This is a genomic window from Actinoplanes siamensis (assembly GCF_016862395.1).
Classification (GTDB): Bacteria; Actinomycetota; Actinomycetes; order Mycobacteriales; family Micromonosporaceae; genus Actinoplanes; species Actinoplanes siamensis.
Map to the genome: position 1 here is coordinate 1 of NZ_BOMW01000059.1, position 85,630 is coordinate 85,630.

An 85,630-nucleotide genomic window follows, 5' to 3' on the forward strand; every position below is an offset into this window, starting at 1 on the left:
CCAGGACGGCCGCTCCGGGCCCTCGAGTTCAGGTCCCGTTCGCTCGCCCGTCTCCCTGGCGGCTCGGACAACATTACCCGCCGTCCCACGCAACGCCAAATCGGGGCTTGGCGACCGCCGTCACACCACTCCTGCGGGGTACGGACCCGCAGCAGTGGCGGCCGCGGCTCAGGCCTCCAGCTCCACCCCGGCGAAGGTCCGCTTCCCCCGGCGCAGGACCAGGAACCGGCCGTGCAGCAGCGCGGACGCCGGCACCACGGCCTCCCCGTCGGTGATCCGCTCGTTGTTCAGGTAGGCGCCACCCTCGCTGATCGTCCGGCGCGCCTCGTTCGCGCTCGCCACCAGACCCGACTCCTTGAGCAGCACCCCCACGGGCGGGAGCGCACCGCGTACGACGTGCAATCCGGCCTCGCCCAGCGCGGCGCGCAAGGTGTCCGCGGACAGCTCGTCCAGCGAACCCCGGCCGAAGAGGGCCTGGCTGGCGGCGATCGCCTGCCGGGCCTCCTCCTCGCCGTGCACCAGAGCGGTCAGCTCCTCGGCGAGCGCGCGCTGCGCGAGCCGGGCCTGCGGCCGCTCCGCGGTCGCCGCCTCCAGCTCCTCCAGCTCGGCCCGGGGCTTGGAACTGAAGTACCGCAGGTACTTGCTGACATCCCGGTCGTCGCTGTTGATCCAGAACTGGTAGAAGCTGTACGGGCTGGTCATGGTGCCGTCGAGCCAGACGGCGCCACCCTCGGTCTTGCCGAACTTGGTGCCGTCGGCCTTGAGCACCAGCGGAGTGACGAACGCGTGCACCGGGCCGGCCCCGCGCCGGCGGACGAAGTCGACGCCCGCGGTGATGTTGCCCCACTGGTCCGACCCGCCGAACTGCAGTTGGCAGCCGTTGCGCACGTGCAGCTGGTAGAAGTCGTTGGACTGCAGCAGCTGGTAGCTGAACTCGGTGAAGCTGATGCCGCTCTCCAGCCGGTTGCGCACCACGTCCCGGGCCAGCATCTTGTTGACCGGAAAGTGCTTGCCGACGTCGCGGAGGAAGTCGATGACCGAGGTCGGGCCGGTCCAGTCCAGGTTGTTGACCAGGGTGGCCGCGTTCTCCCCGGTGTAGGTGACGAACGGGGAGAGCTGCTCGCGGATGCGCCGCACCCAGCCCTCGACCACCTCCGGCGCGTTCAGCGTGCGCTCGGCGGACTCGCGCGGGTCGCCGATCTGCCCGGTGGCGCCGCCGACCAGCAGCAGTGGCCGGTGCCCGGCCTGCTGGAGCCGGCGGGCGGTGATGACCTGCATGAGGTGACCGACGTGCAGCGAGGCGGCGGTGGGGTCGAAGCCGACATAGAACGTGATCGAGCCGCCGTCGAGCGCCTTGCGCAGCTCGTCGGGGTCGGTCGAGTCCTGGATCAGTCCGCGCCACGTCAGGTCGTCTACGAGAGTCACGCACGGATTCTCCCGCACGGCTCGATGCGGATCACACCGGGTTTCGGGGATGCTGATCCGATGGGTCACCTGGGTAGCGCGAAACCACCGTCCGAGATCAGCAAGAAGAAGGCCGAGGCCCGGCTCACCGCGGCGCAGGAGCGGCTGCTGCGGTTGCGGCTGCTGCTGGGCGGGCAGATCGGGCCGAAGAAGATCGGGCCGCCGCTCTGCGTGCTCTTCGAGGGCTGGGACGCGTCCGGGAAGGGCGGTGCCATCAAGCGCCTGGTCGCGCCGCTGGACCCACGGCACGTGCGGGTCGCGCAGTTCGCCGCGCCGACCTACGACGAGAAGCGTCACCACTTCCTGCAGCGGTTCTGGCACGTGCTGCCGGGCTACGGCGGGATGACCGTTCTCGACCGCTCCTGGTACGGCCGGGTCCTGGTCGAGCGGGTCGAGGGCTTCGCTACGCGGGATCAGTGGAAGCGGGCGTACGACGAGATCAAAGAGTTCGAGCGCACGCTCACCGCGGAGGGGATGATCCTGGTCAAGTTCTGGATGCATGTCTCCGATCAGGAGCAGCTGCGCCGGTTCGAGGACCGGGCGAACGATCCGTTGCGGACCTGGAAGCTGACCGAGGAGGACTGGCGCAACCGGGACAAGCGCGAGGCGTACGAGCGGGCGATCGAGGAGATGCTGGAGCGGACCGACCAGCCGCGGGCGCGCTGGCACGTCGTTCCGGGCGACGACAAGGCGTACGCGAGGCTCGCCGTGGTGGAACAGGTCTGTCACGTGATCGAGAAGCGCCTGGCTAAGCTCGGCCCATTATCCTGATTAATGACAAAATGGCCGATATCGTATGGTCATGAAAAGGTTCCTCTTGAGCACAGCGGCCCTGCTGGTGGGCCTGGTCGGAGCCGCGGTACCAGCGGCTGCCGCAACAGAGAAGACCGCGACCCCGAAGCAGGCGGTCGCCGTCGCCGTCACCCGCACCGCCCGCGGCGAGGGTGGCCAGTCGGTGTTCAGCCTGGTCGGATCCTCCAACCGGCAGCAGGCCCAGGTGCTGCGGCTGGCGTCCACCCGGGAGTTCCTGGCCCTGCGCCCGAAGTACTCGGACTCCACGCCCGGCCGGTACACCTACGTGGTGGAGGCCGGGTACCGGGACAGCACGAAGAAGCGGGTGACAGTCGTGGACGGCACCGCGGGCACGCCGAAGGTGGTGCTCGAAGTGATCCGGCTGATGACCACCATGCCGGAGCCCAACATGCCGGACATCCCGGCCAACTTCCCGCCCGGCTTCCCGTTCGACTGACGGGGATGGCCTCCGCTACGCGGCGGAGGCCATCCTCGATGAGGCCAACCCCTAAAGGACCACCTTCCGGGCCGAGGCGGCGTCCGGTGCGGCCAGCGCGAGCTCGGCGAGGCGGCGGCATTCGTCGTACGAATACCGGGCCAGCGACGCCCGGACCCCGGGAAGCGCCCGCGGCGACATCGACAGGCTGCTCACCCCGAGCCCGGCCAGCACCGGCGCGAGCTGTGGATCGGCCGCCGCCTCCCCGCACACCCCGACCGGTTTGCCGGTGTCCCGCCCGGCCGCCCCGCAGATCGCGATCAGCCGCAGCAGCGCCGGCTGCCACGGGTCCAGCAGGTCGGCCAGCTCGCCGCACATCCGATCGGCGGCGAACGTGTACTGGCTCAGGTCGTTGGTCCCGATGCTGAGGAAGTCCACCACACCGAGCAGGTCACCGGCCCGCAGCGCGGCGGCCGGCACCTCGATCATCACGCCGGCCCGGGGCAGTCCCGCCTCGTGCACGGCTGCCGCGAACTCGGTCGCCTCGGTCAGCGTGGACACCATCGGCGCCATCACCCACACGTCCGCGTCGCTGTCCCGCGCCGCCGCCGCGATCGCCTCCAGCTGCGTGGTCAGCACCCGCGGGCGCTGCCGTGCCACGCGCAGCCCGCGGACCCCCAGGGCCGGGTTCGGCTCGCCCTGCTGGTTCAGGAACGGCAGCGGCTTGTCGGCGCCGGCGTCCAGCGTCCGGATCACCACCCGCCGGCCCGCCATCGCGCGGAACACCTCGCCGTACGCCGCGATCTGCTCCTTCCGCGACGGCTCCGAGGCACGGTCGAGGAAGAGCAGTTCGGTCCGGAACAGCCCGACTCCCTCGGCGTGCGCCTCGTCGGCGGCCGGCACGTTCTTCGCCGAGCCGACGTTGGCCAGCAGCTTCACGGCGTGCCCGTCGGAGGTGCGGCCCGGCCCGGTCAGCTCGGCGACCTCCGCGTCCGCCACCTTCCGGAACGTCGAGCCGGCCCCGATCACGACCCGTCCGGTGGTGCCGTCGACCTGGACCAGGGTGTGCTCCGCGACGCCCAGCACCCCGGGGCAGGCCACCACCGCGGGCAGCCCGAGCGCCCGGGCCAGGATGGCGGTGTGGCTGGTCGGCCCGCCGATCTCGGTCACCAGCGCGAGCACCTGCGACGGGTCCAGATCCGCGGTGTCCGCGGGAGCGAGGTCACGGGCGGCCAGCACGTACGGGTGACCGGGCTGCGGCACCCCCGGCATCGGCAGCCCGAGCAGCACCGCGACCGCCCGGTCCCGCAGGTCGTCCAGGTCCGCGACGCGTTCCGCGAGGTAGCCGCCGGCCTCCGCGAACATCTCGCGGAACGTCCCGAAGGCGGCGTCGATCGCGTGCGGCGCGTCGGCGCCGCCCTCGATCCGCTCGCGGACCGCCTCGCGCAGCTCCTCGTCGCCGGCCATCATGGCCTCGGCCCGCAGCACCTCGGCCGCGGTGGCCTCGGCCGCGCGGTCCGCGCGCCGCTCCAGGTCCGCGACGACGCCGGCGAGCGCGGCGTACGCCCGGTCCACCTCCGCCGCGGCATCGGTGACCGGGAGCGGCGGGGGCAGCGCCGGCGCCGCGGCGATCCGCAGCAGCGGCCCGGCGGCGACCCCGGCGCAGACCCCGATCCCGGCGAGGTTCTCAGGCATCGTCGGCGTCCAGGTCCTTGGCGAGCAGCGCGGCCAGCCCGTCCAGGGCCTCGTCCGCGCCGTCCCCGTCGGCCTCGAGGATCACCTCGGTGCCCTGCTTGGCGCCGAGCGCGAGCACCGACAGCATGCTCTTGGCCGGCACCGCCTTCTTCTCACCGACCCGGATGGTGACCTTGACCGGCGCCTTGGCGGCCGCCTCCACGAAGATCTTGGCGGGCCGGGCGTGCAGCCCGCTGGCGGAACCGACGGCGACCGTACGCGTGGGCATCTACCCTCCTCAGGGCTCGATGGTGACCTTGATGGCTTCACCGCGCTCGACGATGCCGAACGCGTCGATCGCGCTGTCCAGCGGCAGCCGGTGCGTGATCAGGTCGGCCACCGGCACCGCGCCGGTGGCGACCAGTTCCAGGGCCTGCTTGTTGTGCGCCGGGCTGGAGCCGTTCGCGCCGACGATGGTCAGCTCGCGGTAGTGCACCAGGTTGGAGTCGAGCGTGATGGTCGGCCTGTCCTTGGGCAGGCCGCCGAAGAAGCTGATCCGGCCCTGCCGGGCGGCCATCCGCACGGCCTGCTCCTGGGCCTGGCCGGAGGCGGCCGCCGTGATGATCACGTCGGCGCCGCGGCCGTCTGTCAGCTTCAGCACCTCCTCGATCGGGTCCACCTCGGCGGCGCAGATCGCCGCGTCCGGCTTGACCAGGCCGGCGGCCAGGTCCAGGCGCTGCCGGCTGAGCTCCACCAGGAACACCCGGGCGGCCCCGCGGGCGCGGGCCAGCCGCACGTGCAGGCAGCCGATCGGGCCGGAGCCGATCACCACCACGTCGTCGCCGTCGCCCACCCGGGCCAGGGTCTGCGCGTTGAGGGCGCAGGCCAGCGGCTCGGCCACGGACGCCTCGGCGAACGAGACGCCGTCCGGGACGCGGTTCAGGCCGTCGACCTCGAGGACCTCCCTGGGTACGACCATGAACTGCGCGAAGCCGCCCTCGAAGTGGTAGCCCATCGACACCTGGTTCGGGCAGATGGTCATCCGGCCGCGCGTGCACTCGGCACACTCGCCGCACGGGATCGCGGCGATGACCTGCACCCGGTCGCCGGGCGCCCAGCCCTCGACGCCGTCGCCGACCGTGACGACCTCGCCGGCGATCTCGTGGCCCATCACCCGCGGCGGGTGGATGTGGTGGTGCCCGAACTTGGAGATCTTCACGTCGGTGCCGCAGGTGGAGCAGTTCCGGACCCGGATCTTCACCTCGCCCGGGCCGGCCTCGGGCTCCGGCACGTCCTCGAAGCGGACGTCGCCGGGGGCGTGGAATCGCACGACCTTCATGAGTTGCTGTCCTCCTGGATGGCTCCCAAGAGCCGGATCACGGTCTCGGGATCGGTGGCCTCGCGCAGTTCACGGGCCTGGTCCTCGTCGAGCAGGATCTCGGCGAGGGCGGCGAGCAGCTCGACGTGCCCGTCCCCCTTGGCGGCGATGCCGACGCAGAGCGTCACCGGCTCGCCGTCCCAGTCCACGGTCTCCGGGAAGCGCAGCACCGACAGCGCGTCCCGGTGGACCAGTTCCTTGCCGCCGAGGGTGCCGTGCGGGATGGCGACCCCCTCGCCGACGTACGTGGAGATCGACTGCTCGCGGGCGAGCATGGTGTCCACGTAACCGGGGTCGACCGCGCCGATCTCCACGAGCGCCCGGCCGGTGCGGCGGATCGCGTCGTCGCGGTCCGCCGCCGTCTCGGCCAGCTTGATCGCCCGGCGGTCCAGCAGCTCAGACATCGAGGTCGGTGCCCTGCTGGATGGCCTTGACCACCTTGGTGACCGCCGGGTCGCCCAGGAAGATCTGGAACGGCACGATCGGCTTGCCGGGCGCGACCGACCTGGCCCGGGCGGCCAGGCCACTGTGGCACACCACCAGGTCGGCGTCGGCCGGGATGGAGTTGACCGGGGTGTGCTCCACTGTCACGCCGCTCTTGCCGAGCTGCTTGCGCAGCGTGCTGGCGAGCATCACGCTGCTGCCCATGCCGGCGTCGCAGGCGACGACGAGTTTCTGAATGTCCTTGCCGTTGATGGTGGCCATGGTCGGACCTCCTCTTCTTCGGTGGTTAGGCGGTCTGTTGCTCGGGAGCGGCGGTCGTGGCGGTCTCCACCGCGGCCGGCTTCCCGGCGGCGGCGTCCGCGGCCGCTTCCTGCTCGGCGGCCTCGTCGATCTCCTGGTCGGACTTCAGCCTGCCGAAGCCGAGCAGCGCCGAGGCGACCGCGAAGGTGACCGCCGCGGCGATCACGACGCCGAGGATCATGCCGAAGTAGCCGCTCTTCGCGGTGACCGCGAAGTAGGCGAAGATGCTGCCGGGGGCCGGGGTGGCGACGGTGCCGGTCCCGGTGATCATGAAGGTGGCCACGCCGGACATGCCGCCGGCGATCATCGCGAGGATCAGGCGGGGCTTCATCAGCACGTACGGGAAGTAGATCTCGTGGATGCCACCCAGGAAGTGGATGATCATCGCGGCCGGTGCGCTGGGGCGCAGCGACTTGGGGCCGAAGAAGAGGTACGCGGTGAGCAGGCCGAGACCCGGGCCGGGGTTCGACTCGATCATGAACAGGATCGACTTGCCGTGCTCCTGCACCTGCTGCACGCCGAGCGGGCCGAACACCCCGTGGTTGATGGCGTTGTTCAGGAACAGCACCTTGGCCGGCTCGACCAGCACCGAGGCCAGCGGCATCAGGCTGTGGTCGAGCAGCCAGTCCACGGCGTTGCCGGCCGCCTTGGTCAGGCCGTCGACGACCGGGCCGATGGCCAGCTTGCCGAGGATCGCGAAGAGCGCGCCGACGATGCCGGCCGAGAAGTTGTCGACGAGCATCTCGAAGCCCGGCTTGACCTTGCCCTCGATCGCGTTGTCGAACAGCCGCAGCACGTAGGCGGTGAGCGGCGCGATGATCATCGCGCCGAGGAACATCGGCACGTCCGCGCCGACCACGACGCCGAAGGTGGCGATCGCGCCGACCACCGCGCCGCGCTGGCCGTGCACGATCCGGCCACCGGTGTAACCGATCAGGACCGGCAGCAGGTACTTGATCATCGGGTCGACGAGCTGGGCCAGGTTCTCGTTCGGGACCCAGCCGACCGGGATGAACATGGCGGTGATCAGGCCCCAGGCGATCAGCGCGCCGATGTTGGGCATCACCATCCCGGCCAGATGCCCGCCGAGTTTCTGCACCGAGGCCCGGAAGCCACCGCCGGTGACCTCGGGCGTGTACGAAGAGGCCATCAGGTATCTCCATTCATGAGGGGTCGTGCCGGTCCCCCGTACCGAGAAATCGAAGTTTGTAGATGAATTTCGGGTCTGCCGCGGGTAGCGCCGGGCCGCGGCCGCGCGGCCGCTGATCCTTGTGGGGGTACGGCGGGAGCCGGTCGCTCCTCGCCGGACAGTCAGTGCCGGCCGATCGTGCGGGCCGGATCGGGGCGGGGGTCGATGCGGACGGTCGTGCGGTCCAGGTCCTGTGGTCGCGGCATCCGGCTGCCCGGCAGGCTGACCGCCGCCGCGCCCCACGCCAGCCCCTCGACCAGCGCCACCTCACCGCGCGCGCCGGCCGCGAGGAACCCGGCGAGCAGCGCGTCACCGGCGCCGACGGTGCTGCGCGGGGTGGTGACCGGCGAGATCCCGGCCAGCACACCGGACTCCTCGACCAGCACCGCGCCGTCCGCGCCGAGGCTGGCCAGGACCGTCCCGGCGCCGGCCTTGCGCAGCCGGTCGCAGGCGCCCAGCACGTCGCCGAGCGTCCGCAGCTCGGCGCCGACCGCCTCGGACAGCTCCTCCCGGTTCGGCTTGACCAGCGCCGCGCCGGCGGCGACGCCGGCCAGCAGCGCCGGGCCGCTGGAGTCGACGGCGAGCCGGGCGCCGGCCGCGACCAGCCGCTCGCAGAGCGCCGCGAAGGCCGGGACGGACGGCCCGGGCGGCAGACTGCCGCAGATGACCACCCAGTCGGCGGACCGCGCGGCGGCCAGCACCGCGTCACTGACCTGGGCGAACTCGCCCGGCGAGAGCATCGGGCCAGGTTCGTTGATCTTGGTGACGGTGCCGTCCGGCTCGGCCAGGGTGATGTTGGAACGTGTCCGCCCGATGATCGGGACGGCCACCAGGTCGACCCCCTCCCCCTTGAGGAGATCCACCAGCTGCTCGCCCTCGGCGCCGCCGGCCGGGACCACGGCTGTCGACCGGACGCCGTTGGCCAGCAGCGCGCGGGAGACGTTGACGCCCTTGCCGCCCGGATCGATGTGCGAGTCGGCGGCTCGCAGCACCTCGCCGCGGATCAACGCGTCCACCTCGAGCGCGCGGTCGACGCTCGGGTTCAGGGTGACGGTGAGGATCACGCCCGCACCATCCGCACGCCGGTCGCCTCGACCTCGGCCGCCAGCTCGTGGTCCAGGCCGCTGTCGGTGATCAGGAGGTCCAGCTCGGCGAGACCGCCGAACCGCGCCAGATAGTCGTTGCCGATCTTGGTATGGTCGGCGAGCAGCACCACCCGGCGGGCCGCGGCGATCATCGCCCGCTTGACCGCCGCCTCGGCCGGGTCGGGGGTGGTCATGCCGCGCTCCACGGTGCAGCCGTTGGCGCCCATGAACGCGACGTCGACATACATCTCGGACAGTGGCCGCAGCGCCCAGTCGTCCACAGTGGCCATCGTCTTGCCGCGCACCCGGCCGCCCAGCAGCAGCACCGTCAGGTTCGGCTTTATCCCCAGCATGGCGGCCAGCACCGGGGAGTTCACCACCACGGTGAGTTCCCGGTCGGTGGGCAGCAGCTGGGCCAGGCGGGCGGTGGTCGTGCCGGCGTCCAGGATGATCGCGCCGTCCTCCGGGACCTCGGCCAGCGCGGCCTTGGCGATCCGCTCCTTCTCGCTGATCAGCACGGCGTCGCGGGTGGCCAGCGCGGGCTCGAAGCCGAGCCGCTCGACCGGGATGGCCCCGCCGTGCACCCGGCGCAGCACGCCGGCGCGCTCCAGCACGGTCAGGTCGCGCCGGATCGTCTCGGCCGTGACCGTGAAGCTGTCCGCCAGCGCCACCACGTCGACCCGGCCTTCGGCGCGGGCGCGCCGCACGATCTCCTGCTGCCGTTCCTCCGCGTACATCGACTCACCGCCCGGGCGTTGATTTGGCTTTGTCTTTGTTTACGCCCGCTTCTGCCCGAGCGCAATATGTCAAAGAGATTTCGGTCTCCTCACGACCGAAGTTGCTGGCGACAGATACCCACAAATCCCGGATATCCCCCGCACCCGGCGTATGCCGCAAGGATGATCATCAATGCCTGGTTGTGTTGGTTTCCGGCAGTCCAGCCGGCGCTGTTCCCGCCTGCTCGCGGATCACGCGGCACGGTGCTGCTCGTCGGCGGGTCGTTCGCGCCCTGCCTGACGCACCACCCGCGGGCCCGGCCGGCGGGCAGAGGCCACTCGGAGTGCCGGAGGCGCCCCTGACAGCCAGCCGCGACCGGCGGCGCGGCCGGCACGCCGGCGGGCGGGCGTCGCGGGTCACCCGCAACGGCCGGCGCGCGCCGGGCGGTCCCGAGGCGTCGCGGGCCATCCGACACGGCCGGCGCGCGCCGGAGGGGTCCTGGGCGAAGTCGGCACGCGCTCCTGGCCACGGGACTCGGAACTGGCGAATCGTGGAGGTACCAGCCCGTACCGAAGACTGACTTGATCTTCTATTGGTCCTGCGGCGGGACGTAGAGCGGGAGGCCGAGGGTCTTGCGGATCGCGTTCTGCACCTCGTCGACCGGCGGGCGGCCGTCGACGTCGTGGACGACCTCCTTGCGCCGGAAGAGCTCCAGGACCGGGCGGGTCTTCTCGTGGTAGTCGCGCAGGCGCGCCTCCAGCGCCTGCGGCGTGTCGTCGGCGCGGGTGACCAACTCGTGGCCGCAGATGTCGCAGCGGCCCTCCTGCTCCGGGCGGTCGGCGATCAGGTTGTAGTCCATCCCGCAGTTCGGGCAGAGCCTGCGGCTGAGCACGCGGCGGCGCACCTCGTCGTCGGGCAGCTCCAGGTGGATGACCGCGTCGATGTCGTAGCTCTCCATGAAGAACCCGGCCTGGCGACCGTTGCGCGGGAAGCCGTCGATGATGAAGCCGAAGTTCCAGTCGTGCTGGTGCAGGCGGTCCCGCACGACCGCCTCGACCACGTCGTCGCCGATCAGCTCGCCGGCCGCCATGGTCCGGCGGACCTGGGCGCCCATCTTGGTGTGGTTGCGGACGTTCCAGCGGAAGATGTCCCCCACGCTGATGTGGACGAGGTCGAGGTCACGGGCGAGCAGCTGGCCCTGGGTGCCCTTGCCGCTGCCCTGCACCCCCATGATCACGTACTTGCGCATGTGGCTGGCCTCCTCAGTCCACCGCGCCGATCCGCAGCGGGCCGGGCGCGGGTCCGGTCAACGTGGTGGGATCGATGCTCCAGGCGCCGGCCACCCGGAACACGTCGCGCTCGGAGACCAGCACGGTGGTCTCCTCCGGCTCGAACTCGCCGGGCAGCCCGGCCTCCCGCTCGGCCGGGCCGGGCTCGCCGAACCACGAGGTGACCTCGCCGGTCTGGCCGACGTATCCGAACGCGCGCACCAGATCACCCTTCACCGCGCGCTGCCATCGATGCAACTCGGTGACCCGGTGCGTGGCGAAGTACTGCACCTCGGTGCCGAGCGCGGCGGAGAGCCCGGCCACGTCCGGCGCCGGGGTCATCAGCCCGCGGCCGGCGGCCAGCACCCAGGACTCGCCCCGGGCGCCGGGCAGCGGCGGGGTCACCGCCACCCGGTCGCCGGTCAGGTACGCCAGGTCGAGACCGTCGCGCCAGCGGACCGGGCCGAGATCGCGCAGGCCGAGCGCGGCGAGGACGGCCTCCGGCGAGACGGCGCCCCCCGGGGGCACCGCGATCGCCAGCCACGCCTGCTTGCCGCCGAAACCGGCCATCACGTCCGTGTCCATGTCCACAACGCTATCCGGTTGTCCGATTATGACCAGCCGTATTCGCGCTGGAGCCGGTCCGCCACCCGATCGAAGCGGCCCCGGTCGAGGATCGCGCCCTCCCGGCGGATGCCGTCCTCGTCCACCTCCAGCACCCGGTCCAGACGGATCCAGCTGGGCCGCTCGGTGCGGTCCCAGTCGCCGGCGCCGAGGGCGAGCCAGTTGCGCTGGCCGTCACGCTCGCTCTGGCTGGAGAGCATCAGGCCGAGCAGGGTGCCGCCGTCCCGGCCGACGACCAGGACCGGGCGGTCCTTGCCCTGGCCGGGGTCGTCCTCGTAGGGCACCCAGGTCCAGACGATCTCGCCGGGATCGGCGTCGCCGTCCAGGGCCGGGGCGTAGGCGATGGTCCGGCCGCGGTCCTGGGTGGGGATGTGGCGGGGTGGCCTCGGCCTGGGTTTTCCCGACCCACCCGGGCGCGGGGACGGGGTCGGCTTGGGCGCGGCCGGCTTCGGTGCGGCGGGTTTCGGCGCTGCCGGGCGGGAGACGCGGCCGGTCGGTTCCGGCGCCTTCTGCGCGGGCGCGCCGAGCAGCCGGCGCAGGAAAGAGATCAGCATGTCGAGCACCGCTGCACCTTACGGCCTGATCGCTACCGGGCAGCCGTGCAGTATGACGATATGGTTCGCGGCGGCATCGCCGGCCGGGAAGGATGCACACCATGACGCGCTATGGACCGATGTTCGGGCCGGACTACACGTTCCTCGGGATCCCCGCCTGCGACTGGCGCGAGCCGCAGACCTACGCCGGCGCGGACGTCGTGATCATCGGCGCCCCGTTCGACGGCGGCACCTCGCACCGCCCCGGCGCCCGGTTCGGCCCCCAGGTCCTCCGCGGCACCGACTACCTGGCACACGACGGCTCCCGCCCGCACCTGGCGATGCGGGTCGACGCGCTCGGCGCCGACCTGACCGTCCGGGACGCCGGCGACCTGGAGGTGTTCAGCGGCGAGATCGAGCGCAGCGTCCGGACCATCCAGGAGGCTGTCGGCTTCGTCGCCCGGCACGGCGCCGTCCCGCTGGTGCTGGGCGGCGACCACACGGTGACCTGGCCGGACGTGGCCGGTGTCGCGAGCGCGCACGCCGCCCAGCGGGTCTCGGTGATCCACTTCGACGCGCACGCGGACACCGGCGACATCGAGTTCGGCTCGCTCTACGGGCACGGCCAGCCGATGCGCCGGCTGATCGAGTCCGGCGCGGTCCGCGGCGACAGGTTCCTGCAACTCGGGCTGCGCGGCTACTGGCCCGGTCCGGACGTCCTGGACTGGATGGCCGACCAGCGGATGAACTCGTTCCACATGAGCGAGATCGTCGAGCGCGGCCTGGACGCGGTGCTGGACAGCGCGTTCGAGATCGCCCTGGACGGCTGCGACGGCGTCTTCCTCTCGGTGGACATCGACGTCTGCGACCCGGGGCACGCGCCAGGCACCGGCACGCCGGAGCCGGGTGGCCTCACCGCGCGGCAACTGCTCGACAGCGTCTCCCGGATCTGCCACGAGCTGCCGGTGGTGGGGATGGACATCGTGGAGGTGTCGCCGCCGTTCGACCATGCGGAGATCACCGCGATGCTGGGCAACCGGGTGGTGCTGGAAGCGTTGTCCGGGATGGCCCGGCGGCGCAAGGACGGCGACGGGCCGCGGTGGAGACGGTCGACCCCGTTGCTGCACGGCCGGGGCACTGCCGAGCAGCCGGGTTAGGGGCTTGTCCCGCGGTTCACGCGAGTGCGGGGCGAGGTCCGGGCGCGTGCCGGAGAAGTGGCCCGGTCGACGCCCCGGGTCGCGGTCCCGCCGGATCCGTCACCCCACGAAGTCCTGGGTCATCCAGGTGCGGCCCTGACTGTCCCGGACCACGCTCAGCCCGATCCGGGTGAAGTCGGCGTTCAGCAGGTTCTTCCGGTGCCCGTCGTTCGGCGGCACCTCGGCCAGCATGGAGTCGGTCAGCCCGTTGGCCGCCGCGATCATGGCGGCGGCACCGCTCTGGCTGGAACCGAAGCCGATGTTCTCGCCGGCGGTCCGCCACTGCACGCCGACGAACCGTTCGCCGATCTTCGCCTCGCCGTCGCACTCGTGCTTCAGCCCGCACCCGTTGATCATCAGCGCGTTGTGCTTCGCGGACGCCTCGGACAGGGCGGCGTCCAGGGTCAGCGCGTCCAGGCCCTCGTCGGCGCGGGCCGCGTTGATGTGCGACAGCACCGCCTGCAGGACGCTGTCCGCGGTGGACCGGGCGCCACCGCCCGCGGTCACCCGGGTCGTGGTCCGCGTCTTCTTCGGGGCGGCGGTGGTCTTCTTGACGGCCGGGGCGGAGGAGCTGGGCCGGACCGTGCGCGACGGCGACGGGCTCGCCGACGGCTCCTCCGGCGGCTCCGGCTTCTCCGGGCGGGCCCCGCCGCTGGGGGCGCCGCCGCTGGGGGCGGCAGCGGCGGCGAGCGGGACGTCGGCCGGCTGGGGGGCCGGCTCGGAGCCCGGGCGGCCCAGGCCCGCGACGATGAATCCGGAGCCGATGACCACGGCTGTCGAGCCCGCCGCCAGGGTGTAACGGAGACGGGCGGCAGCGGAGAGCGACACGGATATTCACCTCGGTGAGCCGGACATGGGGACGACGCCCCATGACTATGCGTGACCGGGTGAGCGTGGGTACGCCCGTAAAGGAACGCTTAAGGATCGGTTCACGTACATCTAAATGTTCAGATGTCGAACTCCCCGGCGCGCACGCCGTCGAGGAACGCCAGCCACTCGGCGCGGGTGAAGACCAGAGCGGCGCCGTCCGGGTCCTTGGTGTCCCGCAGCGCCACGATGCCCGGAAGGTTGGTGGCCACCTCGACGCAGTCGCCTCCGTTGCCGCCGCTCCGGGTGCTCTTGTGCCAGACGGCTCCGCTCAGGTCAGCCATCGCTCTCCTTGATGATCGTGCCGATCAGATCGTCGGAATCGGACTGGCTCAGCGCGGTGGCTTCGAGCGCGGCCCAGATGTTCTCGTAGGTCTCGACCTCGCTGAGCTTATCCAGGTAGAGCGCGCCGGTGAGATTCTCGCAGTAGATGGTGGCGGGTTCCGGCGAGGCGGTGCCGACCGCCGGGAACTCCAGCACGGTGAACTGCCCGGAACTGGAGGCCTGGTGCGGGCCGGCGGCGAACGGCACGACCCGGACGCTGACGTTGCTCCGGGTGGAGACGTTGACCAGGTGGGCGAGCTGCTTCTGCATGCCCAGGGTGTCCGGGACGGAACGGCGCAGCACTCCCTCGTCGATGATCACTTCCAGCCGCGGCGCCTCGGGACGGTTGCGGCGCAGCAGGGACTGCCGCTCCAGTCGTACGGCCACCGCGTTCTCCACCGCGGCCGGATCGTCGCCCAGCCACCGGCCGAAGACGAACTCCGCGTACTCCCGGGTCTGCAGCAGGCCGGGGATGACGCTCGGCGCGTACTGCCGGAGGCGGGACGCGGCCTGCTCCATCCCGACGTAGAGCTCGAACCAGGCCGGGACGACGTCGCCGTACGCGTGCCACCAGCCCTTCGCCTTGGACTCCTGGGCCAGCCCGATCAGCACCTCGGTCATGTGTCCGGGCGCGCCGTAGACCCCGCACATCGCGATCACGTCGTGCTTGCGGACCGGCACCTCGCCGTTCTCGATCCGGTACATCCGGGCGCGGGAGAACTCCAGTTCCTGCGCCGCCGCCATGAGTGAGATGCCGGCCTGCTCGCGCAGCTGCCGGAGCAGCCGCCCGACCTGGCGCCTCGGTACCGTCGACCCCGTCTCGGACATGCCGGCGACCTCCCTGTTGCCGCGCACGCCACCCCGCCTGGCGGCGTGCTCATCACCCGCCACGACCCCGGGGTGTCTCGAACGAGACGATCCGATCGCCTGCATCGAGACACCGAGAATCCATTTCCGGGATTCTCGGCGGCGTGGCTTGAGCCCGAGACTAAAGCACGCGACGCTCCACTGTGTAGTCGCCGGAAAGCGGAAGGTGAGGGTCGCAGGGCGTGAACATGCTGGTGCCGCGGACCGAGCACGTCGGTGAGCGCCCCTCCTGGGACTGCCGGGCCTGCGGCCGGCCGTGGCCGTGCGCCACCGCCAAGGTGGAGCTGGCCGAGCAGTATCAGAACTTTCCGCACGGATTGGCGGTGTTCCTCGGCTCCTGCATGATCGAGGCGATCGACGACTGGGCGGCCGGCGCCGGGGGGCCGCCCGCCGACCTCTACGACCGCTTCTTGGGCTGGACGTCCTGAGTGACCCGGGCCTGCAGCGCGCGGTGCAGCTGGCGGTCGTCGACTGTGGTGTAGAGCGTGGGATCGGAACCGGTCATCGCGACCCACGGGCAGTCCGTGCCGGAGCCGGTCAGAGTGCTCTGCGCCAGTTTCCGGCCGGTGGCCACCTCGATGACGGTCAGCTGGTAACGGCCGGTCATCAGCGGGAGCTTCGGGGCGTTCGCCGGACCTGTCCGGCAGTCCCTGACCTTCGCGCCCGCGCCGATCAGATCCAGGCACGCGACGAGCTGGGCCTGCTTGGCGGCCGGGGCCCAGGTGTTCTTGGCGGTCACCGAGCCGGAGTAGGCGAAGCGGTTCGGGATGCGCTGCGAGCGGTCACCCAGGTCGAGGCGTTCCCGGGCGCTGATGACGATCGGGTGCGGGGCCCTGCCCCGGTAGCGCGGCGCGGTCGGGAAGTAGGTGTTCCCGCAGACCCGGTCCAGGTCGGCGGCGCTGCGCACGCCTCGGGTGGCGGCCTGCGGGGTGGTCGCCGGGGGCGCGGCGGACGCCGAGGGGGCGGCCGGGACGGCGCTCGAGGTCTCCGCGGTGGGGCTGGCCTCGCCGAACAGGCCGCCGCATCCCAGACAGATCAGCGCCACCAGGACCGCCGCGAGACCGCCCGCGACAGTCCAGGTGCGCTTCGGGAGGGCTGCGCCGATTGCCGTGGTACGACCGGAGGGCACGTCCTGACCGACCGGCGTGGCAGCCCCGCCCTCATCTGCCGCGGCCGACTCCGCGCCCTTCGCCGCGCCTTGCTCCGCCTGCTCGGCCGCGGCCGACTCCGTGTCCCCCGCCGCGCCCTGCTCCGCGTTCTTCGCCGCGTTCTGCTCCGCGTCGCCGACCGGAGCCGGCTCCCCTGCCTGCGCCATCGTCCGCTCCCCAGCCCGTCCCGATGGCGGCGAACTATACCGACCGGTAACACCCTCGTCACCGGGAGCGCGCCGGACGAGCCGGCCGTCCGGCATCTGGCGAAACGACCAGCGACCGCATCGGGGCGGCGCCCGCGCGGTGACTCTCCCGCGCGGGTCGCCGCGATCCGCGGCGCGACGGGTGATGCGGGATTCGGGCGGCCGGCAGCGGGTAGCAGCGGTACCAGGAAGTCGGAGCGGTCACGGGTTGTGGTTGGGTGGCACGGTGCGATACGGGTGGATGGAACTGCCGGCCGAGGCCGTCGACGTGGCGGCGCGCGAACTGCTCGGGTGGCGGCTGGCAGCGAACGGCGTGACGGTGCGGCTGACCGAGGTCGAGGCGTACAGCGGCCTCGGCGAGGACCCGGCCAGCCACGCGCACCGCGGCGTGACCAACCGCAACGCGGTGATGTTCGGCCCGGCCGGGCGGCTCTACGTCTACCAGATCTACGGCATGCACTTCTGCGCCAACATCGTCTGTGGCGAGCCGGGCCGTGCCGCGGCCGTCCTGCTCCGCGCCGGCGAGGTGGTCGACGGCCTGGAACTGGCCCGGTCCCGCCGGCCCGCCGCCCGCCGCGATCACGACCTGGCCGCCGGCCCGGCCAAGCTGATGCAGGTGCTGTCCCTGAACCGGGCCGCCAACGACACCTCGGTCGTCGACGGCACCGGCCCGGCGACGCTCACCCCGCCGGCGGGCCGGACCGGCGCCACTGTCGAAACCCGCACCACCGGCCGGCCCGGCGCCGCAGCCGAACCCGGCGCCGGGAGCGACGCCGGCCGGATCGAGGCCGGCCCCCGAGTCGGCGTGACGTCGGCCCACGACGTCCCCTGGCGCTTCTGGTTCGCCGGCGACCCCACGGTGAGCGCCTACCGCCGCCACACCCCCGGGGCCCGCCGTCAGCGGATCAGGACACCGTAGTCGGCCAGCCGTGCCCGGTCGGCGACCGCGATGTCACCGGCCGAAGGTCGTACCCGGAACCGGGGTGAAGACGCCGAGGCGCCGGGTGGGACGGGTGAGGGCGACGTACAGATCGTTGGCTCCGCGCGGGGAGTCGGCCAGCAGCCGGGCCGGATCGACGACCACGACGGTGTCGAATTCCAGGCCCTTGGCCTGGCCCACGGTCAGCAGGACCGCGCGTTCCTCCAGGTCCGGCGCCGGGCCGGTGGTCAGCGCGGGCAGGGCGGCGGCCAGGGTCGCCTGATACCCGGCGGGCGCGATGACCGCGAGGCGGCCCTCGCCCAGAGATTCGATCTCGTACGACATCCGCGCCACCAGATCGTCCAGCGTCCCGGTGGCCTCCCACGGCGCGACGCCGCTGGAGCGCACCGGCCGGGGCGGGACGATCGAGGGGTCGACGGGCGCCAGCACCCGCGCGGTGTAGTCCATGATCTCGGCCGGCGTGCGGTAGCTGACGGTGAGCTCGGCCAGCCGCCAGCGGTCCGCGACGTACGGGGCGAGCACGTCCGCCCAGCCGGCCGGGGCGCCCAGGGTGCCGGTCTGGGCCAGGTCCCCGACGACTGTCATCGAGCGGCTCGGGCAGCGGCGCATCAGCAGCCGCCACGCCATCGGCGACAGCTCCTGGGCCTCGTCGACGATCACGTGGCCGAAGACCCAGTCCCGGTCGGCGGCGGCGCGCTCGGCGGCCGTCCGGTACTCCCGCTCCGCCAGGCGGTCGGCGAGCATGTCGGCCTGCATGATGTCGGCGACGTTCGGGATCGCGGCCTCGTCGTCGTCCTCCAGCTCGTACGACTTGGAACCGGCGGTGATGTCTAGCACGCCCTGCGCGTAGCTCAGCCACCGGGCCTGTTCCCGGGCGGCGGCGCGGCGGGCGTCCCGGTCGTCCTCGCCGAGCAGCTCGGCGGCCTCGTCGAGGAGCGGGACGTCGGCCGGCGACCAGCCGCCACCGGGCTCGCGCCACAGCAGCGCGCACTCGGCGTCGCTGAGCGCCAGGGACCCCGCGGAGACCAGGGCGTCGATCGATCCGTACAGCTCGGTCAGCAGCCGGACCGGCGTGAGCACCGGCCAGAGTGCGTCGACAGCGGCCTGGACCAGCGGATTCTCGGCGAGATCGGCGCGGATGTCGGCGAGGTCGGCCGCGTCGAGGACGTTGGGCGAGGCGAGCGCGTCGTCCTCGCCGAGCGGATCGTCCCAGAACGGGTCGGCGCCGATCCGGTCCGCGACCTGGACCGCGAGCGCGTCCAGGACACCGGCCACGAAGATCGGGCGGGCCAGGTTGTGCCGCAGGCCGCAGGCCCGGGCGCGCTCGCGGGCCGGCTCGCAGTCCGCCGCCGACAGGCGCAGCGGGTGGCGGTCGACCTCGATCTCCAGCGGCTCCTCCGGGACCCGCTGGCGGTCCCGGACCGCGGCGGCCAGGACGTCGACCATGACGGCCCGGCCCTTGATCTCGGCGACCTCCGCGGGCTCCGTCCGGCGGGCGGTGACGCCCGGGAAGAGGTCGCCCAGCGTGGCGAGCAGCACGCCGGTCTCCGCGAGCGACGGGAGGACCTGGGAGATGTAGCGCAGGAAGGTGGCGTTCGGCCCGACGATCAGCACGCCGCGGGCGGAGAGCTGCTCACGGTACGTGTAAAGCAGGTACGCGGCCCGGTGCAGCGCGACAGCGGTCTTGCCGGTGCCGGGCCCGCCCTGGACCACCAACACACCGCCCGGCTCGGCACGGATCACCCGGTCCTGCTCGGCCTGGATGGTGGAGACGATGTCGCGCATCCGGCCGGTGCGGTTCGCGGTCAGCGCCGCCAGCAGCGCGGCCTCCCCGACCACGGAGCTGTCCGTGGCGGCGTCGAGATCCAGGATCTCGTCGTCGAGCTCGACCACGGTACGGCCTCTGGTGCGGATGTGCCGGCGCAACGTCACGTCGTACGGGGTGATCGCGGTCGCCACGTAGAACGGCCGGGCCGCCGGGGCGCGCCAGTCGACGAGCAGCGGCTGTTCGCTGTCGTGGATCCCGATCCGCCCGATGTGCAGGCGGTCACCGTCGCGCAGGTCCAGCCGGCCGAAGCAGAGGCCCTGCTCGACGGCCTCGTACTGGGCGAGGCGCTCGGCGTACATGTAGGTCGCGGCGTCGCGCATCGAGCGGGCCTCCTTCGTGCCGCCGCTGCCGGTCCCGCGCCGGGTGTGGTCCAGGCGGTCCCGGATCTCGGCGCGGAGCTCGTCGAGACGGCCGTAGATCACGCTGAGGTGAGATTGTTCCTCGGCACGGCTTGACAGACTTGACACCCTTGCCTCCAAGACTTATTCTGACAGTGGATTTCTCGGCCCAACGACCAGGCGAGTATTGGCAACTGGTCAGGCTAACAGAGTTTTGCCACGCCGTGCCCGGGTAGCCGGACGCGATGACGCCGAATCCCACGGTCACCTTCGTCGGCAATGCCACCACCCTGCTCCGGCTGGGCGCGTTCACGCTGCTCACCGATCCGGCCTTCGGCCGCGCGGGCAGCCGCGTCTACCTCGGCAAGGGGATGTGGACCCGCCGCCTGACCGACCCCGCCATGGGCTACGCCGACCTGCCCGCCCCGGACGCGATCCTGCTGTCCCACCTGCACGGGGACCACTTCGACCGGGCCGCCCGCCGCGCCGTGCCACGCGATCTGCCGATCCTCACCACGCCGCAGGCCGAGCGGCGGCTGCGCAGATTCTCCGACGTACGCGGGCTGCCGGTCTGGGACGCCCACGAGTGGCGGCGGGCCGGCGAGACGCTGCGGGTCACCGCGCTCCCCGGCCGGCACGGCCCCGGCCTGCTCGACCGGCTGCTCCCGGACGTGATGGGCTCGCTCGTGGAGTGGGAGCGCGACGGCCAGCCGATGCTGCGCCTCTACATCACCGGCGACACCCTGTACCGCCCGTTCCTCGGCGAGATCAAGCAGCGCTGCGGCGAGATCGACGCCATGCTCATCCACCTGGGCGGGACCCGCGTGCTCGGCATGCTGGTGACCATGGACGGGCGGCAGGGCGCCGCGCTGACCGACCTGATCCGGCCCAGGATCGCGCTGCCCATCCACTACGACGACTACCGGGTCATGAAGTCGCCGCTGAGCGACTACCTGGTCCGACAGCGGGAAGGCGTGCATCCGCTGCTCCGGGGCGAGACCTATGAGCTCCCGGTACGGGTGCGCTGAAACGGTCCCCGCGGCCACCGGCCGGGCGTTAGCGTCTCCGGTGATGACGTCGCGACGGGGACTGCTCCTGTACAGCGTGCTGTGCGCGGTAGGGGTGCTGTGGTCGGGCACCCTGATCGTGGTGCTCGCGCTGGGCCGGCACCCGGTGGACGAGGTGGTCGCGGTGGGCGTCGCGGCGCTGCTGACCGTGCCCGGGTTCGCGGCCGGCATCCTGGCGAACCGGCGCGGCTACCGCACCCAGCGGCCGCTGCGCCTGTGGTCGCTCGCCTCCTGGGTGCCACCGCACGTGCCGGTCTGGGCGGCGGTCGCGACGGGGGTGGTGTTCTTCGGCTTCTGGCTGGCCATCGTGCTGGCGTTCATCGCGCTCAAGGGCAACCCCGGGATGACTCCGGACGGTACGTACGTCCTGGACCGGACCACGGTCGTGGACCGGCAGACGTACGACCGGCAGGTCGACCACCAGCAGCAGATCTCGCTCGGCGTCCTGGGAGCGTTCGCGGTCGGCGGCGCCTTCCTCTGCGCCGCCCGCGCCACCGACCACGAGTCCTGAGAGTGGTCTACAGTCACCGGCATGCGATGGCGGCCCGTCCTGTCCGTGACCGCCGCCGCCGTCCTGCTCGCCGCCACCGGCGCCTGTCGGCGGACGGCGCCTCTCGATCTGTCCGCGACCGCCGAGCAGTGGCGCGTCCACGAGGTGAACCGGCAACTGGCGATCGCCCTGCACAACAACGGTGACGTGCCGGTACGGGTCTCCCGGGTGGAGCCGGTGCTGCCGTCGTTCGACGGGGAGGCGGCGGTCGACACCGACGCGCTGCTCCCGGCCGGTGGCCTGCGGGTGGACGTGCCGGTGCCGTACGGGACCGGCACCTGCGTGGCGTCCGCCGCCGCCTCGCACGTGGTGGTCGTGGCCCGGGCCGACGGCGCCGCGGAGGACCAGCGGATCACCATCGCGCTGCCCGATCCGAACCCGCTGCTGGACAAGCTGCTCGCGGCCGACTGTGCCAGCCGGCGGATCCAGCGCAGCGTGACCCTGCGGTTCGGCCCGTGGACAGACGCTGGCCCGGCGGGACTGCGGGGCGCCCTGGTGGTCTCGCGCACGGCCGCGGCGACCGGGACGGTCCAGGTCCGGAAGCTGGACGGCAACGTGATGTACGCACTGCGGCCGCCCGCCCGGACGCCTGTCGCCTCGGTGACGGCCGGCGCCCCGGTGGCTTCCGTGCCGCTGACCGCGTCACCGGCCCGGTGCGACGCGCACGCGCTCGCCGAGATCAAGAAGCCGTTCGAGTTCCTGGCCACGGTCTCCCTGGACGGCGGCGCCGAGCTGGCCACCGCCGTTCCGGTGGGTGACGCCGACCGACAGGCCCTGGACGGCATGCTGCGCCGGATCTGCAAACTGCCGTGACCCGACGACCGCCGTGACCCGCACAGTGCTGTTGCCGTGACCCGCGAATTGCCGTGACCCGCCGCCGCGAGGCCGCGGCCGCCCCCGGCCGGCCCTGACGGGTGTGTCGGGACCCCTGAGTCACCCTCGGCGGGCCGGCCGGCTACCCGGGTCAGGGTGCGGTGGTCTCCTTGCGGATCCTCGCCGAGCCGCGGCCGACCGACCAGCCCTGGACCCACTTCGCGGTGGTGTCCTTCCTGGTCCGGTCGGCAAGGTGGTACCAGTCCATCCGGCAGCGGGAGCGGGTCACCTCCAGGACGCCGAAGCCGTGACCGTCCGTCTCCACCCACTTGACGTGCGGGTTGGTGGCCTTGATCAGGCTCGCCGCGAGCAGGCTGAGCGGGCCGCCCGGACCGGTGCCCAGGAAGTCGTCGATGTTGTCGCTGGTCAGCGACGGGACCACGAACTCGGCGGCGGCCGGGTCGGCGGCGCCGGTATCCTTCGTGGTCAGCTCGTTGGCCCAGCTGGTGTGGATGTCACCGGTGAGGAAGACGACGTCCTGGGTCCGGTGCGCGCGCAGCGTGTCGACCAGGCGCTCCCGGTCGGCGTTGTAGCCGTCCCACTGGTCGGCGTTGAGGACGACGCCGTTCTGCGGGACGCCGATCAGCGCGCCGAGCGGGCCGAGGAGCCAGGCCGGCAGGGCCAGCACGTCCAGCCGGGAGATCATCACCGGGTTGCCGACGATCTTCCAGATCGCGGTGGAGTTGACCAGGCCCTCGGTGAGCCAGGACAGCTGGGCGGCGCCGGCGATCGTACGGTCCTCGCTGTCCGCGGCCGCCCCGGTGGCCTGCTCCGAGCGGTACGTGCGCAGGTCCAGCATGGACAGCTCGAACAGGTCGCCGTAGCGCAGGCGACGGTAGATGTGACCGTCCTCGGCCAGCCGCACCGGCATCCACTCCGAGTACGCCTGCCGCGCCGCCGCGACCCGGGCCGGGAAGGCGCCCTCGGTGGCCGGGGTGTGGTTCTCCGCGCCGCCGCTCCACATGTCGTTGGCCACCTCGTGGTCGTCCCACGTGATGATCCACGGGACCGAGGCGTGCAGGGCCTTCAGGTCCGGGTCGGTCTTGTAGAGCGCGTGCCGGGTCCGGTAGTCGGCCAGGCTCACCGTCTCGTGCTCCGGCGCGACCTTGCGGACCACCTTGCCGGCGGCGTCGAACTCGCCGGTGCCGTACTCGTAGATGTAGTCGCCGAGGTGCACCACCAGGTTGAGGTCGCCGCGCTCGGCCAGGTGGCGGTACGCCGCGAAGAAGCCGGCCTCCCAGTTGGCGCAGCTCACCACGCCGGCCCGGAGCCGGGTGACGGCGTCGGTGGCGGCCGGGGCGGTCATCGTGCGGCCGGTCGGCGACCAGGCGCCGTTCAAGCCGAAGCGGTACCAGTAGGTAGTGGCCGGGGTGAGACCTGTGACGTCCACCTTGACCGTGTGGTCGCGGGCGGGGCCGGTGCCCACCGTGCCGGACCGCACGACCGTGGCGAAACCGGCGTCGGTGGCGATCTGCCAGGTGACGTCGACCTGCGGGCCGAGTCCGGAGGCGGGCGCCGACTCGGGGGTGGGGGTGACCCGGGTCCACAGCAGGATGCCGCCCGGGAGCGGATCGCCCGAGGCGACCCCGTGCTGGAAGACGGATTCGGCGGCCACGGCAGCCGAGGGCAGCGCGGTGGCGGCGACCGCGCCGGCGCCGGCGAGCAGCACGGTCCGGCGGTCGACCGCGGCATTGGAGAGGACAGTCATGCCGTTCTATGTAGCAAACACCGTGACGGACCTGAATGCCTCAGGCAGATGTTCGACCCGACTTCATCGACCTCGGTCGCGAGTTAACTCGCCGGTAGCTTGGCGGGCTCCCCGGCGTCCCGGCCTCAGCAGGCGATCTCGCGGAGCACGACCGGCTCCGCCCGGGGCGAAGCCGGGGCCCGCACGCTCCGGGGAGAAGCCGGGCGCCGCCTGGGTCCGAAGCAGGGCGGGCGCGAGGGCCGCCTCGATGGCATCCTCGGTCGACGCCGCGTAAAGGTTGTCGTCACTGCGCGGGCAGAGGCCCGTCGCCTCCAGAGCCTGCCGGACGTGGCCCTCGGCGCCGACCACCTCGTAGCCGTGGCCGCTGCGCATCGCGCGGGTGTAACCGACCAGCAGGACCTCTATGCACTCGCTGCCGATCCGGTCCACGCCGGCCATGTCGATCACGACGCGGGCGCCACGCGCCCGGTCGAAGGCCTGCCGCAGCTCCCGGCGCAGGTCCATGCCGGATTTCCGGTCGAAGCTGCCGGCCAGGTGCAGCAGGACAGTCGAGCCGGTCTTGCCCGGATCGCGGTGGATCACACAGCGCACATCGCCCATACCCTCGGGTCTACCGGGCAGATGTGTACACACGACCAACGGGGCGATAAGAGGTGAGCATCCGGCCATGAGGGCTACGTCACTGTGCCCTCCCCCGGCGGCCCCGGCGTCTACCGTGTGGCGGTGGAGATCGAACTCTGGTCGGTGGTGGCCGAGCGGGAGGCGCTCGCCCTGGCCGGACCGGGTGCGACGGTGCTGAGCGGCCGGGACACCGCCTACGCCGTCGGCCCGGACACCATCGTGGTGATCTCGCCGGAGAGCGGGGCGGGCGAGGTGGTCCTACCCGGACCGTTCCCCGAACTGGTCGAGGAGCGCCTGGGCGGGGTGCTCCGGCCGGCCGTGCGGGCGTTCACCCGGCTGCCGGAGGGCTGCCTGGCGCTGGGCGTGGCCCGCTCCGCCGAGCTGGGCTACCGGCGCGGGGCGCTGCACGATGTGCGGCTCAGCTTCGAGGCGCCGGTGCCGCCGGATCTGCTCGGGCAGGTCTCGCCCGGACTGGACTGGCTGGAGCAGGCGGGATTCGACCCGGTGGGCGCGATGGGGCGGTTCATCGCCGACTGGTACGCCGAGATCCCGCCGCGGTCCGCGTCCGACACCGGTCCGGCGCCGCTGCGGGCCTTCCACCGGGCCGCGGCCGGACGGCCCGAGGTGTACGGCCGGTCCAGCGTCATCTACGGGCAGGCCGTCTCCGACCGTCCCGACGGTCTGCTGACCTTCGGCCAGGAGGGTGACGGCGTGTGCACCTTCGTGATGGAGCCGGACGGGGACGACCCGAGGGTCTACTACGACGGCCTGAGCGACCGCCTGCTTCCCGAGCGTGAGCGGCTGAGCGGCTTCCTGCTCCAGTCCGTCCTGGCCCGGGCCGCGATGGACGGCCCGCTCGGCGGCATGGCGTTCGTCGACCGGCCCCAGGCGCGGCGGATCGTCGCCCCGCTGCGCCGGGTGCCGCTGCGGCCGATGCGCTGGCCGTGCCTGTTCTCCCGGTGCTACGCCGGCCCCGGCACGGTGGTGCTGATCGGCGAGGACGACACGGACTGGTTCGAGATGTACGTCGGTGTCCGCCACCCGGCCCTGCTGCGCCGGCTGCGCAAGCTGGGCCTGGACTGGGAATCCTTCACCGACTGCTGACCAACAGGCCGTCCCGGGCCGCGGTGAGCTCGTCGATCGCGGCCCGCAGCGACTCCGCGCCGGGACCCTCCCCGGCCACCCCGCGAACCGCGGTGAGCAGGCGCAACGTGTCGGTCATCGTCTCCGCGGCGCCGTTCACCCGGCGGGTCAGGTCGTCGCGCAGCAAGTGCAGCAGAGGCTCGTCCATGCCGGGTCCCATCGGTCGCGCGGGCGGCGACTGAAGGAACCCGCACCGGCTGGCCGGTCGCTTCGCGCGCCGCCGCCGGACAGTGACCTCGCTCTCCCACCGACGCGTCCCAGCGACCGGGATACTCGACAATCTCAACTGATTTAGTAGACAATCTCGCCATGGATCTCACCATGGCGCTCGCAGGACTCGGCGTCGGCATCGTCGTCGGGCTGACCGGCATGGGCGGCGGCGCCTTGATGACCCCGATCCTGGTGCTGCTCTTCCACGTCAATCCGGTCGCCGCGATCTCCAGCGACCTGGCGGCCAGCGCGGTGATGAAACCGTTCGGCGGCGCCGTGCACGCCCGGCGCGGCACGGTGAACTGGAAGCTGGTCGCCTGGCTCTGCGCCGGCAGCGTGCCCAGCGCGTTCCTCGGGGTGCTGCTGCTGCGCCTGCTCGGCGACGACGAGACAGTGCAGCACACCGTCAAGATCGCCCTCGGCGCGGCGCTGCTGCTGGCCGCCGGCGGCATGCTGCTCAAGGCGTGGACGAGCCGGCGCAACGGCGACGGGCCGCCCGCCGAGATCACCGTCCGGCCGCTGCCCACCGTGCTGATCGGGATCATGGGCGGCCTGGTGGTCGGGCTCACCTCGGTCGGCTCCGGGTCGCTGATCATCGTGGCGCTGCTCGCCGTCTATCCCAAGCTGCGCGCCAACGACCTGGTCGGCACCGACCTCGTGCAGGCCATCCCGCTGGTCGCCGCGGCCGCCCTGGGCCACGCGTTCTTCGGCGACCTGCACCTGGACATCGCCGGCGCGGTGATGCTCGGCTCGATCCCGGGCGTGCTGATCGGCTCGCGGATCTCCTCCCGGGCGCCCGGCGGGCTGGTCCGGTCCGCGTTGATCATCGTGCTGCTGGCCAGCTCGCTGAAACTGTTCGACGTGTCCACCACGGTGGTGGGCGTGGTGACCGGGGTGGCCGTGCTGGCCGCGATCGCCGCCGGGCTGACCGGGCAGGCCGCCGCGCGCAAGGAACGCGAGACCATCTCGGTCTAGCTCATCCGCCGGTTCGCCGCGCCGGTCCCCGGCTGGCGCCGAAGTGTCTCGTAACCCTCGACACACCTCTCACGCCGGAACCAACCCGCCCGGCCGGCCCCGGGCGGGTGTGTCGAGCGGCCGGAGGCACCTCTCACGGCCAGCCGGGCGGCGGGAGCTGTGCCGGACCGCGCCGGCCCCGCCCACCCGGGCTGATCGGGTGAACGGGGCCGGAATTCCGCGGGCGTCAGCTTTCGACGAACACCGAGACGGTACGGGGCGGAGCGGTGAACGTCCCGGTCGCCGGGGCGAACGTCGCCGTCCGGACCAGCGGGTCGGCCGAGGACCGCTGCACCGGGTGCAGGGCGATCCTCTTGTTCGCGAGCGCCGGCACCCGCTGGGCGGCCGCCGACGCCGTGGAGTTGAAGACCACGGTGATCGACTTCCACGTGCCGTCCAGGCCCCGGGCGTCCAGCGTCATGGTGATCACGCCGGGCGTCTCGGCCGGCCCGGACAGCGGGAACGCCACCCGGTCCTGCACCTGCTTCGCCGTGGCCAAACCGAACACCGGCGACGACGCCCGGATCCGCAGCAGTTCCCGGTAGCGGCTGTCGGACAGGGCGATCGCCGCGCAGTCCGCCCGCAGCGCCGGGTCGGCGAGCAGCGGCTTCGCGTACGGCCACTTCGGCTCGTTGTCGGCGGCCGGCGGCAGGCCCTTGCCGAAGCCGTTGCCGCGGGCGCAGTCCCACTCGATCCCGTTGAACCAGTCCCCCGAGTTGAACGAGTTGCGGTCCAGCGACTTCGAGCGCAACCGCTCACTGCCCGCCGCCACGAAACCGACCCCCTGGCCGAGCACGGTGGTGGCCAGCGCCACCGACTGCGCCCGGGCCCGGTCGGCCGCCGAGGTGCCCTGCGGCAGCTTGTAGGCGAGGGCGTCGTAGAGGATCTCGTTGTCGTGCGCGTCGACGTAGGTGATCGCCTCGGACGGCGCGGCGGTGTACCCGGCCGGCGCGCCGTTGTAGTCGACCTGCGAGCCCGTGACGACCTTCCCGGACGAGTCGGTGAACGAGTAACCGGCGAGGTTGCCGGTCAGCCCGACTTTGATCAGGTCCTGGTAGTGCAGCAGCCGGGCTTTCCGCGACGCCGCGTCACCGTTGACCGCGTCGCCGTTCGGCTGGTCGGCGAGGCCGGACGCGAAGCCCTGCACGCGCGGGTTCTCGTCGAACGGGCCGCCGCCGCGGACCGCGTCCCGGAGCCGGTCGTTGAACGTGCCGATCCCGGTGCCGGCCAGGTTGGCCTGGGTGGCCTGGACGAACCGGGCGTCGCCGGCCACCTCGCCGAAGTCCCAGCCCTCGCCGTAGACGTAGATGTTCTTCCCGTCGACGCCGTCGCGTGCCGGGGTGAGCTTGTCCAGCGCCTCGCGTACGGCCAGGATGTTCGCCTTCGGGTGGTGTCCCATCAGATCGAACCGGAAGCCGTCGACCTTGTACTGCCTGGCCCAGGTGACGATCGAGTCGACGACCAGCTTGCCCATCATCGTGTTCTCCGGCGCGGTGTTGGCGCAGCAGGTCGAGTTCGCCACCGAGCCGTCGGCGAGCAGCCGCTGGTAGTAGCCCGGCACGATCTGGTCGAGCACCGACTTCTCGTCGACTCCGGCCGCGGACGTGTGGTTGTAGACCACGTCCATCACCACGCGTAGGCCTGCCTTGTTGACCCCGGCGACCATCGAGCGGAACTCCCTGGTGCGCTGGTCCGGGTCGACGGCGTAGCCGCCCTCCGGGACCGTGTAGTGCAGCGGGTCGTACCCCCAGTTGTAGCCGTCACGCTCCGCGACCGCCGCGACGCACGCCTGTTGCCGGTCCGAGTCGGGCGGCAGGGATGCCAGGTCGCACGCGGGCTGGGCCTGGTCGGCACGCTTCTCCGGGATCGTGGCGAAGTCGAACACCGGCAGCAGGTGCAGGTGGGTGACTCCGGACTTGCCGAGATCCGCCAGGTGCTTCATGCCGGTGGAGCCGGGCGCGGTGAAGGCGGCGTACGTGCCCCGTGCGGCGGCCGGGACCGAGGTGTCGGAGACGGAGAAGTCCCGTACCGACAGCTCCTGGATTCCGATCTTGGCCGGCGCGACAGCGGCCGGCTTCTTCAGCGCGCCCCAGCCGGCCGGCGCGAGCGCCGGGTCGGACAGGTCCAGGAAGCGGCTCAGGGTGGAGTCGGTGGAGAGAGCCACCGAGTACGGGTCGGTCACCGACGCGGTGACGATTTTCTGCGCGGCCGGCTGCCACGCGGTGACCCGGAACCGGTAGTACTTGCCGTACCAGCCGCGGTCGGCCCGGACGGACCAGACGCCGGTACGGTCGTCCCGGGTCATCGGCTTGAGCACGGCGTTCGCACCGGGCGCGTCGTAGATCTCCAGCTGGACGTCACGCGCGGTGGGCGCCCAGACCGAGACGCCGCCGCGACGGACGTAGCCGAGTTCCGCGCCGGCCGCGGACGAGTACAGGTCGTCGAGCACGCCGGCGGTCTGCACCCCGGTCGCGGCGAGCAGCTTGCCGGCCGCGTCCCGCTCGGTCACCACCACCTGCCCGCGCAGGATGTCCGAGAGGTTGCGAGCGGACAACCGGAACGCGCCGTACCGCCAGAGGTGCGGGAACCTCGCCCGCTGCGCCTCGGTCAGCCCGTTGCGCCGGGAGCTCAGGCGCAGCGAGTCGAACGAACCGGTCAGCTCGCCGTCGGCCACGCCGATCCCGCCGGACGGTGACCAGACCAGGTCGTACACCTTCCCGTCGGTGCCCGCCCCGACCTCCTGCAATGTCGTGCCGGTGCCGGTCTTCCAGGCGATGGTCGACCGGTCCAGCCAGACCGCCGACTCCTTGGCCACGTCGATCACCCCGCCGCCGCCGGTGGTCCGCACCAGCGGCAACAGCCGGTTGGCCTGCCCGGCGAGCAGCCAGACCTCGTGTCCCGCCGTGGCGAACTCGAGCCGCTGGTCGGTGGGCAGGTCCTTGGTGTCGCCGTTGTGGATGATGTAGCTCAGCCCGGCCGCCCCGGCGGCCAGGGGCACCTCGAACGTCGCGCCGTACGAGTCGATCCTGGTCGGTTTGAGCGGTTTGTCCCAGTCCGTCCCGGCCGCGGCGCCGTCCCAGACATGCAGGCCCCAGCCGTCGTAGTCGCCGTCCGCCGTGCGCCAGTGGATGATCGCCTTGGACGTGTCCGGTGCCGGATCGGGCTGCCCGGTCGCCGCCTGACGCGACGGGTAGACCGTGGGGTCGCCCTGCTTGAGCCACACCTCGGGGGTCTTCGTGGGGTCGAGCGACCGGTCGGCGTCGGTGTCCTTCACGCCGTCCTTGCCGACCACGACGAAGCTCACGTTCTTCGCGTCCGGCGCGAGCTTGACGTAGGCGAACCGTCCGTAGGAGTCCTCGCCGGCGAACGGCTGCCCGGCGGGCCAGGTGGTGGACATCGACGGGTCGACGTCACCCGAGGTGTAGAGGCCCTGGTCGGCGTACCCGCCGGCCGGGCGCTGGTAGTGCACGACGGCGTACTGCACGCTGGAGCCGGCCGCCGGTGTGCCGACAGTGATGCCGGTGGTCGCGGACGCCAGCCGCCCCCGGCCGTCCCGCACCACGGCCTTGTACCTCACCGCGGTACGGCCGGCCAGCCCGTCCAGGTCGTGGTAGACGCGGTAGGGCGCCCGGTCCGCGGTGCCGATCGGCTGCCACGGGCCGTTGCCGACCTGCGCCGCGAAGGTGACGGTCGCCAGCGGGTCGCCTGTCGTCTCCGCGGTCAGCTCGGTCCGGGTCGCCACCGAGGCGCCCGGGGCCGGCTTCGTGATGGTGACCGTGGGCGCGGCGGCGGGGGCCGGGACCGGGGCGCCGGAGCGCAGCACGATCGAGGACAGCGCCGGCACGGTGATCGTGATCCGGCCGTCCGCGCCGGCGGTCGTCCGCGAGGACCCGCCGTAGACGCCGGTGAACGTGGCGCCCGGCGACGAGGTGGCGAAGCTGACCGTCTGCGTGGTGGTGGCGTTGTTGGCGGCGACCACGTACTCGGTCCGCTTGGCCCGATCGGTCCGGGACACCGCGAAGACGCCCGGGCCCTCGGCCGCGTACCGGGTGGTCTGCACGCCACTGACCAGCGCCGGGTTCGCCTTGCGCAGCTTCGCCAGCGACGAGATGGTCCGGTAGAGCGGGTGCACCGGGTTGTAGTTGTCCACCGCGTGGGTGCGGTCGGTGCCGATCAGGTCGTCGTCCAGGTAGTCCGCGGTCCTGCTGGCGAACATGTCCTGCCGGGCGTCCTTGTCCCCGCCCGGCCCGGTGAAGCCCTGCTCGTCGCCGGAGTAGACGACCGGCTGGCCGCGGGTCAGGAACATCAGCTCGTGCGCCAGCTGATCACGCTTGAGCCGGGTGTCCGCGGTCGCGGCGGACGCGATGAACGAGCCGATCCGGCCCATGTCGTGGTTGCCCAGGAAGGTGGGCAACCGGTCCGCGCCGGTGGCCGGCGTGGTGTAGAGATCGTCCTTGGCGTAGACGCCGGAGAGCGCGCTCGCGTCGCCGGCGCCGGCGACGAACGCCTGCGCGGCCGCCTGGAACGAGAAGTCCAGCGTGGCGGGCAGCCCGCCCTGTCGTACATAGGTGGATTCGATCTCCTGGTCGGCGCTGTAGACCTCGCCGAACATGAAGAAGTCAGGCTTGCCGGCCCGGTCGGCGGCCTTCCTGATGCCCGCCGAGAACTGCGGCCAGAAGTCCAGGTCGGTGTGCTTGACCGTGTCGAGGCGGTAGCCGTCGATGCCGGTGCCGCCGATCCAGTCGGCGTAGATCTTCGTCATTCCCCGGACCACCTCGGGACGCTCGGTCCACAGGTCGTCGAGGCCGTAGAAGTCGCCGTACTCGCTGTTCTCGCCGGAGAAGGTGGAGTCGCCGCGGTTGTGGTACATGTTCACGTCGTTCAGCCAGGCCGGGACCTTGACCTCGGCGTCCGCCCGGTTCGCCAGGACCGGCGTGTAGGGGTAGCTGGTCGCGTCCACGTCCGGGAACTCCGCGGACTTGGCGTAGTTGCGGTCCTCGAACGGCTGCCCCTCGGTGTCCGTGTACGGCGAGGTGCTCTTGTCCACGTACGAATACTGGTTTTCCCGGTATTTGATGACGTCGGCGGTGTGGTTGACGATGATGTCCAGGAAGATCTTCATGCCCCGCCGATGCGCGAGCTGGACCAGCCTCCTCAGGTCCGCGTTGGTCCCGAAGTGCGGGTCCACCTGGGTGAAGTCGGTGATCCAGTAGCCGTGGTAGCCGGCCGAGACGTCACTGCCGCTGCCCTGCACCGGACGGTTCTTGAAGACCGGCGCCAGCCAGATCGCTGTCGTGCCGAGCCCCTGGATGTAGTCCAGCTTGTCGATCACGCCCTTCAGGTCGCCGCCGTGGTAGAAGCCCTTGTCTGTCGGGTCGTAGCCGGTGGACAGCCGGTCGCCCCGGAGTCCCCCCCGGTTGTTGGACCTGTCGCCGTCGGCGAACCGGTCCGGCAGGACGAAGTAGTACTGCTCGCCGCCCGCCGGCCGGTCGGAGCCCCAGTTCGCGACGACCGCGGCGCTGGGCTCGGCCGGCGCCGCGGCGGCCTCGGCGGCCGGGACCGCGAGCAGTGGGAGGAGAAGGCTGAGCACCACGGTCCCCCACCGGGTCTTACTCGATGCCACTGTGCACCCTTTCGATGGACGTGGGTGTTCGCCGTTGCGCGGTTCCCGCGCTGATTGAGTGTCGTGAATTCCGATGCATCTGGCTATCCCTTCACCGCGCCCGCGCTGAGGCCCTCCACGATGTAGCGCTGCAGGTACAGGAAGACGCCGACGGTAGGGATCGCGGTGAGCAGCGTGCCGGCGCAGAAGATCCCGAAGTTGGAGTTCCGCTCCGAGCCCTGGACCAGGCCGTAGAGGCCGACCGCGAGCGTCTTCGAGCCGCCGTCGGTGAGGAAGATGTTGGCCAGCAGGAACTCGTTGATCGTGCCGATGAACGCGAGCAGCCCGCTGACCGCGAGGATCGGCGAGACCAGCGGCAGCAGGATCCGGAAGAAGATCCCGGTGTGCGAGGCGCCGTCCACGGTGGCCGACTCGTCCAGCTCCTTGGGGACCGTGTCGAAGAAGCCCTTCATCAGCCAGGTGTTCACGCCCAGCGCGCCGCCCAGGTAGAGCAGGACCATGCCCCACCAGGTGTTGAAGCCGATCGCCGGCCACAGGCCGGTGATCCTGGAGAAGATCAGGAAGAGCGCCACCACGGCCAGGAACTGCGGGAACATCTGGATCAGGAGCAGCGCCAGCAGGCCGGTCCGGCGGCCCTTGAAGCGCCGCCGGCTGAACGCGAACGCGGCCAGCGCCGACAGGAACACCGAGAGCAGGCTGGCCAGACCGGCGATCACCACGGAGTTCAGGAACCAGCGCGGGAAGTCGGTGTCCTGCAACAGCCGGGTGAAGTTGTCCGGGGAGGCGCCGTTCGGGACCAGTGTGCTCGACGACAGCGTGCCGAGGGGGTTGAGCGCCGCGGACAGCACGAAGACGATCGGGCCCAGCGAGAAGATCACCGCCAGGATCGCTACCAGGTGCCGCCAGCCGACCCGTCTGAACCAGCTCATGAGTAGACCTCCTCCTGCGCGCGGGTGCGCCGGAAGCTGACCGCGGAGACCACGGCCACGATCAGGAAGATGAAGATCGAGATTGCCGCGGCGAAGCCGTACTGGGCGCCGGAGCCGCCGAATGCCAGCCGATAGGTGTACGTGATCAGCAGATCGGTAGCGCCGTTGGCCGGATTGTCCGCCGGGAACGGGCCACCCTCGGTGGTCAGGTAGATCGCGTTGAAGTTGTTGAAGTTGAACGCGAACGACGAGATCAGCAGCGGGGTGAGCGCGACCAGCAGCAGCGGCAGCTTGACCGCGCGGAACGCCTGCAGCGGACCGGCGCCGTCGACCCGGGTGGCGTCGGTCAGTTCGCCCGGGATCGCCTGCAGCGCGCCGGTGGTCACCAGGAACATGTACGGATATCCCAGCCAGAGCTGCACCAGCAACACCGCGAACTGAGCGGTCAGCCCGGTGCCGAACCAGTCGACGTTCGTCCCGAGCACATTGTTGATCAGGCCGAAGTCGGTGTTGAACAGATCCCGCCAGACCAGCAGCATCGCGAACGACGGCATGGCGTAGGGCAGCACCAGCAGGATCCGGTAGAGGCCCTTCAACCGCATCCGGCCCTGCAGCGCGATCGCGAAGGCCATGCCCACCAGGAAGGTGCCTCCGGTGGAGGCGGTGGCGAAGACGAAATTCCAGACGAGGGTGCGGAGGAAGTCCCCGGAAATGGTGTCGTCGGTGAGCGCGCGGGTGAAGTTCGCCAACCCGACGTTCACCCGCCAGCCCTGGGCCAGCCGCTCGCCGTCGCCGGCCACGAACGCGCCGGCTCCCTCGTCCGCCTTCCACACCTTGCCGCTGACCGAGTCCCGGATGCTGTCGGTGGCCTGGTCATAGGCACGAACAGCCGTTCCCTCGTACGCCCGGGAGAGTCCCGCCGAACGGATCGCGCCCGCCGCTGTCGGCACCGCGAAGTCGGTGATCTCCCGGCTGCGCGCGCTGGCCTGGCCGGCGTTGAGCACGGTGTACCCGGGCGGCGGGTTGCCGCCGGCCGGCCTGAGCCCGGCGCTGTCGCCGATCGACAGCTGACCGGTCGCCGGATCGGTGATCAGGAACGCCAGCGCGCCGTCGCCCTTGGTGACGATCTTCAGCTGGTACTCGGTGGAGCCGGGCACCCGGGTGACCGACGCGGTCTGGATGGCGGTGATCGCATCCGCCTTGGAGCCGCGGTGGCCGTCACCGAAGTTGGTGAACGCCGTGCTCGCCGTGTAGAGCACCGGGAAGATCTGGAAGACGATCAGGAACAGGGTGCCGGGGACCAGATACTTGGCCGGGATGTGCCGGCTCGTGGTGTACAGGTACAGCAGCCCCGCGGTGGTGGCGGCGAGGATGCCCAGCCCGGTCCAGTGCCGGCCCTCGGCCAGCGGGAACGCCGCCCAGATCGCTACAGCTGCCACCGTGCCCAGTAGAAGGATCCTGATGATGTGCCTCAGGACCGGAAGGGCCCGCGTCGCGGGCCCTTCGAGCTGCGCCGTCATTACTTGATCGAGGAGGAGATCGTCTTGGCGGCGGCTTCGACCGTCGACCTGGCGTCCGCGCCGCCGATGACGGCGGCCTCCGCCTTGCCGAACGGCTCCCAGACCGCGGCCATGGCCGGGATCGCCGGCAGCGGGATCGCGTTCCGGCCGGCATCGGCCCACTTGGCCAGGTCCGGATCCTGTCCCTTGACCTGCTCCAGGGCTGCGGTCAGCGCCGGCGGGCGGGGCTCGGCCCGGTAGAGCGCGACGGCCAGGTCCGCGGTGGTCACGTAGTTGGTGACGAACTCCTGGGCCAGGGCCTTGTTCCTGCCCTTCGACGCGACGTAGAAGGTCTGCACGCCGAGGAACGGCGTGGCCTCCTTGCCGCCCTTGAAGCCGGGGACCGGGGAGATGTCGTACTTGATGCCTGCCTTCTTCACGTCCGCGGTGGCCCACGGGCCGGCCACCAGGAACGGGCACTTGCCGCCGGTGAAGGTGGCGGTGGAGTTGTCAGTGGTGATCGAGCGCTTCAGGGCGCCGTCACCCTTCTCGCCGAGCGCGCGGAGCTTCTCGAACGCGGCGATCGAGCCCGCCTTGCCGACGCCCAGGTCCTTGGCGTCGTACTCGCCGGTGGACGTGGTGCCGAACAGGTAGCCGCCGGCCGAGGCGTAGAGCGGGTAGGCGTGGTAGGCGTCGCCGTTCTGGCCCGACTGCAGGCAGAGGATCTCGGAGACCTTCTTCTCCGCCTTCAGCTTCTTGCCGGTGGCGACCAGGTCCTCGATGGTGGCCGGGGCGTCCGGGGCCAGCTCGGCGTTGCGGATCAGGCCGAGGTTCTCGGTGGCGTACGGGACGCCGTACGTCTGGCCGTTGAAGGTCACCGCCTTGATCGCGCCGGGCTGGATGCCGTTCTTCTGCTCGTCGGAGAGCTGCACCGGATCGATGGCGCCGTTCTGCACCAGGTTGCCGATCCAGTCGTGCGCGCCGACCATCACGTCCGGGCCGCTGCCCTGCTGGGAGGCGGTGAGGAAGGTGGTCTGCTGGTCCTTCGAGATGGCCTGGATCGTGACGGTGACGCCGTTCTCCTGGCCGAACTTGTCGGCGAAGGGCTTGAGCGCGGCGGAGCGCTTGTCGTCGGCCCAGATGACGAGCTCGCCGTTGCTCGCTGTCGCCCCGGTGGCGGGTTTCTCGCTCTTGCTTCCGCAAGCTGCTGCGCCGGCCAGGCACAGCAGGCTTGCCGCGATCGCTCCGGCGGTGCGGATGCGCATGGTGAAGCTCCCGTTCTGATACGGATTCAGCGGTGCAAAAGGGATGGGCCCGGCCTGCCGGGCCGCGAGATCGCAAAGATGTCGTCCTTGTTGCCGGGACGTTAGCAAGCCCTTGCAGTCAATGGAAGGGCTTGCAGCCTCATGACCGGTAACAGCTCGGCACTACAGTGACAGCATGCGTGCACGGATGGCGGACATCGCCCGTCAAGCCCAGGTCAGCGAGGCGACGGTCTCTCGCGTCATCAACGACCGCCCCGGTGTCTCCCAGGAAACCAGGCAGGCGGTGCTGACCGCCCTCGACGTGCTCGGCTACGAGCGCCCCGAGCGGCTGCGCAAGCGCAGCGCCGGCCTGGTCGGCCTGGTCGTGCCCGAGCTGGACAATCCGATCTTCCCGGCCTTCGCCCAGGTCATCGAGTCGACGCTGGCCCAGTCCGGCTACACGCCGGTGCTCTGCACCCAGTCCCCCGGCGGCGTCACCGAGGACGAGTACGTGGAGATGCTGCTGGACCGGCAGGTCTCCGGCATCGTGTTCGTCTCCGGCCTGCACGCCGACACCACCATGGACGTCGAGCGCTACCACCGGCTGATCGCCCGGCCGCTGCCGATCGTGCTGGTCAACGGGCACACCGACGGCATCGACGCGCCGTTCGTCTCGTGCGACGAACAACTCGCCGGCGACCTCGCGGTCGGGCACCTGGCCTCGCTCGGCCACCGCCGGATCGGGCTGATCTCCGGGCCGCACCGGTTCAGCCCGGTGCAGCGCAAACTCGCCGGCTACCGCGCCGCCATGCAGCGCGACCTGGGCGTCGCCGCCGCCGATGTGGACGATCTGGTGGAGCTGACCCTGTTCGGCGTCGAGGGCGGTGAGGTGGCCGCGGAGCGACTGCTCACCAAGGGAGTCACCGGGATCATCTGCGGCTCGGACCTGATGGCGCTGGGCGCGATCAGGGCGGCGCGGCGCCGCGGGATGCAGGTGCCCACCGAGGTCTCGATCATCGGGTTCGACGACTCGCCGCTGATGGCCTTCACCGATCCGCCGCTGACCACGCTGCGGCAGCCGGTGCCGGCGATGGCGGTGGCCGCGGTCCGGTCGTTGGTGGACGACATCAACGGGCATGGTTCGCCCAAGTCGGAGTACCTTTTCCGGCCTGAGCTGGTGGTTCGCAGCTCGACCGCGATGGCGCCGGCGCGGCGTGCGCTGACGGCGGAGGCGCCCGCGGCCTGAGAAAGTTGCTGCAATTCCTTGCGCGATCTGCGATGCGGATTTCCCGATCGTTCGGGAGAGCGTGTTCCCGCACTCATCCGCGCGGTTCGCGTCGGTGCCGGTCTCGGGTGGCGACGTGCGGGCTTGCGAGGGTGGGACGACGTTTCCGGTCAAGGGCCGCAAGGATGTGCGGCTCGCTTGCAGCGGCTCGCCGGGGGGGGTGGCGGATCCGGCAAGTTTTTCGGCGCTTTTCTCAAACGGTTCGGTAAGGAAGCGAGAGCTCGGGCGAGGTCGGTGAGCAGCTCTGCCGAGCGGTGTCGCACACGCCGGGCGGCGCGGTTCGTGCTCCGGCCGACCGGATTTCGGTCGAGCCGGGTGGGAGCTTTCGGCCCGGCGTGGTCGTGGTTTGTTTTTTGTCGAGTAAGTGCGGTTCCTCTTCGCGGGTGGTCCGGGTGGGGCCCGATGAACCTTTCACGCCGCCTGGACTGCCGGGATCGCTATCCTGTGGTCAAGGAGCTCAAAGGCGGTCTTCGGGCATTCTGCGGGGTGGTGCTTCGGGCGTGCAGAATTGGGGTTTCTGGTTTTCTGATCTTTGGCGCAGGGCGAGAAGCGGGGTCCCGGTTCTGGGACCGGACCCCCGCTTTTCCGGGCTTGACGGACAGGTCAGCGGGGGACTGCCTTTTCCACCGCCCACTGGCGCCAGGTGTCGAGTTTGTGCTGAACCGTCGCCAGTTGGTCGCGGACCGGCCCCGGGCCGGTGGAGCCGGGCGTGGTGCGGGCCGCCAGGGCCGAGGAGACCGAGAGGACCTCGCGGACCGACGGGTCGAGGTGGTCGCTGACCGTTTTCAGGTCGTCGTCGGTGAGATCCTCCAGCTCGCACTCGCGGGCGGAGCAGAGGGCGACCAGCTTGCCGGTGATCTCGTGGGCGTCGCGGAACGGGACGCCGCGGCGGACCAGCCAGTCGGCCACCTCGGTGGCCAGGGAGAAGCCGACCGGGGCGGCCGCGGCGAGGCGGTCGACACGGACCGTCATCGTCGAGATCATGCCGGCCAGGGCGGGGAGCAGCAGTTCCAGCGTGTCGACCGCGTCGAAGGCGGGCTCCTTGTCCTCCTGCATGTCGCGGTCGTAGGTGAGCGGGAGGCCCTTGAGCATGGTGAGCACGGCGACCAGGCCGCCGATGAGGCGGCCGCTCTTACCCCGGGCCAGCTCGGCGATGTCCGCGTTCTTCTTCTGCGGCATGATCGAGGAGCCGGTGGCGAACGCGTCGTCGAGGACCACCCAGCCGAACTCGGTGGAGGTCCAGAGGACCACCTCCTCGCCGAGGCGGGACAGGTGGACGCCGATCAGGCCGGTCACGAAGAGGAACTCGGCGACGAAGTCGCGGTCGGCGACGGCGTCCATCGAGTTCGGCGCGGGGGCGGAGAAGCCCAGTTCCTTGGCGACCGCGGCCGGGTCGAGCGGCAGCGAGGAGCCGGCCAGCGCGCCGGAGCCGAGCGGGCTGATCGCGGTGCGGGCGTCCCAGTCGCGCAGGCGCTCCAGGTCACGCAGCAGCGGCTGGACGTGGGCGAGCAGCCAGTGACCGAAACTGACCGGCTGCGCGTGCTGCACGTGGGTCATGCCGGGCGCCGGGGTGTCGATGTTGCGGGCGGCCTGCTCGGTCAGCGCGTCGGCCAGCTCGATCAGCGCGACGGCCACGCCACGGGCGTGGTCGCGCAGGTAGAGTCGCAGGTCGGTGGCGACCTGGTCGTTGCGGGACCGGCCGGCGCGCAGCTTGCCGCCGAGCGCGCCGAGGCGCTCCAGCAGGCCGCGCTCCAGAGCGGTGTGCACGTCCTCGTCCTCGACAGTGGGACGGAACTCGCCGGTGGCGCAGGCCGACTCCAGGTCGTCCAGCGCGGCCAGCATCCGGCCCAACTCGTCCGCGTCGAGCAGCCCCGCGTTCGCCAGCACGCGGGCGTGCGCGCGGGAGGCGAGCAAGTCATACGGCGCCAACCGCCAGTCGAACTGGACGCTGACGCTCAGCCGGGCCAGGGCCTCCGCCGGGCCACCGGCGAATCGCGCACCCCAGAGCCTGGTCGGCTCGTCACTCTCCGGCACACCTACTCCTAGCTTCGTTCGAAGGACCTCTACTGGACCTTAGCGCCTGCATAATAATACCCTGCATCTGATAAAGTTACAGCATGGCTCTTCTCGATCTCTCCGGCGACGTGGTCGCCCTCACCCGCACCATCTGCGACATCCCCTCGGTCAGCGGCGACGAGAAGCAGCTCGCCGACGCCGTGGAGACGGCGCTGCGGGCGTACCCCCATCTGGAGGTGCTGCGCGACGGTGACGCGGTGGTCGCCCGGACGAACGCGGGCCGCGCCACCCGAGTGGTGCTCGCCGGCCACCTGGACACCGTCCCGATCGCCGACAATCTGCCGGTGGTCGAGGAGGGCGACGTCCTGCGCGGCCGCGGCACTGTCGACATGAAGGCCGGCGTGGCCGTCATGCTGCAGCTCGCCGCGCTGCTGGAGGCCCCGCGCCACGACGTCACCTACGTGTTCTACGACCACGAGGAGGTCGCGGCCAGGCTGAACGGCCTCGGACGGCTGGTCCGCAACCATCCGGAGTGGCTGACCGGCGACTTCGCCATCCTGGGCGAGCCCTCCGACGGCACGGTCGAGGGCGGCTGCCAGGGCACCATGCGCGTGCAGATCACCGTCCCGGGCGTCGCGGCGCACTCCGCGCGCTCGTGGCGCGGCAGCAACGCCATCCACAGCGCCGGGGCGGTCCTCGACATCCTGCGCGCCTACCAGCCGCGGCAGCCGGTCGTCGACGGCCTGCAGTACCGGGAGGGGCTGAACGCCGTGAAGATCGAGGGCGGCATCGCCGGCAACGTCATCCCGGACCGGTGCGCTGTCTACGTGAACTACCGCTTCGCACCGGACCGCGACGTGGAAGCGGCCGAGGCGCACCTGCGGGAGGTCTTCGCCGGCTTCGAGCTCGAGGTCACCGACCGGGCGCCCGGCGCGCGGCCGGGCCTGGACCGCTCGGCCGCGAAGGAGTTCGTGGAGCTGGTCGGCCGCCCGCCGCAGGCGAAGCTGGGCTGGACCGATGTGTCACGGTTCGCGGCGCTGGGGATTCCGGCTGTGAACTACGGGCCCGGGGACCCCCTGCTCGCCCACACGGACGGCGAGTTCGTGCCGGTGCCGGAGATCCGGGCCGCGCTGCGGAACCTGACCACCTGGCTGAGCTGACACCCGCGGGTTCCGGTGCGAACGCGCCGGAACCCGTCCTCTCCCGGTTGCCGCCGGGCGGTAGCTTGACGGGATGACCGCGGAGGACGTCCCGAGCTGGGAGGACCGTGTCGTCGCCGAGTTCGGGGACGGGCATGCGGTGGAGGCGATCGCCGCGCGGTACGGCATCACTGTCGCGCAGGTCTACGTGGTGGTGGAGCGGGAGGTCGGCCGGAGTCCGTACCCGCCGGAAAGTTACCAGGCCGCGCCGCCGCCGTACCGGCCGCAGGGTTACCAGGCCGCGCCGCCGCATCTCGGCCCGCCCGCGTATCAACCGCCGCCCGGCTGTTCGGCCCCGGCTCATCCGGCCCCGGGCTACCCGCCTCCCCAGGCGTTCCCCGATGAGGACGTCATCCTGGGCGAGTACGCCGACGGCCACGACGTCCAGGCGATCGCCTGGCGCCACGGCATCCCCGCCGAGCGGGTCTACGAGATCGTCCGGCGCGTCGTTCAGGACGATTCGTAGTTCGCCGGCCCGGCGGTGACGGCCTTGGGATATGGTGCGGGACGGCACGAACTGTTGCGAGGTGCCCCGCCGGCTGCGGCGGGGAGAATCGGGAAGCCGGTGCGAATCCGGCACGGGCCCGCCGCGGTGACCGGGGAGCTGCCGCCCACACGCGTGCACGCGTAGCCACTGGCCTCGACGGGCTGGGAAGGCGGGCGGCGAGGTGACGATCCGGGAGTCCGAAGACCGGCCTCGCGTCCGATCGCCCCGGCCTGCCCGGGGCAGAGCGCAGCGGGAGCCTGCCCATGACGCACGACCTGTACGAGATCGTCCGACGCCGGCGCGACGTCCGTGCCGAGTTCACCGGCGCGCCCGTGCCGGGCCCGGTGCTGGACCGGATCCTGGCCGCCGCGCACGCCGCCCCCAGCGTCGGCATGTCCCAGCCGTGGGATTTCGTCGTCGTGCGGGACCGGGCGCTGCGTGCGGCGTTCCACGAGCACGTGAGCCAGGAGCGTGAGGTGTACGCCGCGTCCCTGGACCCGGAGGCCGCCGCCCGCTTCGCCCGCATCAAGATCGACGGCATCCTGGAGTCCACGTTGTCGATCGTGGTCACCTACGACCCGGAGCGCGGCGGCCCCGCGGTGCTGGGCCGGCACGCGATCGCCGACACCGGCCTCTACTCGGTCTGCCTGGCCATCCAGAATCTCTGGCTGGCCGCCACCGCCGAGGACCTGGGCGTGGGCTGGGTGTCGTTCTACCGCGAGGAGTTCCTGCGGGAGCTGCTCGGCGTCCCGGCCGGGGTCCGGCCGATCGCCTGGCTGTGCGTGGGCCCGGTCAGCCGCCTGCAGGAGGTGCCCGATCTGGAACGGCACGGATGGCGCGGCCGCCGGCCGCTGCGGCTGGCCCGCCACGAGGACCGGTGGGGTGGCCGGCTGCCCGGATGAGGGCGCCGGCCGCCGGGTCGAAGCGCCGGCCGGGCGAGGGCGCCGGCCGGCCCCTCTCACTCGGCGGGCTGGGCCGCGAGCCGGGCGATGCTGCCCGGCATCGCGTACATGTGGGCGAACGCCCGCGCCTGCTCCCCGGTCCACGCCGACGAGCCGTGGCCGTACACCACGCCCTGCCGGGTGGCCGCGTCCAGCAGGCTGTGCGGGCTCTTGCTGCCCAGCAGCACGATGTTGCCCTTGTGCAGCAGCACCCGGACGGTCCCGGTGACCCGGGTCTGGCTGGAGTCCAGGAACGCCCGGAAGTCGTCCATGATCGGGTCGAAGTACACGGCCTCGTGGAGCAGGTCGCCGTAGGTGTTGCCGAGCGTGGCCTTGGTGGCCTGCTGCCGGTTGGAGAGGACCAGCTTCTCCAGCTCCCGGTGCGCGGCGATGAGGATCAGCATGCCGGGCGCCTCGAAGCCGACCCGCGCCAGGTTGCCGACCATCGTGGAGCCCATGTGGATGCCCCGGCCGACGCCGTGCTCGCCGCCGAGGACGTTCAGGGCCTGCAGGATCGCGAAGTTCGGCGCGTCCGGCCCGACCAACGGGTCGCCGCCCGCGTACCGGGCCGAGACCACCTCGCCCTTCTCGAACGTGAGGTGCAGCTCGACGCCCTCGGCCGGGGCCGCGTCGATGGACCGGGTGTACGTCCAGGCGTCCTCGGGGAGGTAGTCCCAGCTGCCGTACGTCTCCTCGCCGCCGATCGAGGTGCCGATCAGCCCTTCGTTGATCGAGTACTTCTTGACCTTCTCGCTCACCGAGAAGCCCCGGCTGCGCAGGAACTCGGCCTCCTCCTCGCGGACCAGGCGCTCGTCGCGGACCGGGGTGATGATCTCCAGGTGCGGGGCGAGCGCGCGGATCACCGCGTCGTAGCGGACGTGGTCGGCGCCGGCGCCTGTCGAGCCGTGCGCGATCGCGTCCGCGCCGACCTGTAGCGCCACCTCGACGACCTTCTCCGCCTGGATCAGCCGCTCCGCGCCGACGCACGACGGGTAGGCGCCGTTGCGCAGGTAGTTCGCCTTGATCGCGTAGGTGACGACCCGGTCGTACAGCTCGGCGCGCGCGTCGACGACGTGGTGCTCGACGGCGCCCAACTCCTCGGCGCGGGCGGCGACCACCTCGGCCTCACCGCTGTGCAGGCCGCCGGTGTCGACGTTCGCGGTCACCACGTCCCAGCCCTTCTCGCGGAAGTCCACGAGGGCGTACGAGGTGTCCAGCCCACCGGAGAAGGCGAGAACGATCTTGCGCTTGGTCATCGTGGCAGTTCCTTTTCGAGAATCGGCACATACGTCTTACCGTCCCGCCGGACGTGGCCGGGCGGCAGGACATAGAAGTCACAGCGTCCCGCCTCGATGTCCTTCTGCATCGCCTGCTGGCGGCTGTAGTCGAACGGGTCGAGCAGGAACGTCGGCTCGGGCGGCACGGAACCGGCGGGCAGCGTCAGGTCGGACTGGTACACGAACGAGCCGGGCGAGGTGTGGAACGGGACGGTCGCGACCAGCACCCTGAGCGCGCCGAACTCGGTGTGCACCTTGAGGGCGCTGTTGTCGTACTGGGTGACGCCGTCCAGCTTCTGCGCGCGGTACGCGGACAGGGCCAGCGCCTTGGCCGCCTTGCCCAGTCCGACGGCCGGCATCAGCGACCAGAGCGACCAGCCCACCCAGCGGCCGGCCTCGGCCGAGGGCGCCGCGCAGTACCCGCCGACCGGCACCGGACCGCGGTACCCGGTCGCCCGCATGTCCTCCTGCACCTTGCGCAGCAGCTGCTTGACGTCGGTGTCGAAGCGGAACGTGGACCGCTCCACCATCGCCGCGAACTCGTCCTGCGGCAGCCCGGCGATCAGCGCGGCGGCCGGCATCAGGATCAGGTCGACCATCACCCACTGCGGCATCGGGATGCCCCGGTCGCCGAAGGCGATGCCGTTGATCACGTTGAACAGGTTCAGGAATTCCCGGACCGACCACTCCCGCTCGGCGGTGTCGGTGAAGTCGAGCCAGCTCAGCTTGTGCCCGTACGGCGTCTCGTTGAGATGCGGCCGGATCGTCTCGTTGGAGGCGAGGAAGAACTCCACGCCGAGCCCGGCCAGTTTGCCGGTGTGGTCGGCGAAGTCGGGGAAGCGGGTCTCCACCACGGGCGCGAAAGTGGTCATCGGTTCTCCAAACCAGGATCGGAGGCGTCCGATCGGCTCCAGTTGCCGAGTTTCTCGGCGAGGGCGGCGCCGGACCCCGGCCCGTCGTCCCGGGCCACGACGAGGATCGTGTCGTCGCCGGCGATGGTGCCGACCACGTCCGACAGGCCGGACCGGTCGAGCGCGCTGGCCAGGAACTGCGCGGCGCCCGGCGGGGTACGCAGGACCGCGATGTTCCCGCTCGAGTCGACACCGGTGAGCAGTTCCCGGAGCAGCCGGATCAGCCGCGCCGGGCCCTGGCCGGTGGTCTCGCGCAGCGGCCGCTTGCCGTCCTCCGGGATCAGGTAGGCGCCGCTGACCTTGACCGCGTTCAGCTCCTCCAGGTCGCGGGAGAGCGTGGCCTGGGTGACCTGCACGCCGTCGGCGGCGAGCAGGTCGGCCAGCTCGGTCTGCGAGCGCACCGTACGGCTCCGGATCAGTTCGACGATCCGGGCGTGCCGCCCTGCCCTCGTGGTCGGCGCGTTCACTTCTCGTTGACCGCCAGGAGCCAGGCCAGCAGGGCCTTCTGCGCGTGCAGGCGGTTCTCCGCCTGGTCGAAAACCACACTCTGCGGGCCGTCCATCACCTCGTCGGTGATCTCCTCGCCGCGGTGCGCGGGCAGGCAGTGCAGCACGATCGCCTCCGGCGCGGCGAGCGCCAGCAGATCCTTGTTGACCTGGTACGGCCAGAACGGGGTGAGCCGGTCCTTGCCGTCCCCCTCCTGCCCCATCGAGGTCCAGGTGTCGGTGGCGATCACGTGGGCGCCGTCGGCGGCCTCGCGCGGGTCGCGCAGCACCTCGACCGAGCCGCCGGTCCACGCGGCGATCTCGGAGGCGCGGCCCACCACCGCGGGGTCGGGGTCGAACCCGGACGGTCCGGAGACCCGCACGTGCATCCCGGCGGTGGCGCCGGCCAGCAGGTAGGAGTGGGCCATGTTGTTGGCGGCGTCACCCACGTACGCCAGGGTCCGGTTCCTGGTCGTGCCCAGCTTCTCCCGGATGGTCAGCAGGTCGGCCAGCAGCTGGCAGGGGTGGTAACCGTCGGAGAGCGCGTTGATCACCGGGACGTCGACGCCGGAGGCCAGCTCGGCCAGCCGCTCGTCGCCGTGCGTGCGGTAGACCATCGCCGCGACGTAGCGGGACACCACGCGGCCCGCGTCGGCCAGGCTCTCGCCCCGGCCGAAGTGCGTGTTCTGGCTGTCCACGATGATCGGCTGGCCGCCCAGCTCGGCGATGCCGGCCTCGAACGACAGGCGGGTGCGCAGGCTGGCCTTGTCGAAGAAGACGGCGACCGAGCGCGGGCCGGTCAGCGGCGTGAAGCCGAACCGGTTCGCCTTCATCTCGGCGGCCAGGTCGAGGACGTCGGACTGTTCCTGGGGGGTCAGGTCGTCGTCGCGGAGGAAGTGGCGCAGGGTCACCGGATACCGTCCAGAGCAGCGATCAGGGCGTCCGCCTGATCGGAGGAGATGATCAAGGGCGGGGCGAGCCGGATGGTGTCCGGTTGCGCCGCGTTCACCAGGAAACCCGCCTCGCGCAGCCGCGCCGCGATCTGCGCGGCGTTGGGCTGGTTGAGGACGATGCCGAGGAGCAGGCCCGCGCCGCGGACATTCTTGACGTACGGGTGGTTCAGGCCCTCGATCCCCCGCCGCAACTGCTCACCGACCCGCTTGACGTGGTCGAGCAGGCCTTCGCCGGCGATCGTGCGGACCACCGCGAGACCGGCCGCGCAGGCCACCGGGTTACCGGCGAACGTGCTGCCGTGCATGCCGGGCCGCAGCAGGTCGGCGGCCGGGCCGAAGGCGATGCAGGCGCCCAGCGGCAGGCCACCGCCGAGGCCCTTGGCCAGGGTCACGATGTCCGGCTCGACGCCCTCGCTCTGGTGGTGGAACCAGTGGCCGGTGCGCCCGATCCCGGTCTGGATCTCGTCGAGCACCAGCAGCGCGCCGTGGCGGGTGCAGATCTCCCGGGCCGCGGTCAGATAACCGGCCGGCGGGACGACCACGCCGTTCTCACCCTGGATCGGTTCGAGGATGACCATCGCGGTCTCGCCGGTGACTGCCGCTTCGAGGGCGCCGGCGTCGCCGTACGGGATGTGCGAGACCTCGCCCGGAAGCGGCCGGAACGGATCCTGCTTCGCCGGCTGGCCGGTCAGGGCCAGGGCGCCCATCGTGCGGCCGTGGAACGCGCCCTCGGTGGCGACCACGTGGGTGCGCCCGGTGAGCCGGGAGATCTTGAACGCGGCCTCGTTGGCCTCCGCCCCGGAGTTGCAGAACAGCACCCGTCCGGCCCGGCCGGCCAGCGCGAGCAGCAGCTCGGCCAGCGCCACCGAGGGTTCCGAGACGAAGAAGTTGGAGACGTGCCCCAGTTGCCGGATCTGGCTCGTGACCGCGGCGACCACTGCCGGGTGCGCGTGGCCGAGGGCGTTGACCGCGATGCCGCCCAGGAAGTCGACGTACTGCTTGCCGTCCTCCGCGGTGAGCACCGCGCCCTCGCCCTTGACCAGGCCGATCGCCGGCGTCCCGTAGTTGTTCATCATCGACTGCGCCCAGCGCTCGGGCAACGTGCTCATGACGGGACCACCATCGTTCCGAATCCCTCTTCCGTGAAGACTTCGAGGAGCGTCGAGTGGGCGACCCGGCCGTCGACGACGTGGGCGGAGGGGACCCCGCCACGCACCGCGCGCAGGCACGCCTCCATCTTGGGCACCATCCCGGACTCCAGGCCGGGCAACAGCTTCTCCAGCGCGTCGGCGTCGATCTCGCTGGTCAGCGACGAGGTGTCCGGCCAGTTCAGGTACAGGCCCGGGACGTCGGTGAGCACCACCAGCTTGCGGGCGCCGAGCGCGACCGCCAGCGCCGAGGCGGCGGTGTCCGCGTTCACGTTGTGCAGCACGCCCCCGGCGTCCGGCGCGACAGTGGCGATCACCGGGATCCGGCCGGCCGCGATGAGGTCGTCGACCGCCGAGGTGTTCACCTGGGCGACGTCGCCGACCTGGCCGATGTCGACCTCCTCGCCGTCGATCAGGGCGCCCCTGCGGACCGCGGTGAACAGCCCCGCGTCCTCGCCGGACAGGCCCACCGCGTACGGGCCGTGCTGGTTGATCAGGCCGACCAGCTCGCGGCCGACCTGGCCGGTCAGCACCATCCGGACGATCTCCATGGTCTCCGGGGTGGTGACCCGCAGGCCGCCGCGGAACTCGGACCGGATGCCCAGCCTCTGCAGCATCCGGTTGATCTGCGGCCCGCCGCCGTGCACCACGACGGGTTTGATCCCGACATGCCGCAGGAAGACCATGTCGGCAGCGAAGGCGCTCTGCAACGACGGGTCGATCATGGCGTTCCCGCCGTACTTGATCACGATGGTCGCGCCGTGGAAGCGCTCCAGCCACGGCAGCGCCTCGATCAGGATCTCCGCCTTCTCAGCCGCTTTCACGACGAGTACGCCGAGTTCTCGTGGACGTAGGCGTGCGAGAGATCAGTGGTCCAGATCGTCGCGTTCATCTCGCCCTCGCGCAGGTTGATGGTGACCTGCACGTCGCGGCCTCTCAAGTCGACCTTCGACCGGTCCTCGGCGGCGGCGCCGTTGCGGCACACCCACACGCCGTTGATCGCGACGTCGATCCGGTCGGGCTGGAAGGCGGCGGACGTGGTGCCGACCGCGGCGAGGATCCGCCCCCAGTTCGGGTCGTTGCCGAAGAACGCGGTTTTGACCAGGTTGTTCCCGGCCACCGATCGGCCCACCTGGACCGCGTCGGCCTCGCTGGCCGCGCCGGCCACCTCGATCGCGATGTGCTTGGTGGCGCCCTCGGCGTCGGCGATCAGCTGCTGGGCCAGGTCGTGGCAGACCTCGGTGACCGCGGCGGTCAGCTCGGCGAGCGACGGCTGCCGGTCGGAGGCGCCGCTGGCCAGCAGCAGCACTGTGTCGTTCGTCGACATGCAGCCGTCGGCGTCGATCCGGTCGAAGGTGACCCGGGTGGCCGCGCGCAGCGCCGCGTCCAGCGTCTCGTTGTCCGCCGACGCGTCCGTGGTGATCACCACGAGCATGGTGGCCAGAGCCGGGGCGAGCATGCCGGCGCCCTTGGCGATGCCGCCGACGGACCAGCCGTCGCGCTGGGCCACCGCGTTCTTGGCCACCGTGTCGGTCGTCATGATCGCCTCGGCGGCTCGCGGCCCGCCGTCCGCGGCGAGCGCCTTGACCGCCGCGTTCACGCCCGGCAGCAGCTTGTCCATCGGGAGCAGTTCACCGATCAGGCCGGTCGAGCAGACCGCGATGTCACCGGCCCCGATCATCATCTTCTTGGTGCTCCGCAGCACCGTGGCGGTGTGCTCGGCGGTGCTGTGGGTGTCGCGGAAGCCCTGCGAGCCGGTGCAGGCGTTGGCGCCGCCGGAGTTCAGCACGACCGCGCGGATCACGCCGCCCTTGAGCACCTGCTGGCTCCAGAGCACCGGCGCGGCCTTGACCCGGTTGCCGGTGAAGACGCCTGCCGCGGTGTAGTCCGGGCCGTCGTTGACGACGACTGCGACATCGGGATTGCCGCTGGCCTTGAGCCCGGCGGCGACCCCCGAGGCGCGGAAGCCCCTGGGGTGGGTGATGGTCACGGCGCCACTCCGAACACGCTGAGGCCGGCCGTCTCGGGCAGGCCGAACATGATGTTGGCGTTCTGCACCGCCTGGCCGGCGGCGCCCTTGCCGAGGTTGTCGAGCGCGCTGACCACGATGATGCGGCCGGAGTCGACATCCACGGTGGCCTGCAGGTGGCACGAGTTGGAACCGGAGGTGGCGGCGGTGTGCGGCCACACGCCCTCGGCGAGCACGTGCACGAAGGGCTCGTCCACATACGCCGCCTGCAGCGCCTCGCGCGGGTCGCCGCCGTTGCGCCGCTTCGCGGTGACCGTCGCCAGGATGCCGCGCGGCATCGGCGCCAGGACCGGGGTCATCGACAGCGAGGCCGCGCCGGTCGCCTGCTTGATCTCGGCGACGTGCTGGTGGGCGCCCACCTTGTAGGGGGCGAGGTCGCCCATGACCTCGCTGCCCAGCAGGTGCGCCTTGGGGTTGCGCCCGGCGCCCGAGGTGCCGGAGCTGGCCACCACCACGACGTCCTCCGGATCGGCGACGCCCGCGGCGATCAGCGGGGCAAGCGCCAGGATGATCGTGGCCGCATAACAACCCGTGTTCGCCACCCGGTCGGAGCCGGCGATCGCGGCCCGCGCGCCGGGCAGCTCGGGCAGCCCGTAGGTCCAGGTGCCGGCGTGGCCGCCGCCGTAGTAACGGGTCCACTGCTCGGCGCTCTCCAGCCGGAAGTCGGCGCCCAGGTCGACCACCTTGACCCCGGCCGGCAGCCGCGCGGCGAGGGTCCCGGACTGACCGTGCGGCAGCGCGAGAAACACCAGGTCGGCGTCGCTCAGGGTGGCCGCGTCGGTGCTGCCCAGCGTGAGGTCCAGACCGGCGAGCTGGGGGTGCACGGACGTCACGTGCTGACCGGCCTGGCTGTGCGCGGTCGCCGCGATCAGGTCGAACTCGGGGTGCCCGGCCAGCAGGCGCAACAACTCCCCGCCCGCGTAACCACTTGCCCCGGCCACCGCGACCCGGATTCCCATACCCACCTCCGCATGACTATGCAAAGAACCGTATCAACTCACATTCCGCGCGGCAACCGCGGCGTGCCAGGAGTCACCTTCGCGCGCCGAGGCGCTCTCGACCGGAAAAATCCGGATTTACCCGATGTAAGGGCAGTGATCCCAGGCGTCGTCCACCTCCGGCTTTCTCACCTACGCCGCCGGAGCGGTCCCACGGCGCCGCGGAAGTCAACACCGTCGAGCAGCGGAACCGGTTCACCACCGGCCCGCGGAACAGCCCGCACTCAGGCGCGCCCGGCCCAGGCGTTCCAGGCGGCCAGCCAGTCGCGCACCGGGGCGCCCGAGCGGGGCGGCGCCTGACGCGTCCCCTCCCGCTCCCGCCAGGCCTCCTGCGCGGCCCGGCTGGGCACGTCCAGGGCCAGGCCGGTCCCGTACAACAAGGTCTCGTTGATCGCCCGGTCGCGCAGGCCCTCGTCCTCACGGAACCATCCGGCGTCCGACTGCAGGCTGGTCAGATGCGACAGCATGCTGTGCAGGGACGCCTCGGCGGCCTGTTCGCTCTCCCCGGCCAGGTCGGCCTGACGCCGGATCGCCGAGCGCCACAAGCGCGGCCAGGACTTCGGCAGCCGCGGCGCCGGGCCGCCCTCCTCCAGCCATTCCACCTGGCGCAGCGCGGTGCGCAGAACCACCTCGGCGAGACCGCGATGCGGTTCGCCGGTGTACTCCTCGGCGGGCTCCACCGCGGGCTCGGCCTGCGGCCAGCGCCGCGGATCCGCCAGCGGCGCGTCCAGCATCCGCCCGACGGCGGCGTCCGGCAGGGTGCCGAGGCGAGGTTCGCATTCCCGGCGGTACGACACCACGCACACCTCCCACCCGTCGAGGGCGACCCGGGCCACGCGCCAGTCGGCGCCCCCGCGCGCCACCTCGGCGGTCAGCTCCCGCCCGTCGATGGTCACCGCCGCCTCGAAGTCGCTCCAGCCGACGTCGGCGAACCGGACCCCGGCCACCCGCAGGTGATCCTTGAGCACGTCCCGCGGTTCCGGCGACAACCGGACGGCCCCACCCCACCGGGCGGTCTGCACGCTCAGCCACGACCGGGCGTCCCCGTAGCGCACCGTCACCGAGGTCAGCACGTCGCCGGAGGTCTCCCAGCCGCTGAACTCACCGTCGGTGTCCAGCAGCCCGATCACCGGCAGCCGCCCCTCGGCCAGCCCCCGCCGCAACTCGGCACGCGGATCCCGCCACCCCGGCCACCGCGGCGCATCGAACCTCATCACCACATCCCACCACGCCTCCACCCCGGCCCCAACCCCTGGCGCACCCCGGCCGTCCCCGGAAATCCCCGACGACCCGAAGGCGCTCCCACCCGCGGCCGAACCCCGCCGGCTGGCGACCAGGGGCCCTCACGGGGCCCGAGACACCCTCCGGCGCGGCCGAAAGCCCGCGGCTGGAAGTCGGGGGTGGCTCGCCGGGCGGAGGGTGGCCGCGAGGTGTCCCACGGGTGGATGGGGGACATCAGCGGGCGCGGACGGGGTAAGCCCACAGGCATGACCGACGAGACGATTGTCGCTGTGCGCCAGGCCTCCTTCGCGTATGCCGAGGCGGTGCGTACGACCCAGCGCTTCTTCGACCGCATCGAGGACCCGACGGATCCGGCCGTGCTCGCGGAGTACGCGGCTCTGGCCGAGCAGGAGAAGGAGGCGAACGACACGCGCCTCGACGCCATCGCGGCCGCCGGCTTCGGCGTGCCCAGCATCGACCAGACCGCTTCCTGACCCACGCTCAGGAACCCGTCGACGCCGAGCCCGGCACGGTCCCGGGCGGCCTCGCGTGCGCCGCCACGGGACCGGGACGCCGGGGTGGTCCGGCTGCTAACCCGTACCGTCGGACGTGACCGCCTGGGCCAGCGCCACCCCGAACCATCCCCGCGGGTCGGACCACCAGTGGCGGAGGGCGAAGCCCGCGGCGGAGAGCTCCGCGTCGAGCCCGTCCCGGCGGAACTTGGCGGAGATCTCGGTCCGGATCTCCTCGCCGGCGGCGAAGGACACCTCAAGATCAAGATCCGTGAGGCGTACGCCCTGCTGCCGCGCCGACCGCAACCGCATCTCGATCCATTCGTGCTCCGCGTCCCAGACCGCCACGTGCTCGAAGGCCAGCGGATCGAAGTCGGCCCGCAGCTCCCGGTTGATGACCCGCAGCACGTTCCGGTTGAACTCGGCGGTCACCCCGGCCGCGTCGTCGTACGCCGGCACCAGCACCGCCGGGTCCTTGACCAGGTCGGCCCCGAGCAGCAGCCACTCCCCCGGATGCAGCGCCGCCCGCAGGTCGCCGAGGAAGGCGGCCCGCTCGGACGGCACCAGGTTTCCGATCGTGCCCCCCAAAAAGGCCACCACCCGGCTGTCCCCGTCGGGAAGCTGCCGCAGGTGCCGGGTCATGTCCCCGACCACCCCGGTGATGCTGAGCCCGGGGTAGGCGACGCCGAGCGACTCGACCGCCTCGACGAGGGCGGATTCGGACACGTCCAGCGGCACGAAGGACCCGAGCGTCCCCCGGCGGAGCATCGCGTCGAGCAGCAGCCGGGTCTTCTCCGACGAGCCGGATCCGAGCTCGACGAGCGTCTTGGCCTCCGTGATCCGCGCGATCGCCTGGGCGTTCCCGGCCAGGATGGACCGCTCGGTACGCGTCGGGTAGTACTCCGGCAGCCGGGTGATGTCCTCGAAGAGCCGGCTGCCCCGGGCGTCGTAGAACCATTTGGGTGGCAGCCGTTTCGGGGTCGCGGTGAGCCCTTCGCGCACGTCGGCGCGCAGGGACCGCGCCAGGTCACGCTCGTCGAGATGCTTCTGCAGCCAGGTCATGCCTCTCCCAGGGTCAGATGGGTGACGTCGTGCGGGGTGGCGATCAGCAGGCGCCGGTCGGGCACCGCTTCCCAGGCGGGGTGGTCGTCCAGCGGCTCGGACGCGACGAGCACCGCGTCGCCGGTCACGCGGACCGACAGCGAGTGCCCGACGGTGCTGGCGATGATCCGTTCGCCGTCGGTGAGCAGCAGGTTCAGCCGCGAGCCGGGCGCGGCGTCCAAGGTTTCCGTAATCACCGAGGCGACCGCCTCCTCCACGGTCTTTCCGGCGCGCAGCCGGTGCCGGACCAGGGCGAACAGGGCCGCCGAGTCGGTCGGCGCCTCCAGGGTGAGCAGATCCTCGACGGGAAGTTCCCCGGCCATCCCGGCCAGGGTTCCCGGAAATCCGCGCACCACACCGTTGTGGCTGAACAGCCAGCGGCCGGCCAGGAACGGGGCCGCCGCGGTCTCCAGGATCGGCATTCCCACGGTGGCCGACCGCACCGCGGCCAGGATCGCGCCGGACTCGACGCGCAACGACCACGAGGAGCCCCAGATCGGCATCGCGCTCCGATACCGGTCCGGCTGGTCGGAGCCGGGCGGGAACCAGCCCACGCCGAACCCGTCGGCGTTGATCGTCCCGCCCCCGCGCATGTCCCGCGGCGCCCAGGCCTGGTGCGCCAGCCCGTGCGGCGGGTCGGACAGCAGCGCCGACAGCGGCACCGGCGGCCCGAGATACGCCAGGTGACGGCACATCAGGCGAGCTCCCGCACGCAGCGGAAACCGCTGAAGATCTGCCGCCGGACCGGATGATCCCAGTTGCGGAAGGTGCCGCGGCAGGCCGCCGCGTCGGTCCCGAACGACCCGCCCCGCAGCACCTTGTAGTCCCCGCCGAAGAACACCTCGGAGTACTCCGCGTACGGGAACACCCGGAACCCGGGGTAGCCGTGCCAGTCGGTCGAGGTCCACTCCCAGACGTCGCCGATCAGCTGGTGCACGCCGAGCGGCGACGCCCCGGCCGGGTACGCGCCCACCGGCGCCGGCGCGAGATGCCGCTGGCCCAGGTTGGCGTGCTGCGGCCCGGGCGGGTCGTCGCCCCACGGGTAGCGCCGGGAGCGGCCGGTCTCCGGGTCCCAGCGGGCCGCCTTCTCCCATTCGGCCTCGGTGGGCAGGCGCTTGCCGGCCCACTTCGCGTACGCCTCGGCCTCGTGGAAGCAGACGTGCACCACCGGCTCGTCGGGGATCAGCGGCGACACCCGGCCGAACCGCCGGTAGAGCCAGGCGCCGCCGTCGGGGAACCAGTGCAGCGGCGCGGTCAGCCCGGCTTCCTGCCGGTGCGCCCAGCCCTTGGCGGACCACCAGCGGGGGTCGTCGTAGCCACCGGCGTCGATGAACGCGGCGTAGCCGGCATTCGTCACCGGCGCCACGTCGATCAGGAACGCCGGCAGGTCCACGACGTGCGCCGGCCGCTCGTTGTCCAGCGCCCACGGGTCGGTGTCGGTGCCCATCGTGAACGGCCCGCCCGGGATCAGGGCCTCGCCGCGGACCCGCCGGTCGCCCGGCGGCGGGGGCGCCGCGGTCAGCACCGGCTCGCCGGCGCGCAGTTGGTGGGTGGCCAGCATGGTCTCGTCGTGCTGCTGCTCGTGCTGGACGATCATGCCGAACGCGAACCCACCGGCGACCAGCGGCCGCTCGTCCAGCCGCACCCGGTCCAGCACGTCCAGGGCCTTGTCCCGGACCTGCGCGATGTACCGGCGGGCCTCGGCGGGATCGAGCAGCGGCAGGGCCGGCCGGTCCCGCCGGGCGTGTTTGAAGGCGTCGTACAGGTGGTCGATGTCCTGCCGGACCGGTTCGCGCCCGCCGACGTCGCGGACCAGCCAGAGCTCCTCCTGGTTGCCGACGTGGGCCAGGTCCCAGACCAGCGGCGACATCAGCGGGGAGTGCTGCTGGACCAGATCGTCGTCGTCGACCGCGTCGGTGAGCAGGGCGGTGCGCGCCCGCGACCGCTCGAGTTCCGCCGCGATCACGTTCTTGTCGGGAGTCATCGTGCGGTTCCTTCCAGGCTGGTTCTCGTTCGCAGCCGCCGGTCGATCCCGGCGAATACCATTTCCCGGACCGGGCCGGTCAGCCCGGTCCGGTCGACGTTGCGGCAGGCCAGATCCACCAGGCCGGCCGCGGCCGTGCGGACCACGGGATCGTCGAGCCCGTCGCGCGCGGCCGCCTCCCAGCGGTGCGCGGCCGGCGCGGCGAGTTCCCGGGCCCGGCCGGTGATCCTGTCGTCGGCCAGCAGCGCCGCGACCACCGTGACCGGGGCGATCCACTCCGGCCCCGGCTGGGTGTCGAGGTAGCGGACCTCCAGGTAGCCCCGCGGCCGTACCGGCGGGAACAGGGTGTTCAGGTGGTAGTCGAGGTCCTCGACGGTCGGCGGTCGGCCGATCCGGCCGCTGCCGGCTACCCAGTCGGCGAAGGTGACGCCGGCCGGCGCGTCCCAGCGGTCGCCGTCCTGGCGCACGCAGAGCAACGGCGCGTCCAGGGCGTATCGGGCCCAGCCGGCGGCCGGGCGGGCGCCGCCGTGCGGGACCGGCGCGGTCCTGCGCGGGTCGATGCCGTACCAGGCGGCCATCCGCGCGGACGCCCAGCCGGTGTCCCGCCCGGCGTGCCGGCGCGAGTTCGCGAACAGCGCCAGCAGCGGCGGCCCGAACTCGTGCAGGGCCGTCCAGCGGGCGGCGACCGATCCGGCTTCCCCGGCGTCCAGGCAGATCTGCAGGCCCGCGGTGCTGCCCATCATGGTGCGGCCGGACTGGTCGAAGGCGCGTTCCATGGCGGCGTAGCGCGGGGTGTCGAGAATGCGGCGGGGGGCCCGGTACGGGTCGATCCCGCTCTCGCCGAGCACGATCCCGCCCCGGCCGAGCAGGTCGGCGAGATAGGCGTGATCCGCGGCGACGGTGGCGTGCAGAGCGGTCAGGGACTCCGCCGGGGCGGAGGAGATCTCCACCTGGCCGCCGGGCTCCACGGTGACCGTGCCACCGCCGGGCAGTGGCTCCGGCTCCGGGTTGCCCAGGCTGGCGGGCGCGTGCCCGCCGAGTGCGGCGCGCAGCTCCGTGGGCCGCAGATGGGCGGCCGGGTCGCTGGCGCGATGGGTGGTCCATTCCAGTTCGGCGCCGAGCCATCGCGGGGGTCCGGTCTTGAAACAGATGCCCTCGATGTGTTCGATCGCCTCGTCGGTGCCTCGAAGCACCTGATCGGCCGAGCTCATGTGCCCCCTCGCGATAGCGGGCGATCACTCTGCGTGATCGACAAACTCCGATCAGTACGATCCCCTTCGGACCCTACCCGGATCCGCGTCCCGATGCCGCCCGCGTCCACCCGGATCCCGGAGGTTTCCGGGATCGTCAGCCAGCCGTCCGCGGGAATCTAAAAGTTCCGGAACCGGGGCGGGGTGCCGGAACCGGTTCCGTACTGGAAGACTCCGTGTCGTTCGTGTTTGGCAGACCGTGCTTCGCGGTCGTGACGACCGGAGGCCCGCATGCCCGCAGACTTCCCCTTCCTGGACCCCGCCCTCGCCGTGGAGCAGCGGGTCGACGACCTGCTCAGCCGCATGACGCTGCCCGAGAAGGTCGGGCAGATGCTGCAGCTGGACGCGCGGCAGGACCTCGCCGAGATCATCCAGGAGAGGCTGGCCGGATCCATCCTGCACACCTCGCCGGCCAAGCTGATCGAGGCCAGCGAGCTGGTGGCGCGTACCCGGCTGAAAATTCCGCTTCTCACCGCGGAGGACTGCATCCACGGCCACTCGTTCTGGCCCGGTGCGACGATCTTCCCGACCCAGCTGGCGATGGCCGCGACCTGGGATCCCGCGCTGTTGGAGCGGGTCGCCCGCGCGACAGCTGTGGAGGTCTCGGCGACCGGCATCCACCAGACCTTCTCGCCTGTGCTCTGCATCACCCGGGACCTGCGCTGGGGCCGGGTCGACGAGACGTTCGGCGAGGACCCGCTGCTCATCGCCGACCTGGGCGCCGCCATGATCCGCGGCTACCAGGGCGACGGCCTGACCGACCCGACCGGCATCCTGGCCACCGCCAAGCACTTCGCCGGCTACTCCGAGACGCAGGGCGGCCGGGACGCCAGCGAGGCCGACATCAGCCGGCGCAAGCTGCGCTCCTGGTTCCTGCCGCCGTTCGAACGGGCCGTCCAGGAGGGCTGCCGGGTGTTCATGCTCGGCTACCAGTCCACCGACGGCGTGCCGATCACCGCGAACAAATGGCTGCTCAACGACGTGCTCAAGGACGAGTGGGGCTTCACCGGCACACTCGTCACCGACTGGGACAACGTCGGCCGGATGGTCTGGGAGCAGAAGGTCTGCGCCGACTACGCGGAGGCGGCGGCGGTCGCGGTCAAGGCCGGGAACGATCTGATCATGACGACCCCGGGCTTCTTCGACGGAGCCCAGGAGGCGGTCGCCCGGGGCCTCCTGACCGAGGCGGACATCGATTCGGCCGTACGGCGGATCCTGCGCCTGAAGTTCGAAATGGGCCTGTTCGAGAACCCGCGCAGCCCGGATGCCGACCGGCAGCGCGCGGTGATCGGCAGCGCCGAGCACACCGCGCTCAACCTGGAAGTGGCCCGCCGCTCGCTGGTGCTGCTGCGCAACGACGGCACGCTGCCGATCGACCCGGCGGCCGGGACCCGGCGGATCGCGGTGCTCGGCCCCAACGCCGACGACGTCTCCGCCCAGCTCGGCGACTGGGCCGGCAACTCCGGCCAGGTCGGCTGGATGCCGGACGGGCACCCGCGCGAACTGACCTCGACCGTGCTCGACGGCCTGCGGGCGACGGTCCCGGCCGGCTGGGAGATCACCCACGAGGCCGGCGCCGAGATCGAACGCCTGGTCCCGGACCCGGCCGGCGACACGCTCCCGGACGGCCAGCCCCGCCCGCCGATCTCCGAGTCGGCGCCGGTCGACCCGGACCGGATCGCGGCGGCCGCCCAGCTCGCCGCGGACGCGGACTACGCGGTCGTGGTGGTCGGAGACACCGTCAACCTGACCGGCGAGGGCCTCTCCACGGCCACCCTGGAGCTGCTGGGCGGGCAGATCGCCCTGCTCGACGCGGTCGCCGCCACCGGCACCCCGATGATCGTCGTGCTGATCAACTCCAAGCCGCTGTCCCTGCCGCCGTCCGCGCTCGGCGCGGCCGCGATCGTCCAGGCCTTCAACCCCGGCATGCGCGGCGGGCAGGCGCTCGCCGAGCTGCTGCTCGGATTCATCGAGCCGAGCGGCCGGCTGCCGATCTCGGCCGCCCGGCACGTCGGCCAGCAGCCGGTCTACTACAACCAGCTGCGCGGCCAGCACGGCTCGCGGTACGCCGACCTCACCCAGGACCCGCTGTTCGCGTTCGGCGAGGGGCTGAGCTACACCACCATCGCCTACGACGGGCTGACCATCGGCGAGCCGGACGTGCCGGCCGACGGGGTGGTGCGGGCCACCGTGCGGTTGTCGAACACCGGAACCCGCCCGGCGCTGGAGACCGTCCAGGCGTACGTCAGCGACCTGGTCACCAGCGTGACCTGGGCGCACCGGGAGTTGAAGGGCTACCGGCAGGTGACCGTGCCGGCGGGTGAGAGCGTGACCGTGGAGATCGAGATCCCGGCGGCGGACTGCACGCTGGTCACCGCGGACGGCCGCCGGGTCGTCGAGCCTGGCGACTTCGAGCTGCTCGTCGGCCCCAACTCGCGTCCGGAGGCCCTGCGGTCGGCGAAGTTCCGGATCAGCTGAACCTGATCGCCTCGCTCCGCTCGGCGGGCATTTCGCCCCTGGGGGTCGATGACGAGAGCCCGAAAACGACCACGCTCTGCTTGTCGTTTCTCGGGCTCTCCTCATCGACTGGCGAAATGCACTGTGGGGACGGTTGACACCCGATCGGGGTACGGGAACGCGGCGATCCCGGAGGCCCCGGACGGGCGCCGACGTGACCGCGAGTGATCTGACCGTCGAGCTGCTGCGGGCGTTCTCTGCCGCCTACTTCTGCCGGGCCGCGGCCACCCGGCGGATCCGGAAACCCAATCGCTGGTACGTCCGGACGGCCGGCACGTTCGTGTAGTCGGCCAGCAACGCCACCCGTTCCCGCCCGGCCAACAGCTCGTCGGTGGCGAACGCGCACAGGTCCGCGGCCAGTCCCCGCCCCCGGGCGTCCGGCCTGGTCGTCACCCCGGCCAGGAACCCGGTCTCCACGGTCGACCACGCGTCGGCCGCGACCGCCACCAGGCGCCCGCCGTCGTCGCGCAGACCGGCCCAGCGCCGCACGCCCGGCTCACCGGGGCGCGCGTAGGAGTCCGGAAACGACTCCGCGAGCAGTTCCGCGACCTCGGGCCACTCGTCCTCGCCCAGCCAGCGCCCCCCCCGAGCCGGCGCCGACCGGCTCGCTCGACTCCATCCACGCGAAACGGGCGGTGAGCTCCAGCTCCGGGGCCTCCGCGACAACCGCCGCGACCAGGTCCTCCGGTCCGAACGGGCGGAACGTCGGGCCCACCTCCGGCAGCACGTCACGGAGCAGACCGGCCAGCGCCTCCGGCGCGCCGCTGAGCACCAGCCGGTCCCAGTGCGCCAGCGCCGCGCAGGCCACCACCACCGCGCCGGGCCGCCGCCAGACCCGGGCCCCGTCGGCCGCGGCCGCCCACCGTACGAACAGATCCTGTTCCGCCACGGGCACATGCTGGCACGGGTCCGGGAGGCGGGCCGTCGCCGGGACCTGACAGAGTGATCCACGTGCTTCCCCTCGCCCGGCTGCGCCGGTCCCGCTGGTTCCGCCGCTTGTTCCTCGCCGGGAGTCTCGGCGCCGTCCTGGCGATGGTGACGGTGGCGGCGTCCAACCTGTGGATCCGTGGTGCTGCCGACGGCCACGTGTACTCGGTGTCGACGGTGCCGGACGCCCCGGTGGCCCTGGTCCTCGGCGCGCAGGTGGACCCGCCGGGCACCCCGTCGGCGTTCCTGGCCGCCCGGCTGGAGCTGGCCCGGCGGCTCTACATGGCCGGCAAGGTCAAGGCGATCCTGGTCTCCGGCGACCACGCCGAGTGGGGCTACGACGAGCCCGGGGCGATGATGGTCTGGCTGGTCGCCCGCGGTGTCCCGGCGTCCCGGATCGTGCTGGACCACGCCGGGTTCGACACCTACGACTCGTGCTCCCGGGCCGGGAAGATCTTCGGCGTGCGGCGGGCGATCGTGGTCACCCAGTCCTTCCACGTCCCGCGGGCGGTGGCGCTGTGCCGTGCCCTGGGCGTGCGGGCGGACGGGGTGGGCGACGACACGCAGCGCGCCAACAAGCCGCTGTGGGCCCGGGGGCAGTCGCGGGAGTGGGCCGCCGCGGTCAAGGCCGCCTGGGACGTGTCGACCCGGCGCGATCCGGTCTTCCTGGGCCCCCACGAGACCGGCGTCGAAACCGCCGTGGCCCACGGCTGACCGGGCTCCCCCGGCCCGGCCCTCAGGGCCGTCGCCTTGCTATCTTCGTACCGCGATCGCGCATGAGGTGCGGTCCCCGAGTGCTCGAAGGAGTGAAGCCTGTGATCCCCGCGGTGCCGTGCGGCTCTTCGCTTCGCTTTTTTCTCTTCGAGCCCTGGAAAGGGACACCTCATCATGGATCTGCGCATTCAGCGCTCTGTCGTCGCCAATCTGGGTAACCGGCCGGACGCGATCCAGGCCGGCCCGTTCGTGCTCGGGCTGGACCTGAGCACCGACAGCCCGCACATCAACTACGCGACGCCGGTGCCCGGCGCCGGGATCACCGCGGGAGACGTCCGCGCGCTGGTCGCGGCGTTCGGTGACCGGAAACCCCGATTGGAGTACGTGGTCAGCTGCGCCCCCGAGCTGGAGGGACTGCTCGTGGACGCGGGTTTCGCGGTGGAGTCGAGGAACGAGTACCTGGTCTGCTCGCCGGGGACGCTCACCGCCGTACCGTCGCCGCCCGGCTTTTCGATCTTCTCCCCGGACACCGACGAGGAACTGGCCGCGATGATCTCGGCACAGAACGAGGCGTTCGGCGGGCCCTTCTCGGCGAGCCCGGAGGACGTGCGGCGGTATCGGCGCAACCGTTCGCTGGGGGCCGTGCAGGTGGCGGCCCGGGCGGACGACGGCGAACCGGCCGGCGGGGGCAGCGCGGTGGCCCCGGACGAGGGGCTCGCCGAGGTCGGCGGGATCGCCGTGCGGCAGCCGTTCCGGCGGCGCGGCCTGGCCGGGGCGATCACCGCCGAGATCACCGCGCGGCTGTTCGCCGGTGGGGCCGACGTCGCCTGGCTGGAGGCGTCGGGCGACGACTCCGGGCGGGTGTACGAGCGGATCGGCTACCGGCCGGCCGGGCAGCGGCTCTACATCGCCAAGCCCTGAGCCCGCCTCCCCGGTGACTGTTCCCCCCGCCGGTGTCCGACTCGCGGTGCGCGCGACGGGGAAGGAAGGTCCTCAGCCCGACGGCCGCCACCGAGCCCGCTCAGCTGGACGCCAGGAGTGACTCGAACCCTGCGAGACACCCCTGGCGGCCGGCCGGGACCGCTCAGCTGGACGCCAGGGGTGGCAGCCGCGGACTTGTCGGTGGTCAGGCGCCGCGCAGCGTGGCGCCGAAACGGGAAGCCGTGACCGCGACCGCGGCATCCCGCGCCGCGATCGTCTCCTCGGACGTCAGCGTGCGGTCCGGGGCGCGGAACGTCAGCTTGTAGGCCAGCGACCGCTTCCCCTCCCCGAGCTGGGCCGACTCGTAGACGTCGAAGAGCGAGACCGACTCCAGCAGCTGCCCCGCGCCCTCGGCCAGAGCGGCCTGGACCTCGCCGGCCGGCACCGTCGCGTCCAGGACCAGGGCCACGTCGATCAGCGCCGGCGGGAACGTGGAGATGTGCCGGGCGTCGACGACCGGGGCGTCCGGCAGGGCGTCCAGGTCGAGCTCCATGGCGCTGGTCCGCTTCGGCAGCTCCAGCGCGGAGATCACCGCCGGGTGCAGCTCGCCCGCGTGGCCGACGACCTCGCCGTCCACCCGGATCTCCGCGCACCGGCCCGGATGCCAGGGCGCCCGCACCCCCGCGGTGACCGTGACCCGGCCGGCGGGAACGCCCGCCGCACTGAGCGCGACGCGCGCCGCCTCGACGGCGTCCGCCCAGGTCGCCGGGCGGCCCGAGCCCCACCAGCCGGCCGGTTCGGCGTCGCCGGCCAGGGCCGCGGCCAGGTGCCACGGCTGCTCCGGGACGATGGCGTTGGCCTGCGCCCACTCCTCGGCGGTGGGGGGCCTGTCCACGCCCAGCACCGGCGGCGCGGTCGCGGTCAGGTGCGGCAGGAACACCGTGCCGGCCTCGAAGAGCGCGACGTCCCGATGGCCGCGGCCCAGGTTGCGCTTGAGCGTGCCGAGCAGCGGCCCGAGCAGGTTGGTCCGCAGCAGCGGCTCCTCCTCGGAGAGCGGGTTGGTCAGCCGCGCCGCGCTGCGCCGCGGGTCGTCGGCGGGCAGGCCGAGCTGGTCCGCGACACCGGGCGCGACGAACGGGTAGGACAGCACCTCGACGTAGCCGTTCTCGGCCAGCGCGCGGCCGATCGAACGGCGCCGGCGCTGCGCCGGGGTGAGGCCGTTGCTGGCGCCGGTGGGCGGCAGCACGCTCGGGATGTCGTTGTAGCCGCCCAGCCGCGCCACCTCCTCGACCAGGTCGATCGGGGTCAGCAGGTCGGGCCGCCAGGTCGGCGGGACGACGTCGCTGCCGGCCACCGTGCAGCCGACAGCGGTCAGCAGTTCGGCGATCCGGTCCGGCCCGTAAGGCAGACCGATGATCCGGGACGGCAGGTCGGCCGGCAGGTGGATGGCGGCGGGCGGGGCCACGTGGTCGAGGTCGAGGACGCGCTCGTCGACGGTGCCGCCGGCGTGCTCGACCAGGATCGCGACGGCCCGCTCCAGCGCCGGCAGGGTGAGCTGCGGGTCGACGCCGCGCTCCCAGCGCTTGGCCGCCTCGCTGAACAGCTTGTGCCGCCGGGCGGTGCGACCGACCATCACCGGGTCCCAGTGGGCGGCCTCGAGCAGCACGTCGACCGTGCCCTCCTGCCACTCACTGGTCTCGCCGCCCATCACCGCGGCCAGCGAGATCGGGCCGGTCTCGTCGCAGATCACCATGTCCTCGGCGTCGAGCACCCGCGCGACGCCGTCCAGGGTGGTCAGCTTCTCGCCCGGCCGGGCGCGCCGCACGACCAGCCCGCCGCTCAGCCGCTGCAGGTCGAAGACGTGCATCGGCTGGCCGAGTTCGAGCATCAGGTAGTTGGTGATGTCGACAGGCAGCGAGATGGCCCGGATGCCGGCCTGGATCAGGCGGCGCTGCATCCACTCCGGCGACTGCGCGGCCGGGTCGATGCCGCGTACGACGCGCGCCGAGTACCGGTCACACCCGACGGTGTCCTCGACGGCGACCGGCCACGGCGAGTCGGCGGTGGCCGCCTGGAAGGGCAGGGCCGCCGGATCGGTGTACGCGACGCCGAAGTGCGTCGCCAGTTCCCGGGCGATGCCCCGGACGCTCATCTCGTACCCGCGGTCCGGCGTGACCTCCACCTCGACCAGCACGTCGTCGAGCCCGACCACCGGCCGCGCGTCGCTGCCCGGCGCCGCCGCGCCCACCGGCAGCACGATGATGCCGGAGTGGTCGCCGGAGAGCCCGAGCTCGGCGGCGGAGCAGATCATGCCGTGCGAGTTGCGCCCGTACGTCTTCCGGGCGCCGATCCGGAAGCCGCCCGGCAGCTCCCCGCCGGGCAGGACGACCACCACGAGGTCGCCCTCGGCGAAGTTGCGGGCGCCGCAGACGATCTCCTGCGGCGTGTCCCGGCCGACGTCCACGGTGCAGAACCGGATCGGCTTCTTGAACCCGGTCAGCTCCTCGATGGTCAGCACCCGGCCGACGACCAGGTCGCCCTGGACGGTGGCGGCCTGGTCGACGATCGACTCGACCTCCATGCCGAGGTTGGTCAGCGCCAGGTCGAGCCGCTCGGCGGTGAGGTCCGCGGGCAGCTCGACGTACTCGCGCAGCCACGACAGTGACGTCTTCATCGCGTCAGGACTCCATTCCGAAGTTCGTGGTGAACCGCACGTCGCCCTCGACCATGTCGTGCATGTCGCTCACGCCGTTGCGGAACATCAGGGTCCGCTCGACACCCATGCCGAAGGCGAACCCGGAGTACTTGGCCGGGTCGATGCCGCAGGCGGTGAGCACCCGCGGGTTGACCATGCCGCAGCCGCCCCACTCCACCCAGCGCGGCCCGTCCCGGTGCTGGGCGAACCAGACGTCGAACTCCGCGGAGGGCTCGGTGAACGGGAAGTAGTGCGGCCGCCAGCGGGTCCGCGCGTCCGGGCCGAACATCGCCCGGGCGAAGTGGTCGAGCGTGCCGCGCAGGTGGGCCATCGTGATGCCCTCGTCGATGACCAGGCCCTCGATCTGGTGGAAGACCGGGCTGTGGGTGGCGTCCAGTTCGTCGGTCCGGTACGCCCGGCCGGGGCTGACGATGTGGATCGGCGGCGTCCGGGTGAGCATGGTGCGTACCTGGCCGGGCGACGTGTGGGTGCGCATCACCAGGCCGGGCAGGTCCACGAAGAACGTGTCGGAGGCGCCGCGCACCGGGTTGTCCGGGCCGATGTTGAGCGCGTCGAAGTTGGCCCACTCCAGCTCCAGCTCGGGACCGTCGACGATGTCGTAGCCCATGCCGACGAAGACGTCGCCCATGTGCTCCATCAGCGTGGTCAGCGGGTGGCGGGCGCCGCGCGGGCGGCGGGTCCACGGCAGGGTGACGTCGACCCGCTCCTCGACCAGCACCCGGGCGGCCCGGTCGGCCTCGAGCTCGGCGAGGCGCGCGTCGTAGGCGCCCTGGACGGCCTGCCGCGCCACGTTGACGCGCTTGCCGGCGTCGGACTTGGCGGCCGGCGGCAGGGAGCCGATCTCCCGGCGGGCCAGCGACACGGGCGAGCGGTCGCCGAGGTGCGCCGGCTTCAGCGCCGCCAGGGCGTCGAGGTCGGTGGCCCGCGCGAACGCCTTCTCGGCGTCGGCGACGGCGGCCTCGAGCGATTCCGGCGCCAGCAGGACGGCCTGCTTCGGATCGTACGGATCGTTGCGGTAGGACATGGTCGGGCGAACTCCCTCACACCGGATTTGCCATCGGGCAGTGTACGGAGGCACGGCTGAGCCGCAGCCCGCCGGTCGGGAGGGTTCGCGCAGATGCGTCAGATCCGGCGCCCGCGACCAGCGGGCCGGATAAACAGTTCCCTCGGACCTGACATGGCGGCCAGTCTACCCCTCAGCGTTGGGCGCGGGCACTCGCGTAGAGACAGACGGCGGCCGCCGCGGCGAGGTTGAGGCTCTCCGCGCCGCCGTGGATCGGCACGCGCACCCGCCGGTCCGCGCTCGCCAGCAGGGTGTCCGGGAGGCCGTGCGCCTCGGAGCCGAACAGCCACGCGGTCGGCCCGCTCAGCAGGCCGCCGTCGAGCAGCGAGTCCACGTCGTCGGAGCCGGTCCCGCTGGTCGCCAGCACCTGCAGGCCGGAGTCCTGCAGCAGGCCGAGCACGTCGAGCGGGGCGCGCACCACGTCCACGTGGAAGAGCGAGCCGGCCGAGGCCCGTACACACTTGCCGTTGTACGGATCGACCGCGTCCCCCGCGAAGATCACCGCTTCGGCGCCGGCCGCGTCGGCGGTGCGCAGCACCGTGCCGGCGTTGCCCGGGTCCCGGATCCCGGCGAGCACCGCGACCAGCTTGGGCTGCTTGGCCAGCGCCGCGGCGATCGGCACGTGCACCTGCTCGCAGAGCGCGACCAGGCCCTGCGGGCTGACCGTCTCGGCGAGCGCGGCCAGGGCCTCGTCGGTGACCGGCGAGACCTCGGGCGCCTGCGCGGCGAGTTCGGCGTGCCGGTCCAGTCCGGCCGGGGTGCCGAACAGTTCGAGCACGGCGCCGGCGGCGAGGGCCTCGCGCACGGCCTGCGGCCCTTCGGCGAGGAACCGGCCCGCCTGGTCCCGGTCCTTGCGGCGCTGCAGGCGCCGGGCCGCGACGATGCGAGGGGTACGAGGAGTGAACATCTGCTCCGACTCTGGAACGGGAAACGCCCCCCGATCTCTCGGGGGGCGTCTCGGAAAACGTGCGGACTCAGGCAGCCTGAGCGGCGGCGCCGCCGGTGCCCTCGGCCGCGACGGCCGCGCGGGCGACCTCGACGATGGCCGCGAACGCGGTCGCGTCGTTGACCGCCAGGTCGGCCAGGATCTTGCGGTCGACCTCGACCTCAGCCAGCTTCAGACCCTGGATGAGGCGGTTGTAGGTCAGGCCGTTGGCCCGGGCCGCCGCGTTGATGCGCGTAATCCACAGCTGGCGGAAGTCGCCCTTGCGGTCACGGCGGTCGCGGTACGAGTACTGCATCGAGTGCAGCACCTGCTCCTTGGCCTTGCGGTACAGCCGGGAGCGCTGACCGCGGTAGCCGCTCGCGGTCTCGAGCAGGGTGCGGCGCTTCTTCTGGGCGTTTACCGCCCGCTTGACGCGTGCCATTTCTGTTACTCCTTACAGGGGAACGTGTCAGGCGCGCGTCAGCGGCCCAGAAGCTTCTTCACACGGGCGGTGTCCGCCTTGGCCACGACCACAGTGCCGGTCATCCGGCGCGTAACGTGGGAGGACTTGTGCTCCAGCAGGTGGCGCTTGCCGGCCTGCTCCCGCACGATCTTGCCCTTGCCGGTGACCTTCACCCGCTTACCCATGCCGGTGTGGCTCTTCATCTTCGGCACTTAGAACGCCTCTTTCTGATCTTTCCCCGCTACCCGGGGGGACACGGGGAAAATCTGTCTATTCTGCGGTGCTGTCGGCAGTGGCGGCCGGCGGAACCTCGGCACCGTCGCCCTCGCGCTGCTCACGGACGGGCTTTCCGCCGGCCGCGGTGGCGGCGACCGCGGCGGCCTTGGTGGCCCGGTGCGGTGCCAGCACCATGATCATGTTCCGGCCGTCCTGCTTCGGGCTGGCCTCCACGAAGCCCAGCTCGGAGATCTCCTCGCTGAGCCGGCGGAGAAGCCGGAAGCCCAGCTCGGGGCGGCTCTGCTCGCGGCCGCGGAACATGATCGTCACCTTGACCTTGTCGCCCGCCTTGAGGAACCGCACCACGTGACCCTTCTTGGTCTCGTAGTCGTGCGGGTCGATCTTCGGCCGAAGCTTCATTTCCTTGATGACGGTCTGCTGCTGGTTGCGCCGCGCTTCGCGGGCCTTCAGTGCGCTCTCGTACTTGAACTTGCCGAAGTCCATGAGCTTGCACACCGGCGGCCGGGCCATCGGAGCAACCTCGACCAGGTCCAGGTCCACGTCCGCGGCCAGTTGGAGCGCGCGCTCGAGCGGCACGATGCCGACCTGCTCACCCTCCGGACCGACCAGACGGACCTCACGAGCCCGGATCTGTTCGTTCACGCGTGGTTCGACGCTGATGGGGCCTCCTCAGAACGTACCTATATCTGCCAATGTCGGTCGGCCCCGGTCCACCGTTCCCCGCAGACGGCGGGAACGGCCGGGAAAGCAGAAGGCCTCGAGGTGCGCTTTCGCGCACGCCGAGGCCCGCTCGACCGGTCATCGACGTCCATGGGAGGACGCGCCCCGGACAGGAAATATTCCCTGTTCGGATGACCGGACCCGGCCACAGTCGGTGACTCGGGTGGGAACCGGCGGGCTCCTCTTTCGCGCCCAGCACGAGGCTGGACGTGGTCGACTGCCCGCCAGTCTACCAGGCCGCCGCGCCGGTCCGGGTACGCCCTCCCGGGCCCTCCGGCCGGTGCGCCGGTCAGGCCTGGGCGGCCGAGTGCAGGGCCCGCAGCGTACGCACCCCGTCCACCGCGTAGTCCTTGTCGACCGCCTGCAGCGCGTGGATCGACACCTGCTCGTCATCGAGCAGCTCCAGCGACGCCCAGGCCGCGTTGCGGTCGAAGCGCACCGCGCGCACCACGCTCCACGGCAGGTCGTAGCCGCCGACCACGTTGCGCACGTGCACGCCCTGGTCGTCGGCGGTGACCCGGGGCCGGCAGAACGCCAGGATGCCCAGCGCGATCAGCACGCCCAGGCCGATCATGGCGGCCTGGTCGCCACGCTGGAAACTGCCCGAGCCGACCTGGCCGGCGTTCTCGAAACCGGCCTGTCCGTGCAGCCCGAAGCTGAGCGCTGTGAACAGCACCACCACGCCGAGCGCCAGCGAGCCGGCGACCCAGCGGATCTTCTGCGGGCGGAAAGCTACGTCACTCATCACAACCTGCAATTCGCGATGTCCGTCACCAGGATGGCACGCGCGCCGAGCTCGTACAGCTCGTCCATCACCTTGTGCACCTGGCTGCGCTGGACCATCGCCTGCACGGCCACCCAGCCCTCGCGGTGCAGCGGGGAGACCGTCGGCGACTCGATGCCCGGGGTCAGCGCGGTGGCCTGATCGAGCAGGTCGGCGCGGACGTCGTAGGCGAGCATCACGAAACTGCGGGCCACCAGCACGCCGTGCAGCCGCCGCAGCAGCTGGGTGGCGCCGGCCGGGGGCTCGATCCGCCGTCCGATCAGGATCGCCGACGAGCGCATCAGCGGCTCGCCGAGCGTCACCAGGCCGGCCTGGCGCAGCGTCGCACCGGTTTCCACGACGTCGGCGATCAGGTCGGCGACGCCGAGCCGGACCGCGTTCTCCACAGCGCCGTCCAGGCGGACCACGTCCGCCTTCAGCTCGTGCTCGGCCAGATAACTGCCGACCACGCCGGGGTACGCGGTGGCGATCCGCTTGCCGCCGATCTGGTCCACCGAGGTCAGCGTCCCGGCCGGGGCGGCCCAGCGGAACGTGGCGCCGCCGAAGTTCAGGTCGAGCAGCTCGGTGGCCGGCACCCCGGAGTCGACCAGCAGGTCCCGGCCGGTGATGCCGAGATCCAGATCGCCCGAGCCGACGTACGTGGCGATGTCGCGTGGCCGCAGGTAGAAGAACTCGACGTTGTTGGCTTCGTCACGGCAGACCAGGTCTTTGGGGTCGGTGCGCTGACGGTAACCGGCGTCCTTCAGCATCTGCGAGGCCGGCGCGGAGAGGGTGCCCTTGTTCGGAATGGCGATGCGCAGCATGGACGTGCTCCTTCGTTCTCAACGGACGGATAGGGGCGCACGTCAGAGATGTCGGTACACGTCCTTGAGTTCGAGACCGGTGGCGATCATCAGGACTTGTGCCTGGTAGAGCAGCTGCGAGATCTCCTCGGCCGCCCGCTGGGGGCCCTCGTGCTCGGCGGCCATCCAGGACTCGGCCGCCTCCTCGACGACCTTCTTCCCGATGAAGTGGACTCCGCGTTCGAGCGCGGCGACCGTGCCCGAACCGGGGGTCTGTTCCGCCGCCTTGCGCTGCAACTCGGCGAACAGTTCTTCGAACGTCTTCACGGGAGACGATTGTTGCAGCTCATTACGGTCCGACTACGAACGGCCCCAGCCCGTGGGACGTCTCCTAAGCTGCCCGGCATGGTCAGCCGTTTCACCCCCCTCCTCGTCGGCGGCGCCACGCTCGCGCTCGCCACCGTCACGGCCTGCTCCCCGGTCGAGGACGACACCACCACGTCCGCATCCCCCTCCTCCTCCGCCGCTGACGCCTGCCCCTCCGGGGCGCTCGGCACCGTCACGTCCGGCAAGATCACGATCGGTACCGACAACCCGGCGTACCAGCCGTGGTTCTCCGACAACAAGCCGGCCAGCGGCAAGGGCTTCGAGTCCGCGGTCGCCTACGAGGTCGCCAAGCGCCTCGGCTACACCCCGGAGAACGTCGTCTGGACGTCTGTGACGTTCAACAACGCCATCGCGCCCGGCCCCAAGACGTTCGACTTCGACATCAACCAGTTCTCCATCACCGACGAGCGCAAGCAGGCGGTCGACTTCTCCTCGCCGTACTACCTGGTCCGGCAGACCGTGATCACCACGAAGAAGTCGAAGATCGCGGACGCCGGCTCGCTGGCCGACCTGGCCGGCGCGAAGCTGGGCGCCCAGGTCGGCACCACCAGCTACCAGGCGATCACCGACATCATCAAGCCGTCCGCCAAGCCGTCGGTGTTCAACACCAACGACGACGCCAAGGCCGCGCTGGAGAACGGCACCGTCGACGGCATCGTGGTGGACCTGCCCACCGCGTTCTACATGACGGCCGCGGAGCTGAAGGACGGCGTGATCCTCGGCCAGCTCGGCCAGGTCGGCGTGCCCGAGCAGTTCGGCCTGGTGCTGGACAAGGGCTCGAAGCTGACCGGCTGCGTCAGCAAGGCGGTCGACCAGCTGCGCCAGGACGGCACCCTCGCGGTCCTGGAGAAGACCTGGCTGTCCGACGCCGGAGCACCCGAGCTCAAGTGACCTACGCGCCAAGTGAGCGGCAGCAGGAGCGGATCGCCTTCCGCCGCCGGCAGGCGGTCCGCTCGGTCCTGCTCGCCGCCCTCTCCACCGTCGTCGTCGGCGTCCTGATCGTCGCCGGGGTCACCGGGTCGCCCGGCTGGCCCCGGGTCAGGCAGTCGTTCCTCAACGCGGACGTCGCCACGAAGTACCTGCCGGACATCCTCGACGGGTTCTGGCTCAACATCCAGCTGTTCCTGGTCTGCGCCCCGCTCGCGCTGCTGCTCGGCCTGCTCATGGCGGTGCTGCGCACGCTGCGCGGGCCGGTGTTCTTCCCGGTGCGCGCGCTGGCGACCGGGTACACGTACACCTTCCGCGGTCTGCCCCTGATCATCACGATCTACCTGTTCGCGTTCGGCCTGCCCGGCCTGCGCCTGCAGGGCACCCCGGACGTGCTGGTGCTCGGCGGGGCGGCCATCGTGATCACGTACGGCTCGTACCTGGCCGAGGTGTTCCGGGCCGGCATCGAGTCGGTGCATCCCAGCCAGGTCGCCGCGGCCCGGTCGCTGGGCCTGAGCTACCGCCAGTCGATGCGGCACGTGGTGCTGCCGCAGGCGGTGCGCCGGGTCGCGCCGCCGCTGCTCAACGACGTGGTGTCGATGCAGAAGGACGTCGGGCTGATCTCGCTGGCCGGGCCGATCGACGCGATCCGGTCGGCCCAGATCGGCCAGGCCGGGAGCGCCAACTTCACGCCGTACGTGGTGGCCGCGGTGCTGTTCATCCTGCTCGCCCTGCCCCTGATCGTGATCACCGACCGGGTGACGCTGCGTGCCGCCCGAGCCCAGAACGCGGGAACCTGATGCTGCTCTCCTGTACCGGCGTGCGTAAGACGTTCGGCGACCACGTGGTGCTCGACGACCTCAGCCTGGAGGTCGCGGAGCACGAGGTGGTGGCGCTGATCGGGGCCTCCGGCTCGGGCAAGTCGACGCTGCTGCGCTGCGTGAACCTGCTCACCGGGATCGAGGACGGGATCATCCGCCTGGACGGCGAGGAGATCACCAACCCGAAGATCAATCCCGATCTGGTACGGCAACGGATCGGCCTGGTGTTCCAGTCCTACAACCTGTTCCCGCACATGACCGTGCTGGACAACATCACCCTGGCCCCCACGCGCGTGCACAAGCGGGCCGCCGCCGAGGCCCGCGAGCAGGCCATGCACTGGCTGGAACGGGTGGGGCTGGCGGACAAGGCGAGGGCGTTCCCGGACGGCCTGTCCGGCGGCCAGCAGCAGCGGGTGGCGATCGTCCGCGCGCTGGTCAACAACCCGCGGCTGCTGCTGCTCGACGAGGTCACCTCGGCGCTCGACCCGGAGCTGGTCGGCGAGGTGCTCACCATGATCCGCGACCTCAAGGGCGAGGGCATGACCATGGTGCTGGCCACCCACGAGATGGGCTTCGCCAAGCAGGTCGCCGACCGGGTCGCCTTCCTGGACGCCGGGCGGGTGCTCGAACACGGACCGCCCGACCAGGTCCTCGGCGACCCCACCGAAGCCCGCACCCGTCAGTTCCTGTCCCGCATCATCGAAGCCGGCCGCCTCTGACCCCCACCACAAAGCCGGCCACCCTCAACCGGGCCAGCCCGACCGAACCACCCGCGACCCCACCACAAAGCCGGCCGTCCCCCGACCCCAGCCACCACGCATGGCGCCCGCCGACGTCGAGAGGCCCGAAAACGGCTAGCGAAGCGTGGTCGTTTTCGGGCCTCTCGACGTCGGCCCCAAAGGGCGCCATGCCGCGAGCCGAAGGCGACGCCGGTAAGCAGAGCCGGTAAGCAGAGCCGGTAAGCAGAGCCGGTAAGCACACCTCAGCTCTTCTGCACCTCACGGATGGCGAGCACGGCGTCGAGCACGGCCACCGTGCTCTGCCAGCCCTTGTCCTCGATCGAGTCCTCCAGCCCGGCCCGGTCCCGGGCCTGCCCGAGGCTGTGCACGGTGAGCACGCCGTGCGCGACCGGGGTCTGCTCGTCCAGCGCGACCCGGGTCAGGCCGGTCGTGACGGCGTCGCACACGTACTCGAAGTGCTGCGTCTCGCCCTTGATCACCACGCCCAGCGCGACCACCGCGTCGCAGCGTTTCGCCATCGCCTGGGCCACCACCGGCAGCTCCACCGATCCGGCCACCCGGGCCTCCAGGACGTCTGTGACGCCGCACGCCTCGGCGGCCGCACGGGCCCGCGCGATCATGTGGTCGACCAGGTCGTTGTGCCAGCGCGAGCCGACGATGCCGAGCCGCAGCCCGGCCGCGTCGACGGGCTGGGTGTGTGGATCACCGAAGCCGGCCATGCTATTCCCCCTCTGTCGTCATCATCACCGCAGAACCGGCCCGAGTCAGCCCAACGCCTCGAACAGGTGGCCCATCCGGTCCCGCTTGGTACGCAGGTAGTGGACGTTCTCCGGGTGCAGCCGCACCGGCAGCGCCTCCCGCCCGGTCACCCGCAGTCCGTAGCCCTCCAGGCCGGCCCGCTTCGCCGGGTTGTTGGTGAGCAGCCGCATCGAGCGCACGCCCAGGTCGTACAGGATCTGGGCGCCGGTGCCGTAGTCCCGGGCGTCGGCCGGCAGGCCCAGCTCGAGGTTCGCGTCGACCGTGTCGAAACCGCGGTCCTGCAGCTGGTACGCCTGCAGCTTGTGCAGCAGCCCGATGCCGCGGCCCTCGTGCCCGCGCATGTAGAGCACCACCCCGCGGCCGGCCGCCGCGACCCGCTCCAGCGCGGCGTCCAGTTGCGGGCCGCAGTCGCAGCGCCGGGAGCCGAACACGTCCCCGGTCAGGCACTCGGAGTGCACCCGGACCAGCACGTCCTCGCCGTCGGTCAGGTCGCCGTAGACCAGCGCCACGTGTTCGCCCTGGTCCGCCGTCGTCCGGTAGCCGACCGCCGTGAAGACGCCGTGCTCGGTCGGCATGGTGGTCTCCACCACCCGCTCGACCTGCTTGCCCTCCCGCTCGCGCAGGTAGGCCACCAGGTCGGCGATGGTGATCAGCACCAGGTCGTGCTCGGCCGCGAACTTCTCCAGGTCGGGGCGGCGCTGCATGGTGCCGTCGTCGTTGACCATCTCGCAGAGCGCGCCGGACGGGCGGCACCCGGCCAGCACCGCCAGGTCGATCGCGGCCTCGGTGTGACCGGGCCGGCGCAGCACGCCACCGGCCTTGGCCCGCAGCGGCACCACGTGCCCCGGGCGGGACAGGTCGGTGGGCTGGGTGTCGGAGGCCGCCAGCAGGCTGATCGTGCGGGCCCGGTCGGCCGCCGAGATGCCGGTGGTCACCCCGGACCGGGCGTCGACGGCCACCGCGTACGCCGTCCCCTTCTTGTCCTGGTTGGTGTGGTACATCGGAGGCAGGTCCAGGCGGTCGGCCTCGCTCTCGGTGATCGCGACGCAGATGTACCCGGACGTGTAGCGGACCATGAAGGCGACCAGCTCCGGGGTGGCGTGCTCGGCCGCGAAGATGAGGTCGCCCTCGTTCTCCCGGTCCTCGTCGTCCACCACGATCACCGGGCGGCCGGCCCGGATCTCCGCGATCGCGCGCTCGATGCTCTCAGACATTGCGGCTCCCCAGCATCTTCTCGACGTACTTGGCGATCACGTCCACCTCGAGGTTGACCGGCTCGCCGATGGCCTTGCTGCCCAGCACCGTGTGCTTGGAGGTGGCCGGGATCATCCCGACCGAGAAGGTGTCGTCGGTGACCGCCATGACGGTCAGCGACACCCCGTCCACCGTGATCGAGCCCTTCTCGACCACGTATCGCGAAAGCTCCGCGGGCAGCGAGAACGTGACGACCTCCCACTGGTCGGCCGGCTCGCGGCCGACGACCTCGGCCACCCCGTCCACGTGGCCCTGCACCAGGTGACCGCCGAGGCGGCTGCCGAGCGCGGCGGCCCGCTCCAGGTTCACGTTGCTGCCCACCGTGAGCGCGCCCAGCGAGGAGCGGCGCAGCGTCTCGCCCATCACGTCGGCGGTGAACACCCCGTCCACGTTGTCGACAACGGTGAGACAGACGCCGTTGACGGCGATCGAGTCTCCCTCGCGGGCGTCCGAGGTGACCAGCGGCCCCCGGACCGCGATGACCGCGGAGTCCTCGGCGCTCTCGGTGCGGCGGACGATCTCGCCCAGTTCCTCGACGATTCCCGTGAACATAAGCAAAGGCCTTTCATTCCTGGGGCGGCCGGACGGCTCCGGAGTCCGCCTCACCGGTGGCGGGTGGGTGGTCGGTGGGCTTCTGGCGGAGGGTGGCGGTGAAGCGCAGATCGCCGCCGAGCCGGGCGATGTCGGTGAAGTCCAGTTCCAGGGCGTCGGCGATGGTGCCGACACCCGCGTCCACCAGGGCCGACCGGCCGGCGCCGAGCAGTTTCGGCGCGACGTAACCGATCACCCGGTCCACCAGTCCGGCCGCGAGGAACGCGCCGGCCAGGGTCGGGCCACCCTCCAGCAGCACGTTGCGGACGCCCCGCCCGTAGAGACCGGTGAGCAGCGCGTGCAGGTCGACGCGGCCGTCCGGCCCGCTCCCGGCCTCGGCCGCGGTCACGATCCAGGTGGGCGCGGCGGCGTCGCGGACGCGGGCCTCCTCCGGCGTACGCCCGTGCGAGTCCACCACCACCCGGAGCGGCTGCTTGATCGCCAGCGAGCCGTCACGCAGGTCCCGCACGGTGAGCTGCGGGTCGTCGGCGATCACCGTGCCGACCCCGGCCACGATCGCGTCGACGGTGCTGCGCAGCAGGTGCACGTCGAAGCGGGACTCGGAGGAGCTGACCCACTGGCTGGTCCCGTCCGCGGCGGCCGAGCGCCCGTCCAGCGTGGCGGCGAACTTCCAGGTCACGAACGGCCGGCCGCGGCGCACGGCGGTCAGCCAGGCGATGTTGCCCCGCTCCGCCTCGGCCCGGCGCACCCCGGTCTCGACCTGGATGCCGGCCGCCCGCAGCGTCGCGGCGCCCCCGGAGGCCACCGGGTCCGGATCGTCGACGGCGATCACCACGCGGCGCAGCCCGGCCTGCATCAGCGCCTCCGAGCAGGGGCCGGTGCGACCGGTGTGGTCGCACGGTTCCAGGGTGACCACGCAGGTGCCGCCGCGGGCCCGCTCGCCGGCCTGGGCGAGCGCGACGATCTCGGCGTGCGGGCCGCCCGCGTACGCGTGGAAGCCCTCGCCGACCACCTCGCCCTGCGAGTCGAGCAGCAGGCAGCCGACCACCGGGTTCGGGCTGGTCGTACCGAGGCCCCGGCCGGCCAGCGCGATCGCGCGGCGCATCGCCTCGTCCTCGGTCACCATCCGCGTCTCGTCCTCTCACGCCGTGCGCCGCGCGAGCGGGCCGCGCGGCCGTGTCCCACGCGACTCGCGCCGCGCCTGATCGCGTGGCTGGTCGCCGCGCGGCCCTGTCAGACGCGACTCGCGCCGCGGCCGGTCGCGGCTGGTCGCCGCGCGGGCTGGTCACACGCGGCCTGTGCCGCGCCCAGTCGCGCGGCTGACGTCGCGCGGCCTGATCACGCGCGACGAGCTTGAGGGAGAAAAACGCCAGGAATCGGACACCGAGGGTACGCTTCGCGCACCCCGGTCCGGTTGCGGCCCCGCTGAGGGCACACCCGTCCGAATCCGCGCGCTGTCTCCCATCCGGACTGTCTGACCGAGCTTGCGCCCGATCAACCGTCGGCCCCGGAGTCTCACCAGGTCCACCGGGCGTCCTTCGACGTCCGGGTCGCGGGCTTACCGCTGCCTGCGCAGCAGATCACCGCCGGTTCGGAATTTCACCGAGTCCCGCCAGCGCGTGGTGGGTTACCCCCGAGTCTTGCACGCGATCGCGGATTTGCCACCCTGTGCGTCGCCGATCTCACAACAGCTTGTCGATCATGGCTCCGACCAGGGCCGCCGCGTGCTCGACCTCGTCCTCGGTGTTGTAGTAGTGCGGCGAGAAGCGGACCAGCGGCGGCGGATTCCGGTCCTCGGTGTCGAACTGCTGGTGCGCCGGCACCGTGCTGGTCACGTTCACCCCGGAGGCGGCCAGCCGGGTCACCACCTGCTCGGCGGGGACGCCACGCACGGCGGCGGTGACGATCGCGCACTGCTGCTGCCCGAGGTCGTGCACTGTCACGCCCGGGGTGTCCTCGAGCAGCCCGCGCATCCGGTCGCCGAGCTCCGCGTTCCGCTTGCCGATCTCGTCCAGACCCAGGTTGAGCGCCTGGTCGACGGCCGCGCCGAGGCCCAGCACCGCGGCGTAGTTCAGCTCCCAGGTGGCGAACCGCTGGGCCCCGGGCACCCAGCTGAAGCCCCGGGCGCCGTCCCAGTCCGCCGACTGGATCTCCACGACGTGCGGCTCCAGCCGGTCCAGGATCGCCTCGCGCACCCACAGGAAGCCGGTTCCCCGCGGCCCGCGCAGGAACTTGCGGCCGGTGGCGCAGAGGAAGTCGCAGCCGATCTCCTCGACGTCGACCGGGAACTGGCCCACCGACTGCGTGGCGTCCAGCAGGTACGGCACGCCGGCGGCGCGGGCGATCCGGCCCACCTCGGCCGCCGGGTTGACCAGCCCGCCGGCGGTGGGTACGTGGGTCAACCCGATCAGTCTCGTACGCCCGTCGATCAGCCCGGCGAGCGCCGACGTGTCGATCTGCCCGTGCCCGTCGTTCGGCACCACCACGATCTCGGCGCCCACCCGCTTCGCCGCCCGCAGGTACGCCAGGACGTTGCTGCCGTACTCGTTGCGTCCGGTCAGCACCCGGTCGCCGGACCGTAGCGGCACCGCGTGGAACGCGGCCTGCCAGGCGTGCGTCGCGTTGTCGAAGAGCGCGATCTCGCCGGCCCGCCCGCCGAGCAGTTCGGCCAGCCCGGAGTAGACCGCGGCGACCCGCCCGGCGGCCTCGTTCGCCGCCTCGTAGCCGCCGATCTCGGACTCCAGCCGCAGATGCCCGACGACCGCGTCCAGGGTCGTCTGCGACATCAGCGCCGCCCCCGCGTTGTTGAGGTGGATCCGGTGCCGGCAGCCCGGAGTGCCGGCACGAAGCGCGTCGACGTCCATACCCGCAGATTGTCAGAGCGTTCTCGCCCGCGCATCTTCCGTAGACAGTGTCTACGCGCTCTGGTAGACACTGTCTATGTCCTCTGACGACGCCTTACGGGATCGACTGGTGCGAGTCGGGGCCGCATTATTGCGCACGGAAGGCCCCGGAGTGCTCTCACTGCGTGAGATCGCCCGCCGGGCCGGCGTCTCGCACGGCGCCCCGCGCCGCTACTTCCCGACCCACCTGTCGCTGCTCTCGGCCATTGCCCGGTCCGGGTTCGCCGACCTGTCCGAGCAGGTGTGGACGGCCCTGCGGGCCGCGCCGCAGGACCCGAGAGCACAGATCAAGACCATTGCCGAGCGGTACGTACGGTTCGCCGCCACCAACCGCGGCATGTTCGAGCTGATGTTCCGGCACGACGTGCTGTCCAGCGGCGGAGAACTGGGCCTGCGCGACGTGTCCCTGCCCCTGTTCCACCTGCTCACCGACCTGGTCGCGGCCGCCCGGCCGGCGTCCCGGTTCTCCGCCCGGGTCACCGCTGCCGCCATCTGGTCGGCCCTGCACGGCACCGCTCAGCTCTGGAACTGGGGCTCCCTGACGCTGGCCACCGGCGCCACGGATCCCACCCCGTTCATCGATGCCACCCTCGCCGCCCACCTCGGTCCGGAAGGCCGCCCATGACCCGCATGCCACCCCTCTACGCCGGCGCCCACCGCACCCTCGGCGCCCTGCTGCGCACGTTCTGGCCAACCACCGTCACCGGCCTGGAGCACCTGCCGGCCGACTCCGGCGCGATCCTGTGCGCCAACCACCACGCCGTCGCCGACCAGCTGTTCCTCGGCGTCAACACGCCGCGGCACGTCGCCTTCTGGGCCAAGGCCGAGTATTTCCGCTCCCCCGGCCTGCGCGGGAAGCTGACCCGGCGGGTGGTGACCGGCATGGGCGCCATCCCGGTCGAGCGGGCCGGTGGCCGGGCGGTGCTCTCGGCGTTCGACGCCGCCGTCCCGATCCTGCGGGCCGGCGGCCTGGTCGCGGTCTTCCCGGAGGGCACCCGCTCGCCCGACGGCCGCCTGTACCGGGGTCGCACCGGAGCGATCCGGCTGGCCGCGCAGGCCGGTGTCCCGGTCGTCCCGGTCGGCATCCTGGGCACCGAGCGGATCCGCCCCGCCGGGCGCCGCCTGCCCCGGCGGCACCCGATCACGCTGGCGTTCGGGCCGGCCATCCCGGTCAGGGTGGAGTCGGCCCGGGACGCCCGCCGCCTCACCGACGAGCTGACCGCCGCGATCCGATCCCTGACCGGCCAGGAGTACGTCCCCACCTACGCCCCGGCCCGAATCCCCTGATCATCCGCGCCGGGCACCCCGCTCCCGGCCGGCGCCGAGGGGGATTCTCAGTGGGCCCGGGACATCCCTCACCCGGCCCCGGACAGGGCGGGTGGGGCGGTGAGGGTCCACCGATGAGCGGTGGCCCGGACCACGGCGGACGCACGACCTGAAGACCCTGAAGGTGATCTTCTCATTCGCTGTCGCGGCGGCGGTCGATCGCGACATACGACCCCGGCTGGGACTTCGCGACCTTCTTCATCTCGGAGGCGACCGCGATCACCATCCGCGGGTCGGCGAACTGCCGGCCGCCCGCGGTGGCCTGCGCGACCCCGATGGAGAGCGTGACCAGGGCGGCCCGCTGCTTGTTGCCGCGGCGGTCGGGGACCTCGATGTAGCCGCGCTGCGCGTCCTTCGGGTCGTAGAGCCGGTCGGCCGCGGACTCGAAGTCGGTGACCATGCTCTTGGTGAGCGGCAGCACCTGGTCGGGGTGGCAGATGAAGACGAAGTCGTCGCCGCCGATGTGGCCCAGGAAGATCGACGGCTTGCCGGTGGACGCGCTGGCCCGCTGGAGGCTGCGCGCCATGGCGCTGATGAACTCGTCACCGCGATCGAAACCGTACACGTCGTTGACGCTCTTGAACCGGTCGATGTCGATGTAGCCGACCGAGTAGTCGCCGCCGCCCCGGATCCGGTCCGCGATCTCGCGGCGCACCCGGGCGTTGCCGGGCAGGCCGGTCAGCGGGGAGACCTCCCGGAACTCCTTGTTGCGCTTCAGCGTCGTGGCGACCCGGGCGATCAGCTCGGCGGTGTCGAACGGCTTGGTGAGGTAGTCGTCGGCGCCGGTGGTCAACCCGACCACCTTGTCGATCGTCATGCTCTTCGCGGTCAGCATGATCACCGGGAGGGCCGAGGTCAGCGGGTCGGCGCGCAGCTGCTGGATCAGCTCGACCCCGTCCATCCGCGGCATCATCCAGTCGACGATCGCGAGGTCCGGCTGGTGGGTCTCCAGCATGTCGAGCGCCTCCTGCCCGTCCCGCGCCCGGATCACCTCGAAGCCGTGGACCTTGAGGTTGAACTCGACGAAGCTCGCGATGTCCTGGTCGTCGTCGACGACCAGGATGAGATCGGGTCGCTGCTCCTCGTCGTCGGGCCCGAGGTCGTCCACCGCGGGCCCCGGCTCGGCGGTACTCACATCGAGATCCCCATGCGCTCGGCTGCCAGTGCCCGAAGCTTACGCACCGCCTGGGCGGGATCGGCAGCCCCGTAGACGGCCGTGCCCGCCACGAACGCGTCGGCACCGGCCTCGGCGGCCTGCTCGATGGTGTCCGCCGCGATGCCGCCGTCCACCTCGACGCGCACGTCCAGGTGCCCCACGGAGACGCGACGCCGCACGTCACGCACCTTGTCCAGCATCTCGGGCAGGAAGCTCTGGCCGCCGAACCCGGCCTTGATCGTCATGATCAGGACGGTGTCCAGATAGGGCAACAACTCCAGATACGGCTCGACCGGGGTGTCCCGGTCGATGGCCAGACCGGCCTTGGCGCCCGCCGCGCGCAGCGTCTTGGCCAGGCCCACCGGGTCGTCGCAGGCCTCGGCGTGGAACGTCACGTTGTACGCCCCGGCCTCGGCGTAGCCCGGCGCCCAGCGCTCCGGGTGGGCGATCATCAGGTGCACGTCGAACGGGATCGAGGTGGCCTTGCGCAGGCTCTGCACGACCGGCAGGCCGATCGTCAGGTTCGGCACGAAGTGGTTGTCCATCACATCCACGTGCAGCCAGTCGGCCGCCCCCTCGATGGCGTGCACCTCGTCGGCGAGCCGCGAGAAATCAGAGGCGAGAATGCTCGGCGCGATGATCGGCGATGACGTCACCGATGCAGTGTATTGCCTCACGCCGAGCCTCTCGTCAGCCTGTGGACGGCGGAGCCGGACCCCCGGGGCCCGGCCCGCGCCGGCCGGAGAAGGCGCCCGTTGTGCGGCCTTTCTCCGGGCCCGCCCGGTGGGCGGGTCAGGCGTCAAGCCGTCCGGCGCAGCACCGCCAGGAACATCGCGTCGGTTCCGTGCCGGTGCGGCCAGAGCTGCACCGTCGGTCCGGCGCCCAGGCCCGGCATGCCCGGCGGCAGCAGCGGCCGGGCGTCGACGAAGTCGACCTCGACACCGCTGCGGCGGGCGCCCTCGCTCACCGTCACCTGGGTCTCGACCATGTGCGGCGAGCACGTCACGTAGGCCACCACGCCGCCCGGGCGGACCGCCCGCAACGCCGCGACCAGCAGTTCCCGCTGCAGCCGGGTGAGCGGCGGCAGGTCGGCCGGCTGCCGGCGCCAGCGCGACTCGGGGCGGCGGCGCAGCGAGCCCAGCCCGGTGCACGGCGCGTCCACCAGCACCCGGTCGAACGACTCCTCGGGCAGGTCCGGGTCGCGGCCCACCGAGCGCCCGTCCATCGGGAACACCGTCACCGGCATGCCCTCGGTGGCCTGCTCGACCAGGCGGGCCCGGTGCTCGGCCACCTCGACCGCGGTCACCTCGGCGCCCCGGCCCGCGGCGATCGCGCCGATCAGGCCGGTCTTACCGCCGGGACCGGCGCACAGGTCCAGCCAGCGGGTGTCCCGGCCCTCGATCGGGGTGGCCAGCAGCGCCGCCGCGACCAGCTGGGAACCCTCGTCCTGGACGTGCGCCCGGCCCTCGCGGATCGCGGCCAGCTCACGCGGCGCGCCGCCGTTCAGGTAGACCGCGTACGGCGAGAACGCCCCGGGCACGCCGTCCACCTCGTCGGCCAGTTCCACCGCGTCGGCCCGCCCCGGCCGGGCGCACAGGTGCACGGCCGGCGGCTGGTTGTCCTCGATCAGCAACCGGGCGGTCTCCTCCAGATCGCCGCCGAGGGCCTCGCTGAACGCGCGGACGACCCACTGCGGATGGTGGTGCAGAACCGCGAGGTTGCCGATCGGGTCCTCGGCGGCCGGCGGGGCGATCCGCTCCAGCCAGGCCTCCAGCGCCGTCTCGGAGATCGTGCGCATCACCGCGTTGGCGAAGCCGGCCGCGCCCGGCGCCACCGAGCGCACCAGGTCGACTGTCTGGTTCACCGCGGCATGCGGCGGCACCCGGGTGTAGAGCAGCTGGTAGGCGCCGAGCCGCAGGGCGTCCCGGGCCGGCGGGTCGATCCGGGTCACGTCCCGGCCGGCCGCCGCGGCGACGATCAGGTCGAGGGTGCCGAGCGCGCGCAGCGTCCCGTAGGTCAGTTCGGTGGCGAACGCCGCGTCCCGCCCGTGCAGGCCCATTCCGCCGAGGATCTCGGCGAGGACCAGATTCGCGTACGCGTCGTCGCGGTGCACGGCGGCGATCGCCTCGTACGCCGCCTGGCGTGCCGGGTCGGCCGGCGGCCGGCCACCCCGCGGCGCCCGGCCGCTACGCTGGTCCCGCGGATGCCCCGGCCCGGATGGCCGGCGTGGGCCCGCCCCGTGCGGCCGTGAAGCCCGATGTTCCGTCATGCGAGCTTCTCCCCTGCCTCGATACGCATGCCGCGCGCCCAGTCGGTGGCGGCCATCGGTTTCTTGCCCGCCGCGCGGACCTCGCCCAGTTGCACCGGCGTGGTGGCCGTGCCGGCCAGCACCTGGGCGCGCTCCACCCGCAGCTCGCCCGGCGAGAGGTGTGCGGCGTTGGCGATGGGCCGGACCGGCCCGAGCTTGAGCCGGTCACCGCGCAGCGTCGTCCAGGCGCCCGGCGCCGGGGTGCACGCCCGGATCCGCCGGTCCACCGCGAACGCCGGGTCGGCCCAGCGGATCCGGGCGTCCTCGGTGGTGAGCTTCGGCGCCAGGCTGACCCCGTCGTGCGGCTGCGGGTGCGCCCGGGCGGTGCCCGCCTCGATCGCGTCCAGCACCGCGACGAGCAGGCCGGCGCCCTCGTGGGCGAGCCGGCCCAGCAGGTCCCCGGCGGTGTCGTTGAACCGGATCTGGTCGGTCAGGGTGCCGTACACCGGGCCGGTGTCCAGGCCTGCCTCCAGCTCGAAGACGCTGGCCCCGGTCACCTCGTCACCGTGCAGCACGGCGTGCTGCACCGGCGCGGCGCCGCGCCACGCGGGCAGCAGCGAGAAGTGCAGGTTCACCCAGCCGTGCCGGGGGATCTCCAGCGCCGACGGCGGGACCAGCGCGCCGTAGGCGACCACCGGGACGCAGTCCGGGGCGAGATCGCGCAGCCGCTCCTGGAACGCGGGCTCGCGCGGCTTCTCCGGGGTGAGCACCTCGATGCCGCGCTCGTCGGCCCACGCGCCGGCCGGCGAGCGGACCAGGCGGCGGCCCCGGCCCGCCGGAGCGTCCGGGCGGGTCACCACGGCGAGCAGCTCGTGCCCGGACGCGGCGATCGCGTCCAGGCTGGGCAGCGCCACCTCGGGCGTGCCGGCGAAGACCAGGCGCATCAGGTCACCGACCCACGCCGAAGACGCCCCGGCCGTGCGGGCTCTCCTTGATCGTCGGAGGCTTGGCGGCGTCGTACCACTCCGCGGAGCGGATCTGCCGCATCGCCTCCTTGCGGGCCGCCACGTCCAGCCGGTCCAGGAAGAGCACCCCGTCCAGGTGGTCGGTCTCGTGCTGCACGCAGCGCGCCATCAGGCCGGTGCCGACCAGCTGGATCGGGTCGCCGTGCTCGTTGAAACCGTTCGCCACCACGTTCTGCCGGCGCTTGGTGTCGATGTAGACGCCCGGGATGGAGAGGCAGCCCTCCGGGCCGTCCTGCTCCTCGGCGTCGGGGAAGGACAGCACCGGGTTGACGATGTGCCCCACCACGTCGTCGACGTCGAAGGTGAACACGCGCAGGCCGACGCCGAGCTGCGGGGCGGCCAGGCCGGCGCCGCCCTCGTCCAGCATGGTGTCGGTGAGGTCCTTGACCAGCTTGCGCAGTTCCTTGTCGAAGTCGACGACCTTGTCGGCCTCGGTGCGCAGCACCGGGTCGCCGAAGAGACGGATGGGCTGGACGGTCACTCGGCGGAACTCCTAAATCTTGGAAACGGCTGCACAACAGTCTACGGACCTAGAAGAGGTCGGCCGGGTCCACCTGGACGCGCACCGGCACCGCGGCCTTGCGCGCGCTGCGCACCCCGGAGGCCAGGTGCAGCGCGTGCGCCAGGCCGGCCGCCCGGGACCGGGACACCCGCAGCAGCATCCGCTCCTGGTCGTCGCCGGCCGGCACCGGGCCCAGCTGCTCGGTGCCGGCCGGCAGTTCGGCGAGGGTCAGCAGCTCGGCGACGGCCGGCGCCGGACCGGTGACGCTCGCCATCCGGGCCGCTGGCGGGAAGCCGAGCTCACGGCGTTCGGCCAGCTCACGGGCGGCGAACCAGCCCGGGTCCCAGCGCAGCAGGGCCTGCACCGGGGCCAGTGAGCCGTCCGCCACCACGACCACCCGTCCGCCGTCCGCCCCCGAGCGGGCCAGCGCCGCCGCGTTCAGCCAGCGCCGCATGGTCTCCTCGGCGGCCCGCAGGTCGGCCCGGCTCAGCAGCGCCCAGGTGTCCAGCAGGAGCACCGCGCCGTATCCGCCCTCGGCCACCGGCTCGGCCCCCGGCGTCGCGACCACCATGGCCGGCCCGCCCGGAACCGTGTCCAAGATCTCGTCCCGCCCGGACGTCCGCACCGGCACACCCGGGAACGCCCGGCCCAGTTCCTCCGCCGTACGCCGGGCCCCGACCACCGAGGCGCGCAGCCGCCGCTCGCCGCAGGACGGGCAGGAATACGCCGGGAACGACACCCCGCACCAGTGGCAGACCGGCACGTCGCGGGCGCTGTGCAGGCCGAGCGGCCCGGAACACTTCGGGCATCGGGCCGGGCTGCGGCACTCGGCACAGGCCACCGACGGCAGATAGCCCCGCCGGGGCACCTGGATCAGCACCGGGCGGCCGGACTCCAGCGCCTTCTTCGCCGCCTGCCAGGCCACGCTCGGCAGGCGGGCGGTCACGGCGCCGGCATCGCGCGCCAGCTGCGGGTCGTCGCCGGTCGGTGAGACCGCCGGCTGACGCCGGCGGAGAACACCGCGCTCGGCCGCTATCTCCCTCGCCCATCCGGTTTCCAGCAGCAGTTGCGCCTCCCCGGTACGGGCGAAGCCGCCGACCAGCGCGGCACAGTCGGCCAACTGGGCACGGGTGAGCAGCACCTCGCGGGCGTGCGGATAGGGCGAACGGGGCTCGGAGTGCAGGTCGTCCCCGTCGTCCCAGATCACCACGAGGCCGAGGCGGGCCACCGGCGCCCACATCGCGGCCCGGGTGCCCACCACCACCGGCACCTGATGCCGGCTGGCCGCCAGGAACCGCCGGTAACGCTCGGCCGGCCCGAGCGCCGCGTTGAGCGCGACGTGCCGCCCGGGGCCGAGCACCTCGCCGAGCGCCTTGTCGACCCGCTCCAGATCCCGGGCGTCGGCGACGACGATCACGACGCCCCGCCCGCCCCTCGCGGTGGCCGCGGCGGCCTCCGCGATCCGGACCGGCCACGCCTCCCCGGGCAGCGCCGACCAGACCGCCCGGGCGGGGCGACCATCCTCCAGCGCCTTCAGATACGCCGGGCCGGCCGGATACGAGTCCCAGCCCCCGGCCGCCGGCTCCCGGAACCCCTGCCCGCCCGCCGACCCGATCTCCGCCCGCAACCCCGCCTGGGCCTCCACGCGGGCATGCCGGGGCGGCACGGCCAGCCGCAGGACGTCTGCCAGGCTGCCCGCATAACGATCCGCGACGGCCCGGGCCAGCCGCATGATCTCCGGATCCAGCACACGTTCCGGGGAGACCACCTTCTCCAGGTAGGCCAGCTTGCCCTGATGCTGCGACGCCTCGGCCCGGGAGAGCAGGAACCCGCTCACCAACTGTCCGGCGAACCGCACCTTGACCCGCACCCCCGGCTGCGCGGCCGCGTCATCGGCGCTGGAGACCAGATAGTCGAACGGGCGATCCAGGTGCGGCAGCTGCACATCGACGCACACTCGCGCCACCGGCAGACTCTCCGCCGGCTCGCGCTCCGCTCGCACAGCCTTGCTCGCCATCGCCGAACATTCTGCCCGCACCCACTGACACTTCTCACAAGATCAACCGCGCTCGGTCAGCCGGCACCACGAGCAGCCGGCACCGCCGGGCTGGCCCCGAGAGCCCTCTCGAGCACTCCGGGACACCCCTGACCACCGGCTGAACTCTGGCCGGCCGGTCCCAGGGGCGCCTCAACGCCCCCGAGAGACCTCCAGCCGACAGCCACGACCGGCCGGCTGCCTGGTCCGCGGAGGTGGGCTCGCCGGTCCCGCGCGGACCGGGCGGGAAAACGGAAGCGGCGCCTCCGCTGCAGCTGGAGGCGCCGGTTCCGACGGCAGGATCAGGACGCGGCGTTCTTCAGGTCCTGA

Annotated in this window: 83 protein-coding genes and 2 riboswitches; of the genes, 23 read left to right on the top strand and 60 right to left on the bottom strand. The window is 72.1% G+C overall.

From position 1 onward, the window contains the following. Positions 1–168 precede the first annotated feature (168 nt). Entirely contained in the window at positions 169–1,425 is a 1,257-nt protein-coding gene (gene tyrS / locus Asi03nite_RS28055) for a tyrosine--tRNA ligase (protein WP_203683479.1), read from the bottom strand. Positions 1,426–1,485: 60 nt separating this feature from the next. On the opposite strand from tyrS, the gene Asi03nite_RS28060 reads away from it, so the two are divergent. Both Asi03nite_RS28060 and Asi03nite_RS28065 read left to right on the top strand, forming a co-directional pair. After that, the gene (locus Asi03nite_RS28060; protein WP_203683480.1) at positions 1,486–2,235 is read left to right on the top strand and encodes a polyphosphate kinase 2 family protein; all 750 of its coding nucleotides are present in this window, start codon (positions 1,486–1,488) and stop codon (positions 2,233–2,235) included. A 31-nt stretch (positions 2,236–2,266) separates the two neighbouring features. Then, positions 2,267–2,713: a hypothetical protein gene (locus Asi03nite_RS28065; protein WP_203683481.1), complete on the top strand. Its 447-nt coding sequence runs from the start codon at positions 2,267–2,269 to the stop codon at positions 2,711–2,713. Positions 2,714–2,764: 51 nt separating this feature from the next. Here the strand turns inward: Asi03nite_RS28065 and ptsP are convergent, their stop codons facing one another. From ptsP to Asi03nite_RS28120, 11 genes are all read right to left on the bottom strand, one after another. Beyond that, on the bottom strand, positions 2,765–4,387 hold the full coding sequence (gene ptsP / locus Asi03nite_RS28070) for a phosphoenolpyruvate--protein phosphotransferase (protein ID WP_203683482.1): 1,623 nt from the start codon (positions 4,385–4,387) through the stop codon (positions 2,765–2,767). Next, complete coding sequence (locus Asi03nite_RS28075) at positions 4,380–4,655, bottom strand: HPr family phosphocarrier protein (RefSeq protein WP_203683483.1); 276 nt, start codon at positions 4,653–4,655, stop codon at positions 4,380–4,382. Before Asi03nite_RS28075 ends, ptsP begins: the two co-directional genes overlap by 8 nt. Positions 4,656–4,664: 9 nt before the next feature. Next, positions 4,665–5,705: a zinc-dependent dehydrogenase gene (locus tag Asi03nite_RS28080; RefSeq protein WP_203683484.1), complete on the bottom strand. Its 1,041-nt coding sequence runs from the start codon at positions 5,703–5,705 to the stop codon at positions 4,665–4,667. Then, positions 5,702–6,148 (bottom strand): PTS mannitol transporter subunit IIA, encoded by a 447-nt coding sequence (locus Asi03nite_RS28085; protein ID WP_203683485.1) that lies wholly within the window; start codon positions 6,146–6,148, stop codon positions 5,702–5,704. The genes Asi03nite_RS28080 and Asi03nite_RS28085 overlap by 4 nt, the downstream gene beginning before the upstream one ends. Then, complete coding sequence (locus tag Asi03nite_RS28090; protein ID WP_203683486.1) at positions 6,141–6,449, bottom strand: PTS sugar transporter subunit IIBC family protein; 309 nt, start codon at positions 6,447–6,449, stop codon at positions 6,141–6,143. The genes Asi03nite_RS28085 and Asi03nite_RS28090 overlap by 8 nt, the downstream gene beginning before the upstream one ends. Before the next feature lie 25 nt (positions 6,450–6,474). Beyond that, positions 6,475–7,641, bottom strand: coding sequence for a mannitol-specific PTS transporter subunit IIC (mtlA, locus tag Asi03nite_RS28095; RefSeq protein ID WP_239102981.1), 1,167 nt, complete (start codon positions 7,639–7,641; stop codon positions 6,475–6,477). A gap of 158 nt (positions 7,642–7,799) precedes the next feature. Further along, the gene (pfkB, locus tag Asi03nite_RS28100; protein WP_203683487.1) at positions 7,800–8,741 is read right to left on the bottom strand and encodes a 1-phosphofructokinase; all 942 of its coding nucleotides are present in this window, start codon (positions 8,739–8,741) and stop codon (positions 7,800–7,802) included. Next, complete coding sequence (locus Asi03nite_RS28105; RefSeq protein WP_203683488.1) at positions 8,738–9,499, bottom strand: DeoR/GlpR family DNA-binding transcription regulator; 762 nt, start codon at positions 9,497–9,499, stop codon at positions 8,738–8,740. The genes pfkB and Asi03nite_RS28105 overlap by 4 nt, the downstream gene beginning before the upstream one ends. A 569-nt stretch (positions 9,500–10,068) precedes the next feature. Beyond that, entirely contained in the window at positions 10,069–10,728 is a 660-nt protein-coding gene (locus tag Asi03nite_RS28110) for an adenylate kinase family protein (RefSeq protein WP_203683489.1), read from the bottom strand. Positions 10,729–10,741: 13 nt separating this feature from the next. After that, entirely contained in the window at positions 10,742–11,332 is a 591-nt protein-coding gene (locus tag Asi03nite_RS28115) for a hypothetical protein (RefSeq protein WP_203683490.1), read from the bottom strand. 26 nt (positions 11,333–11,358) lie between these two features. Further along, positions 11,359–11,925, bottom strand: coding sequence for a type II toxin-antitoxin system PemK/MazF family toxin (locus Asi03nite_RS28120; protein ID WP_239102982.1), 567 nt, complete (start codon positions 11,923–11,925; stop codon positions 11,359–11,361). A gap of 101 nt (positions 11,926–12,026) precedes the next feature. Between Asi03nite_RS28120 and speB the strand changes: the two genes are divergently transcribed. Further along, on the top strand, positions 12,027–13,061 hold the full coding sequence (gene speB, locus Asi03nite_RS28125; RefSeq protein WP_203683491.1) for an agmatinase: 1,035 nt from the start codon (positions 12,027–12,029) through the stop codon (positions 13,059–13,061). A 99-nt stretch (positions 13,062–13,160) separates the two neighbouring features. Here the strand turns inward: speB and Asi03nite_RS28130 are convergent, their stop codons facing one another. From Asi03nite_RS28130 to Asi03nite_RS28140, 3 genes are all read right to left on the bottom strand, one after another. Further along, positions 13,161–13,928 (bottom strand): CAP domain-containing protein, encoded by a 768-nt coding sequence (locus tag Asi03nite_RS28130; protein ID WP_203683492.1) that lies wholly within the window; start codon positions 13,926–13,928, stop codon positions 13,161–13,163. 119 nt (positions 13,929–14,047) lie between these two features. Then, on the bottom strand, positions 14,048–14,251 hold the full coding sequence (locus Asi03nite_RS28135; protein ID WP_203683493.1) for a DUF397 domain-containing protein: 204 nt from the start codon (positions 14,249–14,251) through the stop codon (positions 14,048–14,050). Next, the gene (locus Asi03nite_RS28140) at positions 14,244–15,119 is read right to left on the bottom strand and encodes a helix-turn-helix domain-containing protein (protein WP_203683494.1); all 876 of its coding nucleotides are present in this window, start codon (positions 15,117–15,119) and stop codon (positions 14,244–14,246) included. Before Asi03nite_RS28140 ends, Asi03nite_RS28135 begins: the two co-directional genes overlap by 8 nt. A 227-nt stretch (positions 15,120–15,346) precedes the next feature. Between Asi03nite_RS28140 and Asi03nite_RS28145 the strand changes: the two genes are divergently transcribed. Then, positions 15,347–15,586 (top strand): hypothetical protein, encoded by a 240-nt coding sequence (locus Asi03nite_RS28145; RefSeq protein ID WP_203683553.1) that lies wholly within the window; start codon positions 15,347–15,349, stop codon positions 15,584–15,586. Here the strand turns inward: Asi03nite_RS28145 and Asi03nite_RS28150 are convergent. Next, entirely contained in the window at positions 15,556–16,473 is a 918-nt protein-coding gene (locus tag Asi03nite_RS28150) for a hypothetical protein (RefSeq protein ID WP_203683495.1), read from the bottom strand. The genes Asi03nite_RS28145 and Asi03nite_RS28150 overlap by 31 nt on opposite strands. 280 nt (positions 16,474–16,753) lie before the next feature. On the opposite strand from Asi03nite_RS28150, the gene Asi03nite_RS28155 reads away from it, so the two are divergent. Continuing rightward, entirely contained in the window at positions 16,754–17,431 is a 678-nt protein-coding gene (locus Asi03nite_RS28155) for a DNA-3-methyladenine glycosylase (RefSeq protein WP_203683554.1), read from the top strand. 33 nt (positions 17,432–17,464) lie between these two features. Here Asi03nite_RS28155 and Asi03nite_RS28160 read toward each other — a convergent pair whose 3' ends face one another. After that, positions 17,465–19,747 carry a HelD family protein gene (locus Asi03nite_RS28160; RefSeq protein WP_203683496.1) on the bottom strand — a complete coding sequence of 761 codons (2,283 nt, stop codon included), beginning with the start codon at positions 19,745–19,747 and terminating at the stop codon, positions 17,465–17,467. Positions 19,748–19,863: 116 nt separating this feature from the next. Here Asi03nite_RS28160 and Asi03nite_RS28165 point away from each other — a divergent pair, with 116 nt between their 5' ends. From Asi03nite_RS28165 to Asi03nite_RS28175, 3 genes are read left to right on the top strand one after another with little or no spacing between them, the layout of a single operon-like run. Beyond that, on the top strand, positions 19,864–20,646 hold the full coding sequence (locus Asi03nite_RS28165) for an MBL fold metallo-hydrolase (RefSeq protein ID WP_203683497.1): 783 nt from the start codon (positions 19,864–19,866) through the stop codon (positions 20,644–20,646). A gap of 43 nt (positions 20,647–20,689) precedes the next feature. After that, on the top strand, positions 20,690–21,196 hold the full coding sequence (locus Asi03nite_RS28170; protein WP_203683498.1) for a hypothetical protein: 507 nt from the start codon (positions 20,690–20,692) through the stop codon (positions 21,194–21,196). Between the two features lie 21 nt (positions 21,197–21,217). Then, positions 21,218–22,048, top strand: coding sequence for a hypothetical protein (locus Asi03nite_RS28175; protein ID WP_203683499.1), 831 nt, complete (start codon positions 21,218–21,220; stop codon positions 22,046–22,048). Positions 22,049–22,199: 151 nt separating this feature from the next. Here the strand turns inward: Asi03nite_RS28175 and Asi03nite_RS28180 are convergent, their stop codons facing one another. Together Asi03nite_RS28180 and Asi03nite_RS28185 are read right to left on the bottom strand one after the other, a co-directional pair. Further along, a complete protein-coding gene (locus tag Asi03nite_RS28180; RefSeq protein ID WP_203683500.1) occupies positions 22,200–23,816 on the bottom strand; it encodes an alkaline phosphatase D family protein in 1,617 nt (538 codons plus the stop codon). Positions 23,817–23,879: 63 nt separating this feature from the next. After that, positions 23,880–24,416, bottom strand: a complete 537-nt coding sequence (locus Asi03nite_RS28185; RefSeq protein WP_203683501.1) for an STAS domain-containing protein — start codon at positions 24,414–24,416, stop codon at positions 23,880–23,882. A 123-nt stretch (positions 24,417–24,539) separates the two neighbouring features. Between Asi03nite_RS28185 and Asi03nite_RS28190 the strand changes: the two genes are divergently transcribed. Next, positions 24,540–25,541 carry a hypothetical protein gene (locus tag Asi03nite_RS28190; protein ID WP_239102977.1) on the top strand — a complete coding sequence of 334 codons (1,002 nt, stop codon included), beginning with the start codon at positions 24,540–24,542 and terminating at the stop codon, positions 25,539–25,541. Here Asi03nite_RS28190 and Asi03nite_RS28195 read toward each other — a convergent pair. Further along, positions 25,528–25,728: a hypothetical protein gene (locus tag Asi03nite_RS28195; protein ID WP_203683503.1), complete on the bottom strand. Its 201-nt coding sequence runs from the start codon at positions 25,726–25,728 to the stop codon at positions 25,528–25,530. The two genes, Asi03nite_RS28190 and Asi03nite_RS28195, sit on opposite strands and share 14 nt — an antisense overlap. A 161-nt stretch (positions 25,729–25,889) precedes the next feature. Between Asi03nite_RS28195 and Asi03nite_RS28200 the strand changes: the two genes are divergently transcribed. After that, complete coding sequence (locus Asi03nite_RS28200; protein WP_203683504.1) at positions 25,890–26,765, top strand: sulfite exporter TauE/SafE family protein; 876 nt, start codon at positions 25,890–25,892, stop codon at positions 26,763–26,765. A 226-nt stretch (positions 26,766–26,991) separates the two neighbouring features. On the opposite strand, the gene pulA is transcribed toward Asi03nite_RS28200, so the two are convergent. From pulA to Asi03nite_RS28220, 4 genes are all read right to left on the bottom strand, one after another. Continuing rightward, positions 26,992–32,427 carry a pullulanase-type alpha-1,6-glucosidase gene (pulA, locus tag Asi03nite_RS28205; RefSeq protein ID WP_203683505.1) on the bottom strand — a complete coding sequence of 1,812 codons (5,436 nt, stop codon included), beginning with the start codon at positions 32,425–32,427 and terminating at the stop codon, positions 26,992–26,994. 83 nt (positions 32,428–32,510) lie between these two features. Next, positions 32,511–33,356, bottom strand: a complete 846-nt coding sequence (locus Asi03nite_RS28210) for a sugar ABC transporter permease (protein WP_203683506.1) — start codon at positions 33,354–33,356, stop codon at positions 32,511–32,513. Beyond that, positions 33,353–34,795 (bottom strand): ABC transporter permease subunit, encoded by a 1,443-nt coding sequence (locus Asi03nite_RS28215; RefSeq protein WP_239102978.1) that lies wholly within the window; start codon positions 34,793–34,795, stop codon positions 33,353–33,355. The genes Asi03nite_RS28210 and Asi03nite_RS28215 overlap by 4 nt, the downstream gene beginning before the upstream one ends. Positions 34,796–34,875: 80 nt before the next feature. After that, positions 34,876–36,120 (bottom strand): sugar ABC transporter substrate-binding protein, encoded by a 1,245-nt coding sequence (locus Asi03nite_RS28220; protein ID WP_203683508.1) that lies wholly within the window; start codon positions 36,118–36,120, stop codon positions 34,876–34,878. Positions 36,121–36,295: 175 nt separating this feature from the next. Between Asi03nite_RS28220 and Asi03nite_RS28225 the strand changes: the two genes are divergently transcribed. Continuing rightward, positions 36,296–37,345 carry a LacI family DNA-binding transcriptional regulator gene (locus tag Asi03nite_RS28225; protein WP_203683509.1) on the top strand — a complete coding sequence of 350 codons (1,050 nt, stop codon included), beginning with the start codon at positions 36,296–36,298 and terminating at the stop codon, positions 37,343–37,345. 642 nt (positions 37,346–37,987) lie between these two features. On the opposite strand, the gene argH is transcribed toward Asi03nite_RS28225, so the two are convergent. After that, entirely contained in the window at positions 37,988–39,418 is a 1,431-nt protein-coding gene (gene argH / locus Asi03nite_RS28230; protein WP_203683510.1) for an argininosuccinate lyase, read from the bottom strand. Between the two features lie 83 nt (positions 39,419–39,501). Here argH and dapE point away from each other — a divergent pair, with 83 nt between their 5' ends. From dapE to bluB, 3 genes are all read left to right on the top strand, one after another. After that, positions 39,502–40,560: a succinyl-diaminopimelate desuccinylase gene (dapE, locus tag Asi03nite_RS28235; RefSeq protein WP_203683511.1), complete on the top strand. Its 1,059-nt coding sequence runs from the start codon at positions 39,502–39,504 to the stop codon at positions 40,558–40,560. Positions 40,561–40,633: 73 nt separating this feature from the next. After that, the gene (locus tag Asi03nite_RS28240) at positions 40,634–41,065 is read left to right on the top strand and encodes a hypothetical protein (protein WP_203683512.1); all 432 of its coding nucleotides are present in this window, start codon (positions 40,634–40,636) and stop codon (positions 41,063–41,065) included. 42 nt (positions 41,066–41,107) lie between these two features. Further along, a riboswitch (cobalamin riboswitch) is annotated at positions 41,108–41,313 on the top strand. A gap of 36 nt (positions 41,314–41,349) precedes the next feature. Then, positions 41,350–41,988, top strand: a complete 639-nt coding sequence (gene bluB, locus Asi03nite_RS28245) for a 5,6-dimethylbenzimidazole synthase (RefSeq protein ID WP_203683513.1) — start codon at positions 41,350–41,352, stop codon at positions 41,986–41,988. A gap of 56 nt (positions 41,989–42,044) precedes the next feature. Here bluB and argG read toward each other — a convergent pair whose 3' ends face one another. The 9 genes from argG to Asi03nite_RS28290 form a co-directional block, all read right to left on the bottom strand. Further along, positions 42,045–43,283 (bottom strand): argininosuccinate synthase, encoded by a 1,239-nt coding sequence (gene argG, locus Asi03nite_RS28250; protein ID WP_203683514.1) that lies wholly within the window; start codon positions 43,281–43,283, stop codon positions 42,045–42,047. Beyond that, positions 43,280–44,176, bottom strand: coding sequence for a hypothetical protein (locus Asi03nite_RS28255; protein WP_203683515.1), 897 nt, complete (start codon positions 44,174–44,176; stop codon positions 43,280–43,282). The genes argG and Asi03nite_RS28255 overlap by 4 nt, the downstream gene beginning before the upstream one ends. Beyond that, positions 44,173–44,682 carry an arginine repressor gene (locus Asi03nite_RS28260; protein WP_203683516.1) on the bottom strand — a complete coding sequence of 170 codons (510 nt, stop codon included), beginning with the start codon at positions 44,680–44,682 and terminating at the stop codon, positions 44,173–44,175. Before Asi03nite_RS28260 ends, Asi03nite_RS28255 begins: the two co-directional genes overlap by 4 nt. Continuing rightward, on the bottom strand, positions 44,679–45,611 hold the full coding sequence (gene argF, locus Asi03nite_RS28265) for an ornithine carbamoyltransferase (RefSeq protein ID WP_203683517.1): 933 nt from the start codon (positions 45,609–45,611) through the stop codon (positions 44,679–44,681). The genes Asi03nite_RS28260 and argF overlap by 4 nt, the downstream gene beginning before the upstream one ends. Further along, on the bottom strand, positions 45,608–46,762 hold the full coding sequence (locus tag Asi03nite_RS28270) for an acetylornithine transaminase (protein WP_203683518.1): 1,155 nt from the start codon (positions 46,760–46,762) through the stop codon (positions 45,608–45,610). Before Asi03nite_RS28270 ends, argF begins: the two co-directional genes overlap by 4 nt. Then, a complete protein-coding gene (gene argB / locus Asi03nite_RS28275) occupies positions 46,759–47,625 on the bottom strand; it encodes an acetylglutamate kinase (RefSeq protein WP_203683519.1) in 867 nt (288 codons plus the stop codon). Before argB ends, Asi03nite_RS28270 begins: the two co-directional genes overlap by 4 nt. Further along, complete coding sequence (gene argJ / locus Asi03nite_RS28280) at positions 47,622–48,791, bottom strand: bifunctional glutamate N-acetyltransferase/amino-acid acetyltransferase ArgJ (protein ID WP_203683520.1); 1,170 nt, start codon at positions 48,789–48,791, stop codon at positions 47,622–47,624. Before argJ ends, argB begins: the two co-directional genes overlap by 4 nt. Next, complete coding sequence (gene argC, locus Asi03nite_RS28285; RefSeq protein WP_203683521.1) at positions 48,788–49,789, bottom strand: N-acetyl-gamma-glutamyl-phosphate reductase; 1,002 nt, start codon at positions 49,787–49,789, stop codon at positions 48,788–48,790. Before argC ends, argJ begins: the two co-directional genes overlap by 4 nt. Positions 49,790–50,052: 263 nt before the next feature. Next, entirely contained in the window at positions 50,053–51,042 is a 990-nt protein-coding gene (locus Asi03nite_RS28290) for a hypothetical protein (RefSeq protein ID WP_203683522.1), read from the bottom strand. A 273-nt stretch (positions 51,043–51,315) separates the two neighbouring features. On the opposite strand from Asi03nite_RS28290, the gene Asi03nite_RS28295 reads away from it, so the two are divergent. Next, on the top strand, positions 51,316–51,543 hold the full coding sequence (locus Asi03nite_RS28295) for a hypothetical protein (protein WP_203683523.1): 228 nt from the start codon (positions 51,316–51,318) through the stop codon (positions 51,541–51,543). Between the two features lie 96 nt (positions 51,544–51,639). Here Asi03nite_RS28295 and egtD read toward each other — a convergent pair whose 3' ends face one another. Genes egtD through egtA form a run of 4 tightly spaced genes read right to left on the bottom strand, consistent with a single transcriptional unit; the run spans position 51,640 to position 55,857 of the window. Continuing rightward, the gene (gene egtD / locus Asi03nite_RS28300) at positions 51,640–52,623 is read right to left on the bottom strand and encodes an L-histidine N(alpha)-methyltransferase (protein ID WP_203683524.1); all 984 of its coding nucleotides are present in this window, start codon (positions 52,621–52,623) and stop codon (positions 51,640–51,642) included. After that, positions 52,620–53,357, bottom strand: a complete 738-nt coding sequence (gene egtC / locus Asi03nite_RS28305; RefSeq protein ID WP_203683525.1) for an ergothioneine biosynthesis protein EgtC — start codon at positions 53,355–53,357, stop codon at positions 52,620–52,622. Before egtC ends, egtD begins: the two co-directional genes overlap by 4 nt. Next, the gene (gene egtB, locus Asi03nite_RS28310; protein ID WP_203683526.1) at positions 53,357–54,646 is read right to left on the bottom strand and encodes an ergothioneine biosynthesis protein EgtB; all 1,290 of its coding nucleotides are present in this window, start codon (positions 54,644–54,646) and stop codon (positions 53,357–53,359) included. The genes egtC and egtB overlap by 1 nt, the downstream gene beginning before the upstream one ends. Beyond that, positions 54,643–55,857, bottom strand: a complete 1,215-nt coding sequence (gene egtA / locus Asi03nite_RS28315; protein WP_203683527.1) for an ergothioneine biosynthesis glutamate--cysteine ligase EgtA — start codon at positions 55,855–55,857, stop codon at positions 54,643–54,645. Before egtA ends, egtB begins: the two co-directional genes overlap by 4 nt. Positions 55,858–56,127: 270 nt before the next feature. Between egtA and Asi03nite_RS28320 the strand changes: the two genes are divergently transcribed. Next, positions 56,128–58,374: an exo-beta-d-1,3/1,6-glucosidase gene (locus Asi03nite_RS28320; RefSeq protein WP_203683528.1), complete on the top strand. Its 2,247-nt coding sequence runs from the start codon at positions 56,128–56,130 to the stop codon at positions 58,372–58,374. Positions 58,375–58,617: 243 nt separating this feature from the next. Here Asi03nite_RS28320 and Asi03nite_RS38085 read toward each other — a convergent pair whose 3' ends face one another. Both Asi03nite_RS38085 and Asi03nite_RS38090 read right to left on the bottom strand, forming a co-directional pair. Next, on the bottom strand, positions 58,618–58,902 hold the full coding sequence (locus tag Asi03nite_RS38085; protein ID WP_373872178.1) for a GNAT family N-acetyltransferase: 285 nt from the start codon (positions 58,900–58,902) through the stop codon (positions 58,618–58,620). Positions 58,903–58,909: 7 nt separating this feature from the next. After that, a complete protein-coding gene (locus tag Asi03nite_RS38090; protein ID WP_239102984.1) occupies positions 58,910–59,302 on the bottom strand; it encodes a hypothetical protein in 393 nt (130 codons plus the stop codon). A 62-nt stretch (positions 59,303–59,364) separates the two neighbouring features. Between Asi03nite_RS38090 and Asi03nite_RS28330 the strand changes: the two genes are divergently transcribed. Both Asi03nite_RS28330 and Asi03nite_RS28335 read left to right on the top strand, forming a co-directional pair. Then, a complete protein-coding gene (locus tag Asi03nite_RS28330; protein ID WP_373872179.1) occupies positions 59,365–60,054 on the top strand; it encodes a SanA/YdcF family protein in 690 nt (229 codons plus the stop codon). A 174-nt stretch (positions 60,055–60,228) separates the two neighbouring features. After that, positions 60,229–60,975, top strand: a complete 747-nt coding sequence (locus tag Asi03nite_RS28335) for a GNAT family N-acetyltransferase (protein WP_203683529.1) — start codon at positions 60,229–60,231, stop codon at positions 60,973–60,975. A 205-nt stretch (positions 60,976–61,180) separates the two neighbouring features. Here the strand turns inward: Asi03nite_RS28335 and pheT are convergent, their stop codons facing one another. The 9 genes from pheT to Asi03nite_RS28380 all read right to left on the bottom strand — a co-directional run bounded on the left by pheT (position 61,181) and on the right by Asi03nite_RS28380 (position 68,992). Continuing rightward, a complete protein-coding gene (gene pheT, locus Asi03nite_RS28340) occupies positions 61,181–63,649 on the bottom strand; it encodes a phenylalanine--tRNA ligase subunit beta (RefSeq protein ID WP_203683530.1) in 2,469 nt (822 codons plus the stop codon). 4 nt (positions 63,650–63,653) lie between these two features. Continuing rightward, complete coding sequence (gene pheS / locus Asi03nite_RS28345) at positions 63,654–64,715, bottom strand: phenylalanine--tRNA ligase subunit alpha (protein ID WP_203683531.1); 1,062 nt, start codon at positions 64,713–64,715, stop codon at positions 63,654–63,656. A gap of 172 nt (positions 64,716–64,887) precedes the next feature. Continuing rightward, positions 64,888–65,661 carry a TrmH family RNA methyltransferase gene (locus Asi03nite_RS28350; protein ID WP_203683532.1) on the bottom strand — a complete coding sequence of 258 codons (774 nt, stop codon included), beginning with the start codon at positions 65,659–65,661 and terminating at the stop codon, positions 64,888–64,890. A gap of 67 nt (positions 65,662–65,728) precedes the next feature. Continuing rightward, on the bottom strand, positions 65,729–66,121 hold the full coding sequence (gene rplT, locus Asi03nite_RS28355) for a 50S ribosomal protein L20 (protein ID WP_203683533.1): 393 nt from the start codon (positions 66,119–66,121) through the stop codon (positions 65,729–65,731). Between the two features lie 38 nt (positions 66,122–66,159). Next, on the bottom strand, positions 66,160–66,354 hold the full coding sequence (gene rpmI, locus Asi03nite_RS28360) for a 50S ribosomal protein L35 (RefSeq protein ID WP_043528306.1): 195 nt from the start codon (positions 66,352–66,354) through the stop codon (positions 66,160–66,162). A 58-nt stretch (positions 66,355–66,412) separates the two neighbouring features. Next, positions 66,413–67,021 (bottom strand): translation initiation factor IF-3, encoded by a 609-nt coding sequence (gene infC, locus Asi03nite_RS28365; protein WP_203683534.1) that lies wholly within the window; start codon positions 67,019–67,021, stop codon positions 66,413–66,415. 367 nt (positions 67,022–67,388) lie between these two features. After that, positions 67,389–67,844 carry a PH domain-containing protein gene (locus Asi03nite_RS28370; protein WP_203683535.1) on the bottom strand — a complete coding sequence of 152 codons (456 nt, stop codon included), beginning with the start codon at positions 67,842–67,844 and terminating at the stop codon, positions 67,389–67,391. After that, a complete protein-coding gene (hisG, locus tag Asi03nite_RS28375; RefSeq protein WP_203683536.1) occupies positions 67,844–68,686 on the bottom strand; it encodes an ATP phosphoribosyltransferase in 843 nt (280 codons plus the stop codon). Before hisG ends, Asi03nite_RS28370 begins: the two co-directional genes overlap by 1 nt. 42 nt (positions 68,687–68,728) lie before the next feature. Further along, entirely contained in the window at positions 68,729–68,992 is a 264-nt protein-coding gene (locus Asi03nite_RS28380) for a phosphoribosyl-ATP diphosphatase (RefSeq protein ID WP_203683537.1), read from the bottom strand. 78 nt (positions 68,993–69,070) lie between these two features. Between Asi03nite_RS28380 and Asi03nite_RS28385 the strand changes: the two genes are divergently transcribed. From Asi03nite_RS28385 to Asi03nite_RS28395, 3 genes are read left to right on the top strand one after another with little or no spacing between them, the layout of a single operon-like run. Further along, positions 69,071–69,943 carry an ABC transporter substrate-binding protein gene (locus Asi03nite_RS28385; protein WP_203683538.1) on the top strand — a complete coding sequence of 291 codons (873 nt, stop codon included), beginning with the start codon at positions 69,071–69,073 and terminating at the stop codon, positions 69,941–69,943. After that, on the top strand, positions 69,940–70,779 hold the full coding sequence (locus Asi03nite_RS28390) for an amino acid ABC transporter permease (RefSeq protein WP_203683539.1): 840 nt from the start codon (positions 69,940–69,942) through the stop codon (positions 70,777–70,779). The genes Asi03nite_RS28385 and Asi03nite_RS28390 overlap by 4 nt, the downstream gene beginning before the upstream one ends. After that, complete coding sequence (locus Asi03nite_RS28395) at positions 70,779–71,519, top strand: amino acid ABC transporter ATP-binding protein (RefSeq protein WP_203683540.1); 741 nt, start codon at positions 70,779–70,781, stop codon at positions 71,517–71,519. Before Asi03nite_RS28390 ends, Asi03nite_RS28395 begins: the two co-directional genes overlap by 1 nt. Positions 71,520–71,782: 263 nt before the next feature. Here Asi03nite_RS28395 and ribH read toward each other — a convergent pair whose 3' ends face one another. From ribH to Asi03nite_RS28420, 5 genes are all read right to left on the bottom strand, one after another. Then, on the bottom strand, positions 71,783–72,259 hold the full coding sequence (gene ribH, locus Asi03nite_RS28400; protein ID WP_203683541.1) for a 6,7-dimethyl-8-ribityllumazine synthase: 477 nt from the start codon (positions 72,257–72,259) through the stop codon (positions 71,783–71,785). 45 nt (positions 72,260–72,304) lie between these two features. Further along, complete coding sequence (locus tag Asi03nite_RS28405) at positions 72,305–73,513, bottom strand: bifunctional 3,4-dihydroxy-2-butanone-4-phosphate synthase/GTP cyclohydrolase II (protein ID WP_203683542.1); 1,209 nt, start codon at positions 73,511–73,513, stop codon at positions 72,305–72,307. Continuing rightward, the gene (locus Asi03nite_RS28410) at positions 73,506–74,105 is read right to left on the bottom strand and encodes a riboflavin synthase (RefSeq protein ID WP_203683543.1); all 600 of its coding nucleotides are present in this window, start codon (positions 74,103–74,105) and stop codon (positions 73,506–73,508) included. The genes Asi03nite_RS28405 and Asi03nite_RS28410 overlap by 8 nt, the downstream gene beginning before the upstream one ends. 13 nt (positions 74,106–74,118) lie before the next feature. Continuing rightward, on the bottom strand, positions 74,119–75,231 hold the full coding sequence (ribD, locus tag Asi03nite_RS28415; RefSeq protein ID WP_203683544.1) for a bifunctional diaminohydroxyphosphoribosylaminopyrimidine deaminase/5-amino-6-(5-phosphoribosylamino)uracil reductase RibD: 1,113 nt from the start codon (positions 75,229–75,231) through the stop codon (positions 74,119–74,121). A 323-nt stretch (positions 75,232–75,554) separates the two neighbouring features. After that, positions 75,555–75,726, bottom strand: a riboswitch (FMN riboswitch). A gap of 61 nt (positions 75,727–75,787) precedes the next feature. Continuing rightward, the gene (locus Asi03nite_RS28420) at positions 75,788–76,969 is read right to left on the bottom strand and encodes an aminotransferase class V-fold PLP-dependent enzyme (RefSeq protein ID WP_203683545.1); all 1,182 of its coding nucleotides are present in this window, start codon (positions 76,967–76,969) and stop codon (positions 75,788–75,790) included. Between the two features lie 76 nt (positions 76,970–77,045). Between Asi03nite_RS28420 and Asi03nite_RS28425 the strand changes: the two genes are divergently transcribed. Both Asi03nite_RS28425 and Asi03nite_RS28430 read left to right on the top strand, forming a co-directional pair. Beyond that, positions 77,046–77,633: a TetR/AcrR family transcriptional regulator gene (locus tag Asi03nite_RS28425; protein ID WP_203683546.1), complete on the top strand. Its 588-nt coding sequence runs from the start codon at positions 77,046–77,048 to the stop codon at positions 77,631–77,633. 5 nt (positions 77,634–77,638) lie between these two features. Next, complete coding sequence (locus tag Asi03nite_RS28430; protein WP_203683556.1) at positions 77,639–78,295, top strand: lysophospholipid acyltransferase family protein; 657 nt, start codon at positions 77,639–77,641, stop codon at positions 78,293–78,295. Between the two features lie 172 nt (positions 78,296–78,467). On the opposite strand, the gene Asi03nite_RS28435 is transcribed toward Asi03nite_RS28430, so the two are convergent. The 6 genes from Asi03nite_RS28435 to Asi03nite_RS28460 form a co-directional block, all read right to left on the bottom strand. After that, positions 78,468–79,469: a GGDEF domain-containing response regulator gene (locus Asi03nite_RS28435; protein WP_373872180.1), complete on the bottom strand. Its 1,002-nt coding sequence runs from the start codon at positions 79,467–79,469 to the stop codon at positions 78,468–78,470. After that, positions 79,466–80,146, bottom strand: coding sequence for a ribulose-phosphate 3-epimerase (gene rpe / locus Asi03nite_RS28440; protein WP_203683547.1), 681 nt, complete (start codon positions 80,144–80,146; stop codon positions 79,466–79,468). The genes Asi03nite_RS28435 and rpe overlap by 4 nt, the downstream gene beginning before the upstream one ends. Before the next feature lie 143 nt (positions 80,147–80,289). After that, positions 80,290–81,759, bottom strand: a complete 1,470-nt coding sequence (locus tag Asi03nite_RS28445; protein ID WP_203683548.1) for an RsmB/NOP family class I SAM-dependent RNA methyltransferase — start codon at positions 81,757–81,759, stop codon at positions 80,290–80,292. Continuing rightward, entirely contained in the window at positions 81,756–82,682 is a 927-nt protein-coding gene (fmt, locus tag Asi03nite_RS28450) for a methionyl-tRNA formyltransferase (RefSeq protein WP_203683549.1), read from the bottom strand. Before fmt ends, Asi03nite_RS28445 begins: the two co-directional genes overlap by 4 nt. Positions 82,683–82,686: 4 nt before the next feature. Further along, a complete protein-coding gene (gene def / locus Asi03nite_RS28455; protein WP_203683550.1) occupies positions 82,687–83,244 on the bottom strand; it encodes a peptide deformylase in 558 nt (185 codons plus the stop codon). A gap of 49 nt (positions 83,245–83,293) precedes the next feature. Then, the gene (locus Asi03nite_RS28460; RefSeq protein ID WP_203683551.1) at positions 83,294–85,282 is read right to left on the bottom strand and encodes a primosomal protein N'; all 1,989 of its coding nucleotides are present in this window, start codon (positions 85,280–85,282) and stop codon (positions 83,294–83,296) included. Between the last annotated feature and the right edge of the window lie 348 nt (positions 85,283–85,630).

Coding starts and splice junctions, on each gene's coding strand:
- Asi03nite_RS28175 (WP_203683499.1), top strand. CDS start 21,218: ATGCGATGGCGGCCCGTCCTGTCCGTGACCGCCGCCGCCGTCCTGCTC.
- Asi03nite_RS28295 (WP_203683523.1), top strand. CDS start 51,316: ATGACCGACGAGACGATTGTCGCTGTGCGCCAGGCCTCCTTCGCGTAT.
- pheT (WP_203683530.1), bottom strand. CDS start 63,649: ATGAAGACGTCACTGTCGTGGCTGCGCGAGTACGTCGAGCTGCCCGCG.
- Asi03nite_RS28065 (WP_203683481.1), top strand. CDS start 2,267: ATGAAAAGGTTCCTCTTGAGCACAGCGGCCCTGCTGGTGGGCCTGGTC.
- Asi03nite_RS28140 (WP_203683494.1), bottom strand. CDS start 15,119: ATGTCCGAGACGGGGTCGACGGTACCGAGGCGCCAGGTCGGGCGGCTG.
- Asi03nite_RS28115 (WP_203683490.1), bottom strand. CDS start 11,332: ATGGACACGGACGTGATGGCCGGTTTCGGCGGCAAGCAGGCGTGGCTG.
- egtA (WP_203683527.1), bottom strand. CDS start 55,857: ATGAGCTCGGCCGATCAGGTGCTTCGAGGCACCGACGAGGCGATCGAA.
- Asi03nite_RS28185 (WP_203683501.1), bottom strand. CDS start 24,416: ATGGGCGATGTGCGCTGTGTGATCCACCGCGATCCGGGCAAGACCGGC.
- Asi03nite_RS28060 (WP_203683480.1), top strand. CDS start 1,486: ATGGGTCACCTGGGTAGCGCGAAACCACCGTCCGAGATCAGCAAGAAG.
- Asi03nite_RS28425 (WP_203683546.1), top strand. CDS start 77,046: ATGTCCTCTGACGACGCCTTACGGGATCGACTGGTGCGAGTCGGGGCC.
- Asi03nite_RS28320 (WP_203683528.1), top strand. CDS start 56,128: ATGCCCGCAGACTTCCCCTTCCTGGACCCCGCCCTCGCCGTGGAGCAG.
- Asi03nite_RS28150 (WP_203683495.1), bottom strand. CDS start 16,473: ATGGCGCAGGCAGGGGAGCCGGCTCCGGTCGGCGACGCGGAGCAGAAC.
- ribH (WP_203683541.1), bottom strand. CDS start 72,259: ATGGCCGGCTTCGGTGATCCACACACCCAGCCCGTCGACGCGGCCGGG.
- Asi03nite_RS28370 (WP_203683535.1), bottom strand. CDS start 67,844: ATGAGTGACGTAGCTTTCCGCCCGCAGAAGATCCGCTGGGTCGCCGGC.
- egtB (WP_203683526.1), bottom strand. CDS start 54,646: ATGACTCCCGACAAGAACGTGATCGCGGCGGAACTCGAGCGGTCGCGG.
- Asi03nite_RS28085 (WP_203683485.1), bottom strand. CDS start 6,148: ATGTCTGAGCTGCTGGACCGCCGGGCGATCAAGCTGGCCGAGACGGCG.
- egtC (WP_203683525.1), bottom strand. CDS start 53,357: ATGTGCCGTCACCTGGCGTATCTCGGGCCGCCGGTGCCGCTGTCGGCG.
- Asi03nite_RS28335 (WP_203683529.1), top strand. CDS start 60,229: ATGGATCTGCGCATTCAGCGCTCTGTCGTCGCCAATCTGGGTAACCGG.
- Asi03nite_RS28155 (WP_203683554.1), top strand. CDS start 16,754: ATGGAACTGCCGGCCGAGGCCGTCGACGTGGCGGCGCGCGAACTGCTC.
- rplT (WP_203683533.1), bottom strand. CDS start 66,121: ATGGCACGCGTCAAGCGGGCGGTAAACGCCCAGAAGAAGCGCCGCACC.
- Asi03nite_RS28120 (WP_239102982.1), bottom strand. CDS start 11,925: ATGCTGATCTCTTTCCTGCGCCGGCTGCTCGGCGCGCCCGCGCAGAAG.
- Asi03nite_RS28210 (WP_203683506.1), bottom strand. CDS start 33,356: ATGAGCTGGTTCAGACGGGTCGGCTGGCGGCACCTGGTAGCGATCCTG.
- Asi03nite_RS28410 (WP_203683543.1), bottom strand. CDS start 74,105: ATGTTCACGGGAATCGTCGAGGAACTGGGCGAGATCGTCCGCCGCACC.
- Asi03nite_RS28195 (WP_203683503.1), bottom strand. CDS start 25,728: ATGGACGAGCCTCTGCTGCACTTGCTGCGCGACGACCTGACCCGCCGG.
- Asi03nite_RS28165 (WP_203683497.1), top strand. CDS start 19,864: ATGACGCCGAATCCCACGGTCACCTTCGTCGGCAATGCCACCACCCTG.
- argC (WP_203683521.1), bottom strand. CDS start 49,789: ATGGGAATCCGGGTCGCGGTGGCCGGGGCAAGTGGTTACGCGGGCGGG.
- Asi03nite_RS28445 (WP_203683548.1), bottom strand. CDS start 81,759: ATGACGGAACATCGGGCTTCACGGCCGCACGGGGCGGGCCCACGCCGG.
- fmt (WP_203683549.1), bottom strand. CDS start 82,682: ATGCGCCTGGTCTTCGCCGGCACGCCCGAGGTGGCGCTGCCCAGCCTG.
- Asi03nite_RS28385 (WP_203683538.1), top strand. CDS start 69,071: ATGGTCAGCCGTTTCACCCCCCTCCTCGTCGGCGGCGCCACGCTCGCG.
- hisG (WP_203683536.1), bottom strand. CDS start 68,686: ATGCTGCGCATCGCCATTCCGAACAAGGGCACCCTCTCCGCGCCGGCC.
- dapE (WP_203683511.1), top strand. CDS start 39,502: ATGGCTCTTCTCGATCTCTCCGGCGACGTGGTCGCCCTCACCCGCACC.
- Asi03nite_RS28220 (WP_203683508.1), bottom strand. CDS start 36,120: ATGCGCATCCGCACCGCCGGAGCGATCGCGGCAAGCCTGCTGTGCCTG.
- Asi03nite_RS28255 (WP_203683515.1), bottom strand. CDS start 44,176: ATGACCACTTTCGCGCCCGTGGTGGAGACCCGCTTCCCCGACTTCGCC.
- ribD (WP_203683544.1), bottom strand. CDS start 75,231: ATGGTGACCGAGGACGAGGCGATGCGCCGCGCGATCGCGCTGGCCGGC.
- argG (WP_203683514.1), bottom strand. CDS start 43,283: ATGACCAAGCGCAAGATCGTTCTCGCCTTCTCCGGTGGGCTGGACACC.
- Asi03nite_RS28110 (WP_203683489.1), bottom strand. CDS start 10,728: ATGCGCAAGTACGTGATCATGGGGGTGCAGGGCAGCGGCAAGGGCACC.
- Asi03nite_RS28395 (WP_203683540.1), top strand. CDS start 70,779: ATGCTGCTCTCCTGTACCGGCGTGCGTAAGACGTTCGGCGACCACGTG.
- Asi03nite_RS28180 (WP_203683500.1), bottom strand. CDS start 23,816: ATGACTGTCCTCTCCAATGCCGCGGTCGACCGCCGGACCGTGCTGCTC.
- Asi03nite_RS28420 (WP_203683545.1), bottom strand. CDS start 76,969: ATGGACGTCGACGCGCTTCGTGCCGGCACTCCGGGCTGCCGGCACCGG.
- Asi03nite_RS28200 (WP_203683504.1), top strand. CDS start 25,890: ATGGATCTCACCATGGCGCTCGCAGGACTCGGCGTCGGCATCGTCGTC.
- pheS (WP_203683531.1), bottom strand. CDS start 64,715: ATGTCCTACCGCAACGATCCGTACGATCCGAAGCAGGCCGTCCTGCTG.
- speB (WP_203683491.1), top strand. CDS start 12,027: ATGACGCGCTATGGACCGATGTTCGGGCCGGACTACACGTTCCTCGGG.
- egtD (WP_203683524.1), bottom strand. CDS start 52,623: ATGACCTGGCTGCAGAAGCATCTCGACGAGCGTGACCTGGCGCGGTCC.
- Asi03nite_RS28170 (WP_203683498.1), top strand. CDS start 20,690: ATGACGTCGCGACGGGGACTGCTCCTGTACAGCGTGCTGTGCGCGGTA.
- Asi03nite_RS28090 (WP_203683486.1), bottom strand. CDS start 6,449: ATGGCCACCATCAACGGCAAGGACATTCAGAAACTCGTCGTCGCCTGC.
- ptsP (WP_203683482.1), bottom strand. CDS start 4,387: ATGCCTGAGAACCTCGCCGGGATCGGGGTCTGCGCCGGGGTCGCCGCC.
- Asi03nite_RS28240 (WP_203683512.1), top strand. CDS start 40,634: ATGACCGCGGAGGACGTCCCGAGCTGGGAGGACCGTGTCGTCGCCGAG.
- Asi03nite_RS28290 (WP_203683522.1), bottom strand. CDS start 51,042: ATGAGGTTCGATGCGCCGCGGTGGCCGGGGTGGCGGGATCCGCGTGCC.
- Asi03nite_RS28225 (WP_203683509.1), top strand. CDS start 36,296: ATGCGTGCACGGATGGCGGACATCGCCCGTCAAGCCCAGGTCAGCGAG.
- Asi03nite_RS28270 (WP_203683518.1), bottom strand. CDS start 46,762: ATGAGCACGTTGCCCGAGCGCTGGGCGCAGTCGATGATGAACAACTAC.
- Asi03nite_RS28075 (WP_203683483.1), bottom strand. CDS start 4,655: ATGCCCACGCGTACGGTCGCCGTCGGTTCCGCCAGCGGGCTGCACGCC.
- bluB (WP_203683513.1), top strand. CDS start 41,350: ATGACGCACGACCTGTACGAGATCGTCCGACGCCGGCGCGACGTCCGT.
- Asi03nite_RS28430 (WP_203683556.1), top strand. CDS start 77,639: ATGCCACCCCTCTACGCCGGCGCCCACCGCACCCTCGGCGCCCTGCTG.
- Asi03nite_RS28350 (WP_203683532.1), bottom strand. CDS start 65,661: ATGTTCACTCCTCGTACCCCTCGCATCGTCGCGGCCCGGCGCCTGCAG.
- Asi03nite_RS28405 (WP_203683542.1), bottom strand. CDS start 73,513: ATGTCTGAGAGCATCGAGCGCGCGATCGCGGAGATCCGGGCCGGCCGC.
- Asi03nite_RS28145 (WP_203683553.1), top strand. CDS start 15,347: ATGCTGGTGCCGCGGACCGAGCACGTCGGTGAGCGCCCCTCCTGGGAC.
- Asi03nite_RS28135 (WP_203683493.1), bottom strand. CDS start 14,251: ATGGCTGACCTGAGCGGAGCCGTCTGGCACAAGAGCACCCGGAGCGGC.
- Asi03nite_RS28460 (WP_203683551.1), bottom strand. CDS start 85,282: ATGGCGAGCAAGGCTGTGCGAGCGGAGCGCGAGCCGGCGGAGAGTCTG.
- Asi03nite_RS28080 (WP_203683484.1), bottom strand. CDS start 5,705: ATGAAGGTCGTGCGATTCCACGCCCCCGGCGACGTCCGCTTCGAGGAC.
- Asi03nite_RS28105 (WP_203683488.1), bottom strand. CDS start 9,499: ATGTACGCGGAGGAACGGCAGCAGGAGATCGTGCGGCGCGCCCGCGCC.